74 protein-coding genes and 2 tRNA genes (1 of these 76 cut by a window edge) are annotated in these 86,158 nt (G+C 69.8%); 41 read left to right on the top strand and 35 right to left on the bottom strand.

Annotation, left to right across the window (positions count from 1 at the left end):
* The 5 genes from uxaC to ASD38_RS21480 form a co-directional block, all read right to left on the bottom strand.
* On the bottom strand, positions 1-1,052 hold a 1,052-nt coding region (gene uxaC, locus ASD38_RS21500; protein ID WP_056463307.1), incomplete at its 3' end, for a glucuronate isomerase.
* 78 nt (positions 1,053-1,130) lie between these two features.
* A complete protein-coding gene (locus ASD38_RS21495) occupies positions 1,131-3,386 on the bottom strand; it encodes a hypothetical protein (RefSeq protein WP_056463304.1) in 2,256 nt (751 codons plus the stop codon).
* Positions 3,383-5,035 (bottom strand): glycoside hydrolase family 43 protein, encoded by a 1,653-nt coding sequence (locus tag ASD38_RS21490; RefSeq protein WP_056463300.1) that lies wholly within the window; start codon positions 5,033-5,035, stop codon positions 3,383-3,385. Before ASD38_RS21490 ends, ASD38_RS21495 begins: the two co-directional genes overlap by 4 nt.
* A 184-nt stretch (positions 5,036-5,219) precedes the next feature.
* Complete coding sequence (locus ASD38_RS21485; protein WP_056463297.1) at positions 5,220-8,297, bottom strand: TonB-dependent receptor domain-containing protein; 3,078 nt, start codon at positions 8,295-8,297, stop codon at positions 5,220-5,222.
* A gap of 62 nt (positions 8,298-8,359) precedes the next feature.
* Positions 8,360-9,913 (bottom strand): rhamnogalacturonidase, encoded by a 1,554-nt coding sequence (locus ASD38_RS21480; RefSeq protein ID WP_235523922.1) that lies wholly within the window; start codon positions 9,911-9,913, stop codon positions 8,360-8,362.
* A gap of 215 nt (positions 9,914-10,128) precedes the next feature.
* Between ASD38_RS21480 and ASD38_RS21475 the strand changes: the two genes are divergently transcribed.
* The gene (locus ASD38_RS21475; protein ID WP_056463291.1) at positions 10,129-11,163 is read left to right on the top strand and encodes a LacI family DNA-binding transcriptional regulator; all 1,035 of its coding nucleotides are present in this window, start codon (positions 10,129-10,131) and stop codon (positions 11,161-11,163) included.
* Here the strand turns inward: ASD38_RS21475 and ASD38_RS21470 are convergent.
* From ASD38_RS21470 to ASD38_RS21460, 3 genes are read right to left on the bottom strand one after another with little or no spacing between them, the layout of a single operon-like run.
* Entirely contained in the window at positions 11,160-14,279 is a 3,120-nt protein-coding gene (locus tag ASD38_RS21470; RefSeq protein WP_056463288.1) for a TonB-dependent receptor, read from the bottom strand. The two genes, ASD38_RS21475 and ASD38_RS21470, sit on opposite strands and share 4 nt — an antisense overlap.
* Positions 14,269-15,252 carry a FecR family protein gene (locus tag ASD38_RS21465; RefSeq protein WP_056463283.1) on the bottom strand — a complete coding sequence of 328 codons (984 nt, stop codon included), beginning with the start codon at positions 15,250-15,252 and terminating at the stop codon, positions 14,269-14,271. Before ASD38_RS21465 ends, ASD38_RS21470 begins: the two co-directional genes overlap by 11 nt.
* Positions 15,230-15,877, bottom strand: coding sequence for an RNA polymerase sigma factor (locus ASD38_RS21460; RefSeq protein WP_056446116.1), 648 nt, complete (start codon positions 15,875-15,877; stop codon positions 15,230-15,232). The genes ASD38_RS21465 and ASD38_RS21460 overlap by 23 nt, the downstream gene beginning before the upstream one ends.
* Positions 15,878-16,187: 310 nt before the next feature.
* Here ASD38_RS21460 and ASD38_RS21455 point away from each other — a divergent pair, with 310 nt between their 5' ends.
* The 6 genes from ASD38_RS21455 to ASD38_RS21430 all read left to right on the top strand — a co-directional run bounded on the left by ASD38_RS21455 (position 16,188) and on the right by ASD38_RS21430 (position 28,477).
* Positions 16,188-19,664 (top strand): TonB-dependent receptor domain-containing protein, encoded by a 3,477-nt coding sequence (locus ASD38_RS21455; RefSeq protein WP_056446114.1) that lies wholly within the window; start codon positions 16,188-16,190, stop codon positions 19,662-19,664.
* A 217-nt stretch (positions 19,665-19,881) separates the two neighbouring features.
* Entirely contained in the window at positions 19,882-20,775 is an 894-nt protein-coding gene (locus tag ASD38_RS21450) for a rhamnogalacturonan acetylesterase (RefSeq protein WP_082560837.1), read from the top strand.
* 22 nt (positions 20,776-20,797) lie between these two features.
* The gene (locus tag ASD38_RS21445; protein WP_082560836.1) at positions 20,798-23,143 is read left to right on the top strand and encodes a glycoside hydrolase family 95 protein; all 2,346 of its coding nucleotides are present in this window, start codon (positions 20,798-20,800) and stop codon (positions 23,141-23,143) included.
* A 2-nt stretch (positions 23,144-23,145) separates the two neighbouring features.
* Positions 23,146-24,105, top strand: a complete 960-nt coding sequence (locus tag ASD38_RS21440; RefSeq protein ID WP_235523921.1) for a pectinesterase family protein — start codon at positions 23,146-23,148, stop codon at positions 24,103-24,105.
* Positions 24,102-27,224, top strand: coding sequence for a sugar-binding domain-containing protein (locus tag ASD38_RS21435; protein ID WP_162252152.1), 3,123 nt, complete (start codon positions 24,102-24,104; stop codon positions 27,222-27,224). The genes ASD38_RS21440 and ASD38_RS21435 overlap by 4 nt, the downstream gene beginning before the upstream one ends.
* A gap of 11 nt (positions 27,225-27,235) precedes the next feature.
* The gene (locus tag ASD38_RS21430) at positions 27,236-28,477 is read left to right on the top strand and encodes a pectate lyase family protein (RefSeq protein ID WP_056463271.1); all 1,242 of its coding nucleotides are present in this window, start codon (positions 27,236-27,238) and stop codon (positions 28,475-28,477) included.
* Here ASD38_RS21430 and ASD38_RS21425 read toward each other — a convergent pair.
* Positions 28,474-30,405: a hybrid sensor histidine kinase/response regulator gene (locus ASD38_RS21425; protein ID WP_200946034.1), complete on the bottom strand. Its 1,932-nt coding sequence runs from the start codon at positions 30,403-30,405 to the stop codon at positions 28,474-28,476. The two genes, ASD38_RS21430 and ASD38_RS21425, sit on opposite strands and share 4 nt — an antisense overlap.
* A gap of 311 nt (positions 30,406-30,716) precedes the next feature.
* On the opposite strand from ASD38_RS21425, the gene ASD38_RS21420 reads away from it, so the two are divergent.
* Positions 30,717-31,529, top strand: coding sequence for an OmpA family protein (locus tag ASD38_RS21420; protein ID WP_082554870.1), 813 nt, complete (start codon positions 30,717-30,719; stop codon positions 31,527-31,529).
* Between the two features lie 69 nt (positions 31,530-31,598).
* Here the strand turns inward: ASD38_RS21420 and ASD38_RS21415 are convergent, their stop codons facing one another.
* On the bottom strand, positions 31,599-32,219 hold the full coding sequence (locus ASD38_RS21415; protein WP_056446086.1) for a TetR/AcrR family transcriptional regulator: 621 nt from the start codon (positions 32,217-32,219) through the stop codon (positions 31,599-31,601).
* 96 nt (positions 32,220-32,315) lie between these two features.
* Here ASD38_RS21415 and ASD38_RS21410 point away from each other — a divergent pair, with 96 nt between their 5' ends.
* Positions 32,316-33,332, top strand: a complete 1,017-nt coding sequence (locus ASD38_RS21410; RefSeq protein ID WP_056463266.1) for a saccharopine dehydrogenase NADP-binding domain-containing protein — start codon at positions 32,316-32,318, stop codon at positions 33,330-33,332.
* A 3-nt stretch (positions 33,333-33,335) separates the two neighbouring features.
* Here ASD38_RS21410 and ASD38_RS21405 read toward each other — a convergent pair whose 3' ends face one another.
* The 7 genes from ASD38_RS21405 to gph form a co-directional block, all read right to left on the bottom strand.
* The gene (locus ASD38_RS21405) at positions 33,336-33,947 is read right to left on the bottom strand and encodes a hypothetical protein (RefSeq protein ID WP_056463264.1); all 612 of its coding nucleotides are present in this window, start codon (positions 33,945-33,947) and stop codon (positions 33,336-33,338) included.
* A gap of 86 nt (positions 33,948-34,033) precedes the next feature.
* Positions 34,034-34,876 (bottom strand): hypothetical protein, encoded by an 843-nt coding sequence (locus ASD38_RS21400; protein WP_156390825.1) that lies wholly within the window; start codon positions 34,874-34,876, stop codon positions 34,034-34,036.
* 5 nt (positions 34,877-34,881) lie between these two features.
* On the bottom strand, positions 34,882-35,769 hold the full coding sequence (locus ASD38_RS21395) for a hypothetical protein (RefSeq protein WP_156390824.1): 888 nt from the start codon (positions 35,767-35,769) through the stop codon (positions 34,882-34,884).
* Positions 35,762-36,949 (bottom strand): hypothetical protein, encoded by a 1,188-nt coding sequence (locus tag ASD38_RS21390; protein WP_056463258.1) that lies wholly within the window; start codon positions 36,947-36,949, stop codon positions 35,762-35,764. Before ASD38_RS21390 ends, ASD38_RS21395 begins: the two co-directional genes overlap by 8 nt.
* 4 nt (positions 36,950-36,953) lie before the next feature.
* Positions 36,954-37,349, bottom strand: a complete 396-nt coding sequence (locus tag ASD38_RS21385) for a hypothetical protein (protein ID WP_056463255.1) — start codon at positions 37,347-37,349, stop codon at positions 36,954-36,956.
* 289 nt (positions 37,350-37,638) lie between these two features.
* A tRNA-Val gene (locus ASD38_RS21380) sits at positions 37,639-37,713 on the bottom strand.
* A 45-nt stretch (positions 37,714-37,758) separates the two neighbouring features.
* On the bottom strand, positions 37,759-38,502 hold the full coding sequence (gene gph, locus ASD38_RS21375; RefSeq protein ID WP_056446067.1) for a phosphoglycolate phosphatase: 744 nt from the start codon (positions 38,500-38,502) through the stop codon (positions 37,759-37,761).
* A 69-nt stretch (positions 38,503-38,571) separates the two neighbouring features.
* Between gph and glmU the strand changes: the two genes are divergently transcribed.
* The 8 genes from glmU to ASD38_RS21335 all read left to right on the top strand — a co-directional run bounded on the left by glmU (position 38,572) and on the right by ASD38_RS21335 (position 48,639).
* Entirely contained in the window at positions 38,572-39,975 is a 1,404-nt protein-coding gene (glmU, locus tag ASD38_RS21370; RefSeq protein WP_056463252.1) for a bifunctional UDP-N-acetylglucosamine diphosphorylase/glucosamine-1-phosphate N-acetyltransferase GlmU, read from the top strand.
* A complete protein-coding gene (rpiA, locus tag ASD38_RS21365; RefSeq protein WP_056446062.1) occupies positions 39,975-40,655 on the top strand; it encodes a ribose-5-phosphate isomerase RpiA in 681 nt (226 codons plus the stop codon). The genes glmU and rpiA overlap by 1 nt, the downstream gene beginning before the upstream one ends.
* Before the next feature lie 73 nt (positions 40,656-40,728).
* Positions 40,729-42,123: a glutathione-disulfide reductase gene (gor, locus tag ASD38_RS21360; protein ID WP_056463250.1), complete on the top strand. Its 1,395-nt coding sequence runs from the start codon at positions 40,729-40,731 to the stop codon at positions 42,121-42,123.
* On the top strand, positions 42,120-43,406 hold the full coding sequence (locus ASD38_RS21355; RefSeq protein WP_082560834.1) for an O-antigen ligase family protein: 1,287 nt from the start codon (positions 42,120-42,122) through the stop codon (positions 43,404-43,406). The genes gor and ASD38_RS21355 overlap by 4 nt, the downstream gene beginning before the upstream one ends.
* Positions 43,407-43,490: 84 nt before the next feature.
* Positions 43,491-44,870 carry a class II 3-deoxy-7-phosphoheptulonate synthase gene (locus ASD38_RS21350; protein ID WP_056446057.1) on the top strand — a complete coding sequence of 460 codons (1,380 nt, stop codon included), beginning with the start codon at positions 43,491-43,493 and terminating at the stop codon, positions 44,868-44,870.
* A gap of 72 nt (positions 44,871-44,942) precedes the next feature.
* The gene (locus ASD38_RS21345; protein ID WP_056463248.1) at positions 44,943-45,908 is read left to right on the top strand and encodes a retroviral-like aspartic protease family protein; all 966 of its coding nucleotides are present in this window, start codon (positions 44,943-44,945) and stop codon (positions 45,906-45,908) included.
* Between the two features lie 46 nt (positions 45,909-45,954).
* Positions 45,955-47,745 carry a long-chain-acyl-CoA synthetase gene (locus ASD38_RS21340; RefSeq protein ID WP_056446050.1) on the top strand — a complete coding sequence of 597 codons (1,791 nt, stop codon included), beginning with the start codon at positions 45,955-45,957 and terminating at the stop codon, positions 47,743-47,745.
* Between the two features lie 39 nt (positions 47,746-47,784).
* Complete coding sequence (locus tag ASD38_RS21335) at positions 47,785-48,639, top strand: alpha/beta hydrolase (protein ID WP_235523920.1); 855 nt, start codon at positions 47,785-47,787, stop codon at positions 48,637-48,639.
* Here ASD38_RS21335 and ASD38_RS21330 read toward each other — a convergent pair.
* Positions 48,636-49,532, bottom strand: a complete 897-nt coding sequence (locus tag ASD38_RS21330) for a M23 family metallopeptidase (RefSeq protein WP_056463240.1) — start codon at positions 49,530-49,532, stop codon at positions 48,636-48,638. The two genes, ASD38_RS21335 and ASD38_RS21330, sit on opposite strands and share 4 nt — an antisense overlap.
* A gap of 4 nt (positions 49,533-49,536) precedes the next feature.
* Positions 49,537-50,415: a hypothetical protein gene (locus ASD38_RS24805; RefSeq protein WP_056463237.1), complete on the bottom strand. Its 879-nt coding sequence runs from the start codon at positions 50,413-50,415 to the stop codon at positions 49,537-49,539.
* Positions 50,416-50,627: 212 nt separating this feature from the next.
* Between ASD38_RS24805 and panD the strand changes: the two genes are divergently transcribed.
* Together panD and ASD38_RS21315 are read left to right on the top strand one after the other, a co-directional pair.
* Complete coding sequence (gene panD, locus ASD38_RS21320) at positions 50,628-50,984, top strand: aspartate 1-decarboxylase (RefSeq protein WP_029915369.1); 357 nt, start codon at positions 50,628-50,630, stop codon at positions 50,982-50,984.
* 2 nt (positions 50,985-50,986) lie between these two features.
* A complete protein-coding gene (locus ASD38_RS21315) occupies positions 50,987-51,460 on the top strand; it encodes a hypothetical protein (RefSeq protein WP_056463235.1) in 474 nt (157 codons plus the stop codon).
* Between the two features lie 126 nt (positions 51,461-51,586).
* Here the strand turns inward: ASD38_RS21315 and ASD38_RS21310 are convergent, their stop codons facing one another.
* The gene (locus tag ASD38_RS21310) at positions 51,587-52,339 is read right to left on the bottom strand and encodes an SIMPL domain-containing protein (RefSeq protein ID WP_056463233.1); all 753 of its coding nucleotides are present in this window, start codon (positions 52,337-52,339) and stop codon (positions 51,587-51,589) included.
* Between the two features lie 199 nt (positions 52,340-52,538).
* Here ASD38_RS21310 and ASD38_RS21305 point away from each other — a divergent pair.
* A tRNA-Ile gene (locus tag ASD38_RS21305) sits at positions 52,539-52,614 on the top strand.
* Between the two features lie 34 nt (positions 52,615-52,648).
* On the opposite strand, the gene ASD38_RS21300 is transcribed toward ASD38_RS21305, so the two are convergent.
* The 5 genes from ASD38_RS21300 to ASD38_RS21280 all read right to left on the bottom strand — a co-directional run bounded on the left by ASD38_RS21300 (position 52,649) and on the right by ASD38_RS21280 (position 57,027).
* Positions 52,649-53,155 carry a cupin domain-containing protein gene (locus ASD38_RS21300; RefSeq protein WP_082554866.1) on the bottom strand — a complete coding sequence of 169 codons (507 nt, stop codon included), beginning with the start codon at positions 53,153-53,155 and terminating at the stop codon, positions 52,649-52,651.
* 137 nt (positions 53,156-53,292) lie between these two features.
* A complete protein-coding gene (locus ASD38_RS21295) occupies positions 53,293-54,312 on the bottom strand; it encodes a class I SAM-dependent methyltransferase (protein WP_082560833.1) in 1,020 nt (339 codons plus the stop codon).
* A 2-nt stretch (positions 54,313-54,314) separates the two neighbouring features.
* Complete coding sequence (locus ASD38_RS21290; protein ID WP_056446036.1) at positions 54,315-54,527, bottom strand: DUF5989 family protein; 213 nt, start codon at positions 54,525-54,527, stop codon at positions 54,315-54,317.
* Positions 54,524-56,293 (bottom strand): carbamoyltransferase family protein, encoded by a 1,770-nt coding sequence (locus tag ASD38_RS21285; RefSeq protein ID WP_056463230.1) that lies wholly within the window; start codon positions 56,291-56,293, stop codon positions 54,524-54,526. Before ASD38_RS21285 ends, ASD38_RS21290 begins: the two co-directional genes overlap by 4 nt.
* Entirely contained in the window at positions 56,293-57,027 is a 735-nt protein-coding gene (locus tag ASD38_RS21280) for a ferritin-like domain-containing protein (protein ID WP_056463227.1), read from the bottom strand. The genes ASD38_RS21285 and ASD38_RS21280 overlap by 1 nt, the downstream gene beginning before the upstream one ends.
* 56 nt (positions 57,028-57,083) lie before the next feature.
* Between ASD38_RS21280 and ASD38_RS21275 the strand changes: the two genes are divergently transcribed.
* The gene (locus ASD38_RS21275; protein WP_156390823.1) at positions 57,084-58,292 is read left to right on the top strand and encodes a hypothetical protein; all 1,209 of its coding nucleotides are present in this window, start codon (positions 57,084-57,086) and stop codon (positions 58,290-58,292) included.
* A gap of 78 nt (positions 58,293-58,370) precedes the next feature.
* Complete coding sequence (locus ASD38_RS21270; RefSeq protein ID WP_056463222.1) at positions 58,371-59,018, top strand: YidH family protein; 648 nt, start codon at positions 58,371-58,373, stop codon at positions 59,016-59,018.
* Between the two features lie 128 nt (positions 59,019-59,146).
* On the opposite strand, the gene ASD38_RS21265 is transcribed toward ASD38_RS21270, so the two are convergent.
* Entirely contained in the window at positions 59,147-60,016 is an 870-nt protein-coding gene (locus ASD38_RS21265; protein ID WP_056463219.1) for a 3-keto-disaccharide hydrolase, read from the bottom strand.
* A gap of 129 nt (positions 60,017-60,145) precedes the next feature.
* Between ASD38_RS21265 and ASD38_RS21260 the strand changes: the two genes are divergently transcribed.
* The 3 genes from ASD38_RS21260 (at position 60,146) to eutC (ending at position 63,440) form a co-directional block, all read left to right on the top strand.
* A complete protein-coding gene (locus ASD38_RS21260) occupies positions 60,146-61,042 on the top strand; it encodes an alpha/beta fold hydrolase (protein WP_056463215.1) in 897 nt (298 codons plus the stop codon).
* A gap of 167 nt (positions 61,043-61,209) precedes the next feature.
* Complete coding sequence (locus tag ASD38_RS21255) at positions 61,210-62,652, top strand: ethanolamine ammonia-lyase subunit EutB (protein WP_235523919.1); 1,443 nt, start codon at positions 61,210-61,212, stop codon at positions 62,650-62,652.
* The gene (gene eutC / locus ASD38_RS21250; protein WP_056463212.1) at positions 62,649-63,440 is read left to right on the top strand and encodes an ethanolamine ammonia-lyase subunit EutC; all 792 of its coding nucleotides are present in this window, start codon (positions 62,649-62,651) and stop codon (positions 63,438-63,440) included. The genes ASD38_RS21255 and eutC overlap by 4 nt, the downstream gene beginning before the upstream one ends.
* On the opposite strand, the gene ASD38_RS21245 is transcribed toward eutC, so the two are convergent.
* The 3 genes from ASD38_RS21245 to ASD38_RS21235 all read right to left on the bottom strand — a co-directional run bounded on the left by ASD38_RS21245 (position 63,427) and on the right by ASD38_RS21235 (position 65,557).
* Positions 63,427-63,792, bottom strand: a complete 366-nt coding sequence (locus ASD38_RS21245; protein ID WP_056446014.1) for a VOC family protein — start codon at positions 63,790-63,792, stop codon at positions 63,427-63,429. The genes eutC and ASD38_RS21245 overlap by 14 nt on opposite strands.
* A 70-nt stretch (positions 63,793-63,862) precedes the next feature.
* Entirely contained in the window at positions 63,863-64,846 is a 984-nt protein-coding gene (locus tag ASD38_RS21240; RefSeq protein ID WP_056463210.1) for an AEC family transporter, read from the bottom strand.
* 132 nt (positions 64,847-64,978) lie between these two features.
* The gene (locus tag ASD38_RS21235) at positions 64,979-65,557 is read right to left on the bottom strand and encodes a DUF2939 domain-containing protein (RefSeq protein WP_056463205.1); all 579 of its coding nucleotides are present in this window, start codon (positions 65,555-65,557) and stop codon (positions 64,979-64,981) included.
* Between the two features lie 207 nt (positions 65,558-65,764).
* Here ASD38_RS21235 and ASD38_RS21230 point away from each other — a divergent pair, with 207 nt between their 5' ends.
* Positions 65,765-66,754 (top strand): glucokinase, encoded by a 990-nt coding sequence (locus ASD38_RS21230; protein WP_235523918.1) that lies wholly within the window; start codon positions 65,765-65,767, stop codon positions 66,752-66,754.
* Between the two features lie 107 nt (positions 66,755-66,861).
* On the opposite strand, the gene ASD38_RS21225 is transcribed toward ASD38_RS21230, so the two are convergent.
* Complete coding sequence (locus ASD38_RS21225; RefSeq protein ID WP_056445998.1) at positions 66,862-68,079, bottom strand: NADP-dependent isocitrate dehydrogenase; 1,218 nt, start codon at positions 68,077-68,079, stop codon at positions 66,862-66,864.
* A gap of 205 nt (positions 68,080-68,284) precedes the next feature.
* Between ASD38_RS21225 and ASD38_RS21220 the strand changes: the two genes are divergently transcribed.
* Positions 68,285-70,792, top strand: a complete 2,508-nt coding sequence (locus ASD38_RS21220; RefSeq protein ID WP_082560832.1) for an ATP-binding protein — start codon at positions 68,285-68,287, stop codon at positions 70,790-70,792.
* Positions 70,793-70,851: 59 nt separating this feature from the next.
* On the opposite strand, the gene pdxR is transcribed toward ASD38_RS21220, so the two are convergent.
* The gene (pdxR, locus tag ASD38_RS21215) at positions 70,852-72,258 is read right to left on the bottom strand and encodes a MocR-like pyridoxine biosynthesis transcription factor PdxR (protein WP_056463196.1); all 1,407 of its coding nucleotides are present in this window, start codon (positions 72,256-72,258) and stop codon (positions 70,852-70,854) included.
* Between the two features lie 136 nt (positions 72,259-72,394).
* Here pdxR and ASD38_RS24365 point away from each other — a divergent pair, with 136 nt between their 5' ends.
* From ASD38_RS24365 to ASD38_RS21195, 3 genes are read left to right on the top strand one after another with little or no spacing between them, the layout of a single operon-like run.
* Positions 72,395-73,483 (top strand): hypothetical protein, encoded by a 1,089-nt coding sequence (locus ASD38_RS24365; RefSeq protein ID WP_200946033.1) that lies wholly within the window; start codon positions 72,395-72,397, stop codon positions 73,481-73,483.
* The gene (locus ASD38_RS21200) at positions 73,480-74,064 is read left to right on the top strand and encodes a DUF1579 domain-containing protein (RefSeq protein ID WP_200946032.1); all 585 of its coding nucleotides are present in this window, start codon (positions 73,480-73,482) and stop codon (positions 74,062-74,064) included. Before ASD38_RS24365 ends, ASD38_RS21200 begins: the two co-directional genes overlap by 4 nt.
* 2 nt (positions 74,065-74,066) lie before the next feature.
* Entirely contained in the window at positions 74,067-74,522 is a 456-nt protein-coding gene (locus tag ASD38_RS21195; protein ID WP_200946031.1) for a GNAT family N-acetyltransferase, read from the top strand.
* Here the strand turns inward: ASD38_RS21195 and ASD38_RS21190 are convergent.
* Complete coding sequence (locus ASD38_RS21190; RefSeq protein WP_056463193.1) at positions 74,506-75,522, bottom strand: serine hydrolase; 1,017 nt, start codon at positions 75,520-75,522, stop codon at positions 74,506-74,508. The genes ASD38_RS21195 and ASD38_RS21190 overlap by 17 nt on opposite strands.
* 98 nt (positions 75,523-75,620) lie before the next feature.
* On the opposite strand from ASD38_RS21190, the gene ASD38_RS21185 reads away from it, so the two are divergent.
* The 3 genes from ASD38_RS21185 to ASD38_RS21175 all read left to right on the top strand — a co-directional run bounded on the left by ASD38_RS21185 (position 75,621) and on the right by ASD38_RS21175 (position 78,308).
* Positions 75,621-76,421 carry an RNA methyltransferase gene (locus ASD38_RS21185; protein ID WP_056445986.1) on the top strand — a complete coding sequence of 267 codons (801 nt, stop codon included), beginning with the start codon at positions 75,621-75,623 and terminating at the stop codon, positions 76,419-76,421.
* Positions 76,422-76,488: 67 nt separating this feature from the next.
* A complete protein-coding gene (locus ASD38_RS21180; RefSeq protein ID WP_056445983.1) occupies positions 76,489-76,902 on the top strand; it encodes a baeRF12 domain-containing protein in 414 nt (137 codons plus the stop codon).
* Positions 76,903-77,024: 122 nt separating this feature from the next.
* Entirely contained in the window at positions 77,025-78,308 is a 1,284-nt protein-coding gene (locus ASD38_RS21175; protein ID WP_056463189.1) for a DUF1254 domain-containing protein, read from the top strand.
* A gap of 139 nt (positions 78,309-78,447) precedes the next feature.
* Here the strand turns inward: ASD38_RS21175 and ASD38_RS21170 are convergent, their stop codons facing one another.
* On the bottom strand, positions 78,448-78,663 hold the full coding sequence (locus ASD38_RS21170) for a helix-turn-helix transcriptional regulator (RefSeq protein ID WP_056445977.1): 216 nt from the start codon (positions 78,661-78,663) through the stop codon (positions 78,448-78,450).
* Positions 78,663-79,073, bottom strand: coding sequence for a hypothetical protein (locus ASD38_RS21165; RefSeq protein ID WP_156390822.1), 411 nt, complete (start codon positions 79,071-79,073; stop codon positions 78,663-78,665). Before ASD38_RS21165 ends, ASD38_RS21170 begins: the two co-directional genes overlap by 1 nt.
* A gap of 172 nt (positions 79,074-79,245) precedes the next feature.
* Between ASD38_RS21165 and ASD38_RS21160 the strand changes: the two genes are divergently transcribed.
* The 7 genes from ASD38_RS21160 to ASD38_RS21130 all read left to right on the top strand — a co-directional run bounded on the left by ASD38_RS21160 (position 79,246) and on the right by ASD38_RS21130 (position 84,657).
* The gene (locus ASD38_RS21160) at positions 79,246-80,355 is read left to right on the top strand and encodes an S-(hydroxymethyl)glutathione dehydrogenase/class III alcohol dehydrogenase (RefSeq protein WP_056463183.1); all 1,110 of its coding nucleotides are present in this window, start codon (positions 79,246-79,248) and stop codon (positions 80,353-80,355) included.
* Between the two features lies 1 nt (position 80,356).
* Complete coding sequence (fghA, locus tag ASD38_RS21155) at positions 80,357-81,205, top strand: S-formylglutathione hydrolase (protein WP_056463180.1); 849 nt, start codon at positions 80,357-80,359, stop codon at positions 81,203-81,205.
* A 79-nt stretch (positions 81,206-81,284) separates the two neighbouring features.
* The gene (locus tag ASD38_RS21150) at positions 81,285-81,773 is read left to right on the top strand and encodes a hypothetical protein (RefSeq protein ID WP_056463177.1); all 489 of its coding nucleotides are present in this window, start codon (positions 81,285-81,287) and stop codon (positions 81,771-81,773) included.
* A 183-nt stretch (positions 81,774-81,956) separates the two neighbouring features.
* Complete coding sequence (gene rpsD, locus ASD38_RS21145) at positions 81,957-82,574, top strand: 30S ribosomal protein S4 (RefSeq protein ID WP_056445961.1); 618 nt, start codon at positions 81,957-81,959, stop codon at positions 82,572-82,574.
* A 384-nt stretch (positions 82,575-82,958) separates the two neighbouring features.
* Positions 82,959-83,270 carry a TFIIB-type zinc ribbon-containing protein gene (locus ASD38_RS21140; RefSeq protein ID WP_056445958.1) on the top strand — a complete coding sequence of 104 codons (312 nt, stop codon included), beginning with the start codon at positions 82,959-82,961 and terminating at the stop codon, positions 83,268-83,270.
* Between the two features lie 15 nt (positions 83,271-83,285).
* Positions 83,286-84,215, top strand: coding sequence for a zinc metalloprotease HtpX (htpX, locus tag ASD38_RS21135; protein WP_056463174.1), 930 nt, complete (start codon positions 83,286-83,288; stop codon positions 84,213-84,215).
* Positions 84,216-84,315: 100 nt separating this feature from the next.
* Positions 84,316-84,657, top strand: a complete 342-nt coding sequence (locus ASD38_RS21130; protein ID WP_156390821.1) for a hypothetical protein — start codon at positions 84,316-84,318, stop codon at positions 84,655-84,657.
* Here the strand turns inward: ASD38_RS21130 and ASD38_RS21125 are convergent.
* Complete coding sequence (locus ASD38_RS21125; protein ID WP_056463171.1) at positions 84,654-85,814, bottom strand: serine hydrolase domain-containing protein; 1,161 nt, start codon at positions 85,812-85,814, stop codon at positions 84,654-84,656. The two genes, ASD38_RS21130 and ASD38_RS21125, sit on opposite strands and share 4 nt — an antisense overlap.
* An 87-nt stretch (positions 85,815-85,901) precedes the next feature.
* On the opposite strand from ASD38_RS21125, the gene ASD38_RS21120 reads away from it, so the two are divergent.
* Positions 85,902-86,158 carry the 5' portion of a hypothetical protein gene (locus tag ASD38_RS21120; RefSeq protein WP_056463168.1) on the top strand. 112 nt of this gene lie beyond the right edge of the window, so the window shows 257 of its 369 coding nt (coding positions 1-257); the start codon lies at positions 85,902-85,904; the stop codon falls past the right edge of the window.

Below are 86,158 nucleotides of genomic sequence, written 5' to 3'. Positions count from 1 at the left end.
GGGTCGTTGCCGAACCGGGTCAGCAGCGGCTTGAGCGCCTCGACATATTCGGTGCGCATGGGGATGTCGGCGCCCTTGTCGCGGCCGTGGGTGGCCARSAGGCCGACATTGTGGTTGCGGTGCGAGCCGGGGTGGATCTGCATGACCAGCCCGTCGTCCAGGCTCATCTTGGCCATCTCGGTCAGCATCTGGGCCCGGAACAACTCGGCCTTGGCCGGGGTGACGTTCCCCGCCAGCAGGTCCTGGAACAGGGCCTCGGCCTCGACGGCGGACAGGTCGGCGGTGGCGGCGGTCGGATGGCCGTGGTCGGACGAGGTGGCGCCGGCTTGGATGAAGGCCGCGCGGCGCAGGCGGTGGCCTTCCAGATAGCCCTTCCAGCTGGTGACGTCCTGGCCGCAGACCTCGCCGAACCGCTCGAAGGCCCGGCCGAAGCGCTCGTCCTCGAAGTCGATGACCGCGTCGGGACGATAGGCGGTGATCACATGGCCGCCCCAGCCGCTGTCGCGGATGGCCTTGTGGTGCTCGAGCCGATCCTGCGGCCCCTCGGTGGTGGCCAGGGTCTCGATGTTGAAGCGGTCGAACAGGGCCCGGGGCCGGAAGGCCTCGGTGGCCAGGGCCGCGTTGATGGCGTCGAAATAGTCGTCCGAGGTCTCGGCGCTCAGGAACGTCGTGAAGCCGAACACCTGGCTGAACACGTGGTTGAGCCACAGCCACGACGGGGTGCCGCGAAACAGGTGGAAGTTGCTGGCCAGCAGCCGCCAGGCCTCGCGCGGGTCGGTGGCCGGGACCCCGGCCTTGGAGCGCACCTTCAGGGCGTCCAGGCTGATCCCCTGGCTGTAGAGCATGCGGAACAGATAGTGGTCGGGGGCCAGCAGCAGGTCGGTGGCGTCCTCGAAGGGCGCATTCGTCGCGAACCAGGCCGGATCGGTGTGGCCGTGCGGGCTGATGATCGGCAGGGCCTTGACCTGGCCGTACAGCGCCCGGGCGATCTCCCGCGTGCGCCCGTCGGCCGGAAACAGGCGGTCGTCGTGAAAAACCAGAGGCCGGGTCATGGGGGTGGTCATGGGAGCAAAACCGGGGGAGGGAGCGGGGAGGAGAAGGTCGAGACGGCGGGCCCGTCGCGGTCGGATCTAGGGCAGGGGCGTGAGGCCCTCCGCGCGGACGGTCCAGCCCGGCTTCGGGAAGCCGGGGGCGGAACCCTTGGACCCGTCCCAGCCGGCGGCCATCATGCCGACCGCCAGCAGCAGCGAGCCGTTGGACGGGAAATAGGTCTCGGCGGCGCGCCGGTAGCCCGGACCGTCGGGGCCGACCGCGGCGGCCGCGCCGGGCGTGAAGGTCGCGGCGTGCTCGTCGACATGGACGCGCGGCGTCATGCCGGTCACGCCCCACTGGTTGTTCTTCAGGTCCTTGAACAGCCAGTCGACCGCGTCCTCGGGCTCACCCAGCCGGGCGGCGGTCATGGCGACCATCGGGAAGTCCCAGCCCCAGGTCTGGCGCAGGTCCCAGTGATCCTCGGTGGCCCGCAGCGTCCGGCGCATCGTGTCGGGATCGATCCAGTCGCCGCCGATCAGGCCGTAGGCCATCAGGAACGACGGGTGGTCGCGGTTCTCGCAGGATCCCGTGGCGTGGCCGTCGCAGGCCGGCGAGGCGGCTTGGCGCCAGAGATCGGGCGAGCTTTCGGTCGCCAGGTAGAGGCCGTCGCGCTCGGCCACCTTCGACATCCTGGCGATCACCTCGTCCCATTGGGCGTCGCGCGGCAGGCCGCGCCGCTGCCGCCAGGCCTGGGCCGTCCGCAGGCCGCGCCGGAAATATTCGACCTCGAAGGTCGGGTTCAGGGTGGTCAGGGGATCGTAGTTCTCCTGCACCGGAATGATCGGCGGGCCCAGCACATAGCGGCCGGTCGCGGCGTCCCAGCGCGGCCAGGTCGCCAGCAGGCGGGCGGTCTGGTCGACCAGCTCGCCGTAGCGCGCCAGGGTCGCCTGGTCGGGATGGGCCCGGAAGGCCAGCTCGGCCATCAGGATCGGGTGCGGCTGCTGCCACATGATGAAGGGCGAGATCGAGCTGGGGCTGTTGCGGCCCTCGGGTCCCGCCATCTTCGGCCACCAGGCGCCCTGGACCCCGTGCCGCCGGGCCTCGGCCCGGGCCTTGGGCAGGTCGGCCAGGTACCAGGCCAGGCCGCGCTCCAGTTCGGCGGGCCGCCCCCAGGTCGCGAAATGGGCCGAATGCCAGGGGTGCATTTCCAGGTGGAACTTGCCGTTCCAGCTGTTGGAGAACAGACCCTCTTCCTGGGGCGGGGTGTCGCCCGCGCCGTTCAGGGCCTGCAGGTACTGCGACAGCACCACCCGGCGTTCCAGCTCGGCGGCGCGCGGATCGGTGCTGCCGGTGAAGTCCACGACCCCGCCCCGGGTCCAGTAGTCGCGCCAATGGGCGGTCACGGCGTCGCGGGCGGCGGCGTAGGCGACGGGCGGCGGGGCCTTCGCGGTTCGCGAGAAGCCGACCATCACCACCAGCCGGTCGCCGGCCCCGGGCCGCACCGCGAAGGCGTGCGGGCCGGCCGCCGCGATCGTCGCCCCGGGGGCGTCGATGCTCGAGCCGTAGACCGTGCCGTCGAGACGCCGCGACAGGACCAGCCGGCCCGGCGCGCGGTTGACGATCGTGGTGGTGTGCCGCTCGGGATGGGTCCAGTCGGACGGGTCGGGGTTCAGGTTCGCCGACACGCCTGGATAGCGCACCGAGACGCCCAGCCGGCCGGCCGCCACCAGGGGCGAGACGATCTCGACCAGCACGACGTCGCGGTCGGGCTGGACGCGGGTCTCCACCGTCACCGGCTGGCCGTCATAGACGAAGCGGCTGGTCAGGGCGCCGGTCCACAGGTCCAACGCCTGGCGGGTCTGGGACAGGTCGGCGAAGACGGCGGGTTTGCCCTGGGCGTCGCGCAGGTCCAGGGCGATGCGGCCCAGCGAGAAATGATGCGGGTTCTCGCGCAGCCAGGCGTCGGCCGGATTGGGCTTTTCCAGCCCGCCCTTCATCCAGGCATAGGGCTGGCGGCCGCGTCCGGGCACGTCCACCGGCGTCAGGCCGTCGGCCTCGGTGTAGCCCTTGGGGTTGGGGAAGCTGTGCCACGACCACTGGGCCATGGTCAGCAGCGGGGCCAGGGGCGAGTACGGCTCGGGAAAGGTCTGCAGGCCGGTGATGTCGGCGGTGAAGGCAAGCTGGCCGTTGCCGACCATCATCGGCGCGTGCGGATCGACGGCGGTCAGGGTCGGGTCGTGGCGCGAGACCAGGGCATGGCGGTCGATCGGCTGGGCCAGGGCCAGGCCGGGAGCGACGGCCAGGGCGAGGCCAATCACGGCCAAGGGGGCGGCCAGGGCGGCGAGGCGGATCATGGCGTCACCGCCTTGACCGTCACCCCGTCGAAGTCAGCGACGCCCTGCTTCGCCCCGCTCTGTTTAGATGGGACCGGGTCGCCGTAGGTGAACAGGGCGGGGCGGGCGCCCTTCCACCAGCTGAAGCGCAGCGGGGCGGGGCCGCCCAGGGCGACGAAGCTTTTGCCCCCATCGAGGCTGTAGCTGTAGCGCGCGGTCTGGTCGGCGACCTCGACCCGCAGGTCCAGGGCCTTGGCCGGCAGGGTCGGCCCGGCGGTCTCCACGGCGGCCGACGAGAAGGTCACGCGCGAGACGCCGCCCTTCCGCGCCACGCCGATCCAGCTGATCCCCTGGCCGAACATCGCCAGGCCCGCGCGCTGCCCGTCGACCAGGTCGCCGGCGTCCAGGCGCGCGGTGATGACGGCGTGCTCGCTCTGCAGCACCTGGGTCAGGGTGTTGCGGGCCGAGACCAGGTTCGGCGCGGGGCCTGCCGTCAGGCGCAGGAAGCCGGGGCGCTGGGTCAGGCTCCAGCGACGGTCGTCGGGATTGTGGTTCCACTCCCACTGCGGTCCGAGCGCCTTCCCGGAGAAGGTGTCGGAGGTCTGGGGCTGGACCGGCGGGAAGCTTCCGCCGACATCGGGCGCCGCGTGCTCGGCCACCGGCTGGCCGGCGGTCTCGTCGGGCCCGGCGCCGGGGATCGGCTCGCCCATCACCGGCCAGTCGTCCTTCCAGGACACCGGCTGCAGGTGGACGATCCGGCCATAGGCGCCGGCGCTGTTGAAATGGACGAACCAGCCCTGGCCGGAGGGGGTCTCGACCCAGCCGCCCTGGTGCGGACCCTTCCAGGCGGTCTTGCCGGGCGCCAGCACCACGCGGTGTTCGTAGGGGCCCCAGATGTCGCGCGACCGCAGCACCGCCTGCGGGCCGGTCTCGACCCCGCCGATCGGCGCGAAGATGTAGTACCAGCCGTTTCGCTTGTAGAGCTTGGGGCCCTCCAGCACGGGCAGGGTCTTGGCGTCCTCGACGATGACCTTGCCGTCGTCGAGCACCGACTTGCCGTCGGGCGTCATGCGGTGCAGCACCAGCGGTCCGGCCCCGACCTTGCCGTGGATCAGATAGGCCTGGCCGTCGTCGTCCCAGAACGGGCAGGGGTCTTCGAGACCGGCCTGCGCGATCACCGCGACCGGCTTGCTCCACGGCCCCTCGGGCCTGGCGGCCGTCGACATGAAGATCCCCTCGTTGGGCGTGGGGAAGTAGACGTAGAACAGCCCGCCGTGGTGACGGATCGCCGGGGCCCAGACGCCGCCGGCGTAGCGCTGACCGACCGTGCGCTGGTCGCGCGGCATCCGCGCGCCGGTGTCGTCGGTGGGGACCGGGCCGGGCAGGTCGTATTCCGGCGCGAAGGTCAGCCTGGGCAGCACGTGGCCCAGGATCGTCCAGTGGACCAGGTCCCTGGATGTCAGGACCGGCAGGCCCGGCGAGAAATGGAAGCTGGAGGCCACCATGTAATAGTCGGTCCCGACGCGGATCACGTCCGGGTCTGAATAGTCGGCGTGCAGGATCGGGTTGCGATAGGTCGCGGCGGGCGGCGCGGCCAGCACCGGCCCGGCCGCCGCCACGGCCAGCGCCAGGGCCGAAAATCCCGTCAGTCCCAGCTGTTTCACGCGCATCGCACAGGCCTTGTCAAAAGCGGTCGAACTCGGAAGGCGTTCGGGCGCGCGCAGGGCGGGGAAGGACCGCCGAACGCGCGCGCCCGGGCCTGGAGGAAGCGTCGAGCGGTGCGGGGTGATCACGCCCGCCGCCGCTCGAACAGAAACACACGCTTCCCCAAGACATCTCTAGAAAATCACGTCTCTAGAACTTCAGCTTGCCGCCCAGGAAGAAGGTGGTTCCCAGCACGTCATAGGTGGCCGCGTAGGTGTTGGCCGACGGCGACGAGCTGCCCAGGACCGGAGGGTCCCGGTCGGCGATGTTGTTGACCCCGCCGTACACCTGGACGTTCTCGACGATGTCGTAGGTGAACGACATGTCGAAGTAGTTCTGGGCCGGAAGCTTCGGGTTGGTCAGGGTGGACAGGGCCGGAACGGTCCCGCCCGCGCGCTTGGGCAGGATGTACTTGTCGGTCGTGACCTCGCCAATATAGCGGTGACGCAGGTTCAGGGTCAGCGGTCCAGTCCGCCAGATCACCCGGGTCCCGCCCTTCCATTCGGGGATCGGCTGGCCGCAGGTCGGGCCGTAGGCGCCCGCGCAGTAGTTCTTGATGTTCGGGAAGGCCTGGACGGGCGTCGAGGTGAACTCGTCGGTCCAGGTCCACTCCGTGCCGATCTCGAAGCGGCTGTCGTCGCTCAGGTGCGGGATGCCGAAGCCGGCGCTGAACCGGTAGTTGGCCACGAAGTCCACGCCGGCCGTCTTCAGGCCGCCGGTGTTGGCGTTGGTGATCGTCGCGTAATAGGGCGGCGCGATCTCGCCGGTGACCGGGTTGCGCTTGATCGCCTGGCAGAACTCGCTCGAGGCGTTCTGGACGATGTTGTAGCAGAGGTTGAGCGTGTTGTTCAGACCGCCGCCCAAGGCCGAGATCGCGCCGTCCAGGTCGATGTTGAAGTAGTCGACGCTGATGGCCAGGCCGGGAACGGCCCGGGGGGTGATCACCGCGCCGAACGTGTAGGTGTCCGACTTTTCGATGCCGACGTTCGGGTTGCCGCCCTGCAGGTTGCCGATGATGGTGTTGGACTGCACGCCGGGCGTGAAGACCGCGGCGGTTGGGACGCCGGTGGCGACGCAGATCGCGCGGACCGCGGCGGTCTGCTGGGCGACCGGGGCGCGGCTCGAGCACGGATCGGTCGCCGCGTCGAAGCTCTGGGCCAGGCCGCCGTACAGCTCACCGACGTTCGGCGCGCGGATGGCGTGCTGGAACTGGCCGCGGAAGTTGACGTCCGAGGTCACCTGCCAGGCGCCGCCGACCGAATAGGTCCAGACCCCGCCGACGCCCTTCAGATTGTAGTCGGAATAGCGGAAGGCGCCGTTGGCGCTGAGGTTCTTGACGAACGGCAGGTCGGCCAGGATCGGCACGCGGGCCTCGCCGTAGATTTCCTTGACGATGGTGCTGCCGCCGGTCGGCAGGCCGGGATTGAAGCCGACCACGTCGCCCGAGCGCAGGAACTCGTCCGGGGTGTAGCGGGCCGCGTTGTAGCGCCACTCCGTACCGGCCGAGAAGTCGACCGGGCCGGCCGGCAGACTGAAGAGCTCGCCCGACAGCCCAGCCGAGGCGACCTGCTGTTCGGCCTCGGTGATGTTGGTGGCCGCGATCGAGATCGCGGTGACGCCGGCGGGCGAGATGTTCTCGCCGAAGACGTTGAGCACCGGCGCCGCGCCGCCGACCGAGAGCAGGGCGGCCTGGAAGCGGCTGCGCGAGGCGTTGCCTTCCTGGTGGTCGGTCTCCGAGGTTCGGGCGTAGGTGTAGTAGGCGTCGTAGCTGAGGTTGCGCAGGAAGTTGTCGGAGACGCTGCCCAGGTCGCCGCGCACGCCCGCCGCCACGCGCCAGACGTTGCGTTCGGCGTTGTTGCGGCGCAGGCCGATCTCGCGAAGGCGACGCCCGACATTGATCACGGCCAGGCCGTCGCCGGCCACGGTGGTCCGCGTCGCGGTGCCGGTGGTCACCGTCGTGGTCCCGGTCTCCTTCAGGTCCATCTGACGCAGAACTTCCTGCATCGAGGCCGAGAGGTAGGGGTTGTTGGTGTTGAACAGGAACGGGCCGTTGATGTTGGTCGGCGCCAGCTGCATGTCGACGACGTTGTTGCTGAAGTGGCCTTCCAGGTAGCCGGTGACCCGGCTGTTGAAGTCGTAATGGCTGAAGGCGTTCATCATCCAGCGCTTCTGCGGGATGATCAGATAGTTGTCCGGGCCCAGGTTGAAATCGTCCTGCGGGGTGAGGGCGGGACGGGCCGTGGTGCCAGCGGTGTTGAAGGTGAAGCCGCGCGAGCCCATCGAACCCAGGCCGGCGGCGATCAGCGCCGCGTCCAGGCCCGGGGTCGAGCCCGCGCCGCCGACGGCCGGCACGCCGGTGAAGCGGCCGTTGGGAATGTCGCCGCTGCCGCCGGCGATCAGGCCCATGCGGCCGCCGGCCGCCGCGCAGGTCGAGCCGCCCGGAACGGCCAGAGGCACGCCGGCCTTGCTCTTGCTGAACGAGGCGGAGGTCACGCAGCCGTCGGACAGGGAGTCATAGGTCCAGTGTCCGCGCATCCCGCGCGAGATGGCGCCGCGATCCAGATAGTTGATCGAGACGACCGCGTTGCCGCGGCCCTCGGCGAAGTTGCCGCCGACCGTCAGGTCCAGATTGTAGGTGGGGGTGGTGGTGTGGCTGTCCCAGTTGGTCTGGCCGTTGATCTCGACCCCTTCGAAGTCGTCTCGCATGATGAAGTTGACGACGCCGGTGATGGCGTCCGAGCCGTAGACCGCCGAGGAGCCGCCGGTCACCACTTCGGTCTGCTTGATCAGCGAGACGGGGATCGTGTTGATGTCGGTGGTCTGGTCGGCGCCGGCGATGGCGAACCGCCGGCCGTTGACCAGCACCAGGTTCCGCTGGGCGCCGAAGCCGCGCAGATTGAGCGTGGCCGTGCCGCCAGGCACGGTGTTGGCCGTCTGGCCGTTGTTCTGCGAGCCCACGAATTGTGGATTGGTCCCCAGCAGCTGTTCGGCGTTGACCGTGCCGGACAGCTTGAATTCCTCGGCGCTCACGACCGCCACCGGCGTCGGGGCGCTGAAGCCGCGCGAGGCCAGGCGCGAGCCGGTCACCACCACGGTCTCGACCATTGAAGCCTCGTTGCCGGACGGAGCCGGCGATGTGTTTTGTGCTTGTGCCAGCGCTGGCACAAGCAGCAAAGCCGCGGCCAGGACGGCGGGCGAAGCCGCGCCGAAGTAGTGCTTGGTGTTCATGTCGTTCCCTCCTGAGGCGGCTCTTTGGGCCGCTCGCTTGCGCTTGGTAGAAAGATCTGGGGTTAGAAAGTCTGGCTCACCGTCCCGTCGAAGCGACGGTCTTCGAGCCAGCGGCCGCCGAAGCTCCGGAAGCCCGTGACCTGGTCCAGCGCGAAGTTGGACGGGGCCTTGGGCAAGCGGAGTCGGAAGAGGTCGATGTCTTGGACGTCCCGCATCCAGAAGGCCGGCCGGGCGTCGGCGGCCTCGGTCACGATCTCGATGTTGCTCATCTCGATGTTGCGGGCGTGGCGGATGAAGAAGCCGGTGGCGGGCAAGTCGCCGAACATGTCCGGATCCGGATAGGCCTTGTCGGCCTCGGGCGGCTGTCGCTTGGCCAGCTCGGCCGAACCGCCGCCCAGCTGGTGGAAGTAGACGTCGCTGATCTTGACGTCCTCGACCGGGTGGCCGGCCACGCCGGCGATGATCGAGGGCTGCGGGGTCGCGCCGTGGCTGACGATGTTCTGGATCGTGATGCGCCGCAGCTTGCCGACCGCGGCCCCGGCCGGCCCCCGCATGCGGCTGCCCAAGCGCAGGAACAGCGGCGGAAAGCCCAGGCCGCGCATGGTGATGTTGCTGATGGCGATGTCTTCGGTCAGCGCCCCGTCCATCGTCTCCAGCGCGATGCCGTAGCAGTGGTCGAACACGCAGTTGGTGATGGTCACGTTCTTGAAGCCGCCGTTCGACTCCGTGCCCAGCTTGATCCGGCCATAGCCGTGGAACCCCGGCGGCATCGTCTTCCACGTGCCGTCGATCACCGAGCCCATCTCGTAATTGCCGGTGAGCAGGCAGTCGGAGATCGTCAGGTTCTCGGTCGGCCGCGCATAGCCCAGGGCGAACGAGCTCTTGGGGCAGATGCCGTCGTCCCACGGCGAGTTGATCGTGCAGTTGGTGACCCGCACGTTGCGGCAGCAGTCGATGTCCAGCCCGTCGCGGTTGGTGTCGACGATCAGACTGTCGATAATCAGATTGTCGACGCCGGTGGCCAGCAGGGCGAACCAGCCGCCTTGCAGGATCTTGAAGTCCCGCAGCAGCACGTTGCGGCAGTTCTTCAGGGCGATGGCCTTGTCGCCGACGCCGGGACCGCTGACGTCCGGCGGATCGTCGGGGAAGCGGTGGCCGCGGGTCAGGCCCTTGCCCCAGATCAGGCCGGCGCCGACGATGGCGATGTCGTGCAGGCCTTCGCCGAAGATCAGGCTGTTGGTCCAGTGGCTGTGGCCGTAGTCCTGATAGGCGTTGCCGGCGCCGGGACCGGGATCGTCATAGCCGTTCGGCGCCACGCCGGTCGGCGCGGCGGCCAGGATCACGGCCCCGGCCTCGAGGTGCAGGATGATGTTGCTCTTCAGGCGCAGGGTGTAGCAGGCGTAGGTCCCGGGCGGGACGTAGACCGTGCCGCCGCCCCGCGACGCGACGTGGTCGATGGCCTTGTTGATGGCGGGGGAGTCGATGGCCGCGCCGTCGCCGACGGCGCCGAAATCGCGGACGTTGAACCAGTGATCGGTCGGGTTGGAGGGCCGGGGCTGGGCGCCGGCGGAACCGGCGGCGGAAAGCGTCGAAACGCCGGCCAAACCCGCGAGCACCAGCCCTCTTCGATCCAGTCTCATCCCGCGCGCGCCCCTTATTGAACCTGTCTGACGCAGGTCCGTTGCGGGCAGGAAACATTCGGCGACCAGGGGTGTCAAATGTTTTTGGTACCGGTAGCATTCAATTTGCCAGCGCTGGCACGACAGATGCTAGCGCTGGCAACGCTGTCATACTCGCGCTATGTCATATGGTGGGAAACGGGAGTGTTCGGGTGGTCCAGGGCGAATTCGGCGCGGCGCTTTCGGTGACGATCGACGATGTGGCCCAGGCGGCGGGCGTTTCGATTCGCACGGTGTCGCGGGTGCTCAACAAGGCGCCCAATGTCGGCGATGAGACGCGCAAGACGGTCCTGGAGACCATCGACAGGCTCGGCTACAGCCCCAGCATCCGCGCGCGGGCCCTGGCCTCGGGGCGCTCGTTCCTGATCGCCGTGGTGCAGGACGATCCCAACGCCCACGTGATCAGCGCCCTGCAGCGCGGCATCGTCGAGACCTGTTCGCGGCACGGCTACGAACTGGTCGTCCACCCGGTGCGGTTCGGCGATCCCGAGATCGCCGCCGACGTGGAGAGCTTCGTGCGGCGCTCGCGGGTGGACGGCCTGATCGTCCTGCCGCCGACCTCCGAGATCGCCGCGATCCCCGCGCGCCTGACCCAGCTGGGCGTGCCGTCGGTGGGCATCGCCTCTGTGTTGCTGCCCGAATATCCCAGCATGCTGGTCAGCGACGAGCGGGGCGCGACCTTCGAACTCGGCCGGCGCCTGGTCGAGCTGGGGCATCGCCGGATCGCCCTGATCGAAGGCCCGCCCCACTTCCGTTCGGCGCAGGAGCGCAGGGCCGGCTTCCTGGCGGCGCTGCCCGAGCCGATGCCGGAACACTATCGCCAGAAGGGCGACTACGGCTTCGAGAGCGGCCTGGCCGCCGCCGAGGCGCTGCTCTCTCTCGACCAGCCGCCGACCGCGATCTTCGCCTGCAACGACATCATGGCCGCGGCCGTGCTCAAGGTGGCCCGCGAGCGCGACGTGCGGGTGCCGGGCCAGCTGTCGGTGGCCGGGTTCGACGACAGCGACATCGCCTCGATGGTCACCCCGGCCCTGACGACGATCCGTCGGCCGCTGACCGACATGGCCAGGCTGGCGACCGAGACCCTGCTGGCCATGATCGACGACCCGAACGGCGCCCAGCCGCACAAGTCGATCACCCTGAGCCTGATCCAGCGCCAGTCGGTGGCCCCGCCAGAGAAAACTTAGAACCGCATCTCCAGCCCCAGACGGAACTCCCGGCCGGTGTGGTGCTGGTAGTTGGCCAGGTCGCTGGTGTCGGAGAACTGGCGATGGGCCGTGTTCAGCAGGTTGCCGCCCGCCGCCGTCACCCACCATCCGCGCGCGACCCGATAGCGGGCCGAGAGGTCCAGGTTGGTGTAGGCGTTGACGCCGTCCACGTCGGCGCCGGTCGGGGCGGGGATGGCGGTCAGGTAGCGGCCGCGATGCGACAGGGTGGCGCGCAGATCCAGGCCGTTGCGGCGATAGGCCGTCGTGATCGTTCCCACGATGCGCGGCGAGCCCAGGCTGTCGTGGGCGATGAACGGTTCCCCCTGCAGGTTCCAGAACCGCATGCGCGCGCGGGTGTAGGTCAGGCCGGCGCGAACGTTCCAGCCGCGCAGGGCCGGCGTGGCCAGGTCGAGCGGAGCCTGAAGCGCCAGCTCCAGCCCGTCCAGATGGCCGCCGCCGCGATCGGTCCGGGTCAGGAACTGCCAGATCGGCAGGTCGGGCGCGCAGCCCGGCAGACGGCCGCACGCCGTCAGCGCCATGCTGTCGGGCAGGCCGAACGGATTGTCGGAAAACACCGTCGGCGCGGTGGTGGTGATCTGGACGCTGGAGCGGATGGTCTTGTGGAAGAGCGCCGCCGAGAAGACCGCTCCCGGCGCGAAGTACCATTCGGCGGCGGTGTCCAGGGTGTCGGCGCGCGCGGGGCGCAGGAACGGATCGCCGGCCGAAGCCGCCCGCAGGCCTCCCGTCGAGACGGTGATCCCGGGCCGCAGGCTGCGCAGGTCCGGGCGCGTCATCACTCGCGCGGCGGCGAACCGCAGCAACAGGTCGTCGCGCGGTTCGACGGCCAGGTTGAACGAGGGCAGCAGGTCGTCGTACGCCCGCGACGCCGAGATCGGCGCCACGAAGCCCGGCGCGTTCACGTCGGTGGTGAAGCCCTGGGACGCCTGGCGGGTGTGGGCGTAGCGCAGGCCGAGATCGCCGCGCGGCGACCAGGCCGTGGACGCCGAGAAGGCCGCCTGCAGATAGGCGGAGCTGTCGTGTTCCTCGACCGCGTAGTTGAGGCCCAGAAGCGGTTCGGGGCCCAGCTCCAGCGTCTCGCAGGGGTTCGACCAGCAGGCGGCGCGGAAGAGGGCGGAGGCCATGACGACATCGGGCGCCAGCCAGGCGTCGGGCGTGCCGGCCGCGGTGTTGAAGCGTTCCGACCAGGCCTGGTGCAGATAGGCGGACGGCGGGATCGCCGCGAGGGCGGGCGGGATGTCGGCGTTGAGGTTGGCGATCGTGCCGTCCGACCGCGCCATGGCGACCGCGTCGGTGCGATAGGTCTTGTGCTGGAGCCCGCCTCGCAAAGTCAGCCTCTCCGCCGGCGTCCATTCGAGGTCCAGGCCGGCGGTCTTGAAGCTGTTGTCGACCCAATTGGGTTCGGTCCGCAGTTCGGCCAGGGTCCAGTTCGCGGGCTTGGCCAGGTCGGCCGATCCGAAGTCGATCAAAGGCCGCCGGCGGTCGCTGAAATCGTAGGCGAAGCCTTGGACGTCGTACTGATCCAGCTGGACGGTGGTCTGCAGCGGATTGCTGAAATCGGACCGGCTGTAGCCCGCGAGCGCCGTCAGGGTCAGTTGATCCGAAAGGCGCTGACGGACCGACAGGGTGGTCTGGCGGAAGATGGTCTCGAGCCGGTCGAACCGCGACTCCGTGCGGACATCGACATTGTCGAACGCCCCCGCGATCAGCACCGGCAGACCCGGTCGCGGCGTGATGATCGTGGCGTCCCTGACCCGGACGGCGGCCAGGCCGCAGTCGGGATCGAGCGGCGTGCGACAGGCCCCCGCCGTGCGGAAGGTGAAGCTCTCCAGCAGGTCCTCGCGCCGCTCCGAGGACAGTTCGGAATAGAGGACGTCCAGGGCGACGTGGGTGCGGTCGGACGGCCGCCACTGCAGGCTCCCGGTCAGGCCCAGGCGCCTCTGCTCGATGCGGAACGCTTCCAGCCGGGGGATGCGCGGATGCAGGGCGGCGTTCAACGCCGCCAGGTCCGGCGCGCCCGGCGCCGCGCCGCCGAAGCCCGGAAAGACCGTGTCGCCGGCCTGCCACTGCCCGGCGTTGGTGCCGACATCGTCGACGGACCGCTCCGAATAGGCGCCCGAGATCAGCACCCCGAACCGGTCGTCCTGGGTGCGGCGTGACGCGATCGCCGAGAGGCGCGGAACGGCCTCGCGGCTTCCGAAGTTGTAGGCGCCCTCGACCGTCAGCTGGACCCTGGAGCGCGGACCGTCCAGGGGTGACCGGGTCCGCAGATCGACCGTGGCGCCCAGCGAGCCCTCGTCGACATCGGCCGACGGGGTCTTCTGCACCCGGATCTGGTTGAAGAGGTCGGCGGCGAAGACGTTGAAATCGAAGCCCCGGCCGCGGTTGGTCCCGCCGCCGGCGTTCGATCCGCCGAACGTCGCCAGGGTCTCCATGCCGTTGATGCGGACGCGGGTGAACTCGCTGCCGACCCCGCGCACGCTGACCTGCCGGCCTTCGCCGCCGTCGTTGGTGACGGCCACGCCGGGCAGCTGCTGCATGGCGCTGCCCAGGCCCGGATCGGCCAGGTTGCGAAGGTCGTCGCCCAGCAGGATGTCGCTGCTCTCGGCCGACAGGCGCTTCATTCGCAGGGCCTCGCCGCCGGCGTCGCGCGCGATGACCTGGACCGTGCTCAGGGCGGGGGGCTCGCTGTCCTCGGGCGGCAGGAGCCGGGGGCGGGACGGGGCGATCGCGGGGCGCGGCGCGGCGGGCCTGATGCTGATGACCCCGTCGGCGCTGACCGACAGCTCCAGGTCCGAGCCGCGCAGCAGGCGTCGCACGGCCTCGGCCGGCTCCAGACGGCCGCGCACCGCCGGCGCCGATCGTCCCCGGACCGAGCCGGCCGGCGCGATGATGATCACCCCCGTCTGGCGCGACAGGGCCAGCAGGGCGCTCGCCAGAGGCTGGGCGGGGACGTCGACGACCTTGGCCGGCGCGGCCTGGACCACCGTCGGCGTCAGGCCCAGGAGCAAGGTCAGCGTCGCCGCGACGGTGACCAGACGAGGACCGCGCGCGCCGAGGCGGGTCTTACCGGGCATGAGGCTCCGGCGCGCGTTTCGGCTCGGCGGCGACGAGGGTCCGGCCGCCGCGACCGTCCGCGATCAGGCGCACCGGCAGCACGCGCGGCAGTTCGGCGACGAAGCGGTCGGCCTGGGCGATGTCGAAGGCGGCGGTGACCTTCAGCCGGGCCGTCGAAGCCGAGCCGATCGTCAACGGACGCTGGCCGTAGCGGTTGAGATCGGCGACGACCTCGGCCAGCGGCGCGTCCTCGTAGGCCAGGCGGCCCTGGCGCCAGCCGCCCGCCAGGTCCGGCCGGGACAGCACGCCGACGGTGAGGCCGCGCGCGTCGGCGACCGCGGTCTGGCCAGCGCGCAGCGTGACCGCGCGGTGCTCCTGACGATCCGAAACCTGGACGACGCCCTGTTCGACCTCGACCCGCACCTCCTGATCGGCGCCGTGATGGACGTTGAAGCGCGTCCCGACGACCCGGACCATGGCGTCTCCGGCCTGGACCGTGAACGGACGGCCGCTCTGGTGAGCGACGACGAAGAAGGCTTCGCCATGCTCCAGCGCCAGCGTGCGCGGCCGCCAGCGCGAGGCGGCCTGGAGACGCGACGCCGGGGCCAGGGTGACCTGGCTGCCGTCGCTCAGGGCGATCTGGCGGGTTTCGCCCGGCCGGGTCTCGTAGGCCGGGGCGGGGAGGGCGAAGACGGCGATGGCCAGGCAGGCCGCCAGCAGGCCGCCGGCGGCCAGGGCCGGGACCCGCCACCGAAGGCCTTGGGGCGCGATGGAACGCGCGGCGGGCTGGGCGGCCAGAGAGGCGCCCAGGCCGCCCAGCATCAGGATCACGCCCTCGGCCTGTTCATAGGCGCGACGGTGCAGCGGGTCGGCGTCCAGCCAGGCGCCCAGCAGTCGCGACCGCTCGGGCGGGAAGTCCTCGCCCACGACCGCCAGGGCCCAGGCGCGGGCGGTCTGGCCGATCGGCGAGTCAGGATCCACGGCTTCGTTCACGCGAGAGTCCTCGATAATCGGCGGTTCCATGGATCAGGGCGCGCTGGCAGACGGCCAGCGCCTCCTCGACGGTCTTGCGGACGAGCGATGGCGAGACGCCGAAGCGCTCGGCGATCGCCACGAAGCTCTGGCCGTCCATCCGGTTGGCCAGCAGGTACCGACGATGCCGCTCGGGCAGGCCCTGCACGACCTTTTCGAGCAGGCCCATCTGCTGCTTGGCGATCAGGGTGCGCTCCAGGTCGGGCGTCTCCTCGGCGTCGATCGCCAGCAGGGGCGCCGAGGCGTCGAGGGTCCGGCTGACGCGGGCCAGGCTGCGGCGTTCGTCCAGCATCAGGTTGATCGCCACGCGGAACACGAAGGCCCGGGGGCTTTCGATCCGTTCGGCGCCTTCCAGCTCGCCCAGCTTGAAGAAGGCCTGCTGAGCCACGTCCTCCGGATCGGGCGGGCCCGCGCCGAACCGCGCGCGCAGGAAGGCGCACAGGTCGCGCCACTCGCGGGCATAGGTCGCCGAATAGGACGGGCGATCGCGCCACCGACCTCTCGCGGCGTCCTTTGGCCCGACTTCCCCTGGCCTGACGCTGTTTGGCCCGACGATTCGAAGCTTTGGCGTCTTCGCCTCGAACACCGGTGCTCCCCAGTCACGTCGGCCATTTTCTTGAGGCGACGACGATGGGAGGGAACGGGCCCGCGATCAACCGAAACAGAAAAAAATGCGGGGGAGGCGAACTTTTTTGTGCGGATCAACACGGCGAAAACGTCGTTTTCCGTGGTTCTGAAAAGAGGCAAAATATTCAACGTTTTTAGAATGATACCGCTAACTTTTCCCCTTTTCTCCAGGTTCTTGCCATGTTTATCCTAATGACACCGGTGACAAAAGGCCGGGCCAATTAAGGCGGCTTACGAACCGCCGGGACGAACTTGGGGAGGAAGAGTCCATGACTAAGTCCACGCATCCGCACACCTGCGCCCTGCTGCGCAATTCGTCGCGCCTGGCGCTGACGGCCGCGCTGACGGCCGGGTTCTCGATCGGCCTCGCGGCGACCGCGGCCCAGGCCCAAACCGCTCAGACCGCCGCCGCCGAGACCGTGATCGACGAGGTCGTCGTCACGGGCTACCGCGCCTCGCTGCGCAGCGCGATGGAGACCAAGAAGACCTCGGACGTCATGCTCGACGCCATCAACGCCGAGGACATCGCCGATTTCCCGGACTCGAACCTGGCCGAATCCCTGCAGCGCCTGCCCGGCATCTCGATCGACCGCGACAACGGCGAAGGGCGCACGATCAGCGTCCGCGGCCTGAGCGGCGACTTCAGCCGGGTGCGGATCAACAACATGGAAGCGCTGTCCACCGGCGCCAACAACGACGCCGGCGCCAGCCCCAACCGCTCGCGCGCGTTCGACTTCAACGCCTTCGCCTCGGAGCTGTTCAGCTCGGTGCGGGTGCGCAAGTCGTCGTCGGCCGAAGCCGACGAAGGCTCGCTGGGCGCCACCGTCGACCTGATCACCGGCAAGCCCTTCGACTACAAGAACGGCGCCTTCGCCGCCTCGGCCGAGGACTCGTATTACGAGAACGGCAAGACCCACAGCCCGCGCTTCACCGTGCTGGCTTCGGACCGCTGGTTCGACGGCAAGGTCGGTCTGCTGGTCTCGGGCGCCTACGCCAAGCGCAAGTCGGTTGACGACAACTATGCCCGGGGCGGCGGTTCGGCCGACTACACCTATCGCGGCTCGACCTGGACCGGCAACGAACTGCCCGGCCGCGCCGGCTTCGCCGCGCCGACCGGCACGGTGTTCAGCGCCCTGATTCCGACCACCCTGACGGGCGCGGCGCTCGACGCCTACAAGGCCAATGCGGCCAATTACTACGACCCGCTGGCCAACCCGGCCGCTTATGCCGAAATGACCGGTTCGGACCCGGCCGCCTACGCCAAGCTCTATCCGAATTGCGCGGCCACGGCGGGCCAGCCGGTCTCCGCCCTGACCCCGACGACGTCGGGCTGCAACGACTCGCTGATCCGCTTCCCGGCCCTGCCGACGCTGAATGAAAAGGACGTCGACACAGAGCGCCTGGGCCTGACCGCCGCGTTCCAGGTGCAGATCAGCGAGCGCACCCGCCTGACGGTCGACGCGCTGTATTCGCGCTTCGAAAGCACGACGACCAACTACGGTCTCTCGCCGGTCGGCCTGAACCGCAACAACACCAACGCCAGCTATTCCTACGGGGCCAACGTGCCCACGGCCACCGCCCGCGCCGGCACGGCCATGACGGCCGCCCAGCGCCGCGCGCTCTATCCGGGCGCCTGCACCTTCGCCGCCGAAACCGAGCTGAACCCCGGCCAGGATTGCGGCCAGTCGCTGTACGGCACGACGCCGCTCCCCGGCTACAGCTTCAGCTACAGCCCCTACAATCTCGATCCGTACGAGTACTACACCAACCCGACTTCGCCGGGTTACGCCGGGCCAGCCGCGTCGCTGCCGTTCCGCGGCGACCTGATCGGCCGTCCGTCGGTCAAGCTGCTCGACGCCGAGGTCGTGGGCCAGAACGCCGAGTACCTGAAGCTGGGCAACGTTGACTGGCGCTCGGCCGCCGACCGCGGCGCCTACACCACCGACTTCCGCCAGGTGTCGTTCGACCTGACGCACGAGTTCAGCGACCGCTTCCGCGGCCAATTCAGCGCCGGCATGTCGGAGTCGACGAACGAAAACCAGGGCACCCTGGTCGAGTTCAACTACATGGACGCGCCGGAACCGTTCATCTTCGACGAGCGCGGCGCCAACGGCATGCCCCGGTTCGACGCCGGCTTCAACGCCGCCGATCCCAACAAGTGGGGGATCATCAAAGGCTTTTCGGGCATGCGCAATTACAAGCGCACGACGGAGAACACCTACAAGGGCCTGAAGGCGGACTTCACCTACGAGCTGGACGACAACTGGTCGGTCCAGTTCGGCGGCACCGGCCGCAAGTTCGAGTTCACCACCAACCAGTTCGAACGCAACAGCGACCTCCTGAACCCGACCGAGAAGGAGGCCGGCGTCAGCATCGCGTCCCTGGGCCGGGTCGTGAACTTCGGCGACGGCCTGGAAGTGCCGCAAGGCACGACCACTAGCTTCTTCGCGCCCAGCCTGGAAGCCTTCGACAGCGTCTTCGACTTCGACTGCAACTGCATCAACAAGTACGGCGATTTCCGCATCACCCGGAAGCGCAACCGCTCGGCCTCGTTCGGCGTGACCGAGGACAACTACGCCTACTACGCGCAGTTCAACTTCAACTACGATGTCCTGGACGGCCGCCGCCTGTCGGGCAATGTCGGCGTCCGCCAGGCCCACACCGAGGTGAACGCCCAGGGCGAGACGACCGCTGGCCGGCCGATCTACGGCGCCAACAGCTATGACGACACGCTGCCCGCGGGCAACGTGACGTTCGAGGCCTTCCACAACTTCTACATCCGCGCCGCGGCGGCCAAGGTCATGGCCCGCCCGCTGCTGGGCAACCTGTCGCCGGCGGTGACCGGCATCAGCGTCCCGAGCGACGGCTCGAGCACCGGGGGCACCCTGACGGTGGGCAATCCCAAGCTGTCGCCGTTCCGCGGCAAGGCCTACGACGTGGCGGCCGAATGGTACTTCACACCGGGCGGCCTGATCAGCCTGGGCTATTTCCGCAAGGACATCTCGTCGTACCCGCAGACGATCTTCTACGAAGCCCCGCTGTCGGAATTCCTCGACCCCGAGGCGATCGAAGCGCTGAAGCTGGGTTTCCCCGGCACGACCGGCGGCGACGTTTTCCGCCGCGCCTATATCGACGCCAACAATCCCTTCCTCGCTCGTCAGGTCCGCGACGCGCCGGGCGGCGTCCTGCAGGGTTGGGAATTCAACTACCAGCAGGACCTGACCTTCCTGCCCTGGTACTTCAAGAACCTGGGCGTCCAGTTCAACGCCACCAAGCTGGACACCGAGCTGACCTACATCCTGGATCCGGGCAACGTGAACGCCACGACCGGGGCGGTCCTGAAGGCTCCGGTCTACGGCAAGGCGCCGTGGCTGGGCGCTTCGCCCGAGGGCCTGAATTTCACGCTCTACTACGAGACCGAGAAGTTCAACGCCCGCGTCTCGGTGGCCCACCGCGCCGAGTACTACACCAAGTACCCCGTCGGGGCCGGCAACTGCGACCCGGGCCTGCAGGCGAGCGGCGCGGCTTGCGACTCTCCGCTGATCAACGAGTTCGACGGGGCCAAGGCCACCACCAACGTCGACTTCTCGGCGCGCTACCAACCGATCGAGAAGGTCAGCATCACCTTCGAGGCGCTGAACATCACCAACGAGATGTCCTCGCGGTTCACGTTCGCCGATCCGGTCGTCCTCTCGTACGGCGGATCGGGTCCGAACTACCGGATCGGCATTCGCTACAAGTACTGACCCCGTTTCGGCCCGCGGTCGACCGGCGCCCGCGCCGGGCCGATCGCGGCCGACCCGTGGATCGTCGCCGCGCGGCGCGAGTCGATCGTCCACGGTTTCTAAGCCGCCTCCCGCGGTGACTTAGGCGGACAGCCGGCCTTCCCGGTTGTCCGCCGCCTTTCTTTCGGGCCGCCCGGCGCGAGGGCGGCCGAACCCGTCGTTGCCCAGAGTGATGTCCATGCGCTTTTCGTCCCTGCTTCTCGCCTCCTGCCTTGTGGTCGGCCCGTTTGTCGCCGCCTCGGGCGCCCAGGCCCAGACGCCCGTTCCCAACCCGCCGCCGCACTTCAACGCGATCAAGATCGTGCTGGTCGGCGACTCGACCACGGCGGTGCAGGGCGGCTGGGGTCCCAGTTTCTGCGCTAAGCACGTGACCTCGTTCGCCGCCTGCATCAATCTGGCCCGAGGCGGCCGCAGCAGCGGCAACTATCGGACGGAAGGGTCGTGGGCCTTGGCGCTGAACGAGATCAAGTCGGGCGGCTTCAACGACACCTATGTGCTGGTTCAGTTCGGCCACAACGACCAGCCCGGCAAGCCCGGCCGGTCGACCGACCTGGCCGTCGAATTCCCGGCCAATCTGAAGGCCTATGTCGACGAGATCCGGGCGGCCGGCGGCAAGCCGGTGCTGGTGACCCCGCTGACCCGCCGCCAGTTCAAGGACGGCAAGTTGGTCGACGACCTGGGGCCCTGGGCCGAGGCGACCCGCAAGGTCGCCGCCGAGACCGGCGCGCCGCTGGTCGACCTGCACGCCGACAGCTCCGCGGCCGTCCAGGCCATGGGCGCGGCCGAGGCCGCGCGCTTCGCGCAGACCCCGCCGCCCGCCCACGTGCTGGAGGCGGCCAGGACGGGCACGACGATCGCGGCCGGCACGCCCGCGCCCGGAGCGAGCGGCGCGCCGACCGCCGCCGCCGCGCCGAACGTCCAGAATAACGCCGCCGTCGAACCGATGGGCCAGGCCAAGCTGTCGTTCGACTACACCCACCTGGGCGAGACCGGCGCGGACTATTTCGCGACCATCGTCACCGCCGACCTGGCCAAGGCCGTTCCGGCCCTGCGCCGGTTTCTGATCCCCTAGTTTGCCTTCCGAGGACCTCGCCATGCGGCTGACCCGTAGAACCACGTTGGCCCTCGCGGCCGGCGCCGCCAGCGGCGGCTTCGCGCAAGCCCGGGGAGCGGCTCCGACCTCGCCGTTGCGCCTCTGGTACCGCCAGCCGGCCCAGGAATGGGTGGAGGCCCTGCCGGTGGGATCGGGCCGCATGGGCGCGATGGTGTTCGGCGGCGTGGCGGCCGAGCGCCTGCAGTTGAACGAAGACACCCTGTGGGCGGGCGGGCCCTACGATCCGGCCAATCCCGAGGCGTTGAAGGCCCTGCCGGAGATCCGGGCGCTGATCGACGCCGGCGACTACGCCAAGGCGACCGAGATCGCCGACGCCCGCTTCATGGCCACGCCCAAGCGCCAGATGGCCTACCAGACGATCGGCGACCTGAAGCTGACGTTCCCGGGCCTCGACGGCCAGCCGACGGACTATGTCCGCGAGCTCGACCTGGACGGCGCGATCGCCACGACCCGCTTCAAGGTCGGCGGAACGGGCTACACGCGGCAGGTCATCGGCAGCTATCCCGACCGGGTCATCGCCGTGCGGCTGAGCGCCGACAGGGGCAGGGCGATCACGGTCGACCTGGCCTTCGACAGTCCGCTGAAATCCAAGCCGGTCTCCAGCATCGAGGGCCGCGACACCCTGGTCCTGGCCGGCGCCAACGACACCCAGCAAGGCATCGCCGCCCAACTGAGGTTCGAGTGCCGCGTGCGGGTGCTCAACAAGGGCGGGACCCTGACCGCCAGGGAGGGCGTGCTGTCGGTCGCCGGGGCAGACGAGGTCGTGCTGCTGATCGCCGCCGCCACCAGCTATCGCCGCTTCGACGACGTGGGCGGTGATCCGACGGCGACCAACCGCGCGGTGCTGGCCCAGGCCTCGACCAAGCGGTGGCAAGCCCTGTTGGCGACCCACCAAGCCGATCACCGGGCCCTGTTCCGGCGGGTCAGCGTCGATTTCGGGACCACCACGGCGGCGCTGAAGCCGACCGACGAGCGCATCAAGGTCTCACAGACCACCGACGACCCGGCCCTGGCGGCGCTGTATTATCAGTACGGCCGCTACCTGCTGATCGCCTGCTCGCGTCCCGGCGGCCAGGCCGCCAACCTGCAGGGGATCTGGAACGACCAGACCTCGCCGCCCTGGGGCGGCAAGTACACGATCAACATCAACACCGAGATGAACTACTGGCCGGCCGAACCGACGGGCTTGGCCGAGTGCGTCAAGCCGCTGATCGAGATGGTCCGCGACCTGTCGGTCACCGGCGCGCGCACGGCCAAGGTGATGTACAACGCCCGCGGCTGGGTCACACACCACAACACCGACCTGTGGCGGGCCAGCGGGCCGATCGACGGCGCCAAGTTCGGGGTGTGGCCGACGGGCGGGGCCTGGCTCTGCAAGCACCTGTGGGATCACTACGACTACAACCGCGACCGCGCCTACCTGGCCGACGTCTATCCGCTGATGCGCGGCGCGGCCCTGTTCTTCCTTGACGCCCTGGTGGTCGATCCCAAGTCGGGCAAGCTGGTGACCAACCCGTCCATCTCGCCGGAGAACAGCCACGGCCACGGCTCGTCCCTGGTGGCCGGTCCGACCATGGACCAGGCGATCATCCGCGACCTGTTCACCGCCTGCATCAAGGCCGCCGCCATCCTGGGAACCGACGCCGACTTCTCCGCCGAGCTGGCGACCGCGCGCGACAAGCTGGCCCCCTACAAGATCGGCAAGGACGGCCAGCTGCAGGAGTGGCAGGAGGACTGGGACGCCGACGCCACCGACATCCATCACCGCCACGTCTCGCACCTGTACGGCGTGTTCCCCAGCGACCAGATCGCCGTCGACACCACGCCCAAACTGGCCGACGCGGCCAAGGTCTCGCTGAACACCCGGGGCGACATCTCGACCGGCTGGGCCATCGCCTGGCGGCTGAACCTGTGGTCGCGGCTGGGCGACGGCGACCGGGCCCACAAGATCCTGTCGCTGCTGCTGGGTCCCGAGCGGACCTATCCCAACATGTTCGACGCCCACCCGCCGTTCCAGATCGACGGCAATTTCGGCGGGACCTCGGGCATGACCGAGATGATCCTGCAGAGCCGCAACGACCAGATCCTGCTGTTGCCGGCCCTGCCATCGGCCTGGCCGACCGGACGCCTGACCGGCCTGAGGGCCAGGGGCGCGGTCGGTGTCGACGTGACCTGGACGCGCGGCAAGCTGGAGGCGGCGGTGTTCACCGCCGCCGCCGATGGTCGCCACCATGTGCGCTATGGCGGATCAGTGATCGATCTCGACATCAAGAAGGGCCAGCGCGTTCGCCTGACGGCGCGCGACGGCCAACTTCGGAGAGCCTGAGCGTGATCAGACTGATCGCTGTCATTTGCGGGCTCGTGGCCCTGACGGTCGGTGGGAACGCCTGGGCGACCACCCTGCGGGTCGGCAAGGGCGGGGCCTATGCCAGCGTCCAGGCCGCCGTGAACGCCCTGCCGGCCGACGGCGGGACCCTGGAGCTGGCGCCCGGCGAGTATCGCGAGAAGCTGACGATCGCCAAGCCGAACGTCCGCCTGATCGGCAAGGGCAAGCGGCCGCGGGACGTGGTGCTGGTCTGGAGCGACGGGGCGATCACCGCCGGCGGCACGTTCAAGTCGGCCTCGGTCAACGTGTCGGGCGACGGTTTTCGGGCCCGCAACCTGACCATCCAGAACGACTATCATCTGAAGGACGCCCGTCCGTCCCAGGCCGTGGCCCTGGCCATCACCGCCGATCGCGCCGTGCTGGAGAAGGTGCGCCTGCTGGGCGCCCAGGACACCCTCTACGCCGCCAGCAAGAAGACCGCGCCCAGCCGGCAGTACTTCCGCGACTGCTATGTCGAGGGCCATGTCGACTTCATCTTCGGCGACGCCAAGGCCTTTTTCGACCGCTGTCATATCCACGGCATCGCCCATGAGACCGTGATGATCACGGCCCAGAGCAAGTCCAAGCCGGAACAGGACAGCGCCTACGTGTTCGACCGCTGCCGGATCACCGCCGATCCGAAGGTGGGCGAGCTCTGGTTCGGCCGCGCCTGGCGCGCCTATGCGACCGTGATCTTCCTGCGCACCCGCGTCGACGCGGCCCTGCATCCGGAAGGCTGGCGCGAATGGACGCCGGGCAAGACGGACACCCTGGGCACGGCGACCTATGCCGAGTTCGCCTCGACGGGGCAGGGGGCCAGCCCCAAGACCCGCGAGCCGCGCAGCCATCAGCTGACCGCCGAGGACGCCAAGGTCTGGTCGCGCGACGTGTTCCTGGCCGGCGCCGACGGATGGCGTCCGTGAGCCTGGATCGTCGCGACTTCCTCGCCTTGGCCGGGGTGAGCGCCGCCCCCGGCCTGGCCCCCACGGGCGCGCGGGCGTCGGGCCTGGACCTGGCCATCGGCGAGGACGGCTGGCGCCTGTGGCTCGACACGGCCGCCGCCTGGGCCGAGGACGCCATCCACCTGCCGGGCCGGTTCGACCTGGCGACGCTGCCGGTCAATCCGCCGACCGGCGGCTGGGGCGCCCTGGCCTCGCCCGACGCGGTGACGGTGACCCTGCCGACCACGGTCGAGCAGCACTTCTGGGGCAAACTTGGCACGCGGCCCTACGGCGCCGACGAATACCGCTACGCCGAGGACGACGACGTGCCGCGCTACGGCGCCTACAAGGGCGTGTCGTGGTGGACCAAGACGATCGCCATCCCCGCGTCGGCCAAGGGCCGGCGGGTGATGCTGAACATCCGGGGCGCGCGGCTGCGGGCCGAGGTGTTCCTCAACGAACGACTGGTCGGCTATTCGATCATGTCGGAGCTGCCGATCAACTGCGACCTGACCGCCGCCATGCGTCCGGGCCAGGCCAACCGCCTGGCGATCCGGATCACCAATCCCGGCGGCCGGTTCGACTGGCGCGACAGCACCACCATGACGTGGGGCAAGGCCAAGCTGTTCGCCTCGCACGGCTTCGGCGGGCTGGATCGCGGCCTGACGCTCAGCGTTCACCCGCTGGCGGCCCGGATCGACGACGCCTGGGTGTTGAACACGCCCGATCCGCGCCGGGCGACCGGCTTCATGGAGATCGCGCTGGAGCGGCCCGTGAGCGCGAGCGGGCTCGAGCGCCTGAAGGCCAAGGCCTCGGCGACGCTGATCGACGACAAGACGGGCCGGCCGGTCGCCGCCGACATCCGGCTGGAGGCGCTGGAGCGCCTGGACGACCATCGTCTGCGCGTCCGGTTCGCGATCCGCGCCCCCGGCGCCCAGCTCTGGGACCTCGCCACCCCCGACCTCCATCGTCTGCGGCTGCGCTGGGCGGAGACGCGCGACGCCGTCGACACCCGCGAGGTGCGCTTCGGCTTCCGCTGGTTCGCGCCCGAGGGTCTGGGAACCGACGCCCTGCTGCGCCTGAACGGCCGGCGGGTGCGGCTCTATTCGGCGATCTCCTGGGGCTATTGGGGCTTCAACGGCCTGTGGCCGACGCCGGAGCTGGCGCGGCGCGAGGTGACCTCCGCCAAGACCCTGGGCCTCAACACGCTTCACTTCCACCGCAACGTCGGCAAGCCCGAGGTGTTCGCGGCCATGGACGAGATGGGCCTGCTGCGGGTGATGGAGCCCGGCGGCGGTCGCCACGCGATCGGCAAGGACCTCAAGCCGGGCGAAAGCCTGTCGCCCGCCGACGCCTTCAGCCGCGACTTCCTGGTCGAGAAGTGCAAGGCCATGGCCCGGGCCTTCCGCTCGCACCCGTCGCTGGTCCAGTACACCCTGCAGAACGAGATCGGCGCCAACCTGGCCAATCCCGACGTCCAGACCGTGCTGAAGGCGATCCACGAGCTGGATCCCAGCCGCGCGGTGATCCTCAACGACGGCTTCGTGGCGCGCGGCGCGGCCCAGGCCATGTACCTGCCCTATGACGACCGCTACTGGCGCTCGGACAAGGACGAATGGGGCGGTTGGTGGGTCAACCATCAGGGCGCCGGCGACCAGTGGTACGACAGGTTCTACCAGGGCAAGGACGACTACATCCATCGCCAGACCGGCAAGCCGTTTATCGTCGAGTTCGGCGAGATGCAGGGCTGCGCGGTCGCCGACAACCACGCGGCGATGCTGGTCGAGATCCTCGCCAAGGGCGGCAAGAGCTACGACTTGGAGGACCACAAGGCGGTGGTCGCCCCGACCAACAGCTATCTGGAACGCTGGGGGTTCAACAAGGCCTTCCCGACCAGCGAGAGCCTGTTCCTGTCGGTCGGCCGCAAGGCCTATGAGGCCTGGCGCGAGTATCTGGAGAACATCCGGATCGGCGACACGGTCGACGTCGCCGCCATCTCCGGCTGGGAGAGCACGGCCATCGAGAACCATTCGGGCATCGTCGACGTCCTGCGCGGCTTCAAGGCCGATCCGGCCCTGATGAGCCAGAGCCTGAGGCCGGTGCTGGCGATCGCCAAGCCCCGGGCCCTGGCCTATGCGGCGGGGGAGCGCGCGGAGCTCGATCTCTATCTGCTGAACGACACCGGCAGGGCCGTGTCGGGGGAGATGGCGCTGAGCCTGGTCGGACCGGATGGAAGCGTTGAAGTCCTGGGCCGCTGGCCGGTCCGGACGGGGCAGACGCCCGACGTCTTCAGCTACTTGGTGGCCGAAGGCGTGCGGACCCCGCCGCTGCGGCGCGAAGGGCTGAACGTGGTCCGCATCGCCCTGGGCGAGATCGTCTCCGACCGCGAGATCTGGGTGACCGGCCCGGCGCCGAAGCCCGCCAAGGCGGCCCGCATCGGCGTCTCGGGGATCGCCCGCAGTCTGCGTGACCAGCTGGCGGCCGTTCCGGGCGTCGTCCTCGAGGACTTCAAGCCGGGCGTCCGCTACGACGGAATCATCGCCTCGGGCCTGAAGAGCGACGAGATCGTCCGCCGACAGGTCGGCGAGCAGACGGGCCTGGAGGCCCAGCCCAAGAGGGGCGACAAGCCCGTCGTGGTCCTGGGCGACTTGCCGCCCGAGGTCCTGGCGGCGGTCAGGGCGGGCGTCCCGTTGCTGGCCATGGTGCAGGAAGATGGCCTGGCCGAGGGCGTGGCCAGGCAGCTTTCGGGCCTGGGGCTGTTCGACTATGCCGGTCAGGTCGGGGGGCTGCGCGCTCCCTGGATGGGCAACTGGAACTACGTCCGCGCCCATTCCACCTTCGCCGGCCTGCCGGTCGACAGGGGCATGAGCGTGCTGCATCAGGTCGAAGGGCAGCCGTCCAACGGGCTGGTCGTCGACGGAGCCGGGGTGGAGGTGATCGCCGCCTACAGCCGCGACCACGATCGCCGGAACGGCGCGGCCAGCTTCATCGCGCGCAGGGACGGCATGCGGGTGCTGGTCCACCGTCTGCCCGACATGGCCGGACCGCTGCAGCGGCGCTGGCTGGCCAACGCCGTCGACTGGCTGGCGCGGGGATCTTGAGGGAGGTCGAGATGACGAAGCTGATCGGGCGGCGCGCGATCCTGCTGGGCGGCGTCCTGGCGCTTCCGGCGTTCGGCGCGGTCGCGGCGACGGCGCCGAAGTCCCGCATGTTCGAGCGCCTGGGCTGGGCCGCCGGAACGCCCGGCGGCGACGGCGGGAAGGTCATCCGGGTCACCACCCTGGCCGGCGACGGCCCGGGCTCGTTCCGCCAAGCGGTGACGACCAAAGGCCCGCGCACCGTGGTCTTCGACGTGGCCGGCGTCGTCGATCTGGGCCGCAAGAGCATCAAGATCGTCGAGCCGTTCCTGACGATCGCCGGCGAGACCGCGCCGTCGCCGGGCGTGACCCTGATCAAGGGCGGCCTGGAGATCTCGACCCACGACGTCATCGTCCGCCACCTGCGGGTGCGGGCGGGCCGCGACGGGGCCCCGTCGCGCAGCGGGTGGGAGGTCGACGGCGTCACCTGCTGGAAGGCCCGCGACGTCATCGTCGACCACTGCTCGATCAGTTGGGCCACCGACGAGAACCTCTCGGCTTCGGGCCCGCGCTTCGAGGGCGGCGAGGAGCCGAAGGGCTGGCAGGAGGGGACCTCGCACCGGATCACCTTCAGCAACAACATCGTCGCCGAGGGTTTGTCCAACGCCAGCCACGTCAAGGGCGAGCACTCCAAGGGCAGCCTGATCCACGACAACGCCACCCAGGTGCTGATCGTCGGCAACCTCTACGCCCACAACCGCGAGCGCAACCAGCTGTTCAAGGGCGCGGTCGAGGCGGTGTCGGCCAACAACCTGATCTACGACCCGGGCACGCGCGCCATGCACTATGCGCTCAACGCGTCGGAATGGACGGGCCACGCCTGGCGGAGCGGGCGGCTGGCGCTGGTCGGCAACGTGGTCAAGGGCGGGGCGTCCACCGACCTGCGCCTGCCGTTCCTGATCGTCGAAGGGCAGGGGGACCTGGACCTCTACGCGCACGACAACCTGGCGAACTACGCCGACGGCCGCCCGATGCCGCCCAGCCGCGTCATACCCACCGAGCCCCTGCCGAAGATCAGGCTGCTCGACAAGCCGCCGGTATGGCCCGAGGGCTTCCAGGCGATCGACGCCTGGCGGGTCGAGACCAAGGTCCTGCTGAACGCCGGCGCGCGGCCCTGGGACCGCGACGCCGTCGACCGCCGCATCGTCCAGGACGTGCGTCACGGAACCGGCCGGGTGATCGACGACGAAAAGGACGTCGGCGGCTATCCGAGCTAGTTCGGCTTCCAGGCCAGGATCGTCAGCAGGCCGTCGATCGAATAGGGTTTGCGCACCAGCGGGAAGCCCTGGGCGCCCTGCTCGACGATGACGTGGCTGTAGCCGCTGGTCAGCACGATCTGCAGCTTGGGCCACCGATGCCGGATCAACTGGGCCAGCTCCAGCCCGCTGATGCCCGGCATGACCACGTCGGAGAACACCAGGTCGAAGGCTTCGGGATCGCTCTCCAGATGCTTGATCGCGGCCTGCCCGTCGCCGACCCAGGTGACGGTCTGGCCCAGCTCCTTGAGGAGACCGGCGGCGAACTTGCCGACGCCTTCGTTGTCCTCCACCAGCAGGACGCGGCGTCGGGGCACCGTCGACAGGTCGACCAGCGCGGCGGCCGGGGCGCCGGCGGTCAGGGCCTGACCGTTGGCGCTGGGCAGGTAGAGGGTGAAGGTCGTGCCGACGTGTTCCTGGCTCGCGACGTCGATCTCGCCCCGCGACTGCTTGGCGAAGCCGTAGACCTGGCTGAGGCCGAGGCCCGTGCCCTTGTCGACCGGCTTGGTGGTGAAGAACGGCTCGAAGATCTTCTTCAGCGTCTCGGGCGGCATCCCCGTGCCGTTGTCGGCGATGTCGACGGCGATGAAGTTTCCCCGGGCGGCGGCGTGGCCCCGGACCGCCGGCACGCCGTCGACGGTCCGCGCGGCGATCCTGATCGTGCCGCCGCGCGGCATGGCGTCCCGGGCGTTGATGACCATGTTGAGGACCGCGGTGTCGAACTGGCTGGGATCGGCCTCGACGACGTGCTCGGCCTCGGGAAAGTCCGTCTCGATGATCACCGACGAGCCGATCGTGCTGCCGATGATCCGGTGAAGACCTCTCAGGCGCGCGCAGACGTCGAAGATTTCCGGCTGCAGGGGCTGGCGGCGCGCGAAGGCCAGGAGTTGCCCGGTCAAGGTGGCGGCGCGTTCGGCGGTCTCGGCGATCGCCTCGATGTAACGCGTGCGCTTTTCCTCGGGCACGTTGGGCCGGCGCAGGAAATCCGCCGAGGCGCGGATGACGGTCAGTAGGTTGTTGAAGTCGTGCGCGACGCCGCCGGTCAGCCGTCCGATCGCTTCCATCTTCTGGGCCTGGACCAGGGCCTCGCGCGAGCGCTCCAGTTCCTCCTCGGCCTGGCGCTTTTCGGTGATGTCGCGGGTCACCTTGGCGAAACCCAGCAGCCGGCCGGTCTCGTCGCGGATCGGATCGATCAGGACGCTGGCCCAGAACCGCTCGCCGTTCTTGCGCATGCGCTGGGCCTCGCCGGAGAACTTGCCCTCGCGCAGCGCCGTGGCCAGGGCCGCGGCCGGCGCGCCGGCCTCGCGGTCCTCCGGCGTGTAGAACAGCGAAAAGTGGCGGCCGATGATCTCGTTGGCGCTGTAGCCCTTGATCGCCTGCGCCCCCACGTTCCAGTTGGTGACGTTGCCGTCCGGGTCGAGCATGTAGATCGCATAGTCCCGGACGCCCTGGACCAGGAGCCGGAAGCGCTGCTCGCTTTCGTACAAGGCCTGGTCGGCGATCCGCCGGTCGGAGACGTCGCGGGTGATCTTGGCGTAGCCGACCAGCTCGCCCCCGTCGATCACCGGGTCGATCACCACGTGGGTCCAGAAGCGCGTGCCGTCCTTGCGCACCCTCCAGCCCTCGCACTCGAACCGGCCCTCCTCGGCGGCGGTCCGCAGCGCGCGCTCGGGCAGGCCGGCCTGGCGGTCCTCCTCGGTATAGAAGGTCGAGAAGTGCCGGCCGATGATCTCGTCGGCCGCGTAGCCCTTGAACAGCTGGGCGCCGGTGTTCCACGTCGCCACGCGCCCGTCGGCGTCCAGCAGGTAGATGGCGTAGTCCTTGACCGCCTCGATGAGCAACCGGAAGCGCTCGGCCTGGGCAAGGTCCGTCAAACGACGAGTGGGCATTAAGTCCGACATGTCCTGGAGCGCTGCGCTGAGGGTGGAACCCCGAGTTGTTCGATGAGGTTCCGCGAGGCGGCGATATCGCCGGGCGGCCACCATCGCGCGCCTGTCGAACGGGCGCAACAACGGCCGCCCATACGTCAAAATCGACAGACGGACCCACGGCGGTCTCGGTGGATGGCCTGTCCTGGGCTCAGGTGTCTACCGGATGTCGCGCGAACTAGGCCGGGCGTACCACCATCGCGACCCTGCGTTTTTTGCGAGGGCGCCGCCGCATCGCGGGCCCGGCGCGCGGGTGATGGAGAACGCGCGACATGGATATCCGCAAAGCGGTGGCAGCTATGCTCGGGGCGGTCCTGATGGCCGTCCCCGGCCTCGGATTTGCCCAGGAAGCCCAGGTCTACAAGGGCATGATCGTTTCGCATGCCGACAACAGTCTCGTCGTCAAGATGGGCGCGGAGCAGCAGACTCTCACCCTGACGCCGGACACCAAGATCACGGTCACCGCCGGCGCGGGGGTCCTGCAGCGCGAAAGCGGTTCGACCGAGGATCTTATCCGCGGCCTGGCCATCGAGTTCAGGGGCCTGCCGTCCACCGATGGCCTGGTCGCCCAATCCATCACCTTCAAGAAGTCCGACCTGAAGACCGCCCGTCAAATCCAGGCCGGCCTGTCCGAGACGGAGGCGGGCGTCGCCTCCAACAAGCAGGCCATCGCCGAACAGGAAGAACGGCTGAACAATGTCGGCAACCTGGTGGCGGCGGGCCGCGCCAAGGTGTTCTTCGCGGTGGGCAGCGCCACGATCTCCAGTCAGGGCCATCAGGACCTGATGGACATCGCCGCCAAGGCCAAGGCGATCAAGGGCGGCTTCCGCCTGGCCGTGGTCGGCCGGGCCGATCCAACCGGCGACGCGGCCGCCAACAAGCGCCTGAGCGCGCGCCGCGCGCTCGCGGTGAAGAACTATCTGATCGAGAACTGCGGCGTGATGCCGGGCTATATCGTCCCGGCGACCGCCCTGGGCGAATCCACGGTCGCCCAGGATCCCGATCCGCCCCAGAACGCGGCCGAGGCCCGTCGCGTCACCGTGACGATCATGGTCAGCAAGGCCAACACCTCGGTTTCGCACTGACCCGATGACCGCGATCCGAGCCGTCGCCGGCTTCAGACCCTGGGCCTGGACGGTGACGGCGAGGACGCGTCAGTCCGTTTCGGAGCGTTTGGACGCCTCGACCAGACCCTGAGCCGCCCCCCGCAGCAGTCCCTTGGCTTCGGATTGGGACAGGATCGGCCCGCTGACGAAGGCCCCGTTGATCAGGACCGCCAGCTGCCCGGCCAGTTCCTCGGACCGGGCGACGCCCATCCTCTGGGCGATGCCGAGCAGCCGACGCCTCAGTTCCAGCTTGTGGGCGGTGGCGACCCGCCGGGCCGGATGCTCGGCCTGGGGAAACTCGGCGGCGACGTTCAGTTGCGGGCAGCCCCGATAGTTGGGCCGCCCGACCCGTTCGCCGATCCAGTCCATATGAGCTTGAAGTTCGCCCGACGGATCGTCGCGATGCTTGTCGGCGACTTCGTCCCAGGTGCGCCAGAAGTCCGCGTCCTCGCGCGTCAGGAAAGCCGCGACCAGGTCGTCCTTGGTCCGGAAGTGACGATAGAGGCTGGTCTTGGCGACACCGGCCGCCGCGACCACCAGGTCCACGCCGACCGCGCGGACGCCCTCCCGGTAGAACAGGCCCGAGGCCGTATCGAGAATGCGCTCGCGCACCGCGTCGCCGGCGCCGGGCTTCTCAGGGGACGTCGAGCGTCCGGACTCATGCTGCATCACACACCTCCAGCCGCTCTTAGCACGGAGGCGGTTGACACGCTACAGACCTGTTTGTAGCTATGCGAACAGACAGGTCTGTAGCGAGGTTGCGCCATGACGAATTTCGAGAATTCCACGCGACGCGTGGCCGTGTTCGGGGCCTCGGGCCACACCGGGCGGTTCGTGGTCGAAGAGCTTCTGCGCCGGGGCCTGGCGCCCGTGGCGGTGGGGCGGCGGGCCGAGGCGCTGGAGGCCGCTTTCTCCGACGGCGGCGTCGCGATCCGCACGGCGAGCGTCGAAGACCCCGAGACCCTCGACCGGGCGTTCGAGGGCGCGGCCGCGGTGATCAACTGCGCGGGGCCGTTCCTCGACACCGCCGAGGCGGTGGCGGCCGCGGCGCTGCGGGCGGGCGCCCACTATGTCGACGTCTCGGCCGAGCAGCCCAGCGCCCAGGCGGTGTTCGACCGGTTCGACGGGCCAGCCCGCGCGGCCGGCCTGGTCGTCCTGCCGGCGATGGGCTTCTACGGCGGGCTCGCCGACCTTCTGGTGACGGCGGCCATGGGCGGCTGGGCGGAGGCCGACGACATCCAGATCGGCATCGGCATCGATCGCTGGTGGCCGACGAAGGGCACGCGCGTCACCGGAGCCCGCAACACCGCGCCGCGCCAGGTGATCGCCGGGGGACGACTGGCGCCGCTGCCCAATCCGGCGCCGCGAACGACCTGGATCTTCCCCGAACCGCTAGGCTCGCAGGCGATGGTCGAGGTGCCGTTCTCCGAGGTCGTCGTCATCGCCCGGCACCTGAAGACCGCGCGGCTGGACACCTTCCTCAGCGAGACGGCGCTGGCCGACGTCCGGGACACGGCGACCCCGCCGCCGACCGCCGTCGACGAGCGCGGGCTGTCGGCCCAGAGGTTCGTCGTCGAGGCGATCGTGCGGCGCGGCGACCAGACGCGGCGCGCGACCGCGTCCGGCCGCGACATCTACGGGTTCACCGCGCCGCTGGTCTGCGAGGCCGTCGAGCGCCTGCTGGCGGGCGGCGGCGCGAGCGGGGCGCTCGCGCCGGGCGAAGCCTTCGACGCCGCCGATTTCCTCGGGGCGCTGCCTTTCGACGGTCTCGCGACCGCCTGAGGATCACTGGGCGACGGGATCAGAGGGGCGACAGGGGCAGGGCTCCGGCGGGCCGGTGTAGGGCAGCGAGGAGTGGTGCAGGATGATGCGCACCACGCCGTTGTCGTCCTTCTTGAAGGTCCAGGTCTTGTCGACCGTGGTGGGCTTTTTGTCCCTGTCCCAGAACGTGACCTTGCCCATGGTGTTGGCCACGGCGCCGTTGATCTGCAGGCCGACGTCGTCGACCACCACCATGCGCCAGTGCTTGAGCGCGAAGCCGGTGTCGGGATAGTTGGAGTCATGGCCGATGAAATAGGCCAGGGCGCCCTCCTTGGTCAGGCGGAAGGTCTGGGGCTCTTGGGTCAAGGTCGGTTTGAACAGCACCGGTCCGAGATTGTAGCCGTAGAGCCGGTTGATCATCGAGATGGCGAGCGGCCTGGCCCTGTCGATGTCGCCCTCGTCATAGGCCTCGGAGATCTTCACGAGCTCGTCGCCCCAGGCCTTCTCGGCGGCTTTGACCTCTTCCCTGGTGATCTGCTGGCCGCTGGGCGGATCGGCGGCGTAGGCCGCTGTTCCCAGGACGGTGGTCAAGGCGAAGACGGAAACGGCAAAAGCGCGGCGAGTCGAAGGGATCATCTTGTCTTACCTTTGTTGTGGCGCGGCGGTCCGGTTCGGGCCGCTCGCGGTGTCGGGAACGCGGACTCTGAACTGCACCTCGTCTCTCAGGCGCTCGCCTTGGGAGCGTCCTTGAAGAATTCCAGGACCTGGGTCTGGTAGCCGCAGCTCTCCAGCGCCTGGGCCCCGCCGCCGAGGAAGCCCTTGAGGTCGGCGGCGGTCATCCGCTCGGCCCGGGCGTCCAGCTTGCCGGCCAGGCGCTGGCCGCCGATGCGGGTCACCGCGGCGTCGATGTCGGTCGACGAGGCGCCCGGCAGGGCGGCGGCGACCTGATCGCGCACCGCGCCGTTCAGCGCCGCCCGGGCCTGGTCCTCGAGCACTTGGCGATAGGCCTCGCGGATCCGGCCGCGCGCCTGGGCGTAGGAAAGGTCGAGATAGTTCTGCGACACCATCCACACCGCGAACTGCCGCGCGTCGTGGGGCTGGGTCGAGCCGTCCAGGCAGGCGATCAGCTTGCGCAGCGGCTCGGTCTCCTCGACGACCGTGCCGTCGCTGGGCGGCGAGAAGGACAGCGCGGTGGTCGGCGTGGGCTGCAGGGCGAACTGATCCAGGCAATAGGTCTCCAGGGCGACGCTGGCCTCGGACTGCCCCTTGGCGAGGCGGACGGTGACCGTGCGGGCCACGGCCAGGCGCTGGTCGCCGGCGGCGGCGCTGTAAATCGGCGCGCCGGCCGGAACGACCACCGTCAGGGCTCCGTCGGCGCCCGCTCGCGTGATCGTCAGGGTGGAATGGGCGGCGTCGGCGGCGGCGAACGACACCGTCACCTGGCCGCGCGCGATGGCCCGGTCCACGGGCAGGGGGGTGTTGGCGGCGCTACGAAACCAGACGACGGCGCCGACCACCGCCAGGACCAGCAGAATCCAGCCCACCGGGCTCTTGCGCGCCGCCATGCCGGTCATCCCTTCCTGGCCGCCGGCCAAGGGGCGGGGTCGAGCGCGTAGATCAGGCCCCGCGTGCGATCCAGGACATAGACCCGGTCGCCGCGCGCCCGCAGTTCGCCGCCGCTGTCGTTGACGACGGTCGCCGCCGCCCCGCCGCCGATCGCGAAGACCTGGTTCGCCGTCGAGACCAGCACCTGGCCGCCGGCGGTCGCCGCCACCGAGACGATCGGGCCCAGCCCCGCCCCGGGCGGGATCCGGAACACCGTCACCGCCCCGCGGCCGTCCAGCCGAACGACGCGATCGGCGCCGGCCACATAGACCGCCTGGGCGGTGTCCGTGACGCCGAGGATGGGGGTCGGCGAGGCCAGCAGGACCTCGAAATTGCCGGTGTCCCAGAAGCGGTACAGCCGCTGCTCGCCGCCCCCGCCGCCGAACAGATAGACCGCGCCGGGATGGATCGACCGGGCCAGGCGGGCGTCGTCATAGGGTAGGGGCACGGCGGGCTGGGCCTCGCCCGCCTCGGTCAGCCGCCCGAAATAGCCGCCGGCGACGGTCAGCAGGTTGTCCTGGGTGTCCAGGGCGAAACTGTCGGCCGTCGGTCCCTTGGCGGGCAGGGCGTCGACTCCGCCGTCCGGCCGCAGGGCGACCAGGCCGTGCTCGACCCGCAGGATCAGGGTTCCCGAGGCGGTGGCGTCGAAGTCGCGGCCCAGGCGGCCCAGGCGCTCGACCGCCAGCGGGCCGGCATAGTGGCGCACCGAGACGATCCTGGCCGCCGCCACGCTCATGGCCTTGCGCTCGGCCGCGGCGGTGAACACGACCTGGGCCGCGAACACCGCCGCCGCCGCCAGAACGACGACGCCGATCACGGTCCACGGTCCGCGGGCGTTCCTGGACCTAGTCATTGAGGGTCTTGCCCTTCTGACCGTCCCACGAATTGCCCTGGCCCGGCGGCCAGTCGCAGCCGGCCTTGACCCCGGCCCCGGCGCAGCCCCAGTCGTGCTTCCACCGCGACTCGGAGGGGGACGGCGGTTCGGGCGGCGGGGGCGGCGGCGTGGCCTCGGGTTCGGCTTGGCGCGCGGGTTCGCGGGACGGCGGGGTCCAGCGATCCTCGGCCTGGATCACTCGCCGCACGGGGTCGCGGGCCACGGCCTGCTCCAGATAGCGGGGATCGACATAGAGATTGACCGCCAGGGGCGCGGCCGGGACGGGCGGCGGCAGGGCGTGGGCCGGAACCGGGATGGCCTGGGCGACGATCGGGGCCGCGGCGACCGGCGCCAGGACGGCGCGGGCGGCCTGCAGGCGTTCGGCGTCATTGCGCACCACCGGTCGCGGCGGAGCGGCGTTCAAGGCCTTCTTGTAGAGGGTCTCGCGGACCGTCGCTTCGGCCGTGTCGAGCGCCGCGTCCAGTCCCTGCTCGACGGCGGAGTCGACGGCGTCGCGCTTGAGCTTTTCGGCCGCCGCCTTGCGGGTCGCCATCTTGCTCCAGCCCAGGAACCGCAGCGCGCCCCCGCGTGGCGCCGGACCGCCGGGCGTCGCGCGGACCAGACGGTCGACCGGCAGGACCCGCTTGAGCAGCCTGTCCAGCCCCAGGCGGTCGAGCACATGACCCACGGCCAGGCTCAGCACCAGACCCAGGCCCGGGCGGCCGAAGGCGTATTCGGGATTGCGGCCGACCGCGTAGGCGACGTAGCCCAGGCCCTCCTTGCCCGAGCCCATGTCGGCGCGCAGGGCGTCGAGGGTCTGGATGGCCTGGATGGCCTCGGGATCGGTTCGCAGGTCGCGGCCCTCGGCCTTCAGGTCCTTCAATCGCTGACCGGCCTCGCCGACCACCACCAACTGGGCGCCCAGGGTGCGGTCTTCCGCCTCGACCCCGGCCTCGCCGACATCGACCATGAAGTCCCAGGTCTTGTAGACGACGACCGGCCCCGGCCCCCACCGCGCCGCGGCCCCGATCAGGGCGGCGGATTCGGCGATGCTCTTGCCCAGGGCGAAGGCCGGCGAGTCATCGCGGGTCTGGCCCGCGGTCGGGGCGAACGCCAGGGTCAGGATCAGACCGACCGAAAGAAGGCGTGTCGCGCGCAAGGCCTCAGTCTCCGTCACGGCGGATGGCCCGGGCCTTTTCGACGGCGGGCAGGGCGGCGATCAGGTCGTGGCGGCTCAGGTACTCGTCGATGATCGCTTCGGCGGCGGTCTCGTCGAGCGGCTGTTCGGCGACCGTCTCGCCGCTGACGCCGGGGACGCTCTCGCCAGAGCCAATGTTGCCCGACGTCGTGGGCGTTCCGGTCGGCGCGCCCAGCCCTGGGGCCGTTCCCGCGGGCTGCTGCGACAGCGGGCCATTGAGGTCGCCGGTGGAGCGCGGCGGCAAGCCGGGATTGAATCCGCCGACGGGCGGGCGAACGGGAACAGGACGGGCGATCTGAGCTTCGGCGACGGCAAAGGACAGCAGGCCGGCCGCGGCCGCCGCGACGACGAGGCTCGGCATTCCAGGCGTCATGCTCAGTCCCCCCAAGCGTGACCCTTAAAGAGCGCCCGAATCCGCTGTCGCGCAAGATGCGGACGAGTAAGTCTGTGGGTGCGCCTTATGGTTGATTTGATCCCATCGCTCGAACGGCTTGTCGCTTCAGCGCCGGACCGTGGCCGGGACGGCGGCGAGCATGGCCTCGCGCCCGGTCGCGGCGATCGCCCCACCCGGCGGCGATTCCACAGGCGTCGCGCCGACGGCGCACGCCGCCCGCCGTTCAAAACAAGTTTCAAGGTCGTCGGAGAAGAAATGGTGGATGCTACAGGGATTGAACCTGTGACCCCCTCGGTGTGAACGAGGTGCTCTCCCGCTGAGCTAAGCATCCGCCGTGTCGGTGAGATCCGAAGACCTCGCCGCGAGAGGGACGGGCCTATAGCCCGGTCGTTCCGGGACCGCAAGAGGTCAAAAGCGCGATGCAGGCGGAAGGGACGTCGGAGAAGGCGTCTATCAACAGATCTCCGCCCAGGGTCTCGACCGGAGCCTCGGTGTAGCCGAACGTGACGAGCAGGGTCGGCACCTTGGCGGCCTTGGCGGCCAGGGCGTCGTTGATGCTGTCGCCGACCATCACGGCGCGGGCCGGATCGCCGCCGGCCGCCGCGATCGTCGCCAGCACGTGGCGGGGGTCGGGCTTGGCGGCGGGGGCGCTGTCGGCGCCGACCACGGCGTCGAAGTGCCGGGTCAGGTCCAGGGCGTCGAGCAGGGCGACCGACAGGTGGGTCAGCTTGTTGGTGCAGACCGCCAGCTTGGCGCCGGCCGCGCGCAGGGCGATCAGGGTGTCGACCACGTCGGGGAAGGGCGCGCTCTCGTGGGCGATGCGGCCCAGATAAAGGGCGATGAAGCGCTCGACCAGGAGCGGGGCCTGGTCGGCGTCCAGCGGCGCGCCGGCGGCGGCGAAGCCGCGCTCCAGCAGGGCCTTGGCGCCGCGCCCGACCATCTTGCGCACGTCGTCGAACGGCAGGGGCGGCAGGCCTTCCTCGGCCAGGATGATGTTCAGCGAGGCCACCAGGTCCGGAGCGGTGTCGACCAGGGTGCCGTCGAGATCGAAGGCGATCGTGGCGCCGTTCAGGATTTCGTTCGGGATGGGGGCCGCGAGAATGTCGTTCTGGGCATGCATGACTCTGGCCTTTCGGCTAAACGCGCGGCTAATGCAACTTTGGTCCGTGCTTCGGGAGTCGCTTCGCCCATGTCCAACGCCGCTTCGTCGCCCCTGCCGGGTTCTGGGTCTGGTCCGGCGCGTCCCCGCGCGGCCGTCATCCTGGCCGCCGGCCAGGGCACGCGGATGAAGTCGCCGACGCCCAAGGTGCTGCACAGGATCGGCGGCCGGACCCTGCTGGATCACGCGATCGACACCGCCCAGTCCCTGAACTGCGAGCGCATCGTCGTCGTGGTCGGCGCCCACAGCCCGCGGGTCGGTGACCATGCCCGCAAGCGCCTGGGCGAGGGGGCGACCGTGCTGCAGGATCCGCCCCAGGGCACCGGCCACGCCGTGCTGGCCGCCCGCGAGGCTCTGGCCGATTTCGACGGCGACGTGGTGGTGACCTTCGCCGACTGCCCGCTGTTGAGCGCCCCGGTGATCGAGCCGCTGTTCGACCTGCGGGCCAAGGGCGCGGACGTGGCGGTGCTGGGCTTCGAGGCCGCCAACCCCGGCGCCTACGGCCGGCTGATCCTGGCCCCCGGCCATGTGCTGCTGCGGATCGTCGAGGCCAAGGACGCCGACGACACCGTCAAGCAGGTCAAGCACTGCAATTCCGGCGTCCTGGCCGCCGACCGCGCTCTGCTGTTCGACCTGCTGGCCAATGTCGGCAACGACAACGCCAACAAGGAATACTACCTGACCGACGTGGTCGGCCTGGCCCATGACCGGGCGCTGTCGACGCGCGCCGCCTTCGCTCCCGAGGCGGCGGTGCAGGGCGTCAATTCCCAGGGCGAACTGGCCGCCGCCGAGGCGGTGTGGCAGGCGGCCCGCCGTTCCGCCTTGCTGGTCGAGGGCGTGACCATGCCGGCCCCGGACACCGTGCACCTGAGCTGGGACACCAAGCTGGCGCCCGGCGTCACGGTCGAGCAGTTCGTGGTGTTCGGACCCGGCGTCAGCGTCGCGTCCGGCGCGGTGATCAAGGCGTTCAGCCACCTGGAAGGCGCGACCGTCGGCGAAGGCGCCCTGATCGGTCCCTACGCCCGCCTGCGGCCCGGCGCGGACATCGGTCCGGACGCCCACATCGGCAACTTCGTCGAGGTCAAGAAGGTCAAGGTCGGGGCCGGGGCCAAGGCCAACCACCTGTCGTATCTGGGCGACGGCTCGATTGGCCCAAAAGCCAATATCGGAGCCGGCACGATCTTCTGTAACTACGACGGCTTCGACAAGTTCGAGACCCATGTGGGCGCGAACGCCTTCATCGGCTCCAACACCGCCCTGGTGGCCCCGGTGCGGGTCGGGGAGGGGGCGATGACGGGCTCCGGCTCGGTGATCACCAAGGACGTCGAGGACGGCGCCCTGGCCCTGAGCCGCGCGCCGCAAGGCGACAAGTCGGGCTGGGCGACCAAGTTCCGGACCATGAAGGCGGCCCAGAAAGCCAGGAAGGACAAGTGATGAGCGCCGACGATCAGAAGCGGATTGCGGGTGAAGCGGCGGCGCAGCTGGTCGAGGCCGGCATGGTGGTGGGCCTGGGCACCGGCTCGACGGCGGCCTGGTTCGTCAAGGCCCTGGCCGCGCGCAAGCTGGACATCCGCGGCGTGCCGACCTCCGAGGCCACCGCCAACCTGGCCCGCGAGCTGGGCATCCCGCTGGCGGCGCTGGACGACGTCAAGTCCATCGACCTGACCGTCGACGGCGCCGACGAGGTCGGCCCGGGCCTGGACCTGATCAAGGGCGGCGGCGCGGCCCTGCTGCGCGAGAAGCTGGTCTGGGAGGCCTCCAAGCGCTGCGTGGTGATCGCCGACGCCGCCAAGAAGGTCGACGCCCTGGGCAGGTTCCCGCTGCCGATCGAGGTGGTGCGCTTCGGCCACGTCCACACCGGCCACCGGCTGGCCGACATCGCCGCCGAGTTCGACCTGTTGCCGCCGCGCCTGCGCATGGCCGACCGGGGAATCGTGATCACCGACGGCGGCAACGTGATCTACGATCTGCCGTCCAGCGTGATCGCCGAACCGGCCGCCTTGGCCGCGGCCCTGAAGGCCGTGACCGGCGTGGTCGACCACGGCCTGTTCCTCGACCTGGCCGACGAGGCTCTGCTGGGGACCGATCAAGGGGTGGTCAAGCTGGTCCCCTAGACCCATATCCGCCGTCTTCCGGGCTCATGGCCAAGCCGAGCCCGACCCGACTACGTGATTCCGGAGCGCCCGTATGGCTGAGTACGACTTCGATCTCTTCGTCATCGGCGCCGGTTCGGGCGGCGTGCGCGCCGCGCGCCTGGCCGCGATGAGCGGCGCCAAGGTCGCCGTGGCCGAGGAATACCGCGTGGGCGGCACCTGCGTGATCCGCGGCTGCGTGCCCAAGAAGTTCATGGTCTACGCCAGCGAGGTGACCAGCCAGCTGAAGACCGCCAAGGGCTACGGCTGGACGATCGGCGAGGCCCAGTTCGACTGGAAGGGCTTCCTGCACGACAAGGACGTCGAGATCGCCCGCCTGTCGGGGATCTACGTCACCAACCTGCAGAAGGCCGGCGCCCACCTGCTGCACGGCCGCGCCCAGATCGTCGACAAGCACACCGTCGAGGTGCTGCCCAAGGAAGGATCGAAGGACGCCGGGCGCTACACCGCGCGCAAGATCCTGATCGCCACCGGCGGCCGGCCCTGGAAGCCGGACTTCCCGGGCGCCGAGCTGGGCATCACCTCGGACCAGGCCTTCCACCTGCCGACCCTGCCCAAGCGGGTGATGGTGGTCGGCGGCGGCTACATCGCCGTGGAGTTCGCCAGCATCTTCAACGGCCTGGGCGTGCAGACGACGCTGCTCTATCGCGGCGCCAACATCCTGCGCGGCTTCGACGACGACGTGCGCATGCACCTGGCCGAGGAGCTGGAGAAGCGCGGCATCAAGGTGGTGCTGGGCTGCGCGCACAAAAGCATCGAGAAGACCGACGACGGCCTGCTCAGCACGCTCTCCAACGACCTGACGTTCGAGACCGACGCGGTGATGTTCGCCACCGGGCGGGACCCCTATGTCGAGGGGCTGGGCCTGGACAAGGTCGGCGTGAAGCTCAACGACCGCGGCGCGATCGTGGTCGACGAGCAGTCCAAGACGACCGCCGACAACATCTGGGCGGTCGGCGACGTCACCGACCGGATCAATCTGACGCCGGTGGCGATCCGCGAGGGCGCGGCCTTCGCCCAGACCGAGTTCTATGACAATCCGACCAGCTTCGACCACGACATGGTCGCCTCGGCGGTGTTCTCGCAGCCGCCGGTCGGCACGGTGGGCATGACCGAGGCGGAAGCGCGCCATGAGTTCGGCAAGGTCGACATCTATCGCGCCGTGTTCCGACCGATGAAGAGCGTCTTCTACGGCGGCCAGGATCGCTGCCTGATGAAGCTGGTGGTCAAGCAGGACGACCAGAAGGTGGTCGGCGTGCACGTGGTCGGCCCGGACTCGCCGGAAATCATCCAGATGGCCGCCATCGCGGTGAAGATGGGCGTGACCAAACCGCAGTGGGACTCCACCTGCGCGGTCCACCCGACCCTGGCGGAAGAGCTTGTGACCATGCGCGAGAAGTACGTGCCGTCCGAAATGGGAACCGTATGACCGTGACGTCCTCGTTCGAGCCCGACGCCCCAAGCGGCGCGTCAGGAGACGCCGCCGCCGCGCGACCCACGCCCTGGCTCAGCGGAGTCGCGATCTTCGTCGTGGTGATGACGCCGCTGCTGGCCTATCTGGCGCCGTTGGGCTTCGCGCCGCTGCTGGCCCTGACCGGTCTTTTGGCCCTGCCGGGGCTGAGGTTGACCCGTTCGGCCGCTCCGCCGCTCTTGATCCTGCTGGTCCTGGCCCTGTGGGCGGCGGTCAGCACGACCTGGAGCCCGGCGGTGATCGACCTGGCGAAGCTCAAGGGTTACGGCGACATCGAGAGCCTGACCGCCCTGAAGCTGTTCCTGCAACTGGCGACCTACGGCGCCGCCGTGGTGGCCCTGCGTGGGCTGTCGGACGCCGGAGCGCGGCGCGCGGCGACGGTGCTGGCCTACGGCACGGTGGCGCTGGCCGTGGTCGCTGCGCTGGACTCGCTGAGCGGCGCGGCGATCTACCAGAAACTCCATGAGGTGACCGGCGAGGCCATCCGGCCGGACCTGGCGATGGTCAAGGTCTCGCTGTCGACCTACGTCATGGCGCTTCTGTTCTGGCCGGCGGCGTTGATCCTGTCGCGACTGTCGCGTGGCGGTCTGATCTGGTTGCTGGCGGCGGGACTGATCGTCACCTCGGTGATCTGCAGTTCGGACGCCTGTCTCGTCGCCCTGGCGGCGGGCGGGCTGGCCTGGCTGCTGGTGTACGCTTTTCGCCAGACGGGGGCCAAGGTGCTGGTCGGACTGGTGGCCGCGCCGTTCGTGCTGGCCCCCCTGGCCATGCTGGTCGGGGTCGAGACCGGTTTCATCGCCTGGCTGCACAAGCTGGCGCCGGCTTCGTGGGACTCGCGGTTGAACATCTGGACCTTCACCGCCGACCATGTTCAGAACCATCCTTTCCGGGGATGGGGGCTGGACGCCAGCCGCGCCTTCGGCCCGGCTATCCCGCTCCACACCCACAACGCTCAGCTTCAGCTTTGGCTGGAGCTGGGCGCGATCGGCGCGGCCCTGGGGGGGGTGTTCTTCTGCTGGCTGGCCTATGGGATCGCGCGACTCAGCGAACGGTCGCGGACCGAGGCGGCCATGGCCGCCGCCGCTCTTGTCAGCTATCTGGTGATCGGAGGGGTGAGCTTCGGGGTGTGGCAGGAATGGTGGCTGGCCCTGGGCGCCTTGACGCTGATCGCCTGCGGCCTGGCCCGCGCGGTCGCCGAGCCGGAATGGACCGACTTGGACGAACTTACCCCGTTGGGCTAAATTTCCCCCTTTCGTCGCAATGATTTTGCCTTTCCATGGCGGTCAGGATAAAAGCCGCTCCCTTTTGAGAAGTTCGAGACCGTCATGACCAGCCGTTGGACCCCGTCGTCGTGGAGAGCCATGCCTGCGAAACACGTCCCGACCGATTACCCGGATGCGGGTGCGGTCGACCGTGTGGAACAGACTCTTCGTCAGATGCCGCCGCTGGTTTTTGCCGGTGAGGCGCGCCGTCTGAAGACCCTCCTGGGCGACGTGGCGGAGGGCCGCGCCTTCCTGCTGCAGGGCGGCGACTGCGCCGAGAGCTTCAAGGAATTCCACGCGGACAACATCCGCGACACCTTCCGTCTGATCCTGCAGATGGCGGTGGTGCTGACCTTCGCGGGCGGCAAGCCGGTGGTGAAGGTGGGCCGCATCGCCGGTCAGTTCGCCAAGCCGCGTTCGGAACCGATCGAGACGATTGGCGACGTGACCCTGCCGTCCTATCGGGGCGACAACATCAACGGCATGGAGTTCACGGCCGAGGACCGCATCCCCGATCCGGATCGTCTGCTGCGCGCCTACGGCCAGTCGGCCGCGACGCTGAACCTGCTGCGCGCCTTCGCCAGCGGCGGCTATGCCGACCTCTACAACATCCACCGCTGGACGCTGGGCTTCGTGGGCGACAGCCCGCAGGGCGCGCGATACCGCGAGCTGTCGGAAAAGATCAGCGAAGCCCTGACCTTCATGTCGGCGGTCGGCGTCACGCCGGAAACCCAGCCGGACCTGCGTCGGGTCGAATTCTTCACCAGCCACGAGGCCCTGCTGCTGGGCTTCGAGGAAGCCATGACCCGCGTCGATTCCACCTCGGGCGACTGGTACGACACCAGCGCCCACCTGCTGTGGATCGGCGAGCGCACCCGCCAGCTGGACGGCGCCCACGTCGAGTTCATGCGCGGCGTGAAGAACCCGATCGGCCTGAAGTGCGGTCCGACCATGGAAGGCGACGACCTGCTGCGGCTGATCGACGTGCTCAACCCGCAGAACGAGCCGGGCCGCCTGACCCTGTACGGCCGCTTCGGCTCCGACAAGATCGCCGACCGCCTGCCGCGCCTGATGAGGGCGACCAAGGCCGCCGGCCGCTCGGTGGTCTGGGCGACGGACCCGATGCACGGCAACACGCTGAAGGCCTCGACCGGCTACAAGACCCGGCCGTTCGACCGGATCCTCTCGGAGGTGAAGTCCTTCGTCGAGATCGCCAACGCCGAGGGCGTCCACCCGGGCGGCGTGCACCTGGAGATGACCGGTCAGAACGTCACCGAGTGCCTGGGCGGCGCGCGGGCGGTGTCGGAAGGCGATCTCGCCGACCGCTACCACACCCATTGCGACCCGCGTCTGAACGGCGAGCAGGCTCTGGAGCTGGCGTTCCTGGTGGCCGAGAAACTGAAGTCGGCGCGCGACGATCAGCGTCGCCTGGCCACCGGATAACGCCGGTCTTCGAAGTCCTGGCTAAGGTTTCAAACGGGGTATAGCCTCCTTCCCCTGGAAGGAGGCTGCGCCATGGACAGTCCTGCGCTTTCCCGGCGGCGACTGGCCGCCATGTTGGCCCTGGGGCTCGGGCCCGCCTTGCCCGCCGCCGCCCTGGCGCGCGATCTGCCCGATCCGCAGCGGGACCCGCTGGTCGAAACGACCAAGACCTCGGTCGACCGCCGACTGACGGTCCAGGTCCTGATCAACGACGCGGGACCCTATCCCTTCCTGGTGGACACTGGCGCCAACGCCTCGGTGATCTCCAAGGAACTGGCCGCCAGCCTGGATCTGCCGCGGCGAGAGCCGGTCACCTTCCACAGCATCGCCGGCGCCGAGCTGGTCGAGACCGTGGGCGTGGACAGGATCTCGGTGGGGCGGCGCACGCGTCGCGGCATGCGGATGTCGGTCCTGCCCGAGCGCTATATTCGCGGCGCCGGCGTGCTGGGCCTCGACTGGCTGGGAACCCAGGGTCTGGTGCTCGACTTCGCCCGCAGGCAGATGCGGCTGGGCTCGGTCGTCAATCGAAGCGATTCGCTCAGCGTGACCGTCCCGGTCGTCGCCCAACGCAGCGGCCTGCACCTGATCGACGCCTCGGTGGTCGGCGCCTCGGTGATGGCCTTTCTCGACACCGGCTCGACCACCACGGTCGGCAACCTGGCCCTGATGAACCAGACGCAGCGGCGTCACGCGGCCAGTCGTGATTGGGCCGACATTCAGCTGCTCAGCGTGACCGGCCAGGTTCTGCAGGGACGCCTGGCCGCGCTCAAGTCCTTGGAGCTGGGCAACCTGAAACTGGGCAACGTGCCGGTGGTCTTCGGGCCGGTTCATACCTTCGAGTATTGGGGCCTAGTGGATAAGCCGGCGATTTTGATCGGCGTGGACGTCCTGGACGTCTTCGAATCCGTGGCGCTGGATTACACCCGCGGCCAGGTGCATTTCCGCTTGCCCTCATCCTCGTCAAACCGACAGGCCGCCTTGGACGCCGCCACGTCTTGACCGGCCGCTCGCCGCTCTCCAATGGTTGTTTGAACGGAGTGCGTCGATGAGTTTGCCGGCTAGGTTGAAACGCGAGTTGAAGTTCCTGAAGGGACTCTCGCGCACGCTCAAGCGCGTGAAATCCATCGCGCCGGACAGCAATAATCTGATCTGCGACGATCTGGAGGCGGCGGTCGACAAGTGGCGCGACAGCCAGGCGATCGTCTTCGAAGGCAAGTCGGTCACCTATGCCGAGCTGGACGCGATCGCCAACCGCTACGCCCACTGGGCCAAGGGGCAGGGCATCACCCGCGGCCAGACCGTGTCGCTGTTCATGCCCAACCGCCTGGAATATCTGGCGATCTGGTACGGCCTGTCGAAGGTCGGCGTGGCCACAGCCCTGATCAACAACCAGCTGACCGGCCCGGCCCTGGCCCATTGCCTGAATATCTCCCAGGCCCTGCACTGCATCGTCGATCCCGAGACCTCGCCCTGCTTCGATCAGGTCAAGGGCTTGCTGAACCGCCATGTCCAGCAGTGGGTCCTGGGCCCGGCCCAAGGCGACCAGCGCGACCTGGCCAACGCGCTGAAGAGCTGCAGCCAACTGCGGCCCGACCGCCTGACCGCCCGCGCCGGCCTGACCGCCAAGGACACCGCGCTCTACATCTTCACCAGCGGCACGACCGGCATGCCCAAGGCCGCGCGCATCACCCACATGCGCGCCCAGCTGTACATGCGCGGCTTCGCCGGCTCGACCGACGCCCGCGCCAGCGACCGCATCTATGTGACCTTGCCGCTCTATCACGCCACCGGCGGCCTCTGCGCCATGGGCGCGGCCCTGATGAACGGCGGGGCGGTGGTGCTGCGCAAGAAGTTCTCGGTCACCGCCTTCTGGGACGACGTGGTCGCCAACGACTGCACGATGTTCGTCTATATCGGCGAGCTGTGCCGCTATCTGGCCAACCATCCCGAGACGCCCAGCGAGCACGCCCACAAGATCCGGCTGATCTTCGGCAACGGCCTGCGCCCGGACGTCTGGGACGTGATGCTGGACCGCTTCAGGGTCGGCGGCGTGCTGGAGTTCTACGGCGCGACCGAGGGCAACGTCTCGCTGTTCAACTTCGACGGCCGGCGCGGGGCCATCGGCCGGGTGCCGGGCTATTTGCGCAAGCGTTTCAACATCCGCATCGTCAAGTTCGACGTCGAGACCGAGACCCCGGTGCGCGGCCCCAACGGCTGCTGCGTCGAGGCCGCGCCGGGCGAGGTGGGCGAGTGCATCGGCCATATCGCCAGCGACGCCCGCTCGAACTTCACCGGCTACGCCGACAAGACCGCCACCGAGAAGAAGATCCTGCACGACGTCTTCGAGAAGGGCGATTCCTGGTTCCGCACCGGCGACCTGATGCGGAGCGACAGCGACGGCTACCTCTTTTTCGTCGACCGCATCGGCGACACCTTCCGCTGGAAGGGAGAGAACGTCGCCACCAGCGAGGTGTCCGAGCGCCTCTCGGCGGTGCCGGGCGTCAAGGAGGTCAATGTCTACGGCGTGACGATCGGCGAGCTGGACGGCAAGGCGGGCATGGCCTCGCTGGTGGTCGAGCCCGAGTTCGAGATCGCCGCCCTGGCCGAATATGTCGACCGCGAGCTGCCGGTCTACGCCCGCCCGATCTTCGTGCGCCTGCAGCCCGAGATCGAGACCACCGGCACCTTCAAGTACCGCAAGATCGACCTGGTCCAGGAAGGCTTCGACCCGGCCAGGATCAAGGATCCGCTATATTTCCGCGATCCGAACAAGGGCTATGTGAAGCTGACCAAGGCCGTCCACGCCAAGATCCTGGCGGGCGGCTACAAGCTGTAGGACCTGCCGCGGGCGCCCGGAGAACGCATGGTCGGATCGATGACGCGCAGAGCCGGCCTGGTCGCCCTGACGGGATCGATGCTCTCGGCCTGCTCGCCGCTGTCGCTGTTCGCGACCTTCACACCCAAGGACGCCGCCCTCACCCGCGAGCGGGGCGCGGCCTATGGCGCGCTGGAGCGGCAGGCCCTGGACGTGTACGCGCCGAGACGCGAGACGGCCCCCGCGCCGGTGGCGGTGTTCTTCTACGGCGGCTCCTGGGATTCCGGGCGGCGGCAGGACTATGGCTGGGTCGGCCGGGCCCTGGCCGCCCAGGGGTTCCTGACGGTGGTGCCGGACTACCGGCTCTATCCGGCGGTGCGCTATCCCGGCTTCGTCGAGGACGGGGCGCTGGCGGTGCGCTGGGCCGTGGATCACGCCCCGGCGCTGGGCGGCGATGCGGGGCGGGTCGTGCTGATCGGCCACTCGGCCGGCGCCTACAACGCCGCCATGCTGGCCCTGGACGACCTCTATCTGAAAACCGCCGGCGTCGATCCCGCGGTGGTCCGCGCCTTCGCCGGCCTGTCGGGGCCCTACGACTTCCTGCCGCTGGACGGACCGGTCACCCGGCGGACCTTCGGCGAATTCCCCGACCTGGCGGCCACCCAGCCGGGCGCCTACGCCCGCGCCGACAGTCCGCCCGCCTTCCTGGCCACCGGCGACGGCGACACCACCGTCAAGCCGCGCAACACCAGGGCCCTGGCCGCGGCCCTGCGCGCCAAGGGCGTCACGGTCGAGGAGCGTCACTATGCCGGCCTGAACCACGCCGACACGGTGCTGGCCCTGTCGCGGCCGTTGCGCGGCAAGGCGCCGGTGCTGAGCGAGATGACGGCGTTCCTGAGGGCGCGAACGGCCTAGGAGCACGTCCCCCCGTTCAGCTTGCGCTGATAGGCCTCGGCCAGGCTCATATAGGGCGGCAGGAAGGTGTGCAGCACCACCGGCTTGCCGTCGGTCGTCACGCCCGCCACCCCGGCCCGCAGCTCGAAGTGCAAGTGGATGGTGGTCGGCGTGCCGCCGAAGTCGTTGGACACCTTGCCCAGCTTCTGGCCGGCCACGACGGTATCGCCCTCGTGCACCGCCAGGGCCGCCATCTGCATGTGCAGGTAGCGATAGGTGCGGTGCGGGGCGGCCGAGGCGGTCAGGGTGACGGTGTAGGTCCCGACGTCGGTGATCACGCCGCTCTCGGCGGCCACCGCCCAGTGCAGGTTCTTCTTGCAGGTGCCCGGACGGATGTCCTGGCCCTGGTGGCCCGTGCCGCCGCCGGCGCACAGCGGATTGTCCCGCGAGCGCGCCTCGCAGAAGGTGTCGTGCCAGGGCAGGCTGTAGTTGACGCTGTCGCACTGGCTGGTGCCGGCCGGCCCCATGCCGCCGCCGTGGCCATAGACCTGGGAGTTGGCGTAGGCGTCGTCCTGCAGCGGCCAGCACATGGCCGGCGACCACACCGTGCGGTCCAGATAGCCGTGGCCCTGGCCGGCCGGGATGTCGCCCGGCGCGCCGTGGTTGAACGTCGCGGGCGAGGGGGCGGGAGGCGTCGGCGGCTGGGCCGGCGGGCCGGGCGCGGGCGGGACCGGCTCGCTGGCCGGCTGTTCGGCGCCGCCGTCGGACGGTTCGTCCTCGGGCGTCGGCGGACCGGGCGCGGGCGAGGCGGGCGTCTTGACCTCGCCGCCGGGCGCGGCCGGCTTGGTCGTGTCGTCACAGGCGCCCAGGGCCAGGGCCAGGACCAGCGGGGAGAGGATCAGCAGCTTGCGCATCGGCTCAGCCCCCCAGGCCGGCGGCGGCGCGGGCGGCGGCGCCCATCACCACGGTGGTGGTCTTGGTGGCCAGGCCGCGCGCATAGTTGTCGTCGACGCAGCGCGGATCGGTCGGCGCGTCGCAGCGCACCTCGACCGTGTAGAGCACGCCGTAGCGGACGAAGCTGATCAACTGACCGTCGACCGTGCGTTGCGAGGTCGCGCCTTCGGGCCCCATCGGGGTGATCTTCAGCGGCGTTCCGGCGGGCAGGGGGACCACGGCGGTCGTGCCGCTGAGCGAAATCCCCGCGCCCGGCGCGTCGGCGGTGATCGTGTAGTAGTCGCCGAACGAATAGATCCGCGCCCCGGCCATCAGCTTGGCGTCGGTGGGAAGCAGGATCGGCACCTTGGTCTTGTCGACCGCGGCGCGGTTGAGGTTGGGAGCCAGGCCCTCGCCGCCGCCGCTGGCCCGGACCCCGCCGATGGCGGCCGGCCAGTCGACCCCGCGGCCGGCGGCGGCGGCGCGCTGGGCCTTGGCTTCGGCGGCGCGCCTGTCGGCCTCGGCCTGGGCGGCCGCGGCGGCTTGACGGTCGGAGGCCGCCTTCGCCTCGGCGGCCTTGCGGTCGGCCTCGGCCTGGGCGGCTTGGGCGCCGGTGTTGGCCGCCGCCTCGGCGGCGCGCTTGTCGGCCTCGGCCTTGGCGGCGTCAGCCCGCGCCTGGGCCGCCTTGGCCTTGGCCGCCGCGTCGGCGGCCTGCTGCATCAGCTTGAGGATGTCGGTCGTGCGGTTCGTCGCGGGGGCGGCGGCCGGCGCCGCGGTGGTGGGGGCGCGGGTCTGCGACGACGCCGCGCCCAACGCTCCCGCGGCCAGGATTCCACCCAGCACCAAGCCTGTCAGCAGTCGCATGAAAGCCCCTCGCATCACGCCGTTATCTGGACCATAGGGCGCCCAAGCGTCGCTGTTAACTATTGTTCGACGCGGGGCGCTTTGCCGCCCATGGTCGCGGAGCGATTGAACGGACGGCGCTTCGTGGCTATATGGCCGTGACTGATCACGGGTCACGTGTGTGACGACCCGGTAAATCCCAATATGTTTCAAGTGGATAGGGTTTCGCCACCATGTTGTTGACGATGATGAAGGCCAAGCTTCACCGGGCCACCGTCACCCAGGCCGACCTCGACTACGAAGGGTCGATCGCCATCGATCGCGACCTGCTGGACGCCTCGGGCATCCTGCCCAACGAGCAGGTCGACGTGCTGAACATCACCACCGGCGCCCGCTTCACCACCTACGCCATCGAGGCGCCGCGCGGCTCCAAGGTGATCGGCGTCAACGGCGCGGCCGCCCGGCTGGTGCAGAAGAACGACACGGTGATCGTCGTCACCTACTGCCAGATGCCGGCCGAGGAGGCCCGAAATTACGCCCCGACCGTCGTGCTGCTGGAAGACGGCAACCGCATCAAGAAGGCCGCCTGAGCATGCGTCGTTCCGCCGTTCTGTTGATCACGGCGGGCCTCGTCCTCGCCGCCCCCCTGACCGCATGCTCGCCGAAGCTGCCCAAGGGCGTCGACGAGCAGCAGCTGTCCGAAGCCGTCGGCCGCGCCATCGGCGGGCCCAACACCTGCGTGCTTCTGGCCGACAAGGCCGGGAAGGTGGTCTGGACCGGCGGCGGCTACATCACCTGCGCCCGCAACCTGCCCACCTGCGGCGGGACCACCACCACGGCCCAGACCGTGCTCGAGGGCGCGGTCGGCAAGCCGGCCCGCTTCGTCAGCTGTTCGTCGGGCCCCGGCGTCAACACCGTCGGCTGGGCCATGGGCCCGGTGCCGGTCGGTGCGGGCAAGCCGGACCACGGCCTGTCCTACGTCGCGGTGATGGAGGGCGAACGCGCCCTGCCGGGCCGCGAGGTGGGCGAACGGGTCGAAGAGGCGTTCGCCAAGGCGGGGCTGTAAATCCTTCTCCCTTCCCCCTCGATGGGGGAAGGGCCGGGGATGGGGGTGATGCGGCGGTTCAGCCGCCGGCGCCGTGGCCACCCCACCCCCTGCCCCCTCCCCATCGAGGGGAGGGGAGACCTTTAGCTACTTCGCCAGTTCGTACGTCGCCGAGACGTCGATCCGCACCTTCAGCTCGCCGGCCGAGACCGGGCTGCTGTCGGCCATCTCGCGCTTGGCCATGGCGTACATCGGCATCGGGGGCGGCGAGGGGGTGTAGCCGCCGCCTTCGCCCAGGCTGACCAGGCGGACGATCTTGTAGCCGGTGGCCCGGGCGTAGAGGTCGGCCTTGGCCTGCAGGGCCTTGACCGCGCCCAGCCGCGCCGCGTCCTCGGCCGCCTTGGGATCCTGCAGGCCGAAGCTGATGCCGCCCACATTGGTGGCCCCGGCCCCGACCGTGGCGTCGACCGTCTGGCCCAGCTTGGTCAGGTCGCGCACCTGGATCGTCACCTGGTTGCTGGCCTGGTAGCCGTTCAGCTTGGGCGGCTCGTTCTGCACATAGACGTACTGCGGATTGACGTTGAGGCTGGAAGTCTGGATGTCGCGATCGGCGATCCCGGCCTTCTTCAGCGCCGCGACCACCTTGTTCATCTGGGCGGCGTTGGCGCTCAGGGCTCCGGCGGCGGTCGGGGCGTCGGTCTGGACGCCCAGGGTGATGGTCGCCAAGTCGGGCGTCACCTTGCTCTCGCCGGAGGCCGATAGGTTCAGCGTCGTGGCGCGGAAGGCCGCGTCGGCGCTGTCGGCGTGCGCGGGCAGGGCGGCCGCGCCGGTCAGCAGGGCGGCGGCCAGGGCGATCGAGGCCGCCAAAGCAGGCGAGGGGCGGGTCGTCAGGGCGGTCATAGTCGTCGTTCTCCATGCGGCAGAGGGTAGGCGCCGCGACCTTGATCGTCCCGTCCGCCAGTTCCGACAAGCGTAACCGGCGGCGGACGGTTCCAGTCCTGACAGCCTCAACCTGAACCGGACCTTTAAGCCGCGTGCAGCCCATGCTAATCGACCCGTCCTCCCGAAAGGGGCGCGCGCGTCGCTCCCTCGTCTTTGGGGGCCTGTAGCTCAATGGTTAGAGCCGACCGCTCATAACGGTCTGGTTGGGGGTTCGAGTCCCTCCAGGCCTACCAATTTCGGTGTTCGAAGGCGCTCACGCCGGACCGGTCATTTGCCGCGGGGCAATTTGATTCCCAGCAGGACCAGTCGGTCGCCGGTAATTCCGAACCAGTGCGGCACGCCCGCGGGAATCAGGATGACGTCGCCCGGGCCGAGCGTCCGTGTCGCGCCGCCCTCGATCTGGCTTCCCTCGAGCAAATTGGCGTTGCTGACCTTTGAATCGGTCATGGTCCCGCCCGAAACCAGCGTGCCGGAGCCTTCCAACACGATGGCGTATTCCGCTTCGGCGGGGTGAACAGCGGGGCGGCCCGGCTTCTTCCATATTTCGATCGCCGCCACGGTGGCGCCGTCGCGAACCAAGGGGCGCCACATGAACCCTTGATCGGGTTTCATCGCGGCGAGCATCTCGCGTAGCTGAGCTTGGACATCCGCGCCGCTCGCGAAACCGGACGGGCCGGCGTCTTGAGCGCGGCCCGCCTGCGCCGAAGCGGCGGCGACGCCGGACGAGACGGCAAGCAGCAATGACGTCGCGCAGATCGTGAAGGCCTTAGCCATTGTCTTCACCGCAGCTCTCCCCAGGTCGTGAACCGATAGACGCGAATGACCGCTTCCACGCCGTTGCGCACCTTACGGCTCCCCCTCCAGGGAGCTGTCGCGGAGCGCCTGAGGGGACCATCGCCGCCGATTCAAAGCTAGCCCTCACCTGACCGTTTCGTGGCCTGTCCGTCCCCATCGCGGGCGGAGGATGGACGGGTCGCGCCCACCATCACGAACAGGCCCCCCTCCGGCCCCAGGGTCTTCATCCAGCCCAGCTGGCTGAGCCAGGCCTCGAACCCCCAGTTGTCGGCCGCCGGTTCGAACAGATCGTCGGGTTCGTCGCCGATCAGGGTGCTGGGATAGGCCCGGACGTAGTCCACCGCGTTCTCGGCGAACCACTTCAGCACCTCGCCATGAGTGTGGCGGTGCTCCTCGGGGTGCTGGTACTGGTCGCGCAGCCAGGCGGCGTGGCGGTCGGGTTCGGCGACGCGGGCGGCCAGCACGGGGTCGAACGGAATCCAGCGGAAGCCGGTCAGGCGGGCGATGGTCCGTCGAAGCCGCAAGGGCAGGCGGGCGACGGCGTTGTAGAGGCCCAGCACGATCACGCCGCCGTCGGGCCGGGCCAGCCGCGCGAGCCGGGCGAAGGCGGCTCGGGGATCGGGCGTGTGGTGCAGCACGCCCAGGGAGACGACCACGTCGAACGTCCCGTCGGCCAGGCCCGGCGCGTTGAGGTCGGTCTCGACGAACAGAACGTTGCTTGAGCCGAACCGCCGGGCGGCGGCGGCGCCCAGGTCCAGCGAGGCCCGGGTCAGGTCGGCGCCCACCACCAGCCGGTCGGCGCGGGCCAGGTACAGGCTCATCTGGCCGGTGCCGCAGCCGACCTCGACGATCCGCGCATCGCCGGGGATGGCCCGGTCCAGCAGGCGGGCGAACGGGCTGCGCTCGGCCCGGGCCCGCAGACCGTCCAGGCTGTCGCGCGGCGGATAGCCGGGGAAGGGGGCGTGGCCGTAGAAGTCGCGGACGGCCTCGGTGCGGGCGTCGCCCGGCAGCCGCAGATCGACCACGCCGTCCGCCTCGCCGTAGAGCGCGCCGCAGCCCCGGCAGGTCCAGTCGGCCGCCAGCGCGCCCCCGCAGGCCGGGCAGGCGAGCAGGGCGCGAAAGGCGGCTTCCTCCACGCTCAGAAGATCGCGTAGACGAACGGCGCCAGGGCCTCGACGGTGACGGCCAGGATCAGCACCGCCCCGGTCAGGCACAGGAAGACGGCCAGCGGCGCCAGCCAGCGGCGGCCCGAGCGGTCGCGCCAGAGCCCCTTGACCAGGTCGGCGGTCGAGCCGGCCATGCTGCCCAGCACGATCATCTGGCGGTGAATGCGTCCACGACGGCGGATCATGCGAGTTCCTCCTTCAGCGTGGCCTGGGCCAGGGCGCGCTTGACGATGCGGGAGCGGCCGGCGACCAGGACGTCGATCCCCGAGCGACGGAAGGTCGAATAGCCCTCGACCACCCGGTTGACGATCGGCTCGCCGGCCAGGTTGAACGAGGTGTTGAGCAGCACCGGCATGCCCGAACGGCGGCCGTAGGCCTCGAGCAGGTCGTGCAGGCGCGGGGCCATGCTGCGCTCCAGGGTCTGCACCCGGGCCGTGCCGTCCACGTGGGTGATCGCCGCCAGCCGCTCGCGCCATTGCGGCCGCACCGGGAAGACGCCGGACATGAACCGCGCCAGCCGCGCCCCGCCGGACGGCAGTTCGAAATAGCGGTCGGCGGCCTCGATCGGCACGATGGGGGCGAAGGGGCGGAACTCCTCGCGGTACTTGATGTCGCGGTTGAGCCGGTCGCGCATGGCCACGTCGTGCGGCGCGGTCAGGATGCTGCGGTGGCCGAGGGCCCGGGGGCCGAACTCGGTCGCCCCCTCCATCCAGCCGACCACGCGGCCGGCGGCCAGGTCGTCGGCGGTCTGTTCGACCAGGGCCGCGTCGTCCAGCGTCGTGGACGGCAGGCCGTCCTCGCCGGCCAGGCGGGCCAGTTCGTCGTCGTCGATGGACGGCCCCCAGAACGGATGGTCGGGCACGTCGCGGTCGGGGTTGCCGAAGTGGATGCGGTCGGCGTAGAGCGCCGCGCCCAGGGCCGAGCCGGCGTCGCCGGGGGCCGGGGGCACGAACAATCGCTCGAAGCCGCTCTCGGCCAGGATGCGGGCGTTGGCCACGCCGTTCAGCGCCACCCCGCCGCCCAGGCACAGGTCGGGCAGGCCGGTCTCGGCGCGCAGCCGGCGGGTCATGTCGACCAGGATCTCCTCCAGCACCGCCTGGACGCTGGCGGCGACGTCGGCGAACCGGCGGCCCTCGGCGCTGGCCAGGTCGATCGGCTCGTGGGCTTGGCGCGGCGGGCCGAACAGCTCGGCGAAGCGCTTGGAGTACGAGCGCGCGACCGTGGTGTGGAAGTCGAAATAGTCCAGCTCCAGGGCGAAGGCGCCGTCGGGAGTGCGACGAATGAGCTTGCGGACCTGGTCGATCATCGTCGGCCGACCATAGGCGGCCAGGCCCATGACCTTGTACTCGCCCTCGTTGACCGCGAAGCCGAGATAGGCGGTGAAGGTCGAGTACAGCATGCCCAGCGAATGGGGAAAGCGCACCTCGCGGTCGAGGACGATGCTGGTCGGGCCGCCGGCCGTCCGCTGGCCACGGCCGACGGTCAGGGTGGCCCATTCGCCGACCCCGTCGGTGGTCATGATCGCCGCGTGGCGGGTGGGGGCGGTCAGGAAGGCCGCGGCGGCGTGCGACTGGTGGTGCTCGGTGAACAGGATCTTGTCGCGGCGCACCCCCAGCTGGGCGGTGATCAGGCCGCGCACCCAGGCCTTCTCGCCCAGGCTGTTCTTCATGGCGTGGGCGAAGGCGCCCCGGCCGCGCGGGAAGGCGCGCAGGGCGCTGACCAGGATGCGGTCGAACTTCAGCATCGGCCGCTCGTAGAAGACCACGGCGTCCAGGTCCTCGGGACTCAGGCCGGCGTGGTCCAGGCACCACTCGATGGCCTCGAGGGGGAAGGCGGCGTCGTTCTTGCACCGCGACAGGCGCTCCTGCTGCACCGCCCCGACCGGCAGGCCGTCGATGACCAGCGCCGCGGCGGAGTCGTGATAGTGCGCCGAGATGCCGAGGATCTTCATCAGTACTGCCGCTTCTGCGCGCCCCGCGCGTTGCGCTCGGGCGCGATCGGCGCCCAGCCCCGCGGCTCCCTGGCCTGGGCGCGGCGGGCCAGCAGGGCGAAGGGCGGCAGCAGGACGAAGTACTGCAAGGTCAGCACCACCGAGCCGATCACCGAGGCCAAGGCTCCGGCGAAACGCAGATACAGCGACCACAGGCGGCGCAGGCGGGCCATCCAGAGCAGTCGCCCATGGTCCTTCGGCGCCACGCGCAGCAGTTGGGCGTGGGTGTAGTTCATGTGGAACGCCTCATCGTGCACGATCTTCTCGAAGACCTCGCGGGTCGGGGGATCGCCTTCGAGCACGGCGATGTAGTTCGTGAAATCGCGGGCGGCGGCCTTCTCCGACAGGTGCAGGAAGGCCAGCAGGGCGCCGTCGCGCTCCTGCTCGACCCGCAGGTCGTCCAGGCCGCGCTCGCCCGGCGCCAGCCAGTCGGCGCGGCCGTCGTCGCGGGGACCGACCGGCAGCGTGGCCATCAGCGCCAGGCCGCGCTTGCGGAACAGGTCGGCGTGGCGCTGCTCGTCCAGGGCGTGGACCAGGAACAGTCGGCGCAGGAGGGGATCGCGGGTCTGTTCGGCGGCCCGGACCAGGTCGCGGCCCCCGTCCGCCTCGACCTCGGCGAAGCGCAACAGGTTGTTGGCGCGCCGCCGGGCGTCGCGCCAGACCCATCGGTGGACCGATGACAGCGGGGATTGCATGGGGCAGGGTCCCTTCTCGGGGGCATCCAATATCATCCGTGACGGAGGATCAACACTTGGCTGAGGAGGCTGGATCCCTGGTCACACCGCCTTCCCGGGCTCGTGGTCTGGCGGTGGAGCTGGTCGTGGCCGTGCTTGGCTTGACCCTGCTCGCCTGGGCCGCCGCGGCCGACGTCCATTGGCTGGACCGCCATGTTCTGCCGGACTTCTACATTCCGCGCGAGCGGCAGGTGCTGATCCTGACGGTCCTGCGCGGGCTGGTCGCGGCCCTGGGCCTGGCGCTGATCCTGGGCGTGCGGCCCAGGGCCGGTAGGCTGCTGGCGCGCACGACGCTCAGGCGACTGGTCTACGACGCGGCCCCGATCAGCCTGGCGGTGGTGCTGTCGATGGTCGCTAGCGAGTTTCTTCTGTCGCGCCTGCCCTGGCTGGCGACCCAGGAGGTGCCCGCGCCGCGCGAGCCGCTGCGGCGGCGCGATCCTCGGTTGGGCTGGGTGTTCATCCCCTCGCGCCAGGGCGTCGGGCGGCTGGGCGGCCGCGACATCGCCTACGCCTTCGACGCCTCGGGCCATCGGGTGCGCCGCCTGGGCGACCGGGTGGACCCCGAACAGCCGACCATCCTGTTCACCGGCGAGTCCGTGATGGTCGGCCACGGCCTGACCTGGGAGGAGTCGCTTCCGGCCCAGGTCGAGGCCCTGACCGGGGTGCGGAGCGCCAATCTCGCCGTCGAGGGCTACGCCACCGACCAGTCCTATCTGCGCCTGCGCGACGAGTGGCCCCGCTACCGGCGGCCGGTGGCGGTGGTCGCCCTGTTCATGCCGGCCCTTCTGCGACGGACCCTTGACGTCGACCGTCCGCACCTCGACGCCGACCTGACCTGGCGCCCGCCAGTCAAGTCCCTGAAGCTGGCCGAGGTGGCGCGGCGGGCGATCCCCTATCGCTCCGAGCGCGACATCGACCGGGGCGTGGCCACCAGCCGGGCCGCCCTGGCCGACACCGTCGCCCTGGCCCGCGCGCGCGGCGCCACGCCGCTGATCCTGGTGCCGCAGCTGCGTCCGGAAACCCCTGTGGAAGCCGCCTTGCGGCGTCGGGTCCTCGACGAGGCCGGGCTGCCCTACGTGGTGGTGCGCGTCGACCCCGGATGGCTGATCCCCCGCAACCGCCATCCGGACGCCCGGGCCTCGCAAGCCATGGCCCAGGCGGTGGCCGGCTATCTGGCGGCGCAGGGCGCGGCGAAAGACTCAGGGAACGGCGTCGGCCCGAACTAGGGGAAACCCGGATGGACCCTGGCGCGCGGCGTCGCGCACTCTCAGGGCCGACCCCAACCTCGCCGGGATGCGTGAGACATGTCCAACAAGCCGGCCAAGGAACCCCCCAAACGCCCGGCGCGGATCGAGCTGCCGCCCGTGCCGCCCCTGCCTCAGGTGAGCGCCAGCCCCGACATCGCCTCGGTGGAATACTCCACCCACCGCACCAAGCTCTCGACCCTGCGCACCGGGCTGTCGGAACATCGAACCGACCTGTCGGAATACCGCACCGACCTGTCGACCTTTCGGACCGACCTTTCGACCCACCGCACCGAGATGTCGATGCGCCGCACGGGCATGTCGTTCCAGCGCACGCGGATGAGCGACGACCGCACGCTGATGTCGGTGATCCGCACCTCGCTGTCGCTGATCGGCTTCGGCTTCACGATCTACCAGGTGTTCTCCAAGCTTCGCGACGCGGGGGCGATCACCAATCCCGAGGCGCCGCGCAATTTCGGCATCGCCCTGGTGTTGCTGGGCATCGCCATGCTGATCGTCGGCATGGTCCACCACGTGCAGTTCATGATCGAGCTGGGCCGCACCCGGCGGGACATGAAGCGCCAGGGCTTGATCCACGGTGAGAGCCGGTTCCCGGTCTCGATCACCTTCATGGTCTCGCTTGGCCTGCTGCTGCTGGGCTTCGCGGCGATCGCCAACATGGTCTTCAAGGTGGCGGTGTTCGGGTAGGAATTTTTAGAACCTCCCCCTGTGGGGGAGGCGGCGCGAAGGCGCCGGTGGGGGGAGCAGACCCACCTCGGCCAACTCCCCCTCCGTCGGCTGCGCCGACACCTCCCCCACGGGGGAGGGTTTTCCGCCTACTTCGCCACGATCTCCGGCAAGGTCGTGATCGGCTCCAGCACGATGTCGCGGAAGAAGGTCTCGGCGCCCTCCGACTGCAGCTGGATCGCGCCGTGGGTCAGGGGCGCGCCGTCGGCCTTGAGGTCGCGGACCTCCATGACCGGCACGCCGTTGACCACATGGATGGCACGGTCGCCCAGCACGTAGAGGTCCAGGGTGTTCCATTCGCCGGCCGGCTTCTCGGCGTCGCTGTAGGCCTCGACGTTCCAGTTCGCCGTGCCGCCCTTGACGGTCTGGACGCGGCCGCCGGGCGCGAACCGCAGCTTGGGCGCGATCAGGGCGGGGTCGTCGACGGCCGTGGTGGCGGCGCTGATCGCCTCGCCCACCGGCACGACCATGCCGATCGAGCCGGTCATGATCTCGAACTCCACCGCCTGGCTCCAGGTGCCCCAGACCGCGCCGGGCGGGCCGTGCGAGTGGTAGAGCAGGCCGTTGTTGGGCGCCTGGTCCGCGCGCGGCGGCCAGCGGCCGCCGCCCCACTTGTACTGGAGCCGCAGGTGGTAGTCGTGGAAGTCACCCCGGTGGACCAGGCTGCCCCAGGTCTTGCCGTTGACGTAGATCGCCGGCTGGCCGTCCTCGATCACCGCTTTGAAGATGCCGGCGGCCAGGGGCGCGGCGCCGAGCGGGGCGACGGCGGGCCGCCTGTAGGTCAGGGCCGGGTCGGCATAGCCCAGCCAGGCGTCCCAGTCCCGCAGGTCCCGGCCGTTGAACAGCGAGACCGCCGGGCCGGCGGGCTTGGGAACCTCGGTCAGGACCAGAGGCGGGGCCGGGGCGGCGAGGGCGGGCGCGGCGGCGAGCGCCAGGGTGAGGGCCAGAATCTTGAACATGCGTCCTCCCGCACCCGTTCGGGCGTTGTCCCACCGTAGCTGACAGCGTTGTCGGTTCAAGCCCGCAGCGAAGGGCTTGGCGCGGGTCAAACAGTCGTTAGACTTCACCGCGCAACGAGAGGAAGCGCCATGCCCAAGGTCGCCGCGAACGGCATCGAGATCGAGTACGAGGCTCATGGCCCGGAAGGCGGCGAGCCGCTGCTGCTGATCATGGGCCTAGGCCAGCAGCTGACCCGCTGGCCGGTCTCGCTGATCGAGCGGCTGGTCGGCGAGGGCTTCCGGGTCGTGCGCTTCGATAATCGCGACATCGGCCTGTCGACCGGGTTCGACGCCGCCCCGACTCCCGACCTGCCGACGGTGTTCGGCGCCCTGGCCGAGGGCCGCGACCCTGGCGCGCCCTATCTGCTGGCCGACATGGCTGACGACGCGGCCAGCCTGCTGGACGCCCTGGGCATCGCCCGGGCCCACGTGGCCGGGGTGTCGATGGGCGGGATGATCGGCCAGATGCTGGCCGCCCGGCGCCCGGACAAGGTGCTGTCCCTGACCTCGGTGATGTCGACCACCGGCAATCCCGCCGTGCCGCCGGCCACGCCCGAGGCTCAGGCGGTGCTGTTCGCGCGTCCGACGACCACCGACCTGGAGGGCTTGGTCGAGCACGCCCTGAAGGCCCAGATCGTCATCCAGAGCCCGGCCTGGCCGGTGAACCCCGAGACCGAGCGGCCGCTGCTGCGGGCCGGCATCCAGCGCGCCTATCGGCCGATGGGCGTGCTGCGCCAGATGATCGCCGTGATCGCGTCCGGCGACCGCCGCGCGGCCCTGGAGACGATCACCGCCCCGACCGTGGTGCTGCATGGCGACGCCGACCCGCTGGTGCCGCTGGAGGGCGGCAAGGACACCGCCGCGACCATCCCCGGCGCCGAACTGCGGATTGTCGAGGGCATGGGGCACGACCTGCCCGAGGGCGTGCGCGGGGCGTTCGTCGAGGCGGTGAAGAGCGCTGCGGCCCGGGCGCGGCAACCGGCCTAGGGCGAAGTTCCTCAAGGGTTGTCATCCCGGACGAGCGCGCAGCGCGAAGATCCGGGACCGACGCCTGAGCGCTGCGTTTCCGGCGGTCCCGGGTCTACGCTTCGCTCCGCCCGGGATGACAGGCTTTTGAGCTAAAGCGAACGTTCAGAGAGCGAAGCTGAGGTGGCGTGGCCATTGGCCGCGCCGGCCGCTTCCCAGCCGGCCTCATCGGCGCCACCTTCGCCGTCATGGCCTATCGCGCGACCCTGGGCGGAACCACCTGGACTTTCGAGACCCTGGCCGACCTGATGGCCAAGGCCTCGCCGCCGCGTTCGGGCGACGCCCTGGCCGGGATCGCGGCGACCAGCGCCCAGCACAACATCGCCGCCAAGACCGCCCTGGCCGAGCTGCCGCTGAAGACCTTCCTGACCCAGGCCCTGGTCCCCTACGAGACCGACGAGGTCACTCGCCTGATCCTGGACGGCCACGACGCGGCGGCTTTCGCGCCGATCGCGTCGCTGACCGTCGGCGAGTTCCGCGACTGGCTGCTGTCGGAGCTGGCCACGCCCGCCGCCCTGGCGCGCCTGGCGCCGGGCGTGACGCCGGAAATGGCCGCGGCGGTCAGCAAGCTGATGCGCAACCAGGACCTGATCCTGGCGGCGTCGAAGTGCAAGGTCACGACCCGCTTCCGCAACACCATCGGCCTGCCGGGGACCATGGCCGTGCGCCTGCAGCCCAACCATCCGACCGACGACCCGGCCGGGATCACCGCCTCGATCCTGGACGGCCTGCTGTACGGCTGCGGCGACGCGGTGATCGGCATCAATCCGGCCAGCGACAGCCTGAACGTGCTGGGCGACCTGACCCGGCTGATGGACGACCTGATCCGGCGGTTCGAGATCCCCACCCAGTCCTGCGTCCTGACCCACGTGACCACGGCGATCCAGCTGATCGAGCGCGGCGCGCCGGTCGACCTGGTGTTCCAGTCGATCGCGGGGACCCAGGCCGCCAACGCCAGCTTCGGCGTGACCCTGGACCTGCTGCGCGAGGGCCTCGACGCGGGGCGGTCCCTGGGTCGGGGCACGGTCGGCGACAATGTCATGTACTTCGAGACCGGCCAGGGCTCGGCCCTGTCGGCCGGGGCGCACCACGGGGTGGACCAGCAGACGCTGGAAGCGCGCGCCTACGGCGTGGCCCGGGCGTTCGAGCCCTTGCTGGTCAACAGCGTCGTCGGCTTCATCGGCCCCGAATACCTCTACGACGGCAAGCAGATCATCCGGGCGGGGCTGGAGGACCATTTCTGCGGCAAGCTGCTGGGCGCCCCGCTGGGCGTGGACGTCTGCTACACCAACCACGCCGAGGCCGACCAGGACGACATGGACAGCCTGCTGACCCTGCTGGCCACGGCGGGGGTCACCTTCGTGATGGGCGTGCCGGGCGCCGACGACGTCATGCTGAACTACCAGTCGACCTCGTTCCACGACGCCCTCTATGTGCGCGAGCTGCTGGGCCTGAAGCGGGCGCCGGAGTTCGAGGCCTGGCTGGAGCGGGCGCGGATCGTCGGCGCCGACGGCCGCCTGGCGCCGCGCGCCGCCGGCCATCCGCTGCTGACCGCCGGAGCCGGAGGATGAGCGCGCCCGTCACGCCCGATCCCTGGACCGCCCTGCGCCGCCACACCCCGGCCCGCATCGCCCTGGGCCGGACGGGGTCCAGCTTGCCGACCTCCGAGGTGCTGGGCTTCGCCCTGGCCCACGCCCAGGCCCGGGACGCGGTCCACGCCCCGTTCGCGGCGGAGGCGACGGCGGCGGCGATCGAAGCCCTGGGCCCGCAGACGGTGATCGTCGACAGCGCCGCCCCGGACCGGGCGACCTATCTGCGCCGGCCGGACCTGGGTCGAACCCTGTCGGACGCCGGACGCGCCGCCCTGGTCGCCCGCACGCGGGGCGCTTGCGACCTGGCCATCGTGATCGCCGACGGCCTGTCCAGCACCGCCGTCCACGCCCACGCCGCGCCTCTGGTCGAGGCTCTGCTGCCGGCGGTGGAGGAGGCCGGCTGGCGGCTGGCTCCGGTGGTCGTCGCCCGCCAGGCCCGCGTGGCGCTGGGCGATGTGGTGGGCGAACTTCTGGGCGCGCGGCTGGTGATCCTGCTGGTCGGCGAGCGGCCCGGCCTGTCGTCGCCCGACAGCCTGGGGGCCTACATCACCTTCGCCCCGAAGGTCGGGCGCAGTGACGCCGAACGCAATTGCGTCTCGAACATCCGCGCCGAGGGGCTGAGTTATCCCGCGGCGGCGTTCAAGCTGGCCTGGCACGCCCGCGAGGCCTTGCGGCTGGGCCTGACCGGGGTGGCGCTGAAGGACGAGAGCGACACGGCCGCGCGCCTGGAGCCCATGAATCGGCCGGTCGGGCTCAGTCCTTCTTGAACTCGAACAGCTCGATGACGTTGCCCGATGGATCCTCGACCAGGATGGCGCGGCCGGCGCCGCCCTCGCTGAGTTCGCCGCGGAATCTCGCATTAGCCCGGCGCAACCGCTCGATAAGGGCGTCGACGTCGGTCGTGACGATCATGAATCGGTTCCACCCGCCCGGCTTCGGATCGCCGCCCGCCTGACCGCCGCTTCCCGCGCCTGGAGCGCTGAGATACAGCGTCAGGTCGTCGCGCAGCAGCGCGGCGAACTTGCCCGGATTGTGCTTGTCGAGCTTGAAATCGAGATTGTCTCGATAGAACGCGACCGCCGCGTCGACGTCCGTGACGATGTATCGGACGGATGCCATCGACCTTCTCCACCTGTCGTGGCGGTAAAACGGTCAACTCGCGCGAAGTTTCCCGTCGGCGGGCCCGCGGTCAGGTCCCGGCATATCGTTCCAGCAGGATCGCGATCGCCGACAGGCTGACGCACGAGACCGCGGTGGTCAGGGCCACGATCCGCGCCCCGCCGCGCTCGAACACGCTGTAGGCCTTGGTCTGGATGAAGACGTTGACCGCCGTGGGCGTGGCGGCCAGCAAGGTCGCGCCCAGGCGGAAGGCCAGGGGCGCGTCCACCAGGCCGGTGGCGAGCCAGACCAGGGCGGGCATGAGCAGCAGCTTGCCGACGGCCGCGACGATGATCGGCGTCCAGCGCGGGATCGGCGCGGGCTCCCCCTCGGCCGGCTCGCAAGGGACTCCGGCTGCCGGAAGGCCCGTCAGGCCCAGGGCGACGCCCAGGGCGACCAGGGCCACGGGGCTGCCGGAAGCGGCGGCGGCGGCCACGGCCCGGTCGAGGACGCCGGGCAGGGACAGGCCCAGCAGAGCCATGGCCGAACCGGTCATGGCCGCCAGCACGACCGGATTGCGCAGGGCCTGCATCAGCGAGCGCCAGGTCGAGCGGCCGCCCGCCCAGCCCAGCAGGCCGACCCCGACGGCCGCGACGACCACGAAGTCCACCGCGACCGCGCCGGCCGAAAGACGGGCGGCCTCGGGGCCCAGCACGGCGGCGGCGATCGGCAGGCCGAGGAAGGCGCTGTTGCCCAGGCTGGCCGACAGGGAGCCGCCCGCCCGCTCCTCGCGCGTCCAGCGCAGGGCGACGCCGATGGCGACCATCAGGGCCACGACCAGCAGGGCGCAGGCGCCGTAGGTCGCCAGGCCCAGGGCCAGGGCGCGGTCGGGCGCGCCGACCCGCGACAGCGAGTGCACCAGCAGGGCCGGAAAGCCGATCCAGTAGACATAGTTCGACAGGCCCGCCGACATCCGGGCGTCGAACAGCCGCAACCGAGCCAGGGTGACGCCCGCCGCGACCAGCAGGAAGAACGGCACGACCCGCTGCGGCACGTCGAGCAGGAGATGGATCAAGGCGTTACCACGGAACTGCGGGACGACGATAAGCGCGACGTCCAACGGGATTGAAGCCCGACAGGGAGTCGGGGCCGAAACAAGGCAAGGCTCGATACCATTGGGAACGGCGGGCGGTCCAGCGCCGCCGGTTCAGCGCTCGTCCGCGGGCAGGCGGATGTGCACCAGCCGCCAGGTGAACAGCTTGTCGCGCCGGAAGGTGAAGATCGTCGTCTTTGACGGCTGGCCGGGGCGCTTGACGCTGATGCGCACCCGGTTGGGGTCCCAGTAGGCGATGGTGGCGTGCGGACCGGCCACGGCGGCCTTGGCCTTGTCCATGGTCGTGGCCGGCTTGGGCGGCGCGGGCGGCGCTCCGCCCGGCGCGTAGCCTCGGGTCAGGGCCGACAGGCCCTGGATGGTCAGGTAGCGGTCGACCTTGGGTTCGGGCGGGGCGATCGGCGCGATGGCCCGCTTGAAGACGCCGAGCGGGTCGCGCCAGATCGACGGCGGCTCGGCCGGAGCGGCGGCGGCCGGCGTCTTGTCGTTCAGCTCGGCGGTCAGGCTGCCGCGGACCGCCGGGAAGTCGACCAGTTCGCCGATCGCCTGCACGTCCTCGTACTGGGCGGCGGCCTTCAGGGCGCGGAAGGCGAACCAGGGGGCGGTGGCGAAGGCGGCGGCGAAGACGAAGATGGCCAGGACGATCAGGTCCCAGATCCGCTTTTGAACTGTCATCGCCGCCCCGCGCGAAAGGTTAAGGCGGCAAGACATCCTATTCCCCCGCCCCCGGCAAGGTGTCTCGCCTCCAGGGGGACGTCGCGGCGAGGGGACGGTGCGACGTTACGCGCGTTGCCCAGGCCATGTTCGAAAGCCACCCTCCCTGCCTAGGCGGGGGAACGCGAGTTTCTCAAGGCGTGCGTCCCCGCAGCCAGTGAGGTGTCCGTGCCCGATAAGTTCCTGTTGGTCGACGCAGACGGGGCCCACGCGCGCTTCGCCGTCATCGAGGCCGGCGAGCCGCCCGCGACCATCGAGATGATCGCGGCCGAGTCCCTGGACGAACTGATCGAGACCCTGAGCGAGGAGCTGTCGAAGCTGGGCGGCCCCCGCCTGCGGGGGGCGGCCTTTTCGGCGCCTGGACCGATCTTCGGCAAGATCCTTAAAGTGACCCATGCAAGCTTGAGGCTCGACAAGGACGTGCTGTCCGAGCGGCTGGGCGTCGCGGATGTCCGCCTGGTCAATGACTTCACCGCGCGCGCCATGGCGATGCCGTTGCTGGGACCGGAAGCCCTGGAGCAGATCGGCGGGGCTCCGCCGAAGGGGCAGGCGCCGGCGGCGGCCCTGGGGCCGAGCACCGGTCTGGGCGTGTCGGTCCTGAATCCGGACGGCTTCGTGGGCTGGGTGGCCACGGCCAGCGAAGGTGGGCACGCCGCGCTGGCGGCGGCGAACGCCCATGAGGCCGCTATCATCGAGCACCTGCGGCTGGCCAACCCCTATGTATCGGCCGATCGGGTGCTCTCGGACGCTGGCCTGCTCGAGGTCGCGGCCGCCGTGGCGCACCTGGAGGGCCGCGAGCCACGGACCGGGGGTTTCGGGGAGCTCGTCGCGGCGGGGCGCGCTCAGGACCCGAGCGCGCGTGAAGCCTTCGCGCTGTTTTCGGGCTGGCTGGGGGCGGTTTCGGGCGATCTGGCGCTGGTGGCGGGAGCCCGCAGCGGCGTCTACATCTTCAGCCCGATGATGCTGGGCTGGATCGACCTCTTCGACCGTGACCTGTGCCGGGTCCGCTTCGAGGCCAAGGGGCGGATGGACGTCTATATGAAGGACATCCCGCTCTACCTGGTTCTCGAGGCCGACTGCGGCCTTCTCGGCCTTTCCACGCTCTACGGCGTCGGTAGGGAGGGTTCAACGAGGGGCACGCCGAGCGCTCCGTCTTGAGGTCGCGGAATGCGCGGCATGCGGCTGTCTCGCCCGAACGCGGGACGTGAAACGCAAAACGCCTCCCCATTGCTGGGGAGGCGTCGCGAGGTTCGAAGATCGCTGGCCTAGGCCGCAGCCATCGCCTTCTTCAGGTTCTCGTCGATCTTGTCGAGGAAGCCTTCGGTGGTCAGCCACGACTGCTTGTCGCCGACCAGCAGGGCCAGGTCCTTGGTCATGAAGCCGCTCTCGACGGTGTCGACGCAGACCTTTTCCAGGGTGTGGGCGAAATCGGCCAGCGCCTGGTTGTCGTCCAGCTTGGCGCGGTGCGCCAGACCCCGGGTCCAGGCGAAGATCGAGGCGATCGAGTTGGTCGAGGTGCTCTCGCCCTTCTGATGCTGGCGGTAGTGGCGGGTGACGGTGCCGTGGGCGGCCTCGGCTTCCACCGTCTTGCCGTCCGGGGTCATCAGCACCGAGGTCATCAGGCCCAGCGAGCCGAAGCCCTGGGCGACGATGTCGGACTGCACGTCGCCGTCGTAGTTCTTGCAGGCCCAGACATAGCCGCCCGACCACTTCAGGGCCGAGGCCACCATGTCGTCGATCAGGCGGTGCTCGTAATGGATGCCGGCGGCCTTGAACTTGTCGGCGTATTCGGCGTCGAAGATCTCCTGGAAGATGTCCTTGAAGCGGCCGTCATAGGCCTTGAGGATCGTGTTCTTCGTGGAGAGGTAGACCGGATAGCCGCGGCCCAGGCCGTAGGCGAACGAGGCGTGAGCGAAGTCGCGGATTGACTCGTCCAGATTGTACATGCCCATGGCCACGCCGGCCGACGGAGCCTTGTAGACCTCGTGCTCGATGGTCTGGCCGTCGTCGCCGACGAACTTGATCGACAGCGTGCCCTTGCCCGGGAACAGGAAGTCGGTGGCCTTGTACTGGTCGCCGAACGCGTGGCGGCCGACGATGATCGGCTGGGTCCAGCCCGGCACCAGGCGCGGCACGTTCTGGCAGATGATCGGCTCGCGGAAGATCACGCCGCCCAGGATGTTGCGGATCGTGCCGTTCGGCGACTTCCACATCTTCTTCAGATTGAACTCGGCGACTCGCTGTTCGTCGGGGGTGATGGTCGCGCACTTCACGGCCACGCCATGCTTCTTGGTCGCCTCGGCCGCGTCGATCGTGACCTGGTCGTTGGTGGCGTCGCGGTTTTCGACGCTGAGGTCGAAATAGTCGAGCTCCAGGTCCAGGTACGGGAAGATCAGCTTATCCTTGATGAGCTTCCAGATGATCCGGGTCATTTCATCGCCGTCCATGTCGACGACGGGGTTGGCGACTTTAATCTTGGCCATTGCGGGGTCTTTCCTCTCGCGGTGGCGCGCCTGTGACTCTTTGGCGCACAGGGCCAAGGAGCGGCGCGGACGGCGTGCCTATAGACTGTTGCGGGCCGGGGGGAAAGCCGAGGTCGATCCGAAGCTGCGATGACGCCGGTTTCGCGGGCTAAGTCTTTGATCCGCGTGTAAATCCTTGTTGAGGATCTTAAGGTACAAGCAGGGCGTGAAGAAGCGGAGAGCCATTGCCGACGTCACGTCGCCCCTTGCGCGGCGGCTGCTGGCGATCGTCGCGATCCTGTCCATCGCGGTGACGGGCGTGGCCACGGCCGCGACCTTCGTCTTCGTGCAGCGCGCCGCCGCCGACGCCCAGATGCGCCATCTGGCCGAATACGCCGCCGAGCGGGTCAAGACCGAGGACCGGTTGTTCTCCGACCTGGTGAAGGTGCAGGAGGCGGCTTCCGACTCCCTGGCCCGCCGCCTGGCGGCGATCGACCCGGCCACGGTGGACCGCGAGTTCGACGCCCAGTTCCCCAAGTTCGGCGACGGCACGCGGCGCACCAGCGACGCCCTCTATGACGGTGGAATGGCCGCCGGCGACTACACCTACGGCGTCGGCGGCTATCTGCGCGACGCCGACACGCTGACCCAACAGCAGAAGGCGCTGTTCCTGGCCGCCGTGCAGGTGGTCTCGCACACCGGCGAGGCCGAGCTGAATCGCTACGACAACTTCTACTTCTTCACGCCCGACACGCGGCTGGTGATGTTCGCCCCGCGGCGTCCGGACCGCTTGACCTACTACCGCCAGAAGGCCCCGCCGACCTTCGATGTCAGCGGCGAGGAAATGACCCTCCTGACGCTGCCGCAGCAGAATCCCCAGCGGGTGATGAAATGCACCAAGCTGCGCAAGGTGCTGTCGGATCCCAGCGGCCGGGGCCTGAACTCGGCCTGCATGACGCCCTTCGACTATCGCGGCAAGCAGCTGGGCGCCTGGGGCGCCAGCCTGTCGCTGGACTCCTACCTGCTGCGGGCCGTCGAGGATTCCCTGCCGGGCGGGCGCAACATGATCGTCTCGTCGGACGGCGAGCTGATCGCCGCCCCCGGCCTGGCCAAGAACGGCGTCGTCGACGCTCAGACCCTGGTGCGCGCCCAGGCCCAGGAACGCGTCGCCGACGTGGTCCGCCAGATCCGCGTGATCGGCGCCGACGCCGGCGCCCTGAACAGCGGCGACCGGGTCGTCGCCTACGGCCGGCTCAAGGAGCCCGACTGGTACTTCCTGATGAGCTTCCCGTCCGACGACCTGGTGTGGTCGGCGGTCAAGACGGCCTCGTGGGTGCTGCTGTTCGGCGTGCTGGGCGTGATCATCCAGGTGGCGCTGCTGTATCGGGTGATGCGCATCACGGTCGAACGGCCGCTGCGGGTGCTGGCCGACGCCCACGGCGCCGGCGACGTCAGCAAGGCCGAGCCGATCGAGGACCGCACGGACGAGATCGGGGCCCTGGCCCGGACCCTGCGCAGACAGCGCGACGGCAATATCGAGCTGCTGCGCTCGCTGGAGGAGCGGGTCGCCGAGCGCACCGCCGAACTGGAACGCGCCAACCAGGCCAAGTCGGTGTTCCTGGCCAACATGTCCCACGAGCTGCGCACGCCCCTGAACGGCGTCATCGCCATCGGCGACCGGCTGGCCGTAGAGGCCGATCCCGAGCGCCGCCGCGAGCTGGCCGCCCTGGTCACCTCATCGGGCCGCCTGCTGGAGCAGGTGCTCGGCGACATCCTCGACGTCTCCAAGATCGAGGCCGGCCAGTTCCAGCTGACCCCGGCGCCGTTCGACCTGGCCACCCTGGTCGGTGGGGTCGCCGAGCTGCACCGCGCCGCGGCCGAGGCCAAGGACCTGACCTTCAAGTGGTCGATCGAGCCGGGCGTCGCGGGCAGCTATCTGGGCGACGGCGGGCGCATCAGCCAGATTCTCAACAACCTGCTGGCCAACGCCGTCAAGTTCACCACCCTGGGCGAGGTGGCGCTGAGCGTCGAGCGCGCGGCCGACGGTCTGAGCTTCATCGTCAGCGACACCGGCGTCGGTTTCGACGACTCGGTCCGCCGCCGGCTGTTCAAGCGCTTCGTCCAGGCCGACCAGTCGATCACCCGCCAGTTCGGCGGCACCGGCCTGGGGCTGTCGATCTGCGCGGCCCTGGCCGAGATGATGGGCGGCCGCATCGACGCCCGCGCCGTGCTGGGCCGGGGGGCGATCTTCCAGGTCGACCTGCCGCTGGAGCGCGTCCGCGCCGTCGAGGACGAGGTCTCCGACGACGAGGAAGAGGTCTCGCTGGAGGGCCTGCGGGTGCTGGTCGCCGAGGATCATCCGACCAACCAGAAGGTCGTCGAGATCATCCTTCAGCCGTTCGACGTGGTCCTGACCATGGTCGAGGACGGCCAGGCGGCGCTGGACGCCTTCGCGCCCGGCGCGTTCGACGCGATCCTGATGGACATGCAGATGCCGGTGATGGACGGCCTGACCGCCACCCGCCTGATCCGCGAGCGCGAAGCCGCCGCCGCCGCGCCGCCGGTGCTGCTGATCATGCTGACCGCCAACGCCATGGAGGAGCACGTCTCGGCCGCCAAGGCGGTGGGCGCCGATCTCCACCTGTCCAAGCCCGTGCGCCCCGCTCAGTTGCTGGAGGCCTTGGCGCGGGCGCGGATGAAGTCGCGGGCGGCGTCGCTCAGCGCGGCCAGCTAGTTCAAGCATTCAGAGCGTGACGGGCGCCGAAGCCGGCGTCCACTTTCGGCGGTCGCGCTCTAGCCGATCGCTTCGGCCAGTCGCGCGATCGCCGGGTCGATCCGGGCGACGTCGATCTGGCCGAAACCCAGGACCAGGCCCGACGGCGCGGGGCGCTGGAGGGTGAAGCTGGCCAAGGTCTCCACCGCCACCCCCAACCGCGCCGCGCGGGCGGCTACGCCCTCGACGTCCAGCGGCGCGCGGGGCAGGGCGGCCAGGTGCAGGCCGGCGGCGGCCGGCAGCGGCGTCAGCCGATCGCCGCAATGGACCTCCAGCGCCCGCAGCAGGGCCGCGCGACGCTCCGCATAGACCTTGCGCATGCGCCGCATGTGGCGGGCCAGGTGGCCCTCGGCGATGAAGGCGGCCAGGGTGGCGTGCTCGATCGCCGGACCATGCCAGTCGCTGCGCTCGCGCGCGGCCGCCAGGGCGTCGCGGTCCTGCTCGGGGGCGACGACGAAGCCGATGCGCAGGGCCGGCAGCAGGCTCTGGGAGAAGGTGCCGACATAGAAGACCCGGCCCCCCTCGCGATCTCCGGGACGATCGAGCGTGCGCAGGGCGTCCAGCGGCGGGTCGTCGAAGCGGAACTCGCCGCCGTAGTCGTCCTCGACGACGATCGCCCGGCGCTCGGCGGCGAAGGCCAGCAGCGCGGCGCGCCGGCGGGGCGACATCGCGACGCCGGTCGGAAACTGCTGCGAGGGGGTCACGCAGATCACCGCCGCGTCGTCGGGCAACTCATCGACCACCAGGCCCTCGGCGTCGACCCGCACGGGATGGATGCGCGCTCCGGCGGCGGCGAAGGCTTCGCGGGCCGCCGGATAGCCGGGATCCTCGACCGCCACCACCGGGCGTTCCGGCGTCAGCAGGGTGCGGGCCAGGAGATCGAAGGCCTGTTGGGCGCCGACCGTGACGATCACGTCGCGCGGCGAGCAGGCGATGGCGCGGGTGAACGACAGGTGGCCGGCGATCGCCTCGCGCAAGGCCGGATGGCCCGCCGGCTCGCGATAGGGCGTCGCGGCCCGCGAGAACTGACGCAAGGCCCGTCCGGTCAGCCGGCCCCAGATGTCATAGGGAAAGCTGGCGGTGTCGGGCCGGCCGGGGCGCAGATTGTAGAGGACCGGGACCTCGGGCGCCGCCGCCCGCCGGGGAGACGCCCCGTCGGCGAAGGGCTGGGCCTGGGCGGCGACGAAGGCGCCCGCGCCGGGCCGCGAGACGATCAGGCCCTCGCTCAGCAGCAGGTCGTAGACCGCCATCACCGTGTTGCGCGACAGGCCCAGGCGCTCGGCCAGGGCCCGGCTGGCGGGGAGCTGGACGCCGGGAGCCAGGCGGCCCGCCGCGATCGCCTCGCGAAGCTGCTCGTGCAGCCGCCGGCGGACGTCGCGCGAACCGGCGGCCGGCAGCTGGATCTCAAGTTCGAGCACGGCGTTCATCGCGGCTTTTGTGCGCGAGTACCCCGCCGATCTCAAGCGGACGATCCGATTGGCGCCCCGAACATCGCCGCGATTGGCTCTCGTCTCCACGCGCGCCGCGAGGATCATCGCCCTCGAGATCAGGGAGGATCCGGTGGTGACATCAAGACGCGGCGTCGTGGCGGTGGCGATCCTGGCGATGACGGCGGCGTTCCGCGGCCCGGCCTTCGCGTCGCAGGACAACGTCAAGCCGAAGGGCTCCAACCTGACGGGCCTGCGCGACTTTGATTTCATGAACGGCGATTGGAGGGCCCGTCACCGCAAGCTGAAGGCCGGCTCGAGCGATGACTGGATCGAGTTCGACGGCCTGTTCACCCAGCGGTCGCTGATGAAGGGCTGGGCCAATTCCGGCGACAACCTGTTCAACACCCCGGACGGGCCGTATCGCGGCGTCAGCCTGCGCGCCTACGATCCCCAGACCGGGCTGTGGGCGGTCTGGTGGGTGGACGGTCGCGATCCCGGCGCGGGCGTGGGCAAGCCGATCAAGGGTCGCTTCGAGAACGGCGTCGGCCAGTTCTATTCGGACGACACGCGGGCCGGAAAGCCGGTCCGGGTGCGCGTGACCTGGAGCCGCCCGACCCCGGACACGGCCCGCTGGGAGCAGGCCCTGTCGAGCGACAGCGGCCAGTCCTGGGCCGTCAACTGGACCACCGACTTCACCCGCGCCAAGCCAGGCGAACCGACCGTGACCACCGGCTGGACGCCCGCCATCGACCGGCGCGACGGCCCCAACGCCTTCGACAGCCGCCCCGGCGACTGGAAGGTGCGCCACCGCCGCCTGAAGGAACGCCTGGCCGGCAGCACCGAGTGGGTCGACTTCGACGGCGTTCAGACCTGGTGGCCCACCCTGGGCGGGCTGGGCAATCTGGACGACAACCTCTTCGCCATGCCCGGCGGGCCCTATAACGGCGTCACCCTGCGGGCCTACGATCCCAAGACCGACCAATGGTCGATCTGGTGGCTGGACGGCCGCAACCCGCACGGCGATCTGGATCCGCCGATGAAGGGGCGGTTCGTGGATGGAGCCGCGACCCTCTACGCGGACGACACCCTGCGTGGGCGGCCGATCAAGGTTCGGTTCATCTGGTCGAACATCACCCCCGCCACCGGCCACTGGGAGCAGGCCTTCTCGCCCGACGGCGGCGAGACCTGGGAGACCAACTGGTTCTCGGATTTCTCCAAATGACCGCCGAGGCTCCGATGACCCACGATCTCGACCGCCGCGCCGTCGTGCTGGCGATCGCCGCCCTGCCGGCCTTCACCGCCGTGTCGAGCGCGATCGCCCAGCCCGCAGCCACCGGCTCGATCCACGACTTCGACTTCTTCGTCGGGTCCTGGGCCGTGCACCACCGCCGGCTGAAAAAGCGCCTGGCGGGCAATGACGACTGGGAGGAATTCGAGGGGACCACCACCTGCCGGTCCCTGCTGGGCGGGGTGGTGAACCTCAACGAAAGCTTCGCCCGGCGGGCCGGCGGGCCGTCCAGCGGCCTGGGTCTGCGGGCCTTCGACGCCAAGACCGGCGTCTGGGCCGACTGGTACCTGAGCGGGAGCGATCCCCTGAGACTGGACGCGCCGGGCCTGGGCCGGTTCGAGAACGGGGTGGGGACCTTCCTGTCGGACGACACCTTCGAGGGGCGGCCGATCAAGGTGCGCGGGCGGTTCACCTCTCTGTCGCCGGACCTGGCCCAGTGGGAGCAGGCCTTCTCGCCCGACGGCGGCGCGACCTGGGAGACCAACTGGCTCATGCGCTACAGCCGGACCGCCTGACGATGGAGATCCGCCGCGCCGCGCCGGACGACCTGCAGGGGCTGGTTCCGCTGTTCGACCGCTATCGCCAGTTCTACGGCCGGCCCTCCGACGAAGCGGCCGCGCGCCGGTTCCTGGGCGAGCGGATGGCGCGCGGGCAGTCGGTGATCCTGCTGGCACTGGACGCCGGCCGGGCCGTCGGCTTCGTGCAACTGTATCCCAGCTTCTCGTCGGTCCGGGCGGCGGCGACCTTCATCCTCAACGACCTCTATGTCGAGCCCGGCCGGCGACGCGGCGGAACGGGCGCGCGGCTGGTCGAGGCCGCCGCCGCCCTGGCCCGCGAGACCGGAGCGGCCGGCCTGTCCCTGGTCACCGGGGTCGACAACCTGGCGGCCCAAACCCTATACGAGCGCCTGGGCTGGACACGCGAGACCCGGTTCCTGGAATACGGCCTGGACCTGGCTACTTCGCCGCCTTGATCACCACCCGTCCGACGTCGGCGATGGCCTTTTCCTGCTCGGCGACCGGCAGGGGCGAGCCCGAGATGAAGGCGACGACGGCGAACTTGCGGCCGTCCTTGAGGGTGTAGACGCCGATGTCGTTGACCACGGGCGTGAAGCCCAGGTCGGTGCGGGCGGTGGCGGGGATGTGATTGAGGCGGCCGCCTTCGGGCACGGCGGCGCGCAGGCGGCCCGCCCCGCCTCGGGTCTGGCTGATGATCCGGCCCAGCAGGCGCCGAGAGTCCGGCCCCAGCAGCTCGGCCTGGTTCACGGCCTCCAGGAACCGCAAGGCCCCCAGGGGCGTGGCGGTGTCGCGCGGATCGGCCAGATAGGCCCGGATCGCCCGGCGGCGTTCGGCGGGCGGAACCTTGTCGAGGGCGGCGCGGTAGGCGGCCTCGCCCTTCCAGTCGGCGCGGAACGAGGCCAGGCCCAGGCTGTCGGGCTGCAGCTGGCGCTGGTAGCGGTCGATGTCCAGCGCATTGACCTTGCGGCCCTGCAGCCAGGCGGTGACCGCGCCAGGGCCGCCGATCCGCTTCATCAGGATGTCTGCGGCGGTGTTGTCGCCGTCGCGGATCGCGCGCTCCAGCAGGTCCTGGACGCTGTAGGTCATGGGTCCCGCCCAAAGGTCGGCGACGCCGCTGGGCGGCGGCGACAGATCGACATCCTCGATCAGCAGGATGTCGTCCAGCCGCAGCCGCTTGGCCTCGACCTCGGCCATCACCGCCGCGCCCAGCGGCGCCGTGAACACGGCCTGCAGGGGGAAGCGCCTTTCGCCGTTGAACGAGATGATCTGGCCGGTGCCCAGGTCCTCGACGGCCACGCCCAGATGGCCCGGCGCGACGCGGTCGGCGATGGGCTGGAAGTCGGCCGTCATCTTCTGGCGGTCGAACAGCGGGTCGGTCTGACCCAGCATCGGCGGTTCGCCGCAGCCGGCCAGCACGAGGAGCAGAACAAGGACGGCGGCGCGTCGGAACATCATGGTCTCGGCTAGCTTCAGCGGAACTGGACCGAGGCTAAACGCATGAACCGTCATTGTGGGGCTTGCACCGCGCGGCGGTCCGGCGGCAAAGGGTGGCGATGACCTCCAAGCACCTCCCGCCCTGCGTGATCCTGAATCACCCGCAACTGGCCGAGAACATCGGCGCGGTCGCCCGGGTGATGGCCAATTTCGGCCTGTCGGACCTGCGCCTGGTCAAGCCGCGCGACGGCTGGCCGCAAGAGCGCGCCTGGGCCAGCGCCTCGGGCGCCGACTGGCCGCTGGACAACGCCAAGGTGTTCGACCGCCTGGAAGACGCCATCGCCGACCTGAAGCTGGTGTTCGCCACCACGGCCCGACCGCGCGAGACCCGGCTGCCGGTCTACACGCCGCGCGAGGCCGCCGGCCACCTGTCGGCCGACGTCGCCCAGGGCTTCGCGGTGGGCCTGCTGTTCGGCGGCGAGCGGGCGGGGCTGGAGACCGACGACATCGCCCTGTGCCAGGCCATCGTCTCGATCCCGATCGACGAGAAGTTCCGGTCGCTGAACCTGGCCCAGGCCGTGTCGATCAACGCCTACGAATGGAAGATGACGGTCGACGACCGGCCGTGGTCGCGGTTCGAGTACAACGTCGCCGAGCCGGCCGACCAGTCCAGCCTGCTGGGCCTTTACGGCCAGCTGGAGGACGAGCTGGAGAAGGCGGGCTTCTATCATCCGCCCGAGAAGAAGCCGTCGATGGTCCGCAACCTGCGCGCCCCGCTGGCCCGGGCCCGGCTGACCGAGCAGGAGGTTCGCACCTTCCGGGGCGTGGTCACCGCCCTGTCCAAGGGGCGCGGCCGGGTGCTGGCCAAGCTGGCGGCGCAGAAGGCGGCGAAAATAGACCCCGATCCGCCGGCGGATTGATCGAGGTCATGGTCGAGCGTCGTAACGAGGCCCACCTCTGCGGCTTCAGTCGCGATGGAGTTTCGCCATGATCCCCGATGCAAGCACCCTGGTGGTGGTGGCTGATGGCCACAGAGCACGTCTTCTCGAGCAACCGCGGCTGGACGGTCCGCTGCATGACCGGCCCGAGTGGCTGGCTGGCTTGAAGCCGCGCCACGCCCATTCGAGCGGCGCCGCGCCCCACGAAGGCGATGCCCATGACCGTGCGGAACGGGCCTTCGTCACGGATCTGGCTCACAAGCTGGAGGAGGTCGCTCGCGCCCACAGCTTCGACCGCTTGATTCTCGTCGCTCCGCCGCGGGCTCTCGGGCATCTGCGCGAGGCGCTGCCGAAGGCTCTCGCTGACAAGGTGGTCGGATCCGATCCGCATGAGCGGGTCGACGCCACGATCATGACCCTGACCGATGTCGTCCGGGCGGTTCGCCACGAAGCGGCCGCCTGACCGGATCGCCCGGTCGCCGCCGGCCCGCCGCCGGCGGCCGGCGGGGCGTCCTTGCGCGCCGGCCGCTTACGCGCCGGCGTAACCTGTTCTAGTCTCCGCCAAACAACTGTTTGGGGGACGACATGAACCGTCGACAACTGTTCCTGAGCGCGGGCGCGCTTGGCGTGATCGGTCTCGGCGCAGCCGCCGTCGCTCAGGGGCTGCAGATCTCGACCGCCGCCCAGGCCTGGCTCTACGCCCTGCCGCTGATCGAGATGGCCACCACGCGGGCGCGGATGCTGAAAGCGCCCGGCGCGGCGATCAACAGGCTGACCCATGGCCGGACCCTCAGCGACCACGCCGCGCGCGCGGTGACCACGCCCAACAACGACACGCTCTACTCCATCGCTTTCCTTGACCTGAGTCAGGGACCGGCGACCCTGACCGTGCCCGCCACCGGGGCGCGCTACTGGTCGGCGGCGGTGATGGACATGTTCACCAACAACAACGCCGTGCTGGGCCTGCGGACCGTGGGCGGGGAGGGCGGGACCTTCACCCTGGTGGGACCGGGGCAACCGGCCAAAGGCCCTAACCCCGTGCGGGTGGCCACGCCGCACGCCTGGCTGTTGATCCGCACCCTGGTCAATGACGCGGCCGACGTCCCGGCCGTGCACAAGGTCCAGGACGGCATCGTCCTGACCGGACCCAAGGCGCCGCCGCCGCCGGCCTATGCGGGGCGCGACGCCGACGCGGCGAGCTATTTCGACAGCGCCCGCCGGTTGCTGGCCGCCGACCCGGCCCCCGCCGTGGACCAGAAGCTCCTGCGCAAGACCGCCGCCTTCCTGGGCGCGGGGCCGTTCGACGCGGGCGCGGCCGAGGTCGGCGCCGACCAGGCCCGGATGATCACCCGCTTCGCCAAGGGGCGTCAGACCTTCACCGACGGCTGGGCCTATCCGCGCGCCAATCTGGGCGACTACGGCCAGGACTACATCTATCGCGCCATCGTCGCGCTGATGGGCCTGGGCGCGCTGCCCCTGGCGGAGGCGATGTACATGAAGGCGGCCGGCGACGACGGGGCGGGTCTGTTCACCGGCGACGGCCTCTATCGCCTGAGCCTGCCGGCCGACATGCCGCTGGACGGCTTCTGGTCGCTGTCGATGTACGAGGCCACCGACGACGGCCAGTTCTTCTTCACCGACAATCCGCTGAACCGCTATGCGATCAGCGACCGCACGGCGGGCCTCAAGCGCAACGCCGACGGCTCGCTGGATCTCTGGATCGGCCGCGTCGACCCCGGCGGCGACCGCACCGCCAACTGGCTGCCGGCCCCGAAGACCGGGCCGTTCGCGATGTACCTGCGGACCTATCTGCCGAGGCCCGAGCTGCTGGACGGGCGGTTCCGGTTCAAGCCGGTGGAGAAGGTTTAGAGCTTACCGACCGTCACGCTCTGTGCGCGGTCCTCGTCCTTCGACAGGCTCAGGATGAGGACGAATTGTGCGGGCGGTGCAGTGGAAAACCTCATCCTGAGCTTGTCGAAGGACGAGGTTTTCGTTTCGGCGGGGCATCCTAGCCCTCCCACTGGAACACCCGTTCGAGCCCCACCCCGAACACCTGGGCGATCCTGAACGCCGCCTCCAGCGAGGGCGAGTACTTGCCCTGTTCGATGGCGGCGATCGTCTGGCGGGTCATGCCGATGCGCTGCGCCAGGTCGGCCTGGGTCATCTCGCCGTGCTCGAAGCGCAGGCGGCGGATGTCGTTGCGGATCGGGGGCGGGGCGGGCATCAGCAGGCCCGCCGATAGCCGAGGATGACGCCGCCGTGCCGGGCCAGCTCCGACACCGCCAGGGCCAGGATCACCGCGTTGGCCATCAGGGTCTTGTCGAAGAAATAGACCGTCACCGCCGCGCCCATCGCCGCCACCTGCAGCACGTAGAAGGCGTGGGTCGAGGCCTTCAGGTCGATCAGCCGCTCGCGCTCGTCCTGCGGGCCGCGCGGCTCGCGGTTCAGGGCGGCCATCACGATCTGCAGCCCCACCTGCAGCACCACCAGCGCGAAGATGCAGGTGGTCAGCGGTCCGGCGAAACCGACCGGGCGACCGGCGGCCGCCGCTTGGCCCACATAGGCGAAATAGGCCCCGTAGACGATCAGGGTCGTCCAGAACGAAATCCACGCACTCTTTTCCCGCAAGGCCATGACCGGCTCCATAATGTAAAAGATTTCGAACATTGAGTGCGTCATTCACGGCATGATGTCAATTATCTTTTACATCACCCGACGCGCCCCGGCGGATCGCCGCCGGACGGGACTGGCTCGCGCCGCCAAGCCTTGGCAAGGTGCCGCCGACTCGACATCCGGAGATCCCGCCATGAAGACCCGCGCCGCCGTCGCCTTCGCCGCCAAGCAGCCGCTGGAGATCGTCGAGGTCGACCTGGAAGGCCCCAAGGCCGGCGAGGTGCTGATCGAGATCAAGGCCACCGGCGTGTGCCATACCGACGCCTACACGCTGGACGGCCTGGACTCGGAGGGCCTGTTCCCCTCGATCCTGGGCCACGAGGGCGCGGGCGTGGTGGTCGAGGTCGGCCCCGGCGTCACCAGCCTGGCGGTCGGCGACCACGTGATCCCGCTCTACACGCCCGAATGCCGTCAGTGCAAAAGCTGCCTGTCGGGCAAGACCAACCTCTGCACGGCCATCCGCGCCACCCAGGGCAAGGGGCTGATGCCCGACGGCACCAGCCGATTCTCCTACAAGGGCCAGACCATCCACCACTACATGGGCTGCTCGACCTTCTCGAACTTCACCGTGCTGCCCGAGATCGCCGTGGCCCGCATCCGCAAGGACGCGCCGTTCAAGACCGCCTGCTACTGCGGCTGCGGCGTGACGACGGGCGTCGGGGCGGTGGTCAACACCGCCAAGGTCGAGCCGGGCGCCAACGCGGTGGTGTTCGGCCTGGGCGGCATCGGCCTGAACGTCATCCAGGGGCTGAAGCTGGTCGGCGCCAACATGATCGTCGGGGTCGACCTGAACCCGGACCGCGAGGAATGGGGCCGCAAGTTCGGCATGACCCACTTCGTCAATCCCAAGACCATCGACGGCGACATCGTCGCCCACCTGGTGGCCCTGACCGACGGCGGGGCGGACTACACGTTCGACGCCACCGGCAACACCACGGTCATGCGCCAGGCGCTGGAGGCCTGCCATCGCGGCTGGGGGCAAAGCATCATCATCGGCGTGGCCGAGGCCGGCAAGGAGATCGCCACGCGGCCGTTCCAGCTGGTCACCGGCCGGGTCTGGAAGGGCACGGCCTTCGGCGGCGCGCGCGGCCGCACCGACACCCCGAAGATCGTCGACTGGTACATGGACGGCAAGATCCAGATCGACCCGATGATCACCCACGTCCTGCCGCTGGAGCGCATCAACGAGGCGTTCGACCTGATGCACGCGGGCGAGAGCATCCGGACCGTGGTGACGTTCTAGGATGACCGTCGAAACTCTCGCCACCCACCGCACCCAGGGCGGGACGCTGCGCTACTGTCGGCACGACAGCCCCAGCACCGGCACGCCGATGCGGTTTACGATCTGGACGCCCCCCCAAGCAAAGGATGACGGGGAGGGACCGTTCCCCTACCTCGTCTGGCTGTCGGGCCTGACCTGCACCGAGGACAACTTCACCACCAAATCGGGCGTCTACGAGCACGCCGCCCGGCACGGGATCGCCATCGTCGCCCCCGACACCAGTCCGCGTGGGGAGGGCGTCGCCGATGATCCGGCCTATGACCTGGGGCAGGGGGCGGGGTTCTATGTCGACGCCACCCAGGCGCCGTGGGCGCCGCACTTCCAGATGTATTCCTACGTCACCAAGGACCTGCTGCAGGCCGTTGACGGCGCCTTCCCGCTGGATCCGGCCCGGCGCGGGATCTTTGGCCACTCGATGGGCGGTCACGGCGCGTTGACGATCGCCCTGCGCGATCCGGACCTGTTCAAGTCGGTCAGCGCCTTCTCGCCGATCGTCTCGCCGCTGAACTGCCCGTGGGGCGAAAAGGCCATGACCGCCTATCTGGGCCCAGACCGCGCCGCCTGGCGCGCCCACGACGCCACGGCCCTGATCGAGGACGGGGCGGGCGCGGCCTTCGACGAGATCCTGATCGACCAGGGTTTGGCCGACAGCTTCCTGGAAAGCCAGCTGAAGCCGCAGCTGCTCGAAGCCGCCGCCGCCAAGGCCGGCCGCAAGGTCACCGTCCGCCGCCAGGACGGCTACGACCACAGCTATTTCTTCATCGCCACCTTCCTCGGCGACCACGTGGCTTGGCACGCGGCGCGGCTCTGAACCGGTCAAGTCCAGGCGGCGGCTTGCTTGAAGGCTGCTTCCCCGACACTCTTGGCGGTGCCTGCTACGGAAACCTCTTGTGACCTCAACCGACCTCGACGGGGCGATGGATCCCGAAATCGATGAGGATATCGACGACTGGGATCGCGTGGAGCGGGACCTCGACCAGCAAGTCGGCGAGCCCATCGTAAGCCCCGTGATGGCCGATTCCCGTCCGCTTTGGCTCATCTATGCCGTGGGTCACTTGCTGTGGATCGGCGTGGTCTATGGATTACTGGCGCTAAATGGCCAGCTTGTCCCCTACATCGTCCTGCTGGCGGCGCTGGGCTCAGGCATGAGTCTGTTCGCGCTGGATGGAAGCCGATGGCGTTTGGCGGGCTGGCTTGTCTGGTTGGTCGCGGTGGTCGGCGTTTGCCGCTGGTTGACGCTTGGCGGACGCAACGAACCGCCATGGTGGATCGGGCCCGGTCTGATTGTCACGATCGTGGTCTGCGCCTACGGCCTGTGGCGTTGGGGACGAATGCGTTTGAAGCGCGACCGGCGCCAGCCTCCGCTGGTCATCGGTTGACGCATCCATAGCGTCGCGGCGCCCCAGCCGTTGACTCCCCGCCGCCCCTCCGTCATAAACCGCCCCTTCTCGCCGCCGGCTCGCCGGACGGCGCGAAAAACGCATGACGGAATGACCCGAAGCCGCCGTTGAGATCGCACCCTCCCGAGGGCGCCGGCTCGGATCGAACTAAAAGAGTGACTTATGTCCAAGCGCCATAGCGCCAAGTACAAGATCGACCGCCGTATGGGCGAAAACCTCTGGGGCCGGCCGAAGTCGCCGGTGAACCAGCGGTCCTACGGCCCCGGCCAGCACGGCCAGCGCCGCAAGCAGAAAGTCTCGGACTTCGGCCTGCAGCTGCGCGCCAAGCAAAAGCTGAAGGGCTACTACGGCAACCTGACCGAGAAGCAGTTCTCGCGCACCTACGAGGAAGCCGCGCGCCGCAAGGGCAACACCTCGGAAAACCTGATCGGCCTGCTCGAGTCGCGCCTGGACGCCATCGTCTACCGCGCCAAGTTCGTGCCGACCGTGTTCGCCGCCCGTCAGTTCGTGAACCACGGCCACGTGCAGGTGAACGGCAAGCGCGTGAACATCGCGTCCTACCGCTGCAAGGCCGGCGACGTGATCACCGTCCGCGAAAAGTCGCGCAACATGGCGCTGGTCCTGGAAGCCGTGGCCTCGGCCGAACGTGACTTCTGCGACTACATCACCGTGGACGCCAAGGGCCTGCAAGCCACTTTCGTCCGCGCTCCGGAACTGGCCGAAGTGCCGTATCCGGTGAAGATGGAACCGAACCTCGTCGTCGAATTCTACGCTTCGTAAGACGCGTTCACTGCGAGACGAACGAAAAGGCCCCGGGGAGACCCGGGGCCTTTTTGTTGCTCAAAGCCCTCCCCCTGTGGGGGAGGCGGCCCGAATGGGCCGGAGGGGGGAGTGGTCCCACCTCGGAAATCCCCCCACCGATCGCTGCGCGATCGCCTCCCCCACAGGGGGAGGGCCTTCATTTTTTGTCTAAGGCCCTTGAACCGCCACAAGGGCCTCCTAGATCTCAAGAGCGGGCCGGGCCCCTCTGGCGAGTGATGCAAGCACTCGTGATGTCGGACCGCATCGGGTGTTCTCGATGTCTGGGTCCGGTTGTCCCCCTCCCTCCACCGCCGGCTCAGCTTCGAGGACACCCGTCCATCAACAGGACAGGGACCCTCCCGTATGCCGCTTCTGATGTGCCCCAACTGCGACGCCTCCATGCAGGCCGTGCAGCGCGCCAGCGTCGAGTTCGACATGTGCCCCCAGTGCCGGGGCGTGTGGCTGGACCGCGGCGAACTGGAGAAGCTGATGGCCATGGAGCGGGGCGAGCCTCAGGCGGCCACGCCGCGCCTCCCCGACTACGACAGGCCCCGCGAGCGCTCCGACCATCGCCCGGACCATCGTCCAAATGACTACCGCCACGACGACGAGCGCCGCCACCAGGGCCACTACGGCAAGAAGAAGCGCTTCGACCTGTTCGACATCTTCGACTGATCCCCAGCTAGAGCCATGAACCACATCAAGACCTTCGTCCTCCTGGCCGGCCTGACGGCGCTGTTCGTCGGGGCCGGCTACATGATCGGCGGCCCGACCGGCATGCTGATCGCCCTGGTGTTCGCCGTGGGCATGAATCTGTTCTCGTACTGGAACGCCGACAAGATCGTGCTGCGCATGTACGGCGCGGTCGAGGTCGACGCCGGCCATCCCGTGCCGATGGTCCGCCAGTACGTCGCCGACGTCGAGGACCTGGCCCGGCGTGCCGGCCTGCCGCGGCCGCGCATCACGGTGATCGACAGCGAGCAGCCCAACGCCTTCGCCACCGGCCGCGATCCCACTCACGCCGCCGTGGCCGCCAGCACCGGCCTGCTGGGCCTGCTGGACCGCGACGAGATCCGCGGCGTCATGGCCCACGAGCTGGCCCACGTGAAGAACCGCGACACCCTGACCATGACCGTGACGGCCACCATCGCCGGCGCGATCTCGGCCCTGGCGAATTTCGCCTTCTTCTTCGGCGGCTCGCGCGACGACGACGAGCGTCCGGGCGGCTTGATCGGGACCATCGCCCTGGCCATCCTGGCGCCGATCGCCGCGATGCTTGTGCAGATGGCCGTCAGCCGCTCGCGCGAATACGAGGCCGACCGCATCGGCGCCGAGATCGCCGGCGATGGCCGGGCCCTGGCCCGGGCGCTGGAAAAGATCGAGGCCTATGCCCGCGGCGGCGCGGTCAATGTCGAGGCCGAGCGCAATCCGGCCACCGCGCACCTGTTCATCATCAACCCGCTTTCCGGCAGGGGCGGCGACAGCCTGTTCTCGACCCACCCGGCCACCCACAACCGGGTCGAGGCCCTGCTGCGCCTGGGCGTCAGCCAGGCGACGCGGAGTCGGGTCGGCACGGCCGTACCGGTCGGCGATGGGCGTCGGGTCGGCCCCTGGAGCTGAACTTCGCGACAATCCGTCGCCCCCGCGTCGGTTTCTCCGAGCCTTAACCCTGCGACAACGCCCGTGGCGCTATCAGTTTGAAACGCTTGGGGGAAAAGCCATGACCATGACGCTCGAAGTCCAGAAGACCACCGGCATCGCCGGCCTGCTGGAGGCCCTGTCAGCCGAGATGTCGATCGCCGCGGTGTCGTGCGGCCATCTGGACAGCGCGCTCGGCCAACTCCTTGAGCACGTGCCGATGGAGGCGCGGATGGAGGTGATGCAGGAACTGCACATGGTCGACATGCTGGCCCAGCACATCACCGCCATTACCGACTTCACCGCCGGCCTCGCCGCCTCGATGGCCGCCGAGGGCGCCCCCGACGTCGACGCGGCCCTGTCGCGCATCACCCTGGGCGACGTGGCCGCCCGCCTGCGCGGGACCCTTTCAAAGGCCGCCTAGGGCGCTTCCACCGGCCGGATGGGATTGTATTCCCAGCCCCACGGAACACCCGTCTCGCCCAGAGCCGCCTTGACCAGCGGCGGGAAGACCCGCTGACCGACGCCGCTGTTGGTCAGGATCACGATGCAGCGCCGGCCGCGTTCGACGCAGACCATCGTGTTGTCGGTTATGTCGTTATGGCCGCCCTTGAAGAAGGCGTGGCCTTGCGGGCCGTCGAAAACCACCACGCCGATCCCCGCCGCCAGGCCGATCTTGGCGTTGTCCGGGCTTCCGCCCGTCAGCGTCGGCGGGAACTGGTGGGCGTTGACGATCGGGAAGCTGGGCTTGGTCCGCTCGGCGGCCGCCTTGGCCGAGAGGCCGCGGCCCGAGACCATGGCCGCGACCAGCTTCGACAGGTCGTCGATCGTGGTGTCCAGCGAACCGGCCGCCTTCACGCTGCTCCGCTCGTCGTGCTCCTCGAACTTGCCGTCTTCATGGTAGCCGTCGGCCAGGTTGGGTCGAAAGTCGGGCCGCCAGCTCATGGCGCTCCGGGTCATGCCCAGCGGTTGGAAGATCCGGCGGTTCATCTCGTCGCCGACCTGCAGCCCCAGGCCCTGCTCGACGACGAACTGCATCAGGTTCAGCCCCTCGCCGGAATAGATGTAGCGCGTGCCGGGATCGGCCTTGATGTCCAGTTTCTCGTCGGCGTTCAGCCAGCGGAAATTGGGGAAGCCCGCCGTGTGGGTCATCAGCATGCGCGGGGTGATCTTCTCCCAGCGCGGATCGCCGGCCAGGTCCCTGTAATTGTCGTAGTCGGGCAAAGGCTTGGGCAGGTAGGCCTTGATCGGCGTGTCCAGGTCCAGCTTGCCGTCGTCGACCAGCATCAGCAGGTACTGGCCGAAGGCCGCCTTGGTGATCGAGGCGCCGTACATCACCGTGTCGGGCGTCAGCGGGGCTTTCTGTTCGACGTTGCGCCAGCCCTGGGCGCTGACGTGGGCGACCTCGCCGTGCTCGATCACCGCATAGGCCAGGCCCGGGATCTTGCCGACCGCCATCAACCGGGCGGCCTCGGCGTCGAGCGGCCCGTAATCCTTGAGGGGAGCGTCGGCGGGGAGGGCGGGAGACGCGGCGGCCAGGCACGCCGCCACCGAAGCGATCGAAGCGAATTTGCGAAGCACTGAAGTCTCGTCGGTTGCGCGCGGCCGAGCCGTGGGCAAACTAGGGCTCAGTTTCTCGTCCTTGCCAAGGCGCCCCAAAGGCTTCGCATGACCTTCGACCGACGCCGACTGCTGGTGACCGGACTGCTGCTGGTCTTCGGCGGCTGCGCGACGCGGGGCGGCGGCGTCACGCTGGTTGTGCGGCCGGGGCAGGAGGCAGGCGAGCTCGAGGCGCTCAAGGGCGCTCAAGCGGGACCCATGGGCCTTGCCCTGAAGGTCCTGTCGCATGGCTGCACGACCAAGGCCGACTTCACGTTCTATGCGGGACAGGCCGGCCGCGATCGAACGATCGCCTTCGCCCGCAA

The sequence above is a fragment of the Caulobacter sp. Root487D2Y genome (assembly GCF_001427165.1).
In the GTDB taxonomy this organism is placed as follows: Bacteria; Pseudomonadota; Alphaproteobacteria; order Caulobacterales; family Caulobacteraceae; genus Caulobacter.
This window is presented reverse-complemented; position numbering and strand designations above follow the sequence as displayed.

Coding starts and splice junctions, on each gene's coding strand:
- ASD38_RS21495 (WP_056463304.1), bottom strand. CDS start 3,386: ATGATCCGCCTCGCCGCCCTGGCCGCCCCCTTGGCCGTGATTGGCCTC.
- ASD38_RS21490 (WP_056463300.1), bottom strand. CDS start 5,035: ATGCGCGTGAAACAGCTGGGACTGACGGGATTTTCGGCCCTGGCGCTG.
- ASD38_RS21485 (WP_056463297.1), bottom strand. CDS start 8,297: ATGAACACCAAGCACTACTTCGGCGCGGCTTCGCCCGCCGTCCTGGCC.
- ASD38_RS21470 (WP_056463288.1), bottom strand. CDS start 14,279: ATGCCCGGTAAGACCCGCCTCGGCGCGCGCGGTCCTCGTCTGGTCACC.
- ASD38_RS21455 (WP_056446114.1), top strand. CDS start 16,188: ATGACTAAGTCCACGCATCCGCACACCTGCGCCCTGCTGCGCAATTCG.
- ASD38_RS21450 (WP_082560837.1), top strand. CDS start 19,882: ATGCGCTTTTCGTCCCTGCTTCTCGCCTCCTGCCTTGTGGTCGGCCCG.
- ASD38_RS21445 (WP_082560836.1), top strand. CDS start 20,798: ATGCGGCTGACCCGTAGAACCACGTTGGCCCTCGCGGCCGGCGCCGCC.
- ASD38_RS21430 (WP_056463271.1), top strand. CDS start 27,236: ATGACGAAGCTGATCGGGCGGCGCGCGATCCTGCTGGGCGGCGTCCTG.
- ASD38_RS21425 (WP_200946034.1), bottom strand. CDS start 30,405: ATGCCCACTCGTCGTTTGACGGACCTTGCCCAGGCCGAGCGCTTCCGG.
- ASD38_RS21420 (WP_082554870.1), top strand. CDS start 30,717: ATGGATATCCGCAAAGCGGTGGCAGCTATGCTCGGGGCGGTCCTGATG.
- ASD38_RS21415 (WP_056446086.1), bottom strand. CDS start 32,219: ATGCAGCATGAGTCCGGACGCTCGACGTCCCCTGAGAAGCCCGGCGCC.
- ASD38_RS21410 (WP_056463266.1), top strand. CDS start 32,316: ATGACGAATTTCGAGAATTCCACGCGACGCGTGGCCGTGTTCGGGGCC.
- ASD38_RS21405 (WP_056463264.1), bottom strand. CDS start 33,947: ATGATCCCTTCGACTCGCCGCGCTTTTGCCGTTTCCGTCTTCGCCTTG.
- ASD38_RS21400 (WP_156390825.1), bottom strand. CDS start 34,876: ATGGCGGCGCGCAAGAGCCCGGTGGGCTGGATTCTGCTGGTCCTGGCG.
- ASD38_RS21395 (WP_156390824.1), bottom strand. CDS start 35,769: ATGACTAGGTCCAGGAACGCCCGCGGACCGTGGACCGTGATCGGCGTC.
- ASD38_RS21385 (WP_056463255.1), bottom strand. CDS start 37,349: ATGCCGAGCCTCGTCGTCGCGGCGGCCGCGGCCGGCCTGCTGTCCTTT.
- gph (WP_056446067.1), bottom strand. CDS start 38,502: ATGCATGCCCAGAACGACATTCTCGCGGCCCCCATCCCGAACGAAATC.
- glmU (WP_056463252.1), top strand. CDS start 38,572: ATGTCCAACGCCGCTTCGTCGCCCCTGCCGGGTTCTGGGTCTGGTCCG.
- rpiA (WP_056446062.1), top strand. CDS start 39,975: ATGAGCGCCGACGATCAGAAGCGGATTGCGGGTGAAGCGGCGGCGCAG.
- gor (WP_056463250.1), top strand. CDS start 40,729: ATGGCTGAGTACGACTTCGATCTCTTCGTCATCGGCGCCGGTTCGGGC.
- ASD38_RS21355 (WP_082560834.1), top strand. CDS start 42,120: ATGACCGTGACGTCCTCGTTCGAGCCCGACGCCCCAAGCGGCGCGTCA.
- ASD38_RS21350 (WP_056446057.1), top strand. CDS start 43,491: ATGACCAGCCGTTGGACCCCGTCGTCGTGGAGAGCCATGCCTGCGAAA.
- ASD38_RS21345 (WP_056463248.1), top strand. CDS start 44,943: ATGGACAGTCCTGCGCTTTCCCGGCGGCGACTGGCCGCCATGTTGGCC.
- ASD38_RS21340 (WP_056446050.1), top strand. CDS start 45,955: ATGAGTTTGCCGGCTAGGTTGAAACGCGAGTTGAAGTTCCTGAAGGGA.
- ASD38_RS21335 (WP_235523920.1), top strand. CDS start 47,785: ATGACGCGCAGAGCCGGCCTGGTCGCCCTGACGGGATCGATGCTCTCG.
- ASD38_RS21330 (WP_056463240.1), bottom strand. CDS start 49,532: ATGCGCAAGCTGCTGATCCTCTCCCCGCTGGTCCTGGCCCTGGCCCTG.
- ASD38_RS24805 (WP_056463237.1), bottom strand. CDS start 50,415: ATGCGACTGCTGACAGGCTTGGTGCTGGGTGGAATCCTGGCCGCGGGA.
- panD (WP_029915369.1), top strand. CDS start 50,628: ATGTTGTTGACGATGATGAAGGCCAAGCTTCACCGGGCCACCGTCACC.
- ASD38_RS21315 (WP_056463235.1), top strand. CDS start 50,987: ATGCGTCGTTCCGCCGTTCTGTTGATCACGGCGGGCCTCGTCCTCGCC.
- ASD38_RS21310 (WP_056463233.1), bottom strand. CDS start 52,339: ATGACCGCCCTGACGACCCGCCCCTCGCCTGCTTTGGCGGCCTCGATC.
- ASD38_RS21300 (WP_082554866.1), bottom strand. CDS start 53,155: ATGGCTAAGGCCTTCACGATCTGCGCGACGTCATTGCTGCTTGCCGTC.
- ASD38_RS21290 (WP_056446036.1), bottom strand. CDS start 54,527: ATGATCCGCCGTCGTGGACGCATTCACCGCCAGATGATCGTGCTGGGC.
- ASD38_RS21285 (WP_056463230.1), bottom strand. CDS start 56,293: ATGAAGATCCTCGGCATCTCGGCGCACTATCACGACTCCGCCGCGGCG.
- ASD38_RS21280 (WP_056463227.1), bottom strand. CDS start 57,027: ATGCAATCCCCGCTGTCATCGGTCCACCGATGGGTCTGGCGCGACGCC.
- ASD38_RS21270 (WP_056463222.1), top strand. CDS start 58,371: ATGTCCAACAAGCCGGCCAAGGAACCCCCCAAACGCCCGGCGCGGATC.
- ASD38_RS21265 (WP_056463219.1), bottom strand. CDS start 60,016: ATGTTCAAGATTCTGGCCCTCACCCTGGCGCTCGCCGCCGCGCCCGCC.
- ASD38_RS21260 (WP_056463215.1), top strand. CDS start 60,146: ATGCCCAAGGTCGCCGCGAACGGCATCGAGATCGAGTACGAGGCTCAT.
- eutC (WP_056463212.1), top strand. CDS start 62,649: ATGAGCGCGCCCGTCACGCCCGATCCCTGGACCGCCCTGCGCCGCCAC.
- ASD38_RS21245 (WP_056446014.1), bottom strand. CDS start 63,792: ATGGCATCCGTCCGATACATCGTCACGGACGTCGACGCGGCGGTCGCG.
- ASD38_RS21235 (WP_056463205.1), bottom strand. CDS start 65,557: ATGACAGTTCAAAAGCGGATCTGGGACCTGATCGTCCTGGCCATCTTC.
- ASD38_RS21225 (WP_056445998.1), bottom strand. CDS start 68,079: ATGGCCAAGATTAAAGTCGCCAACCCCGTCGTCGACATGGACGGCGAT.
- pdxR (WP_056463196.1), bottom strand. CDS start 72,258: ATGAACGCCGTGCTCGAACTTGAGATCCAGCTGCCGGCCGCCGGTTCG.
- ASD38_RS21200 (WP_200946032.1), top strand. CDS start 73,480: ATGACCGCCGAGGCTCCGATGACCCACGATCTCGACCGCCGCGCCGTC.
- ASD38_RS21195 (WP_200946031.1), top strand. CDS start 74,067: ATGGAGATCCGCCGCGCCGCGCCGGACGACCTGCAGGGGCTGGTTCCG.
- ASD38_RS21190 (WP_056463193.1), bottom strand. CDS start 75,522: ATGATGTTCCGACGCGCCGCCGTCCTTGTTCTGCTCCTCGTGCTGGCC.
- ASD38_RS21185 (WP_056445986.1), top strand. CDS start 75,621: ATGACCTCCAAGCACCTCCCGCCCTGCGTGATCCTGAATCACCCGCAA.
- ASD38_RS21180 (WP_056445983.1), top strand. CDS start 76,489: ATGATCCCCGATGCAAGCACCCTGGTGGTGGTGGCTGATGGCCACAGA.
- ASD38_RS21175 (WP_056463189.1), top strand. CDS start 77,025: ATGAACCGTCGACAACTGTTCCTGAGCGCGGGCGCGCTTGGCGTGATC.
- ASD38_RS21170 (WP_056445977.1), bottom strand. CDS start 78,663: ATGCCCGCCCCGCCCCCGATCCGCAACGACATCCGCCGCCTGCGCTTC.
- ASD38_RS21165 (WP_156390822.1), bottom strand. CDS start 79,073: ATGGCCTTGCGGGAAAAGAGTGCGTGGATTTCGTTCTGGACGACCCTG.
- ASD38_RS21160 (WP_056463183.1), top strand. CDS start 79,246: ATGAAGACCCGCGCCGCCGTCGCCTTCGCCGCCAAGCAGCCGCTGGAG.
- fghA (WP_056463180.1), top strand. CDS start 80,357: ATGACCGTCGAAACTCTCGCCACCCACCGCACCCAGGGCGGGACGCTG.
- rpsD (WP_056445961.1), top strand. CDS start 81,957: ATGTCCAAGCGCCATAGCGCCAAGTACAAGATCGACCGCCGTATGGGC.
- ASD38_RS21140 (WP_056445958.1), top strand. CDS start 82,959: ATGCCGCTTCTGATGTGCCCCAACTGCGACGCCTCCATGCAGGCCGTG.
- htpX (WP_056463174.1), top strand. CDS start 83,286: ATGAACCACATCAAGACCTTCGTCCTCCTGGCCGGCCTGACGGCGCTG.
- ASD38_RS21130 (WP_156390821.1), top strand. CDS start 84,316: ATGACCATGACGCTCGAAGTCCAGAAGACCACCGGCATCGCCGGCCTG.